The organism is Paenibacillus sp. sgz302191, assembly GCF_057749925.1.
On record NZ_JBYLHY010000007.1, the window covers coordinates 115,344 to 230,686 of the forward strand.

The following is a 115,343-nucleotide window of genomic DNA, read 5'->3' on the forward strand; positions in this document are numbered from 1 at the left end:
GTATAATACGCTGAAAAAACTTCAGCGATGTAAGGAGCGTTCAAGGTGTCCAGCCGAAATTGCCGGTGCTTGTCGTAGTACGTCTGATTCACATACTGTTTCAAGTCGCCAAACATGGTGCCGTCCTTCATCCGATGGCCGTAAATAATCGTATGCCGCTGCACCAGGCTTTTCGCATTGCGGTAATCCATAAAAATGCTGCCGGCGCGGGAATCTTCTCCTTTATAATTGCGGCTCAAATACTGCTCATTGTCGATTCCCTGCACTACGGGATAGTCGATGCGGCTGCCCTCCAGACGGATCCAACCGACTATATCCGGACCCAGCTCCAGCAAGGGGCGAAACAAATCGCGAGGCCGGCAGCCAAACATGTGTTCCCTATCGTAAGTAACAGCAGTCACTGACAGGGTTTGACCCATGTCCTTGAGCTGAGCCTCCTTGAATAGTTTGCTTGCCTCAGCCAGATCTCTGCGGTTTTCATAGTATCCCCATCCGATCGCCGCCAAACGAAATGCCGCATACAGAAACACGGCTGCCGCCAAAACGGTCCAAACCCGACGCATAAGTCCCATAGGCAACGACTTCCTTTTCAACATATCTATCACGCTTAAAATACATTGCAAAACGAGGATGCTATCCAGCATCCTCGCTTGTTCCAACTGCAAGTTTATTTAGCTTCCTCGTACAAAGCAAGAATCAAAGCGACCGCTTCCGCCCGCGTAGTGCGCTCATTTGGCGCGAACTGATTGTTATCCCGTCCGTTTATGATGCCTCGTTTGTTGGCTGCCGCCACTTCCGCCTGCGCCCACGACGGAATGCTTTCCGCGTCTTCGAAGCTTGGCTTCGCATGCGCGTCGACATCCAGCTTGAGCGCCCGCGCCACGATCACCGCCACTTCCGACCGGCTGATGTTGCGGTCGGCGCGAAACGTCCCGTCTTCATAGCCGTTCATGATACCGGCTTTGCTGACAGCTCCCAGCTGCGGCTTCGCCCAATCCGGCATATCTCCCGCATCGCTGAAGCTTAGCTCTCCTTGGCCCGCGTCCAGCTTCAGCGCCCGACTCAGCAGCGCCGCAAATTCCGCGCGCGTGATCAGGTTATCCGGGCGGAATGTCCCGTCTTCATGCCCATTCGCCAAGCCTAGTTTAGCTGCACGCTCGATCAGCGCTTTTGCCCAGTGCTTATCCATATCACTGAACCGGTTTGCGGCCGTAGTCGGCTTCTCGTCAGGCTGCTTGCTATCCGACTCCGTCTTAGGCTGCTGCTCCTTGTAAGGCTTGAAGGTCGAGTCATCGAGCACAAATTCGACGTTATATTCGCCGTTGTATTTGCCCGGCACCGCCATTACGAATTGAGCCGGCACTTTCGCCTTCGCGTCGTTGATCAAAAACTGCAGCGTTCTCTCATTGCCTTTTTCGTTCGTCGATACGATCTCCGCATCGGTTAAGTTGCCTTTGGCGTCTTCAATTTTCAGAGCCGTCACTTCTTTATTCGATACTGTTATTTGCAAGTAACTTTTGCCGTCTTTGATCACCACTTTTGCCGGGTGCAACACAAACTCGTCGGTCACCGACTTGTTCGAAGTCCCGCGAACGTTGAGCTCATAATCAATTACGTACTCGCCCGGTTCGTAGACTAGAGCGAGCGGCTTCACCGGCGCGGTAAGCCCCGCCTTCGTTCCGCTTGCTACAGATACCAGCGAGGACCTGTCAAATACCAAATGAACATCATAATTATGAACATAGCTCATTTCCGGCCAGTTGACATCGACCCACCCGTGCAGCTTCGCATCCAGGTTGTTAACCATGAATTTATAAGTCCGGGTATTGTTTGTGTCGTCAGTCTCCGATACTGAAGGAGTCGACAAACCGCTGCCGGTGTCTGCCTGGAAATCAGGAATTTGTTTGCTATGTTTCAGCGTGAATTCAAAATACATCTTGCCGCCGCTCACCGTAAGTTTGCCTGGCGTAATGACATACTCTTGCATAACGGAGGTCGTACTGGCATTATATTTCAAAAACTTATACGCGATACTGTAGGACCCGTCGGCGATGCCATGGACATTCACCGGCACCGTACCCGGCAATCCGGTTCCCGGGTCCGCTTTTACGGGCTGCAATTGCGCAAACGCGATTTCGAATGCCCGCTCCGCTTCATCGCTTCCGACCAATGTCAGCAGGTAACTGGCCGCGCGATCCAACTCGAAGCTGAACGAATTGCCGGCGCTCAGGATTGTAACCAAGTCCTCCCGCTTAGCGGCAGCCGCTACTTGCAGTTGTACGTCTTCCAGGCTGCCGTCGGCTTTTTTCTTTTGAAGCTTTTTGAGCGTGACGCCCGCATACGGTTCGAATGTCGCTATCTGCTGGCCGCCATTCACATTCAGCTTGACTTCGCTGGAAACGTAGTCGGTAATCGGCGCTCCCGTACTATCTGTAATCGTGGCCGGCAGGGTAAAGATATAGCCGGCGTCTTCCAAAATGACGGAAGCGTGAAATACGCTCAGCGCTTTTTGCAAAGCGAGGACAGCCGCATCAACGGATTGCTGGGAAGCTGCCGCACTGGCTGCCGAAACTTTGGCCGTATCGATCGCCGCCTGCAGAGCCGTTTTGGCCGCCGCAGGGTATTGTCCGGCCTCCGTTCCTTCCGCCGCCGCATCCAAATTGCTTTGAGCCGAAGCTATTAACGCATTCAAGCTCGTTTTATCCGTCGCGGTCAGCTTCAATCGGATCGCGTAGTCCATTTCATACGGCGTTCCGTTATAACTCGTCGACACATGCACTTGACCGTTCAGCAGCGTTGTCAGGTCCGCCGTCTCAAATTGTACGACCCGCGTGTTCGCTGCGGTATCCGTGCTGACAACCGTCGTTTCCTTCAGTACGCCGTTTTGCTCGACTTTAAAGCTCGGTATGGTCGTGCTGTCCTTCAGCGTAACGGTTACTTTTATTTTTCCATCCGCCACGCTGTACTTGCCCGGCTTCACGAAATATTTGTCCATCGCCGACAATTCCTCTTTGGTTGCATGAAGAACGCTGAAGTTCAGATCTTGCTTTTCCTCCGGAATGACCGGTTGGCCAAATCCCAGCTCCACTTCATACTCATGATCGTACAAATTGATCGGTGGCGGGAGCAGCCAATAAATTTTTACCCATCCGTTCAAACGGGCGTTCAGATCGCCGACCGGAAAACGGACAACGCGCGTATTGGCAGCCGTATCTTCACTAACTTTATCCGTTTCCACCAATACCCCGCCCCGCTCCGTCTTGAAGGACAAAATTTCCGCATTTTGTTTGAGGGTAAACGAAACGTATTTATGGCCGCCTTCCACAATCAGCTTGCCGCTGCTCTTATCTACGTAGTCATACATGACGGACGGGTCGGAAGTTCCTTTTTTGTAAATATTAAATGGGATAGGGTATTCTCCGTCCTTAATCTGCCCGTCTCCTGAACCCGGATTCTCAACAACGATAGCGGTTGCCTTGAATGCAGCCATCGCCTGCGCCAATACGCTGCCGGCTGCGGCAATCTGCGGCCGGGTCGCTGCCAGATTGGCTGCCGTTTCCTTGGCTGCGGCGATCTTCGCTTGCAGCGCGGTCTTGGCAGCCGCAAAAGCTTGCTCGCTGCCGGTCAGAGCCGTTGCTTGATCGTACAGCCTCTGCGCCGTTTCAACCGCCGTGTTCAGCGCATCAAGCTGATCTCCGTTGTAGCTGATGTAAACCTCTTTCGTTACACCGTTCAGCTTGTAGCGAAGATAGGAGCGGCCCTCCCATTTGGTATTGTCAACGGCGGCTCCGCGGATGAGCACCTGATACACTTTCTTTTGCGCATCGGAACTTTTGCTCAGCAGAAGCGCCTGGCTGGCTTCATTCGCATAATCCAAGCCTTCGGTCAGGAACCCGGCGCCATTGTTCTGGCTCGACTTCTGGGGAGTGGACTGCACCGCCTCGGCAGGAGCCGCCCCATTGAACGTAAGATTAGCTCTTACGTACTCGTTGTTGTTGTTCCTCGGTTCAACGAGCACAGCCGTTCCGGCAATCTCCGGAGCGTTCTGCGAAGGCGTCGTTGTCGGATTCAGCGAATCGAGGACGATGATCTTAACCGGAGCTGAGGCAACGAACTGATTGTCTGTGTATCCTTTAAGCTGATTGATCGCTTTGGTCACGTTGCTGGATGTCGCATAGACGTTCTGCAGCACGGTTTGCGCTCTGCCCAAATACAGCTGCAAGCTTTCTTTGGAGCCCTTGGTATATTCTCCGGGCGTAACGGGAGGATAATTATAACCTTCTTTACACTCCGCGTACCCAAGCTCATACATTGTTTCCTGATCTTTCATTGCCGTATCGACAAACGAACGCAGAGCGGTTTTATCGACTTGCGAAATGACCCCGTACTGATACGTGTTCAATGCGGCTGTCAGTGAATGGTAGACGGACTTAATCAACTCGGGAGCCGTACTGCCCATAGCGATAAAATTGTCCGCAAGCACAATGTTTGTATACAACGGCTGCTTGGAGCCTGCCGGATAATTTCCATAATCGGTTCCTTCATACGTACTTGCATATACGGATTTGGAAACAGTAATCAAATCTTGCAGTTGTTGTATAGTAATCGGCTGCTCGGCATTCGTGCAGTTGCTGCCGCCGTCATTGCCCGGCAATCCGCTCGTGTCGATTTCCAACTGAACGTTATACCAGTTATCGTATACAAATCCCGGAGGATATTCAGGGTCGTTTTTGATGACCACATGCATGAGCACGTCCGGTTTCTTGGCAATATCTTCGATATCGATTGTCGTAATCCAGTTGCCCGACCCGTCGTTAGAGGCGCGGACCGGATAGTTTTGATAACCGTCCAAGCCTTGAACCTGCTGAGTGCCGGAATCGATTACCGCTTTGTCGGCTCCTGCTTTGCGAAAGCCGATGTATTGAAAATAGCTGTAGTACTTTGGCGTAATTTGATGCTCGAGCTTCATTTTCCCATCTTTCACGATGAGCTTGCCGGAGCCCTGTACGGACAAATAAATATTCGCAGCGGACGAATCGGCGGTCCCGTCTTTCAAGTACCTGTAGTTCACCGCGTACTCATTATCGGGAATCGCGCCGGCGGCCTCGGCCGTACCGGTATGGATATGCAATGCGGACAAAAGCGAGGATAGAAATACGGCCAGAGAAAGCCATATGGCCATGGATTGTTTCAATCGGCTCTTCAACTTTATGTACACTCCTTCTTTTTCGATCCTGGAGCAAACGCAAACGCCAAAGCGAAAAGCGGTCGTGGGGACCGGCTTTTCACCTCGGCAGATTGACTTTTCAGCGTGTCGCAGACACGATATTATTTCCAGTGAATGGTAAGATTGTAAGTCTGCGAATGAGGTCCGGCATTCACATAAAGCTGTGTGTCAATGTCTTCCGACGGATCGGAGTTAGTGAAAGTGAACACCGAGTTGCCGCTGGCATTAATCGTTTTAGAAGCAGTGACAAACGTGCCGGAGCCATTGTCAGCTTTCAAATCCCCATAGTTGTCGCCCGACAGCGTGATGGTAACTGTCGTTCCTGTTACGTCTGCAGAACCGACGATATATCCGTCTACATGGGAATTATAAGGAGATGTGGCGCTTCCGTTGTAGTAGAATTGATACGATTTACTTGCAGCGAAAGCAGGAACTGCAAAAGCCAGCACAAGAACAAATACCAACATCATCATCGAGAAAGATTTTTTAATGGACAAATTCATTTAACAAACACTCCTTCATCATTGTTTATGTTTACTGCGGAATGACCCCGTGCAATTCTGTCGTTGCAAATCTCTTTCAAGCAATGTGGTTAACCAAGCCCCCTTCCACCGGGTACTCGTGAATGCCACGAAAACACTCGCTATTCAAAGATAATGATAATCATTATCAGTGATGTTGTAAAAAAAAGCTTCTGTGGCTGAGACGATCCGATCAGGCCAATAATCGCTGTCTCTTCACTGTCAGAGCATCGAAGATGTGTGCACCATCTGCCGACACCCCTATATTACTATATACGACCCAAAACTTGTCAACCTCTTTTTATCATTTCTTCAAAATAATCCTATGTTAAATTTTACCTTAAATACCTATAGGGATGACGTTGAACCCGGCTTCCTCATCCGCCCTGACGACAGACCTCACCCCATAGACAGACCGGATCGTTTCTGCCGTAATAATATCGCGAGGAGCGCCTTGCAAATGGACACGACCTTCCTTCATCACTACGATATCGTCGCTATACCGGATAGCCTGATTAATATCATGCAGCACCATCACGATCGTCAGTCCGTGCGACGCGTTTAATCTCCGAATAAGCTCCAACACCTCGAGCTGGTAGTAAATGTCCAGAAATGTAGTGGGTTCGTCCAGAAATAAAACGGGCGTTTGCTGGGCGAGCGCCATCGCAATCCACACCCGCTGCTTCTCGCCGCCTGACAGTTGATCCAGGGCAGCTTTCCGCTTCTCAAGCAAATTGGTGCAGCGCAGCGCCCAGTCCACGGCCTTTTCATCCTCTTCCCCATGCATCGAGAACAGCCCTTTATGCGCACTGCGGCCCAAATGAACCAGCTTCTCCACAGTCAAGTCGAGAGGCGCTTCATTTTGCTGATGGACCACCGCAAGCTTACGGGCAAGTTCACGTGGCTTATAGCCGGCAATCGCCTTGCCGTCCAAAATAACTTCTCCGCTGCACGGCTTATAGTTTTGGGACATCACGCCGAGCAGTGTCGATTTGCCGCAGCCGTTAGGTCCGATGATCGTCGTAATTTTGCCGTGCCGAAAACTGCAATTGATCTCTCGGAGTTGAAGCCGCCCAAGCTTCGGCTCATACGAGAAGCTTAGCTGCTTAATGTCCATAGACGCGGTCACTCTTCCTGAGCAAAAATATTAAAAACGGCCCTCCGATAACGGCCATAATAATCGAGGCCGGAATTTCCGCAGGGGCAAGTACGGTGCGGCCCAGCGTGTCCGCCGTCAATATCAGAAGCGCTCCCGCCAGCGCCGAGAACGGGATCAGCAGCTTATGATCCGAGCCGACGAGCAGACGGGCGATGTGAGGGACAAGCAAACCGACAAACACGATTAAACCGCCGATCGCGGTTGCAACAGCAGCGAGCAGCACAGCGACGGCTGAAATCCACAGACGGGCTTTGGACACGTTGAGTCCCGCATTTTTGGCGGATTTGTCCTGCAAAGCGAGCAAATTGCACCAAGGGCTCACGATCCACGCTAACAAGAGCCCGATTACGCCATAAAACAGCATAATCCGGACATCTCCCCAATTTTTCATCGTGAAGATGGAGGTCACCGCCTGATTAATGCTGGTAACCGCATAGCTGCCACGATAGTTGAATGACTGCCCCAACCCGCTGAAAGTAGCATTAATGGCAATGCCGACGAGGATGATGCGAATCGGGTTCAAGCCGGACTTCCACGCGAATGAATAGACGAGAAAGCAAGCCAGAGCTCCGCCCAAACAAGCGAATAAAGGCATCCAAAAAAACAGATTCGGAAAAATGGATACGATGAGAATGGAAACAAAACCCGCTCCCGAGGAAATTCCGATCACGCCGGCATCCGCCAGTGAGCTGCGCATGACCGCCTGAAGCAGTACGCCGGAGACGGCCAGCGCCGCCCCTACAAGCGATGCCACAATTATGCGAGGCAGCCGCAGATCGCGTATGACCTCCACCTGCTTGTCAGTTCCCGTCAACAATCCATGGAGCAGCCGTGACCCGCTCACCTGAATGCTGCCCGTGCAGGCGGAATAGATCAAGACCGCGAGGAGGAGCACAATGACTCCCGATATACTCCATACTTTTTTATTCATCTCAGGCTTCCTTCGTTAGTAGTTGACGCATGTTCAGAGATTCGTTCAGGGAAACAACATTTTTACCGTTGCATCAAGCGCTTCCCCTACAGCAAAATTTCCCGTAGTTTGGAACAGTTCTTCCGGCAAGTCATACACCCTGTTATTTTGCACAGCGGAAAAATGCTTCCAAATATCGTTCTTCTTAAACTCCTTATCGAACATTTTGACGACTTCCTCCGGCATACCGTGGGCGGCACGCAGGATCACATCCGGGTTCGACTTCTGCAAATATTCCGTGTTGGAAGCCAAATATTCCACCTTTTCGCCTTCCACGACATTTTTCCCGCCAGTCAGCCTTACCAGGTCACCGATATAGGAGTTTTCCGTCGCAACGAGATAACTGCCCGGCACGCCAAGCAAAATAAGCACCTTCGGCTGCGGTTTGCCTTCGATTTGCTGTTTGATCTGTTCAACCTTGGCCTTGTACCCGTCTACCAGAGCACCCGCTTGCTTTTGCCGCCCGTACCGCTCTCCCATATCGAGAATCGCTTTGTTCATTTTGTCCAGGCTGGTGAAATCCAGAAAGTTGGCTTCCAGGTTGGCATTTTTAAACACCGGAGCAAGGTCGTATTCAAGCGTTGTTACGGACAATATTTCCGTCGGATCAAGCGATTTGACGATCTCCATATTGGGGGCCATCGGGTTTCCGACCTTGGTCACTCCATCGTAACGTTTGGGCAAAACCTTCGAGCTCGCAGGAATTCCGACCAAATCCAGATCCAGCGCATCGGTGAATTGGGCTGCCGCCACAGTCGTCGATACGATCCGGTGTTTCCCGGCGTCGGCTGCGGCCGGTTCCGCAGTCTGCGCGTTTGACGCAGTCGGCACTTCTCCGCTTGGCGGCTCGCCAGCTGCCGAATTACCTGCGCAGCCCGACAAGAGTAGAGCCATCGCAAGGAATGAACCGCTCATCCATGTTTTCATATGCATGCTGACTGGACCGCTCCTTTCGATCATTTCGCGCCTTTGATCAGCGCCATGATCAGACTGACGGCCTCGGCCCTCGTCGCGCTTTCATCAGGAGCGAACAAATTGTTGTTCCTTCCGCTAATGACCCCCGCTTGATAGGCTGCTGCTACTTCCGCTTGCGCCCATTTCGGTATCAGATTCGCATCCGACAAGGGCGGAAGCGCATTGGCATCCACCTTCAGCTTCAACGCGCGAACGACGATGACCGCCAGCTCGGCCCGGCTTATTCTGCGGTCGGCACGGAACGAACCGTCATCGTATCCTCCGATAATGCCCGCTTCGACGACGGAGGCCAGATCAGGCTTAACCCATTCGGGAATGCTCGCCGCATCTGTAAAGCTGAGCGGCTGCCTCCCTGCTTCAAGCTTCAACGCCCGGCTCAGTATCGCTGTGAATTCCGCCCGGTTAATTTCGCCATCGGGGCGGAAAGTACCGTCTTCATACCCGTTTACGACATTGAGCCCTACAGCCTGCTCCACGGAAGCCCGCGCCCAATGATTGTCCAGATCCGGGATGCTCGCGACGGCCGGTTTCACTTCCTTGCTTGGCGGCTGGGCGGTGCTCCCCGGAACTGCCTTGAGCGTCGATTTATCGAAAGTCAGATCGATATCGTATTCGTGATCGTAGAGAAACTCGGAGCTGACCTGCCAATAAATTTTTACCCAGCCCTTAACCGTAGCCGTCAAGTCTTTGACCTCGAACTGCACGGTGCGCGTATTGCTCTGTTCGTCGGAAGCGACCACCTCCGGCGATGCCAAACTTCCTGCGGTTTCAAGTTTGAAACCCGTTATTTCCTTGCTTTGTTTCAGCGTAATCTGAACAAACATTTTCCCGCCCTTGACCAACAGCCGGCCGGGATTTACGACATATTGCTGCATGACCGATACTTGATCGGTATTGAACTTATGGAATTCGTAAGCCATGCTGTAGGTGCCGTCGGCAATGCCGTGCGGATTAGAAGCGACGGTAGTGGCGCTGACCGTTGAGCTTCCGACCCCGCCAGCAGGTTCCAGCGCATGGGCAAGCGGATTTTGAGCGGATGCGAGTAAAGTAAATATCACTGCCGAAGCGGATACGGTTTTTAAAAAGCGTGAGTTCAACTTGATCTCTCCTCCTTGGTTTTTTTAACTTTTAGCTGGTAGACAACAAACAAGCCCGAAACGGCTAACATGCCTGCCAAAAGCGCGATAGGGGCTTCGTCTCCGGTTTGCGGATTCGTGACTGCTGTATTTGCTTGGATGGAATTCGTTTTGTTGGAGTTCGTTTGGACGGATTCTGTTTTGACGGGGGGCGTTTTGCTACCGGATGTATCTTTATTTTTCGTTTCGCCCTGCGCAGCTCCGGACCCCTTAAGCGATTTTTGATCAAACATAAAGCGGATCGTATAATCGTGGTCATAATCGATCTCCGGCACCGTTACGTGAATTTTCGAAAGCAGCGGTTTGCCGAGGTCTTCGATCTTGAACTGAACCACACGCGTATCCTCGCCCTTATCGCTTTGGATTACCTCTGCATCAGGAAAATCGCCGCCCTTCGCCGTTTTGAATGCGGTGATCCATTTGCTGTGATTGATTTGAATTTTGCCGGTAATTTCCCCGTTGTTCACCTGCAGCACAGCCGGCTTTTCAAAATAATCATTAGCCATGGAGACGGACTCGTTCTCGGCTTTTGTAATGACATAGTCGATCTTGTATGTGCCGTCCGACAGGCCGGAAGCCGCCTGGGCAAAGGGTGCAGTCGGCATGTGCAGCATCCACAACAGCGCTATGACATACAACGGTAAAGTCAACCTCTTCTTCATCGCCTTGCTTCTACCTCCAACTCTATTATTCGAAAGATAATGATTATCATTCTCGACGGGTTGATAATATCCTACTCTTTTGGAAAATGTCAACTCCTTTTTATCATCACATCTGGGTAATCATTCCAAAAATATGTTGACAATGATATTCATTCTCATTTAAATTTAATGTTGAGAATGATTATCGATTCACTGCTTATGCCACCGGCGGCGTGGGGGCTTTTGGAGCGACTAAGCCGAGGAGGCCAGGATTGAGGGGCGGAACAAGCAGCCGTTCATGAAGCGGCCCAGCGGGGCGAAAGCCTGTAAAAGTGCAGGCTGCCCGAAAAGTCGCGACACTCAGTTAGGGCTATGGGAAGCAGCGAGGGCCCTAATTGGAGGGACAGCCGCTTTTTCTGGGCGCACACCTCCTTGTGAGGTCGCGGAACTGAACAAATGGCCAGGAGGCATCGTGCTAGGGAAAAAACCTGCGAAAGTGCAGGTTTTTCCTCCGAACTTGGCTTATTTTAGCGAAAAGCCTGCAAAAGTGCAGGAATTTTTGCTGAAAGTGAGCCTGAGCCCCTGTCCCCGCTGAAAAGCCTGCACATTTGCAGGAATTGTTCGTGGCCAGCGATCAAGGACGCAGATTCCTGTATTTTTGCAGGTTTTCTTCGAGCAGCCGGGCAGATTGTAGTTATCGCCACTGACGCGGGGTTTTTCAACAGGCTTTTACAGCGTAAGCGGCAGAGTTGATGAGAAAGCCTGCAAAAGTGCAGGAATTTTCGCCCGAGATGGATCCGAGCCCGGGTTTAGGCGGCAAAGCCTGCGCATCTGCAGGAATATTATGCTGCAAGGCAATCAGTGGGCCAAAAAGCTGCACATTTGCAGGTTTTCTGCGGAATTGCCGAGCAGAAGCGCTAACTCTAGCGGGGCGAGTCGAACGGCCGATGCTGCTGATCGGCGAACTGCCCCGAAAATAACTGGCGATGCCCCCATTTTCATCCTCATAGGTGCCGATCGGCTCCGGCGGATGGGGAGCTTTTGCAGCAATGACAGGAGGATTAGGTTCTTGAGAAATACAGCGTTTTTAAGTCCCATATTAGCGCTCTTGCTCCTCTCGGGCTGCGGGCAGCCTTCCGGAGAAGGATCCGCAGCTGCGGCATCCTCCGCCTCGCAAGCGGTGACCGTCAAGGATTTTGCCGGGAGAAGCGTTTCATTTAGCGAGGTGCCGAAAAAAGTAGCTGCGCTGAGCAACGGCGAATTGGATATTGTATACGCGCTGGGGGCCGAAGTAGTCGGCAGACCTGCCTCCACCTCGCCCGTGTGGGTAAAAGAAGCGGAAAAAGCTTTGCCGATCGGCTCCGCCCACGGTATCGATCTGGAAAAAATCGCCCTGCTCAGCCCCGATGTCGTGCTCGGCAACAATCCGATGAACAGCAAGGATATACCGTCCGTCGAGTCTCTCGGCGCCAAAGTCGTGCTCTCGTCGGCCAATTCCATTGACGATATTAAGAAGCAGATTCAGCTTATCGGGCAGCTGCTGCAAAAAGAAACCAAAGCGGCCGAACTCATCAAGGGAATGGATGAAAAGCTGCAAGCTTATGCGGCCAAGGACGGCGCTCCCAAGCCCCGGGTTCTGCTCGTCTACGGGGCTCCCGGCACGTATATGGCTGCGCTGAACAATTCGTTAAGCGGGGATATTTTGGCCAAGGCCGGCGGGGACAATATTGCGTCTGATTATCCGAAGTTGGAAAGCTACCCCCAATACGCGCAGCTCAATTCGGAAAAAATCGTAAAATCGAATCCGCAGCTCGTGCTGCTGATGAGCCATACGAACCCGGATCAGGTAAAAGAAGGCTTCATGAAGGAAATGTCGCAACATGCAGCCTGGAGCAGCCTGGATGCGGTCAAAAACAACCGGGTCGAGGTACTTCCCGCCGATCTGTTCGGAACGAACCCGGGAACGCGAGTGACAGAATCGCTTGAAATTTTGCATAAGCTGCTGCAGTCGGTGAAATAAACCTATGAATCTGGAGCAGCGTAGTTTTCGCCGAAAATGGGGGTTCGTTATCGCTCCCGTCCTCTTGCTTGCCGTTACTTTCTATGGCCTCACTTACGGCTCCGTCCCGATTTCGCTTCATGAAATTTGGGAGGTGTTTACCTCCGCCGGCGGGGCGCTTCAGCATAAAATCGTGATGAACCTCCGGCTTCCCCGCGTGCTGATCGGGCTGCTCGTCGGAGCCTGTCTTGCGGCATCGGGCGCGCTCTTGCAAGGCGTCATGAAAAACCCGCTCGCAGATCCGGGCATCATCGGAGTGTCCGCCGGCGGAGGACTGGCTGCGATCATGTCCATGATCGTATTTCCGCAGCTCAGCTTCCTGCTGCCTGCGCTTGCTTTTGCCGGAGCTTTCGCCACATCGGTGTTCATTTACTTATTGGCTTGGAGCAAAGGCTCTTCACCGCTGAAAATCGTGCTGGCCGGCGTTGCCATCAACGCGCTGCTGGGCGCCATCACCAACGGGTTCATGGTGATTTACAGCGACAGGGTGCAAGCTGTCCTCCCCTGGCTGTCCGGCGGTCTTAACGGCAAAAGCTGGCATCATTTATCGTTCATGGCCCCTTATGCGATTGCAGGCCTTGTGCTGTCCCTGTTCGCCATTAAACCGGCCAACCTGCTGCTGCTTGGAGACGATGCTTCCAAACTGCTCGGACAGAAGGTCGAATTTCAGCGGTTTTTGCTGATTCTGCTCTCCTCCCTGCTGGCAGGAGCCGCCGTCAGTGTCGCCGGCCTGGTCGGCTTCGTCGGTTTGGTGGTCCCTCACGCCGTCCGGCTTTTGGTCGGGGGCGATTACCGTTTTTTGCTCCCATTGTCCGTTGCGGGCGGGGCTGTTTTGGTCGTATTTGCCGATACGTTGGCCCGTTCGGCCTTTGACCCTATCGAGCTTCCGGTCGGTATTCTGCTGGCCGTGCTGGGTGCGCCATTCTTTTTATACTTGCTGAAGAAACGGGGAATGTCGGGATGAGCGCTGTCGAAACGAAGCAAATCGAATTAGCTCTCGGAGGTTTTGAGCTGCACGATCTGTCTGTGTCGTTCCCGGTCGGAAAAATGACGGCCATCGTCGGCCCGAACGGTTCCGGAAAATCCACACTGCTCAAAATCATCAGCCGGCTGCAGCAGCCGGACAGCGGAGATGTCGACGTATACGGCCGATCCATTAAAGCCTACAGCTCCTTGCAGTTCGCTCAAACGGTAGCCATGCTTACCCAATCCAAAGAGCAGCTGCCCGAACTAACGGTCAGGGAGCTGGTTGCATACGGACGCTCGCCCTACAAGCGGCTGTTTGACCGCATGAGCCGGGCCGATCATGAAATCGTGGACTGGGCGCTTCAAGTGACCGGCACCGCAAGAAATGAAAACCGCATGTTTCATACTTTATCGGGAGGTGAGCAGCAAAAAGTACGGATCGCCATGGCTTTGGCTCAACAAACAAATATTCTCCTGCTGGATGAACCGACGACTTATCTGGACATTGCCCATCAGTTGGATGTGATGGAGATGCTGCAGGCGGTTAACCGGGACTACAAGCTTACCATTGTAATGGTGCTCCACGATCTTCAGCAGGCGGCAGCTTACTGCCATTACATGATTGCCATGAAACGCGGCAAGGTCGTTCAAACGGGTGAACCGAAGGAAATGTTGACCAGCCGGTTTTTGCAGGAAGTCTATCACATTGATGCTAGGGTCAAGTTCGAAGACGACTACCCTGTTATTATTCCAATGAAACCCAAACCCAAGGAGGAATTATCCATGATTATCGTAACCAACACTTCGCAAATCAGGAAAGGCGAGGCTCACAAACTGATCGAGCGCTTCGACAAGGTAGGCAAGGTCGAATATATGGAAGGCTTTCTTGGCCTGGAAGTGCATTTGACGGAAAGCATGAAGGAATACGATGAAGTCAGCGTCGTGACGCGCTGGAACTCCAAGGAAGATTTTAACGCCTGGACGAAAAGCGATGCTTTCCGGGAATCCCACTCCCATCGGACCATACCTGAATACATCATTTCGAACAAAATTACATTTTATGAAGTGAAAATCGTCCGCAACCCGATCACAACAGGCGATGTTTCTTCATCCGCCAGCTAATCAACCGATCCTTTGGCCGTGCAGATCTGAACGCTGCACGGCCATTCCGCGCTTTTGTCCCGCTTCGGACCCGCCATAGAATTGACCAACCCCGTAAAAATTTGCCCCGTGGCTTTGCATCCTTCTCTTTTGAACAAGTTCGCCTTTTTCGCTTCGGTGGAACAAATTCCACCGTCTGCTCGGCGCCTATTTATCTCAATATTAAATATTTTAATTTTAAGATAATTGAGCAAAACTTGTGCCGAAGAGGTAAAATACAATCATGAACATGATTTCAATTGATCCGGCATGCCAAAGCGAAACGGGACACCTTCGCGCTGGGTGAAATATTTTCTCCGGAACGGCTACAATAATTAAGGAAGGAATTCATCAAAGGAGAGGACAAAACTATGGACGGGAAACAAGCTGCAGGCGAGAAAGCCGCGGAATACGTGCAAGACGGAATGCGGATCGGACTCGGTACAGGTTCAACCGCTTATTGGACTATTCGCCGAATCGGCGAAAGGGTGAAAGAAGGGCTGCGCATCCAGGCTGCGCCGACCTCGAAGCAAACCGAGCGGCTGGCCCGCGAATGGGGAATTCCCCTGCTGGAGCTTTCCGAAATTACCGCTCCGCTTGATATTACGATCGATGGCGCGGACGAGGTGAACCCTCGTTTCGATCTGATCAAAGGCGGCGGCGGAGCGCTGCTGCGGGAAAAAATGATCGCCTCGTACTCCGCCCGCTTCATTGTTGTCGTCGATGAGACGAAAATGGTCCAGGCTTTGGGGGCATTCCCTTTGCCGGTTGAGGTCGTTCCGTTCGGCTGGGAGCTTACCGCCAAGCGAATTGAAGGCATGGGCTGCACGCCTGTATTGCGGAAGTCGGATCAAGCTCCGTTCGTTACAGATAACGGAAACTATATTTTGGACTGCCGTTTTCGGGCGATCCATTCCCCTTCCGAATTGAACAGCCGGCTCAATATGCTCCCGGGAGTCGTTGAAAACGGTCTGTTCGTCCAAATGGCCGATCTGGTCATTGCCGGCCGCCCGGACGGCACGGCCCAGGTCAAACAAAGCGGCGGAAAGCTGTAAGCGGGAAGGCTCGGCGCCTTCATTCGCAGGAGTATGAACGGTGATTGATTATTTTCTTTGCTTTTATTGCGGCAGCATGTGATAATATACTGTTCATACTTTCGATCATGGAGGCACGGCCACAGTGGAGCGGTATCCTTTTACTTATGAGCATTCCAAGCCTTTCATTCAGCAGGTGGGCGAATGGGTTGCGGATGTGTTTTACGATATATTGCCGGAATCCGGCTTTGAGGTGCGCGACGAGCAGATTTATATGGCGTTCCAGCTGGAACGGGCGTTTGCCGAGAAGCAGACGATTTTCGCAGAAGCGGGAGTCGGGACGGGAAAAACGCTCGTATACTTGCTGTATGCGATCTGCTACGCGCGCTATATGAAAAAACCGGCGGTTATCGCCTGTGCGGACGAATCGCTGATCGAGCAGTTGGTCAAGCCGCAGGGCGATCTTGCCAAGTTGGCGCAGCATCTGAATTTGACGGTTGATGCGCGGCTGGCCAAATCCCCCGATCAGTACGTATGCCTGCAAAAGCTTGACAGCGCAAGGTTCGGGTACGAGGACGTGGAGCTGTACAAAGACCTTTACGACCGTTTGCCGGATTTCGTCCATTCTTACGAGGCTCTGCAGTCGTTCTACGCCTACGGCGACCGGAAGGACTATCCGCATATGGACGATACTGCTTGGAACCGAATCGGCTGGGATTCCTTCCAGGATTGCTTCGTCTGCGACAAACGGCACCGCTGCGGGCAAACGTTGTCGCGCGACCATTACAGGCGTGCTGCGGACTTGATCGTCTGTTCGCATGATTTTTACATGGAGCATGTGTGGACGTATGAGGGACGGCGCCGGGAAGGCCAATTGCCGCTGCTGCCGGACCACTGCGCCGTCGTTTTCGACGAAGGCCACCTGCTGGAATCCGCCGCGCAAAAAGCGCTGACGTACAAACTCAAGCATGCCGCTTTCGAAGAGCTGATCACCCGCTTGTTAAAAGGGGAGATCCGCGAGTCGTTGGCTATGCGGATCGACGAGGCGATCGAGCAAAGCGAGTCGCTGTTCGCTCTGCTGGAACGCCAGTGCAAGCCGATAGCCGGCTCGAATCTGCTGCAGATCGAGGTCAGCGATTCGCTGCTGCGCGAGATCGATTTGTTTTGCGCTTTGCTCGCGACCATCGAGGAGGAGCTTGTGTTTGAGAGTGAGCTTTTCACGCTCGACGACTATCAGCTTCGCATCGTCGAAGAGCATATGGAGATGATGCAGAAGGCGCTGCAGCTGTTCCGGCAGAAGGAAAATCCGATCTGCTGGGCGTCGAAAAGCATAACCGGCCTCACCCTCGTCATCATGCCGAGAACGGTAAAGGAAGTGCTGAAAGAACGGGTCTTCGCTTCCCGGATGCCGATCGTATTTTCTTCGGCTACGTTGTCTGTCGACGGCTCCTTTGACTTTGTCGTGAACAGCCTGGGCGTCAAGCGCTACCTGTCCTTCACCGTCGATTCGCCATACGACTACCGGCAGCGAATGAGCGTCATCGCTCCCAAATGGCCTTCGGGCGCCGGGACGTTCGCGGAAAAAATGCAAGCCGCCGCACAATTGCTGGCGCGTACGGAAGGCAGAGCTTTAATCCTGTTCCGGACACAGGAGGAATTGCAGCGTTTTAAAAAAGAAATCGCCTGCTTCCCGGAGTGTGCGGATATGCGCTTCCGGTTCGAGGGAGACGGCGAAATCAGCCATTTGATCGCGGCGTTTCAGCAAGACGAGCCCAGCATCCTGTGCGCGGTCAGCTTGTGGGAAGGGCTGGACGTGCCCGGGCCGTCGCTGTCCAATGTAATCGTGTGGTCGCTGCCTTTTCCGCCGCACGATCCGGTCTTTATGGCGAAGCGCCAGGCGGCGGCGGACCCTTTTGCAGAGGTGGATCTGCCCTATATGCTGCTGCGCCTGAAGCAGGGCATCGGCCGCCTGATCCGTACCCGCGAGGATAGCGGGATTATCGCGATACTAGGCGGGGAGCTGCACGAATCGGCAGCGCTGCGCGCTCACGTTGAAGCGCTGCTGCCGGAAGGCGTGCTTTTGCAGGAATCATTTTGAATAGAAGAGAGATGAACATTTATGCTGACCATTACCGGATATACGGTCGAATTTATTAAAGACCCATTCGGCATTTTGAACGGAAAGCGGTACGAGTTCCTGATCGATATCGAGGTTCCGGAAGACGACGAGCTGTATACGGACAAAGGCCTGTACGTGCGGGTCATTTACAGCGTGGAGGAAAGCCGGGAGGGCATCGTGAAGCACGAGATTTTTGAAAAAAGCACGGAGCAGCTGCTTGATTTCGAGCTGGAAAACGACGAGGAAGCCGTCGTAGCGGCTTTTTGCAAGGAACACTTCTCCGAAGCGGAGGAGTGAAAGCCGCGTGCGGGGCGGCGACGATGCGAAGCCGCGCGCGGGGAGCTGCGGGCGGGGCAAGGCCGGCGGCATGCAGCGCAATACCGCGCGCGGGGAGCTGCGCGGCGCGGCAAAACCGGCGCGCGGCAACTTTTACGCAGCCGCGGCTTTGTGAAGAGGCCGGCTGGGCGACACGCCCACCCGCCGGGCAGCGCCGCAACGCGCGTCGTGAGAGGCGCGCATTGGGAAAAACCTGCAATTGTGCAGGTTTTTTCTATGTAAATGGCCCATTTGGAGAAAAAGCCTGCAATTGTGCAGGAATTTCCGATCAGGAGGGCCCCAGGTTCAATTATTTGCAAAAAAAACTGCACAATTGCAGGAATATTTCGAAGCCGGCGCATCCATGAGCAAAAAGATGTATTTTTGCAGGTTTTCTGCGCTTGGCCAGTGACTTTTGCGTTCTAGCATTGACATGATGGATTCATTATGAGGGATTGCTCTGCTTACGAACAGGTGTGATTGGTTTGACGCTTACATTCTTCAATCTCAAGGACATATTTATAGTATTTGGTTTTAAAGAGGCTCCGGATCAAGCCGCGGCACTATCGTTTGCTAGATTCGCATTTCAAAGGTTACATTTTTTCTTGACAGTCTCAAATTAATGCATTGTTTAACCATTTCTCATCCATGTAGAAAAAACTCTCCATGCTCACATATCTGCGAACATGGAGAATCAAATCTAAAGAAAGAATCGCAAAATTTTTTATGATAACCCCCGTATAATAACTTCAATCAATAATTTAGGTTTATCAGCATTTAAAACCCGCATACCGTGAGTTTTGACAAATTCCTTCACAAAATCCCATTCCTCTTTTTCAAGCAACAACTCTACTTCCCTTAAAAGTCCTTTAATATGTTCTTCATCTTCAGTATTCTTATAGTTATTCACCACCTCGAGTGTTTCTTCAAAATTTACACCCGGAATTAAGTAACTTTGCCACGCTAATCCCACTTTCCTAGAATATTGGAAAAGAAGTTAAAATATAAAAACCCACATCAATATTCGGATCTCTTTTTATGTCCTTTCAACTCGTGCAAATCAAGCATTGGATTAGGTCAAAAGAAAAGGGTGTTTATTAATATCCAACACCCACGAATTACAAACTATAGACCTTCGATTTCTAAGTTACACTTTCGTTGATTGGCTTGTTCTATGGCTTTAACCATAACTTCAAACAAGTTTTTCCCTTCGCTAGTAACGAAATAATCAGATAAATTTGTGATATCAGTACTTATCTTATCGCCCCAAGGGGGCTTTTTTGATAAATCATCTATATCCCAAATTACTTTATCAGGACCGTAGTTCTTTAACAAAATTCGTATCTCATCTCATTCGTCATGGACTCTCGAAGAAGTATCATTGTAGTCTATCAGGTCCTCGTTTCTCCCATAGTTTCTCTACTTCTCCTGGTATTTGTTTTTTCAGTTCTGAGTAAAGACCCCTATAAAAATTATTAATTTCTTCTACCAGATCATCATAAAAACAGTGTATATTTTGCCAGTAAGGATTTGATTTAGCGCCGGTAACATCGGACTTCAAAATTGAACTATAAATCATATTTCCTTGACGAGTAAAATGATATACTGGACCTCCTTGTTCTGGTACTTGATAATTGAAAGAGCTGAAATTTGAAACTTGCAATTCTTTCAACAGCATTTTAAATATGTCTGTCCAATCAAAAATATCTACATCATCTGGTCCGAAATAGCCCATACTAGGCATTTTTTTTATACTTCTTATTGGATCATCAGGGAAACTTATTTAATAACTTCCCGATAATATTTTTTGTCCTATTTTTTCCATATTTCTTATATAAACCTTGAATTTCCGAATTAACCTCCCAATCATTTAGCTTCATCTCTAGCTCTGCAAGTTTTAATTCTTGAGTTATGTTTGTTTTAATACCATTTTTTTCCAATTCTTCGAAAAATTCTATTAGCTGTTCAATTGAGAATGTTCCACCGCCGTTAATTCCATCTAGATATTCTTTAAAAAAGTATATTATCGTTTGAAAATTACTCTTGTTGATATCAGTACCTCTTCATAAAAATTCAGAAAATTTAGCATGCCAGTGAGAAAAAATATTTGGTGCTTCTTTCATGATTTCTTTTAAAAAAGACTCTTTGAATTCATTAAATGCGTTTATAAAGTCTGGGTAGCTGAACTCTACATGAATCCAATTAGGGTCACCCTTACCACCGAGTATAGATTCTATAATTGAAAGATAAATATTGTCATCTTGCTTTTCAAATTTATATGCCGGTTTTCCTTGTTCTCCCCCTTCTATGATAAAAATCTTATGTCCTATATTAAATGACTTAAGCATCTTTGTAAGCATTTCAATCCAATATCCGATGCATACATCATCTGCTGAAGCTACTCCCATATGTGGGACTACTCTTCCTGATATTTTAATGCTTAATTCCCCATGAACATGGGTCATAACAGTGTCATTTAAAAATTCAATTGGTAACTCTCCTCCTTTTCCTTTTCTTTCTTTTGAGGGCATTGAAGTATCGTATGTCCAGAGATTATTAAATTCTATTCTTATCGTCATATATATTTCCCCTTAATATAGCAGGTAAAGTCATATTAGACCTTACCTGCTATATTTTATGTGTTTACAAAATACTAAAATTAGAAATTAAAAAACAGGATAACTGGTAATAATTTTAAACCCCAACTCCATTGTTGAGTCTTTTACTATAAACATTCTAGACTGTGTTAAACCGTAAGTAATATGCTGAGAACCTGCTTGCGCACCGTATCCAATTTCGTAACTATGAGAACAGTTGACTATAAGGTAGCTTTGATTTGAGGAATCATTTAAATAAGTTTCAATTTTTCCTGCATTTTTTCGAAGATTCTGTTGGACAGCCTTTATCGCAGTACTTTTATCAGTAAAAGAAGTTACATTTTCTACTTCTGTAACAGCTCTATTTATTAATTCATTATTTGTCATAGAAACATGTTTTTTTTAAGTATGTCCTCCTGCTGCTTCCATCCGATCAAGAATGTCATCAGCAACATTTCGAATCTTATATCCGAGCGTTTCCTTAAGTTTAGCTACGCTAGCTTTAACTATCCCTTGTGATCGAGCAGCCATCTTACCCGATATGAATGAAACTCCAGACATGGCTGCTGCTCTTGCTAATTCCTCTACAGCAGCTGTTCCTAAGGCAGCACCGCCAGCACCCGTTGGACTAGCCGCTAATGCCATTGCTCCCATCGTACCAGAGTTAATTAAAGCCTGAGCTGCTGCCGCGGCACTTCCCGCCGCAGCCATTGTATATGCCGCAGTAAAAACAGTATCCGTAAATGCCTTCGCTCGCATGTAATAGTAGTTATCTTCTGGCGCAGTTTTTCGTGATATCCATTGGGCTGCTCCAAAATAGACATTATCGTCTACTCCATAAGCAATACCTAGAGTAAGCATCCTTTTATCTTCGTCCGTTAATTCAGACGGATCAATTCCGACTTTATCATAAAACATAGTAATTAGTTCGTTCTTTTTGTCTTCAATGGCTTGCTGAATATCTTTGATACTGGGTAGCGCCATTGTTTCGACCGATGCTACCGATATACCTCCAGCTTGCCCAGGTGCACCAGCGTAGACGGCTCCAGTACTATACCAACTTCCACTAGTTAATAAGTATTCATTCCACTGTGTTTCACTACTGCGTTTTGCTATTGCTTTAATGGACTTCGTACTTTCTCCGGCACTTCCACCAATGTCAGAAAGATATACATCCACACTTTCTCCAAATGGATCGTTATAAGTAAATTTATACCAATCTGGTTTAGCTATATTATTAGATCCATCATAAGCAACAACACCGCCAAGTGCATTACCAATTAACTGTTTTTCTGAGGAAGTAAATGTTGAAAGAACGTCATAATTAGAGTAATACTTCAAAGTACTCATGAAAAGATTAAACTTACCGATATTTGATGCGGGAAGCTGACTAGATGGCATCTTGCTTAGGTTTCTAAAAGTGTCTTTAAATGGTTGCCACCCTATAGTTTCCTTAAGTCGTATAAAACAATAGGTAAGCGCATCGTTATGATACTTACCTACTGCAAAGGTCTTATCATAACTCCATTGCGAATCCGTTTTATAAGAATTCCGAAGGACCAGTCATCATAATAGTTCGCATCAAAAGCTGATTTTTGATCCAAGGTTGGCTCCATAAAATCGGGTTACCTGCCCAAGCCCATGCTCCACCGAGATCATTACGTGTTGATCGGATCTCTATCTTCTGACCGGTGTAAGGGGGGGTTCCCGTTAAATCTTTGTACGATAGGTATGCAGCATCCAAATGATTTAACCATCTCGTGAGATTACTTGAATTAATGACATTTAAATCATAAGATTCAAGATTTGTAAAAACATAACTACCGTCTTTTCGATATAATACTTCTGGGCCATCATAAGGTGTTTTGGGTTGCTGGTATAATTCATGCCTATTCCAAGAATTTGTGCTATCCGTGTACCATACTAACTGCACTAGGTATATCGATCCAGGATCTAAGTCTTTTACGTTATATGTACCGCTTGCTGTAGACCAAGTTCCGGAAATATCGTACCATTTTTCCCTTTTATAATCATAGTAGAATAAACCATTTCCGTATTGTCCGGATATTGGGAATGTTGCATTTACAGTCATAGATGTCGCATTCAAATTGCTGATAGTTAATGATGGTGTTGCTTGAGAACTAATAGCGCTAGTTCTCTGATAAGTTGTTTCTGTTACGCCATAAGTTGCTCCCGTAACTGAGATCGGCTGTGGGTACATGGAGTCGGGCATAGCAGGTATGGTTTTTAACTTCAAAATTCCGTTTTCTACCAATTGCTGCTCTAGCGATAAATCATCTCTATCTGCTGATTCGTCATCCCTGAACGTATAAGGCAGATTTCCTGAATTAGTTAAACTATTATTAACCTGAATCATTGTTTCGCTATTAACTTTACCAACCAACGTTGAGAGCCTTAAACCATTTGTCATAATCCTATTTTTTACAGTTTGGTAGTTTAATTCTGGCTCCTTGGAATATAGTAATGCTGCAGTCCCAGCTACAAAAGGAGCTGCCATTGATGTACCACTTAAAAAGCCGTACTTATTATTAGGTAATGTACTCATGACACTAACACCAGGAGCTGCAATATCCACTCCCGTTCCATAATTAGAAAATTGGGCCAATGAACCTTTATTGTTTATTGCTGCAACTGAGATATTGTTAGGAATATTAAAACTTGCAGGGTAAAAGGGTCTATTTGATATGTCTTGGCCATTGTTACCAGCAGCACTGACAAAAAGAATACCCGAATTCTGCATAGCATCTAACAATGCTTGGTTGTATTCGAATCCCCCCCAACTAGCGTTTATTATCTTTACACCCATTGTTTTTGCGTATTCGATTGCTTCTATTGCATCTGAAGTATAACCGGAATTGCCGTTAATAAATTTAAGAGGCATAATCTTAACGTTAGGTGCAATACCTATAATTCCTTCATTATTTGTTCCGGCTGCGATTATTCCAGCAATATGTGTGCCGTGAATATCAGATGAATCACCATCAAAAACCGTGTTGTCTTTATTTACAAAATCATAGCCATTTATATCATCAACATAACCATTACCATCATCGTCAATGCCATTCCCAGGGATTTCTTTCGAATTTATGTATATATTATCTTTTAAGTCGGTATGAGTAATATCAATACCACTATCAAGTACACCAACTACAACATTAGAATCCCCAGTGGTGATATCCCACGCACTTGTCGCTCCTAAGTCAATACCGGAATAGCCACTCTGCCCTGATATATTTTGTCCACTATTTAACAATGCCCACTGACTACTAAATAACGGATCAGACGTCGCGACGGTAGTTTGCAGTTTATAGTTCTTTTGTGCATACTCTACGTTAGGATCTTTCTTAAATTCTTCTATAACTTATTAATATCTTCTTGTTCGTCAAGTGAAAGTAACTCAGTCTTCTTATTGAATTTATTCGATTTTCCTTTCACCTTCTTTTTATCTATTGTATCCAGCGCATTTAATTGAAACTTCTTCATCACTTTTGTTTTACTGGATTCAGCTTTTGTTTCATCTTTAAACTTGACTATTAGTTCAGGAATTTTTCTTTCCAAACTGTTAATTTGTTTGGAATCCATTTTTTCAGCACTTGCTTCTTCTTTGACATTAGGTTCGGTCGGCTTTTGTTTGCGATAATTTTTAATCTCTTCACTTAGTGGAATTGGTAATGTCTTATTATTTTGCGCCGCTACAATTCCGGAATTTACAAACACGAAGATTACGATTAATGAAAGCATGAATAATTGCCTAGTTAGTCTCTTATAGGATTGCATCTTTACACTCCTTTTATTTACAATGATTTTTAAAAAATTGTACATAAATTAAAAATCTTCATTTGGCTTTTTTAATAAAAAACACCCCATTTTTATATAATTATGCAAAGAATTCAGCATTCATCATTATACCTATTTTGTATATTATTGTATTTAGCGAATTTTGTCGAAAATTACTGAATTGTTTGTACAATCTGTGAAAGATCCCCGCCCTCCCCTGCTCTCCCCCACTCTGCTTTGTCCCGCCTTGTCCTCCCACTTTCCCCAAAACTATTTCACTCGCGTCGACTCGTTTCATGACAATAAAATCTTAACATCCCGAAAACACAGGGAAAACATAGCGGCTCATAATGAAGGAGGAAGGTTTTGGTTTTAAGCGAAGGAGGACGCGTGTGTGAATAAGTCATGGTACAAACAGTTGCTGCTCTCGTACTCCCCCATTTTATTCATCGCCCTGTCCGTCATGATCCTGATCACGGTTATTTGCGTCAGCGAAGTGTTCAAGCAGGAAGCCGAGAAAGCAAGCCGGATTTCCATGCAGGTCGTGACGGATACCATACAGACGACGCTAAAAGAAATTGAATATAACGTTGCGGAAGAAGTGAACACGAACCAGCAGATTCAGCATTTTTTTGAGCGTACGCGAACGGGTAACTCCGGGTTTGTGCTCTACGATACATCAATGGAGCTTAAATCGTGGCTGCGCAAAAATTCTTTTATCGATTCGGTTTATTTGTATCGTGCGTCCGACAGACTCGTGCTGACTCCGGGCTTGACGGACAAGCTGTCCAGTTTTCCCGATCGCGCTTTTATTGAGGAAGCGGCTGCCAAGCCGTCTCTTGATGAACGTAAGTGGTCGCCTGTTCGGTTTTACAGGGAAAGTGAGCTGGACTCGGGGAAACAGGTCATTTCCCTTTACAAAAACGCCCTCCTTCCGTTCGGGAATGACGGGTTGTTCGTCGTCAATGTGCGGGCGGATTCGCTCATCGGCCTGGCCCAGCGCATGATCAATCATGACATTACGCATTTGGAAATTTGGAGCGACGGAGTGCGGATTGACGCACCGCAGCCAAACGGACTGCCGGGAGAGCAAAAGCTCAGCGGCAAAATCGTAACGAACTACCTCTCCGCTTATACCGGCTGGCGGTTCGTCAGCGGATTGAAAGCATGGCCGATGCTGGGCGGGCCTTCGTACTTATCGATCATCTGGATTGCCGCCGGGATCATTGTGTTTATCGGCAGCGGTATCCTTTTGGTCATCGCTACAAAACGAAACTACAAGCCGCTGGAGCAAATCGTAGAGCGCATGCAAACGATACATGCACCGGCTGTGGCTTCCGGCGGCAAGCAGGATGAATTCGATTTTATCGGCAAAGCGCTCGACAAGTTGATTGACCAGACCAACCTCTACGAGAAGCGCCATCTGGAAGACAGGGTCATTCGGAAAAAGCAGTTGTTCCAGGACCTGATTACGGGCGAACGGGCGATTGCCGCGCAGGAATGGCAGGAAAGCTTGACGGGGTACGGGATGAACCCGGATTTTGAGGGGTTTGCGGCCGCTATTATCGAAATCGATCACTATCCCGATGTACAAAAACAGTACAACTCCCGGGAAAGAAAGCTCGTGCGCTTCGAGCTGAGCCAAGTGCTTGGCGAGCAGGCCGAACGAAACGGATTGAACGTCTGGACCGAGTGGGTAACGGGCCGCCGTTTGGCCGTACTGCACTTGACCTCCGGGGAAGTGGGCCATTTTTCGCATCTGCTGGAAGCTTTCCGTTCCTGGGCTTCAGAGCAGCCGGGGCTGACGGTTACTATCGGGCTGGGCAGTCAGGTGAAGGATTTGCCGGACATCCGCAGCACTTGGGACGAAGCGCAATTGGCGCTGCAATATAAAATGTCGTTCGGCACGAACCGGATTATCGCCTACGATAGGCGGCTGCTTCAGCAGGATGATGAGGCGGGCTACCGCTATTACGAAATCATTCGAGAGATCGTACAGCAATTCAGGCTGACCGCGCTGGTGTGGGAACAGGAATTTGACCGTTTGTTCGACCACCTGACCCGCTATCCGTACCAGGATAATCAGATCATCGGCATCATGCGCCGCCTGACGCATATGTTCAAGCGGGAATTCGAGGATTTCTCGGGCGAGGGAAGAGAGGCTTGGTGCGAGCAATTTTACCCGCGGATGCTGACCGTCCTGGAAGAAGCGGAAACCGTCGATGAATTCCGCAGCGGCTTCCGTCTTGTTTTAACCGAATGGTACCAGGAGTACGCCTTGATTCGGGAGTCCGGCCGTTATGCCGCCATCATGCACGAGATGAAGGCTTTTATCGAAGCCCATTACGGCAATCCGGATTTGTCCCTTCATTATTTAAGCGACAAGTTCACGGTGAACAGCCGCTACTTCAGCCAGCGGTTCAAGGATGAATTCGGCGTCAAATTTGTCGATTATTTAGTCGGCCTGCGGATGGATCATGCCAAGCGGATGCTGACCGAAACCGATGATATGGTGCAAAATATTGCCCTGCAGGTGGGCTACACGCATGCCATTTCTTTCGGACGCACTTTCAAAAAAGTGGTCGGCATTACGCCCGGCGATTACCGCCGTATCATGCAAACACAGGCGCAGCCGTAAGCCGTTGCGGGGAACAGGCCGCGCAAGTGGCTCGCTCCGCGCGGCCCATACACCGCTCTGAGTGCCAGAGCGGCGGTCGGATCGTTCGAGAAAGCCTAGGCACTCGGCTGAGTGTGCCGGAAGGAGCCACCCGGGTATTGCCGGGGTCTGACCCACCGCCGGGTGAGGCGCAACGTTGGGATAGAACACTGCTTAGCGGAGTTGCATGAGGCGGGTTGGCAGGCCAGGCCGAGGGGAAAACCTGCAAAAGTGCAGGAATTTTCCACGGAAAAGGCCCATTTTAGCAAAAAGCCTGCGAAAGTGCAGGAATTTTCGACGAAAATGAGTTTTGAGCCCCTGCGTCAGTGAAAAGCCTGCACAATTGCAGGAATTTTACGCGGCCTGCGTATCTACGTGCAAAAAACTGCACTTTTGCAGGCTTTCTTCGCCCAAAGCCAGTCAGTTTGTGCTTATTGGCTCTGGCGGGTGGGGTTGCTCGACAACCTGACTTCTGCTGGCTTTCTTCGCGCAAAAACCAGTTTCAGTATTGTGCTATCGGATCTGGCGGGTGGGGAGGTTCTTGACAACCTAACCTTCGCTGGCTTTCTTCGCGTAAAAACAGTCAGCATTGGGCTACCGGATCAAGCGGGTGGGTTTTCGACAGCCCACCAAAAAAACCGCCGCTCTGTCTGCCAGAGCGGCGGTTTTCACATAATATGCAGGCTGCGGATTTCACTCAGCTGCTCCTGTATGCGCTGCGGAATTTCCGCAAGCAGCTCGGGCCACGAAACATAGTGCGCGTCCGACCATTCGCAGCGCTTAAACGTCATCGCCGGCCGGAAGGCCAGCGTCTTCAAGTAAGCTTCAACCATCCGGTTGATCCCCTCGTCAGTGTGCACAATGCCCGCTAAAAAGCCGGGTACAGTCAAGCCGTCTTTTCCGGCCTCTTCGTATGTGCATTGGTACAGCTTCGGGACGAGCTGGAACCAGTCCGCATCGGGCAGCATCGCATGCTTCCCCGGCTGGCTGAACAGCCGGACATGCGTACCGTCCTCAACATTGCTGCGGTCTGCCAGCAATCCCCGCAGAAATTTGCCGTGAAAGCTGGCTTCGCAGTCAAGCACCTCTCCGTCCTGGCCCACGAAAACCCACACATGCTCCAGCTCATACAGATGCTGAATGTCATAGTCCCAATAAATCGCATATTCAATAATAGTCTCGACGCGCCGGTCGTACGTATCTACCATCCGGTTAAAGGAAGGGGAACGCTCACCCGGCTTCAACAAAGTAACGCCGACGCGTACCGGCAAGAACGGCTCGTTCCGGTCGAAATAAATAGCCGGCTCGTACTTGCGGATCCATGACAAATTGTTCATGCCTGCTCCTCCTCGTTCATCTATGGATGTTTGTATGATCGTCCTACAGCTCCGCGCAATGTCTTTCGCAGCAGGTTCGGTAGTCTGGGTCTTGATGCCGTACCGCCTTTTGCAGTGGGGAGGCAGCAGTCCGGGTTTTGATCCGGTTTTGTTGTCGTGCCAATCGGTGACAGGACGGGCCGAACCGCCCCGGCACCGCTCCAGCGCCCGCCGCCTCGCCTCGGACCCGCTCCGACGCCCCGCGCTCGCGCAGCCCGCCAGCCGGCCCGGCTGCCGGCCTCCACTACTCCTTCACGGCGCCGAGCATCGTGCCGGAAATAAAATATCGCTGCAGCCACGGGTACACGATCAGGATCGGAACTGTGGCGAATATGACGCTGGCGCCTTTCAGGCTGTCCGGCAAAACTTGCACGAAGTTCAGCCCCTCCATCTGCAGCTGATCGTTTATCATGCTGTTCTTGATCATTTGGTACAGTTTGAGCTGCAGCGGGTACAGCTTGGGGTTCGTAATATAAAACAGCGAATCCGTGAATCCGTTCCAACGGCCGACCGCATAAAACAGGCCGAGCGTAGCCAGCACCGGACCGGACAGCGGAAGCACGATTCGGACCAGCATGACGATGGGGCTGGCCCCGTCTATTTGTGCGGATTCCTCCAGGCCTTTGGGGATCGACTGGAAGAACGAAATCATAATAATTAAGTAAAACGGGCTGACGAGCAGCGGCAAAATAAGCGACCACATCGAATCGAGCAAATGCAGCTCTTTCACCAGCAAATACTCCGGTATAAGCCCGCCGCTGAAAAACATCGTGAACACGATAAACAGCATCAGCGGACGCCGTCCCCACAGCCCGGTGCGGGTCAGCGGATAGGCTGCGCAAATGGTCATCAGCATGCTGATGCACGTATACAGCACCGTCAGCGCCGCCGTAAACGCAAGCGATCGCAGCATGAGCGAATCGGTTACTACCCGGCGATACGCTTCCAGGTTCCATTCAACCGGGAACAGCGTCACCTGGCCGGACAAAATCGGGGCGTTGGAGCTTAATGAAATCGCTGCGATATGCAAAAACGGGGCCATGCTGAACAGCAGCAGCAGCGCAATCACCGCCGTATTTACGAGATCAAAGACGCGGTTCGCCGTTTTGGGGCTCATGCACATTCCTTCCCTCCGATTGTTCTCACTAAATAATACTTTGGTGCGTCAGTTTCTTCGCCGCGTAATTGGCCGACAAAATAAATACAAGCCCGACAACCGACTGGAACAGCCCGACCGCCGTCGCAATGGTGTAGCGTCCCGTCTCCAGACCGACTCTATAAACAAACGTGCTCAGCACGTCGGAAAATTCCTTTACCGTAACGTTCCCGATCACATAGGGGCGTTCGAATCCGATGGAAACCATGTCCCCCAGCTTCAATATGAGCAGCACTACAATCGTCGACCGAATCCCCGGCAGGGTTACATGCCAAATCCGGGCTAACCGCCCCGCCCCGTCCGCTTCGGCGGCTTCGTACAAATCCTTGTTGATCCCGGCGATAGCCGCAAGAAAAATAATGGTCCCCCAGCCTGCGCTATGCCAGACGCCGGTGCCCAAATAGGTGAGCAGCCAATAATATTTGTCCGATAAGAACGGATACGGGCCAAGCCCGAACCAGCTTAACGCTTCGTTCACCAACCCGGATTGGGTGGAAAATAATTGGTAAACCATGCCGCCGATGATGACCCAGGAAATAAAATGCGGCAAATACAATATGGATTGCGAGCTTTTTTTGAACCAGCCCGTACGCAGCTCGTTGAGCATCAGAGCCAGCAGTATCGGGGCCGGGAAAGAAACGAGCAAATCAAGCCCGTTCAGCAAAAAGGTGTTGCGCAGCGCGACATAAAAATCATGCATGCGAAATATTTCCCGGAACGCCTTGAGCCCAATCCACGGGCTGTCGAACACGCCTCTGAAAAGGTTGTAATCCTTAAAGGCGATGATGACGCCATACATGGGCCCGTATTTAAACACGGTAAAATAAAGAATTGGCGGCAGCAGCAGCAAATACCACTGCCAATTGCGGCGAGCATACGCGATGGCTTTCATAAAAGTCCTCCCAGATGATGAACTTCACGGCAAAAAGAAAGCATGCGGGAAGCTGCAGTCCATGCATTCGCATCCTCCCTGCATGCGCAAATCAGGACGCGGGCAGCGCGCTCGGCAGCACATTGCCGCTTGTCCGCGCCGCCTGTTGTCCGTTCATTTACTTTCCTTTCTTCTCCGCCGCATAAGCCGCTTTGCGCTCGTCGACGATTTCCTGGCCGCCGCTGCTCATGTAATCTTTCAGCATCGCGTCATACGTTTTGTCAAACTCATCCGGTTTGACGAGCATACATTTTACGAGCAGCGTCTCATACTTCTCCTGAAGCGTCTTGCCGTATTTCGCTTCCGAATCGATCGGAGTATGGAAGCGGATTTCATTAAAGCCGTCGGTCATGGAAATTTTGAGCGATTGCGTATAATCGCTGCGGTACTCCTTGGGAGTGGCAATCGCCATGGCTTCCATATTTTTGTCCGCATTCTGGAAGTCTCTGCCGTTGGAGATAATCGCCATGTCCGACGAGTTATACATCAAATTTTTCGTTTCCTCGGAATCGACTCCGACAGGCAGCCCGTTTTCCAGCGTGTAATTCTTGCCTTCGAACCCGTTCATTAGCGTAAACAGGTTGTCCTTCTGGGACATCCAATTCAAATATTTGATCGCCTCCGCCTGATGCTTGCTCGACTTCGGAATCATGATGAACATCCCCGCCGGGCGATAAAGCGCCTTGGCGTATTTCCCTTCCGCGTTGGAAATCGTGTCGATCGGCAGCAGCTTCGCGCCAGGCGTATTTTTTTGCAGCGTTTTATAGATGCCCGGCGTATCGCCGAAGCTGCTTCCGACATCCTCCGTATAGAAGCCGACCTTCCCGGTCATAATGTCCTGCTGCAGCTTCTTCTTATCCTTGTCCAGCGCAAAATCCGGGCTGACCAGGCCTTCATTATAGAGCTTGTTCATAAAGCGGACGGCATCCTTATGGCCCGGCAGCAGCAGCGGGAACTCGCGCCCCGACAATTGCTGGGTGAGCGTCGCCTTTTCTTCCTCGGTCGCGCCTTTTACGCCTGACCATACGAGCAGGTCATAGGAAGCGGCTGAAAGCGCCATTCCCATCGGAATCGTTTTGCCGCCGGTATTGCCGGGATCTTTTTCCTTAAACGCTTTGAGCGTGGTGTACAGTTCCTCGGTCGTCTTCGGTGCCGGGAGTCCCAGCTTGTCCAGCCAGTCCTGGCGGATAAACGAGGAATAACGGCCTTGAAACACCCGTTTCGCCGGAATGGCGTATTGTTTATTTTTGTATAGACCGTAGGAGAGCGTATCTTTGCCGAGGAAGCCGGTCAAGTTCGCGCCATGCTCCTTCAACGTGTCGTCCAGCTCCGCCAGACCTCCTTGGTCCGCATATTTTTGAACGGTTTTAATATCGTACGTAAACACAATATCCGGCGCGTCGCCGCTGGCCATCATGATGTTCAGCTTGTCCACCTCTTGGCTGCGGGGCACAGGAATGTATTCCATCTTGATGTTGTTCGGGCTGCCGAACTTGTCCTGAACCCATTTCGTCCATGGATTGTCCGTTACGGTAACCCCGGTCGGCGAATTCCCCCGGTCGAACACTTCCACTTTCAACGTGACCGGCTCTTTCTTCCCTGCAGTTTCCGCTGCTTGCTTCGCGCCTTCAGATGGCGTATCTTTCGCACAACCGGTGATCGATGCCGTCATGACGGCCGCTGCCAACAACAGACTTGCCTTCTTTCTCACTTTGTTCAGCTCCTCTCCAATTTGCGGTGCGCGCTGCTGTGATATCGTTCCGCGAGCCCCTCCTTTTTTATACTAGAAGCGGGGGTTTCGGGGCAATGAACATGTTTTCAGACGTTAAACCAGGCTGCATTTCAATCGCGCTTAGCGTGCTAAACCAAATGTCAGACGGCCAACTTGACGCGCAAAAAGCGGATAAACCCGCATGCCGCAGCCGGCGCCGGAATGCCGGGAATGACGCCGGCCCTGCAATAATCGTTTATACTCATTATATCTGCTTGTTCATTTGAGCGCTGAACTTCTCCGGCCCGGCTTGCTTATATTGTTCTCAATTGTGAGCGCCAGATGACGATATATGAAGTATGAGGAATTGGAGGAGGCTTTTTTCATGAAATTATCGCTGCATATCAAAATGATGATCATGCTGATGGCGGGAACTACGCTCTCCCTTTGCCTGGTCGGTTTTACGAACTATCGGCTGTCGACCGCCAAAATCAACGACCAACTGGTCGAGCAAACCCTTAACACCGTAGAGGTCGCCTCCCAGAACCTGGATAACTATTTTTCCGTCCGAACCGACGAAATTGAAATCATTAGCCGTACCACTGTGATGCGCATCGGTTCGTTGCAGCAAAGACTCGATTACTTGTCCCGGGAATTGCAGCAGGGCAAGCTGAAAAACTTTTCCAATTTCGGCATTGTGGACACGAACGGGACGTTGACGGCAACAGACGGAAAGACGGCCGACATTTCCGGTCTTCCGGTTTTTCAAAAAGCTTTGCAGGGCAGATCCGCCGTTTCCGATCCCTATATCGGGCTGATCAATCACCAGTACATCGTGACGATCATGGTTCCCGTATTTGACGATCTCGACCGGGTAACGTGCATAATCGGAGTCGCCCTGGACGCCCAAAAAGTGTTTGCCCAACAGCTGCGGGTCGACAATCAGACCGGGGACCGCCGCTTTATTCTCGTCAACCGGGAAGGACGCGGCCTGTACAACTCATCTTCGAGCAGTATCCCGAATCCGAATACCAACTATTTGCAGGATTTCCCCAAGGCCACAGCCGACATTCAAGAAGCCTTGAAGCATGAAAAGGGCCATTTCGAAGTGGACATCAACGACCGGAAAAGTCTCGTTTTTTATGCAAACGTCCCCAATACAAGCTGGCATCTGGCGCTTTCCATCGCGACTTCCACCTTTGATGCTCCCGTCAAAAGCGTATTATGGAATACCATCGTTATCGTGCTTGTGACCGAAGCGGTTCTGCTCACGGGCATATACCTGGCGGTCAATTCGCTTGTGACCCGGAGGGTCAAGCCTATCGTCAGCGCGACCGAGGCAATAGCCGGCGGCAACTTTTATATCGAACCGCTGGAATCCCCGTCGCATGACGAGCTTGGCGTGCTGTCCGAATCCGTCAACGAAATGATGGAGAAGCTGCGGGACTTGTTTGAGCCTTTCGAAACGTTTTTCCGGCAAAATCAATATGCGATGATCGTCACGGACCTTGATTTCCGCATTACTTATTTTGACCGTCGCGCGGAAGAAATGCTCGGGTACGATTCCGCGAAAGTGCTGTTCAAGAAAACGCCGCTGCTCTGGCTGGACCGGAAGCAATTGGAGCGGCGCGCCCGCGCCTATTCGGAGGAATTGAAGGAAAAAGTCGCCGCCGACTGCTCGGTGCTTGTGATCAAAGCGCTGCGCAATCTGGAAACGGATACAGAATGGACCTGGATCAAGCAAAGCGGCGAACGCCTGCCCGTCAATGCCAATGTCACCATCATGACCGATAAGGACAATTCACCCAAAGGCTTCGTATTTATTGCAAAAGACATCACCGTTGACAAGGAAAGCGTAGAAACCCGCAACCGCCTGCTCAGCATTCTGGCTTCAGCGCACGATTGCATCGCCTCTTTCGATATGAAAGGCCATATGTTTTTCATCAACCAGGCGGGCATCCGTCTGTTCGAAATCAACGAGCGGGAGCCGCTCGACACCAACATCAACAGCTACATGAGCGCATATCAAATGGCGCAGTTCACCGAAGGCTTGCTGAAAGCGCAGCAAGAAGGCTATTGGGAGCACGAAATCGAAGTGATCACATCTACCGGGAAACGTCTGACGACACACCAGACGATCGTCGCTCATCCGACGGCCGGGGAAGATTTTTATTACTCCACGATCGTTCGCGATGTGACCGGACAAAAAAAGATGCAGATCGAGGTGCTCCAGGCCAAAGAAGAGGCCGAACTGGCCAATCAGGCCAAAAGCATGTTTCTGGCCCGGATGAGCCACGAAATCCGCACGCCTCTAAACGGCATTATCGGCCTTTCCCACCTGATGCGAAAATCCAGCTTATCCGAAATTCAAATCGATTACATGGAAAAAATCATCACCTCTTCGCAATCCTTGCTGCAAATTATTAACGACATTTTGGATTTTTCCAAAATCGAAGCCAACAAGATGAACATGGAGTCCGTACCGTTCTCACTCGGGGAAACCGTGCAAAAACTGTCCAGCACATTGAGCGTGCTGCTCGGGCATAAGCCGGTCGATATGATTATCGATATCGATGGCTGTCTGTCCGAACGCTATATCGGAGATCCGTTCCGGCTGAATCAAATTTTGCTCAATCTGACCAGCAATGCGGTTAAATTTACGGAAAAAGGCCTCATCGAGCTGCGCATCCGCAAGCTGGAGGAGGACGGAGACACCGTATGGCTGCAGGGCTCCGTGCGGGACAGCGGCGTCGGCATGACGCAGGAGCAGCTGCGCCAGCTCTTCCAGCCGTTCGTTCAGGTTGACGGCTCAAAAAGCCGGAAATACAGCGGCACCGGGCTCGGACTCGTCATTGTCCAAAGCATCCTGGAGCGGCTGAACGGCACGCTGAACGTAGAAAGCGAAGTAGGGCAAGGAAGCTTGTTCACCTTCACGCTTCCATTGCAAAAAGACGAGGCCAAAGACCCGGCCGTCCACCTGCAGCAGCGTGTCCTCGTTGTCGAAGACCACGATCAAATGCGGGAGCATCTGATCGCGCTGCTGCAAACTTTGGGATGCGCTTCGACGGGAACGGATTCGTGGGAGCGCTCGATGCAGCTGCTGGATGAGCTGCCGCTGGATATGCTCATGCTCGATATGGAGGCCGGCGATATGCACGGCGAAGAGACTTGGCAAAGCATGAAGCGCGAAGCGGACCGCAAAGACCTGCGGACGCTCGTCTACACTTCTTTGGCCGGCCGGGACGCCATCCAGGCTTTGCCTGAAGAGCTCAGGCCGGATCGAATTTTGATCAAGCCGATCAGCCTCATCGATCTGCGCGACTCGATCCAGCATCTGCTCTCCGCGCCGGTTGAGGACTATGCGGCCCTGCTCGGCCCGAAAGTTCCCGAAGCGGGCCGTGGGACGCCGATACTGCTCGTCGAAGACCACTTGATCAACCAGACCGTCGGCCGCGAAATCCTGATCGGCCAGGGCTACACGGTAACTACGGCCAACAACGGTTATGAAGCTTTGCTGGCTTTGAACGAAGCATCCTTCCAGCTTGTATTGATGGATGTGCACATGCCGGAGCTGGACGGCATCGAAACGACGCTGCGCATTCGCGCCGACGCCAGGTTCAAAGACCTGCCGATTCTTGCGCTGACGGCAGATACGACGAAGCAGCAGCATCAGTCCTGCCTGGATGCGGGCATGAACGGCATCATCATGAAGCCGCTCGATCCGGAGCAGTTCATCTCGATGGTCCGCCAGTGGGACCGCTCCGCTCGTCCCCTCGCCGCAGCAGCCCGGGAAGAACGGCAGGAGCCCGCCAGCAGGCTGCCTCTGGACGCGGACGAAGCTTTACGGCGGCTGGACGGCAAAAAAGAGCTGTTTATTACGCTGCTGGAAGCGCTTGTTGCCGAGTGCTCGGGAATTTCGGCCGAGATCGAACAGGCCCTGGAAGAGCAGGACCGCGATTCGGCGGGGCGGATCACGCACAGGCTGCGGGGCGCTGCGGCCACTTTGTCCGCTCACGGCGTATTTCAGGCGGCCAGCGAACTGGAGCAGGCTTTTCTAGAGGAAGAGCGGATCGAGCCTTTTATGCAGGAATTGAAAAATCAAATTGAATTATTAATCGAAACTGCGAACTTATGGATGAAACGACATAAACAATAATAGACTTACAAATTTCGTCAATATATAATGAATACTAGGCAAATTGTTAGCAAAATATGAGCAAAACTAACAGTTTTTTAACGTACCTGTCTTATGAAACGGGGGGAATCACATTGGTTAAGGTCCTTATCATTGAGGATGACAATATCATTGGCGAGATGCTGCGGCTTTATTTGGAAGAAGAGGGATACCTCGTAGAGCGTGCCGATACGGCGCAAGCGGGCTTTTCTTCATTAAAAACATATACGCCGGATATCATTTTGCTGGATTTGATTTTGCCGGATGCCCAGGACATCGATCTTTGTTCAGCGATCCGGGCGCAAACGGCAACCCCGATCATCGTTATTTCCATGAAAAATGAAACCAATACCCGCATTCAGGCTCTGCAAGTCGGCGCGGACGATTATCTCAGCAAGCCCTTCAGCATGCAGGAGCTGAAAGCGAGAATTCAAGCGGTTCTGCGAAGAGTGCAAATGATGCCCAATCCTCCTGCCGCCGAGCCCGCCGCGAAAAAGGAAGCCGCCATTTATTTGGACGAGGAACGCAGAGTCATCATGATGGCCGGAACGGCTATCGAAACGACTTATTCGGAATACGAGATCATGAAGCTGTTCGTGAAATCGCCCGAAAAAGTGTTTAGCCGCGATGAGCTGATTAACGCGATCCGCGGCATCGATTCGTTCATTAACGACCGGTCGATCGACGTCCACGTCACTAATCTGCGAAAAAAAATCGAGGAAGACCCCAAATCCCCCCGTTATATTAAAACGGTCTGGGGAGTCGGCTACAAATTTATTCAATGAAAAGAGAAGTCCAATGCGGACTTCTCTTTTTTTCGGGATAATTTAATATTTTGCTAATATCCATCTCTCAAGTTCCTAAAAACTTTTTTTCCATAATGAGGACAGCATCCAACGAACGATCGGAGGTCCGCGTATTGTCCTCTTCACAAATCGCCTTCAATCTGCTCAAAAATTTAGGCGATATCGCCTTATTCATCATTCTCGTCAATCATCTGCTCCCCCTCGCCATCCATTGGAAAAAATGGGCCAAACACGCTGTCTGCGGATGCATCTTCGGCTTCGCGGCTCTCCTGTCGATGAATATGCCGATTCATCTCGCGGATGGCGTTATGCTGGATATGCGCAGCATCCTTGTCGCGCTCGGAAGCTTTTACGGCGGAGCCCTTGCTGCCGCCATCGGCTTCGTGCTGACCGGAGGATTCCGCCTGTGGCTCGGAGGGGCCGGAGCGTTCTCGGGCGTCATGATGGCGGCTACGGCTGCGGCCATCGGGCTTATGTACCGCACGATCCATATGAAATACGGCGCGTCCGGCAAATTTGCGTTTCCAACGTTGTTCGGGCTCTCGGTCCTGGGCGCCAATGTGGGATGGGTCTTCCTGCTGCCGCCGCCTTCGGCGAAGCTGCTCATTTCGGACGCCCTAGTCCCTATTCTGCTGCTCAATCCCCTGGCGGCATGCTCCATTATGCACTTCATTCAAGCCGAGTCGCAGCGCAAAACGGCCAGGCTGATCGACCCGGAAAGCGGGCTTCCGAACAAGCAGTGGCTTAAGCTCAAGGTTCGGCGGCTGATTCGAAAGCGCATCCCGTTTTCTTTCATCGCGCTTCGCCTGGACAATTTGTCCGCCATCGGCGCCGTTTACGGCCATGGCTTCCGCAGGCGCATTTTGCAGGAGATGAGCTTTCGCCTTCAGGACGAGCGTCCGGTGTTCGTCGGAGAGCAGGAATTCATCCTGTGCCTCACGGAACAGGAGCTTAAGCGCGGAATCGATGCTTATGCCGACAAGCTCAGGCTCGTCATCACCAGACCGTACAAGATCAACCATATGCCTCTTTGCCTTTTTGTCGACACGGCGACCTTCAAGCATCAGGGCGAGGAAGCCGAAACGTTTATCGAATCGGCGCTGCAAGCCTTTCGGCAAAAAGGCGGAATGCCGGCCGCGGTCCCTTCCGAGGCGGCTTTGCTTCAGCGGTACAAGCTTCAAGACGCGCTGTACCATGCGCTTCGCAAAGATCAGCTTTCTCTGCATTATCAGCCGCAGTTCGATCTTCTTACCGGCGAACTGCGCGGTTTTGAGGCACTGCTCCGGTGGAAGCATCCGGTCATGGGCTTCATTCCGCCCGCCGAATTCATTCCCATTGCCGAAGAAACGGGACTCATCAAGCCGATCGGCTTATGGGTGCTGGAACAGGCGTGCGCGGCCCATCTGCAAATTATCCGCTCGTTCCCGGACGCGACGATGTCGGTCAACATTTCCGCCGCGCAGCTGTCCGATAGCTCTTTTCCCGGCGAAGTGAACCATATTCTTCAAAACGCCGGTCTTCAGCCGCAATCGATCGAGCTGGAAATTACGGAAAGCATGCTGATTTCCTCGTTCGAATTCGCCGAGCGGCAGCTCCGCCTGTTGGAAACGATCGGCGTCCTGCTTGCGCTCGACGACTTCGGCACAGGCTATTCCTCGCTCAATTATTTGAAACGGCTGCCCCTCCACACCTTGAAAATCGACCGTTCCTTCACCCAGGACGTTGTAAATCCGCGCGAATCGATCATTATGCAGTCCATCGTCCAGCTCGCCAAACAACTGGATTATGTGGTCGTCGCAGAAGGGCTAGAAACGGACGAACAGCTGTCGGAGTTGAAAAAATTAAACTGCGATATCGCTCAAGGCTATTTATTGAGCCGTCCGCTGCCCGAAGATCAACTGCCCGGCTTTATCGCCGAGCTGCTGCAAAATAACAACGAGGAGACGGCCCCATGCACATCGTGAACCTGAACGAAATCGCCCCCGGCATCTGCCGGCTTGCGCGTCCCGTATTCGATGAAAACGGAACGTGCCTGTACGCATCCGGCGAGCAGCTCGACTGCTGCCTTTTGCGGCAACTAACCGAGCTGCGGATTGAAAAAATTGTAGTCGAGGATGAAATGACCCGGGAAGTACGTTTTCCCGAATTGATCGCTTCGCCCGTCTGGATAGATTGGGTTCGTCAAACGCGCGACATTTACAAGACGGCCGCCGGCGGGCGGCTGGACATGCAAAAGATCGAAGAAATCGTGACAGCCATGCTAAACATGTGCGCGGAAAAAAAAGTGATCGTCCCTCTGCCCTCCGGTTCCGTGCCGGAGCGCTTACGGCTATACGCCCACGCGGTCAACGTCGCGCTGTGGTCGCTGCAAATTGGCTTGCTGTTTCCGTATACGAGCCGGCAACTGTTCGAGCTCGGCGTCGGAGGGCTGCTGCACGACATCGGCAAAGAGCGGGCCGCGAGCCGCAGAGAGCACCCGCAGGCGGGTTACGAGATGCTGCAGGGGCACCCGGAAATAAGCGCAATGTCGGCAATGATAGCGCTTCAGCATCACGAGGCTTTGAATGGAACCGGTTACCCGCAGGAGCTGCGCGGAGAAGCGTTTGGGGAGCAGCCGCAAATATGCGGCATCGCGAACCTGTTTGAAAAGTTTGCCGAGACGTGCCGCTCCATGTACGCGGAAGCACTCGATATCGTCCAGGCTTTTCAAAGCACCTGCTATCACGCCACCGTCGTAGCCGCCGCTGTCCGCACGATTCCCCGGTATTTGCCCGGCTGCACGATCCGCATTCACAACAGCGAGCCGGCGATCGTCCTGTCGTTGTCGGACAGGCATCAGCCTCTGCTGCGCTTCGTCCATACCGGGCGGTACTATACGCCAAGCTTAAGCAACAGCCTGGTTTACGAATTTGTCAAATCGTAAAAAAGAGCCCAAAAACGCAGCCCGCTTGACGGACTTCGCGCAGCTCACAGCGTGCGGTGCTGCGCTGCATGGCGGCGGTCGGTCGATCACAAACGAACTTCGCCTTCGGGCCCGAACGGCCCCGGTCTTATTGGTTGAAATAAACCGCCTGCCCTGTGCGGGACGATTCGTACAGCGCTTCAAGAATTTGCGATACGACATATGCCTGCTCCGGGGTGACCACCGGTTCCCGGTCGTTGTCGATCGCGTCCAGCCACAGCCTCATCTCCAGATCGGGCGCGCTATCCTTGGCCCCGTCGTAAAACGCGACGCCGCCGGCGTTCAGCTCCACCTCCGTCGTAAACAAACGGCTGTTCTTTTCGCCGTTGATGCGCAGGCCGCCCTTCATATCGGCGCCGCCTTCCGTGCCGCACAGCGTGCACTTGGCTTCGTCGACTTCAAGCGAGTTCAGCGCCCAGCTCGATTCGATCACGATGGTCGCGCCGTTCTCCATCACGACCATGCCAAATGCGGAATCTTCCACCGTGAACTTGGCAGGGTCCCACGGCCCCCAGGCGTTAGCTGCATTCTCGCGCTGCGATAACTTGTGGTATGCGGTGCCCAGCACGACCCGAGGCTTGTAATTGTCCATCATCCACAATGTCAGATCGAGCGCATGTGTGCCGATATCGATAAGCGGGCCCCCTCCCTGCTTCTCTTCATCCAGAAAAACGCCCCAGGTCGGCACCGCACGTCTGCGGATCGCGTGAGCTTTGGCGTAATAAATATCGCCCAGCTCCCCGGCGGCGCAAAGCTCCTTCAGGTGCTGGCTGTCCGGGCGAAAACGATTGTTGTAGCCGATCGTCAGCTTTTTGCCGGTACGGCGGGCGGCTTCCGCCATCCGCTTCGCATCTGCGGCGGTTTTGGCCATCGGCTTTTCGCACATGACGTGCTTGCCCGCTTCCAGCGCCGCAATCGTAATATCCGCATGGGAATCGTTCGGTGTGCATACATGTACGATATCGATAGTTTCGTCCTGCAGCAATTCCGCGTAATCCGTATAAACCTTCGCGGCTTCCGGGCCGTACGTTTTGGCCGCTTCCTCAGCCCTTTCCCTTACAATATCGCAAAATGCCGCGATCACGACGTTTTGCAGCTTGCTCAGGCTCGGCAAATGCTTGCCGTTCGCGATACCTCCGCAGCCGATAATGCCTATCCGATACACTCGTGTCATCGTTGACTCCTCCTTTTAAAATGCCCGTTGCGCATACGGTATTCCTGGGGCGTAATGCCGAAACGTTTGCGAAATACCGTGTGCAAATAATTCGCGTTTGCAAAACCTTCGAGCATGGCGATTTTGTCGATCGACAGCTCGCTTTCCTCCAGCTTCCGGCATACGGCTTCAAGCCTGACATCTTCCACGATGCCTACAAAAGTGCGCTCGCCGTGGTGCGCCTTGAGAATGCGCTGCAGTTGACGCGAGCTGATGTTCAGCTTCTCGGCGACATCCTCCAGAGTCAACGTCCCCGCATAGTTCGCGCGGATGTATTGCAGTGCAAACCGGTAGCGGTTGACGCTCAAATCGCGGGAAGGAAGCTCGGGCCGGGCGCGGTCGGCTCCATAGGCGCGGGCCGCGCGGAGCAAAATTTGCACGATGCACTGCTTGATCGTCGTGTACGAGCCGAGAACATTTTCGCAGCATGCGGTGTACGCCTCCAGGAAGAACGGCATCGCTTCGTATATGTCCTCGGCCGGGAGAAGCGGCGCGCGCTGCAGCTGGTCCACGCAGTTTTTCGCTTCGGCAATCTCCCAGGGGTCCGCCCCGTATTCGCTCGCGTTCGCATACACCGAGCTCCTGTCGACGATATCGATATGCAAGCACAGCTCATCCATCGCTTCCTGCGCGTCCGCTTCCTGAAAATGCATGACGCCCGGACCCGTCAAATAAAACTGCCCGCCCGTCAGGTCGAAACACCGGTCGACGAGGATCACTTTCCCTTTGCCGCGCGGGATAAAATGGAACTCGAACTCGGAATGCTTGTGAAAAGCTACCGTCTTCCCGGGAGCAAAGGAGGTCAGATGAAACCGGAGCACCCTGATCTCGTAATGCCCCCAACGAACGGTAAGATCGAGCCGCTCCAAAGCGTCCTGGCGCTCCCGCATCGTTTCGTAAGAGATTCCAGTGTGCAAACCGGCTTCCTCCTTGTCAGCCTTGGAGCTCATCCAGTCGGACAGCGCGGTTCTCGCGTGCCGACCGGTTAGACGCCTCCATCAGCTTGGTCAGCTCCACGGCCAGACGAATATTTTCTTCGGCCGACGTACCGCTGCGGATGTGCTCCACCCATTGTTCGAAAGCGCTTGCCCTTCTGTCGGGGAGAGGAACCTCATGCCACGCATCCGAGAACTGCCCGCCTGTGCCGCCCGTTCTCAGCAGCAGCTTGTTCTCCGGCGTTCCGTACAGCAAAGTGCCTTCGGTGCCGTGAATCTCGATAGTAAAAGGCGATTGACTGTTCACAAACCCCGCTTCGACGATCCCCAGCGCGCCGGACCCGGTCGAAAGCACCGCAACCGCGTTGTCCTCCACCTGCTTGCCGGTCACATAGCCGAACCGCGCCGTAATATCGACGGGAGCCTCGCCCAGAAACAGGCGCGTCAGGTACATCGGATGGCAGCCGAGATCGATTAAAGCGCCTCCACAGCACTGTTCTGCATTAAAAAAATGTTCCGGCAGCCAGCCGGCCGTCGCCCCGTTATGCGACAGCCGCGCACGCACGAGCGTAACGTCTCCGAGCAGCCCCTGCGCCAAAATATCGCGGATCGCCAGCGTATATCCGTCGTTAAGGCGCGGCAGCGAGACGGTCAGCTTCACGCCGCTGCTGTCAGCCGCGGCTACAATTTCATTCGCTTCGCGCAGGGTGGGCGCCAGCACCTTTTCCGTGAAAATGTGCTTGCCCGCTCTCGCCGCCGCCAACATAACTTCGCTGTGCCGGTTTGTCGGCGCGTCGACAATGACCGCGTCGATGCCGCTGGACAACAGCTCGTCGAGCGATGCGAAGAACGGCACCCCCTGCCGGTCGGCCGCTTCCTTGCCGCGGACCGGATCTTCGTCCCACACTCCGGTAATTTCCGTATCCGGATGCTCCTGGGCTTGCTTCGTATAATCCCATGCATGTACGTGCCAATAGCTGATTTTGCCAATACGCAGAGTCATCGCAATCGCTCCTCCATGTATAAAATTTAGACATCCTCTGCTAAATGTAGCACAGTATTCGCTTTATTTTTAGTTCAATTTAACGACATTGACGTATAAATTTACGACATCATGCACTGGCGCTCGTTTCGCGTTCCGAGCAACATAAAAGAAATTGCCGCGGAAACTCAGCGGCGGCAAAAATTTGCATGGCTCCGCGGGGAGTTGAAGGGAACGGTGCGCGACTCCAGCAAGCTCAGCACAGCGCAGCGCAGCGCAGAAACCTGCGAAAGCCATGAAGCCGGACAACTCACAAAACAATCAACCCGGACAACCTGCAACAAGTCTCATGACCCCGTGGATGTTACCCCACAGAATGAAAATAGTCAGGTCAACTGCGTTTTATCTTCGTAAGCTGCAAAAACTCCCTTGACGCTGTGAACGTCGCCCACTGAATGAAAATAAGCAGGCTACAACGTTCTATTTTCGTAAGCTGCTCCCCCCATAACCCCCATGTACGTCGTACCACTGAATGAAAATAATCAGGCTGCTGCGTTCTATTTTCGTATAAAGTGCAAACTGTTGAGGGACGTACACTAGAGAGGCGCATCCCCACTAAAGCGTTGAAAACCTGCAAAAACCAGATTGTCGATAAAGTGACGCGCTAGAGGAAGCAGTGGGGGAGGCAGCCGCCCTTCCTCAACCCACTACTCTCCTGTACGGGTTATGACACTAAAGTAAGGGGCTACAGGGCGGCTTGTCAGAGTGAAAACCTGCAAAAGTGCAGTTTTTTTCCGTAAAAATGGTTCATTTGGGCGAAAAGCCTGCGATTGTGCAGGAATTTTCGATGAAAATGAATCTGAGCCCGTGTTCGCGGTGAAAAGCCTGCACATTTGCAGGAATTTTCCATTTCCAGAGTATCATCCGAGCAAAAACTGTACTTTTGCAGGCTTTCTGCGCAGGGCCGCCCATCGGCGTTCGCTTCGCGTTCCGTGCGACGCTGTCCTGCGGCGCGGCGGCTGCGCTCGCGGCGCACCTCCCGCGCCCGGCGGCATTCGCTTCGTACTCCGTGCGATGCTGCCCTACGGCGCGGCGGCGCGGCCCCCCTACCGCGCACAACGGCGCCCGCTCGCGCTTGTCCCTCTCTCCCATGGCTATGCCTTTACAGCTTGGAAAATGTCAATGAAACCTGATATAAAGCGCTTTCCTTTCAGTTTCTGTAGTAGTCTCATCCGTTAAAGTAACTTGAAGTACAACTTCTCTATCTGGAGGCCGAATTCCGCAATGGGAGGATGCTGTTGGAAGCGATGGCTGCTTTGGTTGAGCACGAACGGGAATTGCAGGAACCGGTGGGTGAGATCGGACTTTACTGCAAGCCGACCGACGCTAATCGAAAGCTATACGGGCAAATTCGCAAAGGAAGCTTTGTGCTTGGATTGGCGGAAGTCGGATATCAGAATCGGGAAGTCGCAGTGCTCGGCAACAGCTGCTTTACACATGAGTACCGGAATAACCGGACATGGCGTGAGGTTCATTGGATGCGGCCGGGCTCGCGGCGCCCCTCCGGCGGGCTCCACTCACACGGAGGCCCGACCGAAAAAAGGCTGACTCACCGGCAGCTGATGCTGCTTGTGGGTCAGCCCTTTGTAGCGCCGGTTGATTACGGCGTCGTGTAGATGTTCGGCTTCGGCGGGGTGCTCATGCCGGTGCCCAGATAGAAGCTTGTATGAGGCGGCTGGTTGTACGCGACATTTTGCCAGGCGATGCCGAGCCGGTAGACGGGATCGTGCATCAAGGTATGAATTTTTGTCGTCGTGACGTCGGTAGTCGTATAGATCCGCAGGGCGGAGCTGTCGGATTTTCTCCAGATTACTTCTTCCCGCCAGTCCCCTAGAAGATCGGCCTGCAGAGACGGGGTCGCTTTGGTCGAGTTGTTCGAGTTCGTGCCGGAAGCCGTTAACAAGTTGACCAGCCGGTTGTTGGCGTAGTCCCATTTGTCAATTTTGCCGACGTTGGAACTGTGATCCAGAAGCTCGCGGGATAAATCCCCGTCCCACCAAATCGCAAAATTGGTAGAGCCGGGATTGCTGCTGCTGCTGATCTGCGTGCCCGTAACGCTGTACAGCCCGATGCCGGATGCCCAGAGCTCTTCGCCCTTGTACCTGGGGTCAATATCCGCGGCCAGCCCTCTTCCCGTATCTGTGCCTGTGCGCAGGCCCCACAAAATCTGGCCGGTGCGGGCATCGTGGATCTCCGCGCCATACTGGGCGCTGGTATTCTCGTGTACCTGAAATACCTCCAGACCAGCCCGATCGGGGTTCAGATCCCCGAGATGCATCGCGTCTCCGTGCCCGAGAGCGGTATTGTACAAAGTCGCTCCGTTATCGTCGATGCCGAGCGAGCCGTAGGCGATTTCATCTTTGCCGTCGCCATCCACATCGGCTACGCTGAGGTTATGGTTGCCTTGCCCGGCGGTGCCCGCATTCGTGGAACTGTTGCTGTCGAACGTCCATCTTCTCGTCAGGCTGCCGTTGCGCCAATCATAAGCGACGACTACCGTGCGGGTGTAATAGCCGCGCGCCATTACGATGCTGGGGCGCACGCCGTCCAAATAAGCGACACAGGCGAGAAACCGGTCGACGCGGTTGCCGTAGTTGTCCCCCCAACTGGAAACCGTTCCTCTCGGCGGCACGTAATCGATTGTGGAGAGCGCCTTCCCGTTTTGCCCGGAAAACACCGTCAGAAATTCGGGTCCCGACAAAATATAGCCGCTGGAGTTGCGGTAATCCGCAGTGGCGCTTCCGATGGTGACACCCGTTCCGTCAACGGTGCCGTCAGCCGTTTTGCACACCACTTCGGCTTTGCCGTCGCCGTCAAAATCATAGACGAGGAACTGCGTGTAGTGGGCGCCGGCGCGGATGTTTTTGCCGAGGTCGATTCTCCACAGGCGCGTGCCGTTCAGCTTGTAGGCGTCCAGATACACGTTGCCGGTATAACCGCTCTGCGAGTTGTCTTTGGAATTGGAAGGGTCCCACTTCAGGATGATTTCGTACTCGCCGTCGCCGTCCAGATCTCCTACGCTGGCATCATTGGCGCTGTAGGTATAGCTTTCGCCGGATGGCGTCGTGCCGCCTGTCGGCTTTTGAATAGGCACGTCCAGGTACTGATTTCCCCACACGCTTGCCGCCGGGGATACAGCCTGCTCCGTGCCGTTCACTACCGCCCGCACCGTATAGCTGGCGGAGGCCGTGCCCGCGGCGTCCTGATAATTGGTGCTGTTCGTGATCGGACTGGCATTCACTTTCGTCCCGTTGCGGTACAAATTAAACGAAACCGAGCTGTCCTCCGTGCCAAGGAGCCTCCAGCTTACAAAGACGCCGTTTGACACCTTGACCGCCACAACGCCGCGATTCAGTTTTTCCGCCTGACGCGGGGAAGCCGCCGAAGCCGACGGCTGCGGAATAATACCGGATGCGGCTATGGTAACAGCCGCGATGAGTACGGCGCACAGCCGCACCGGGAAACGCAATTTATTTGTCATTCAATCATCCCTCCATTATCACTGTTTTTGCAGCGGCAAGCCCTGATTCGCTCGCCGCTATAGAACCTGTACAACCATTTGTCAAAACATCCCTCCTTTTGCCCCATCCCAATTTCGTAAGCGCTTACTTTTCAATCTGTGAAACTGTCTCCCTCCTTTCAATCTAATGAGACCGGCATCAAGCGTGCATGCCAATCACCTACATAGTAACGGGTTTCCAATGGAAATATACACCAAAAAACCGATATCTTTGTTCAAATTTCAGACATATATTGAAATCTCCCGTTTTGCCCGGCAGCCCGGGCACCGGGCGCGCGGCGCCCGCTTTACTTTCGTTTGCTTTTGTAATCGGCAACCGCCTTGTCCATCGCTTCCGCCGCTTGCTGCGGCGTCCATTCGCCCAGCGTGACTTTGTCCTGCGCTTCGAACAACGTTTGCGTGATTTGCTGCGGCAAAGCCTGGTCGGTGATCAAAAAGCTGCCGGCTTTCGCCATAGCGAGCAGCGGCTGGATGTGCGGCGTCGTATCCGTGAATGTCACATTCAGCGCGGCCGGAGTGCCGTAATTGTCGATGTACTTGTTCGCGACAAGCGGGCTCGTCAAGTATTCGCCCAGTTTCAAAGCGGCCTCCTGTTTGGCCTGGTCGATTTTGCCATTGATCTGGAACATTTCCGCAAAAACCGATGTTCTTGCCGGCGTCCGGTCGCTCGGAAACTTGAAAACCCCGTAATCGGCCGGTTTGAACCCGTCGGATCTTATGTTTCTGTCCAGCCAGCTCCCCTCGACGGTTAGGCCCGTTTTGTCGTTTAAGAACAGGTCGTAGGCTTCCGATTCGTCAAGGGATACGTAGCCTTTGGGGAAGTAACCCTTGCTCGTGTACTCTTTGAGCCTCTCGAACGTCCGGACTACCGCCGGATTGTTCCAGGACGCCGAGAGATCGTTCAGCTTGTCATGCAGCTCCGGACCGGCAAAATGCTCCAAAAGCTGATCCGTAAGACGCATCAGATGCCAGCCCCCTTTGGCGCCTAACCCCAGCGGCGTGACCCCACTCTCTTTCATCGTCTTTAACTGCGCTTCAAACTCATCGAACGTTGCAGGCGCCTTGAGATTCAGCTTCCCGTAAACGTTCTTCGAATACCACATGTCGACGGCGTTCAAATGGTAAGGGATACCGGCGACTTTCCCGTTATATGTGGACAAATCGATGGCCGCTTTGTCGTAAATTTCGGACCATTTATGGTCTTTGGACGCCTGCGTCAAATCCATCGTCATGCCGTTCTCCGCGTAAAAAGAGCCCAAAGAGCCTCCCCAGGTAAACCACATATCCGGAAGCGTCTTGGAATTGGCCGCTACTTTCAGCGCTTCTTTTATCGGATCGACGGCGTACTTGCTGAGCTGCACATCGATATGCGGATTTTCTTTTTTAAAATCGCTCACAGCCTCGTCCACCCAAATGTGCGAATCCAGCACCCATAGCGTAACGCTGACCGGAGAGGCGATATTGTTTCCGGCGCCGCCTGCCGTACCGCCTTTTGTGCAGCCCGTTGCGGCACCCGTCATCAATAAGCTGCCCAAAAGCAGCGCGATCGCTTTTTTCATACTTTTCCCCCTTTGATTATGTGCACGCCACTACGGAGCTCTGTCTTCATATTTATCCATTTTACCGTTTTTATTCATCGGTTTGAAAGTGGCGCGGGGATAGGAATCCAATCATAATAAGTCCGGCTTGAATCTAATGTTATGACTTGCGCCGGCGCGGGCGGATTTGGAACGGCTGCGGGCGCGGCGGCTCGACTCGGTCATGTACCGGAGGTGAAAGGATGAAATGGAACAATTCCAGGGGCAGCTATAAAGCCTGCATCAGCTTGGGGACGACGTGTCAAACCGCTTATCAGTTAAAAAGATTGGGACTGCGCCGGTATGCGGGTCCTTTGGATTGGTTTGTCTCCGACTCTGCAGACGGATTGGTCCGGTTAATAGAGAATCGTTTTCAAGGATTTATGGAGTTGAATCATATGCAGCCCATTGGCGCCACCGATGATTGTTTCGTTATTCGAGATAATCTGTATGGCGTGGAATCTTTCCATGACTTCCCCCGCAGTCTTCCCCCGGAGCAGTGGCAGGACGCTTATCCGGGGTTCAAAGCAACAATCAGCCGCCGTGTCGACCGGTTTTTGAAAACTGTGAAAAATACCCCTGTCCTTTTTATAAGAACCCAAACGAAAAAAAAAGAAGCGCGGCAGCTTCGCACAGCTTTGCAGCCGATCATTCACGACAAATCGCGATTTTTAATCGTGAATTTCCACCCGGACAATCGCGAAGATGTCGTTTACGAGGATTGGAGGCTGGATAAAGTATTCCCGGTTATCGTGCCGAGAGGGACGGATTGGAAGGGATCGGACCAGGCCTGGGACACGTGCATGAAGGGCTTAAAGCTGCGGTCCCGCTAGCCAAATGAAAGCCTCCAACCCACACAAAACAGGGACGGAGGCTTGATTTATGGATGATGTCTGTGATTATCCGCAAGAGGCACCAGCGACCTGTAATGAATACATGGGCATAAACCGACAGGATCTTCGAGAGTTGATCAACCTTATGGCGGAGATTGTAAACCATGCCCAACCGATTAAAGCGTATACTACAGGCGAGTTGGCCCGAATCTTTGGCGTTTCGGTGCAAGCCATTAATAAATGGATAGATGAAGGGCGTTTTCTTGGATATATGCGGGAAGGGCAAAATCGTCATAATCGAATTCCTGAAACCATTTCTTATGCAATGAGAACCGGAGAAGTGATTACAGTCCGCGAAGTTGCTGCCATGTATGGTTCTCAGAATCAAGCTCATGGGGCAGTGGAATTAAATCCTGATGAACATCGGAATGCAGTTCTAGATGTCCCGATTTATGAGAAAATACGGCGGAACTTACGAAATGACGCTTGGCAATAAAGCAGAATTGACGATCCAAGAGGATCGCGATGCGTCGATCTGGCTTGCGCTGCTCGATGAGTTGAGGGAAATAGCAGTGGACAAGGAGCCCTGAAAGAAAGCATGCCCGCTGAGGCTTTGCAGGCATGCTTCTGGTAACGTACTAGAGAGTCAAGTATTGTTCTGAGTTAAGGGAGCTCTTCATGTTGTTCCGATTAGTTATCGCCCCCGTTCATCGTGTTTAATTTTTTCAGCCGTTCATGAATATCGTTTCTGACTTCTATAACATGCAGCCTTTTATCTTTCCAGATTTCCGGCATTTGTACTTTTTGTGCGTTCAGATAAGTATCCTGACGCGGTCCGATCCATTTTTTATTATGAGAAAATAGGTCGGGTTGACTTGACGGGCCGATAAAAACGTTAAAGCCGTCTGTTTTCGCTTTTCCTGTCTTTTTATCAGCTTGAGACAATTTATTTTTCTTGATATCATAAACAATTTGATCTAATGCGCTCAAAACGGCTTTCGCAAAATCCTTATTTCTCATTTGTTTCTCGGGTTCCAGGGATTCAGGTGCTTCAAAGTCCTTAATCCGCTTTCTTAAGCCGCTGCTTTTCAGTGCGTCTTCAACCCGTTTCCAGTCCCCTTGCTGTAAGATACCCAGCCCAATGTTCATCACCGTATCTTTGATCCAGACCTGCTTGACATCTTTAACGCGGCTCGAAGCCATCTGTTCGTATTTCAACTTGCTTTCCATGTCATCCGAATGCTCTTGTTTGATAAGCCCCATCTTATCGGATCTGGGGTTTTTATATCGATGTTCTTGCGCTTCCCTCAGTTTTTTCATCGTCGGTAATGCCATCTGACCGCTTAAACTTCTTGCCAGCACATCCAAAAATACTTTCAGATTCGTTTTATCCTCCGCTATGACAGGATACTGCTCCAGGGCTTCGCCGGCTTCATCAGAAAGGGCCTTTACCGGCCCTGCAGCATCTTGAATGAGAACGGCTACAAGATCATCCCCGATATCGTTATTTAGATTATCGATACTTTCATTTAGAGTTGCAATCGCCTCGCGATATTGACCGATCGCGTTTTCCAAACCTAGAGGTGTAATATAGCTTTTCTGCAATTCATTCAACACGCCATCTGTCGTTTCCATAAAGGTATGTTTGATATTCTCATTTGTGCTTATGTATTGATCCGCAGCACTTTTGGAAAGACTGAATCTGCTGGGTTTGCCGTATTTAGCCGCATGCAGTTCCTGATGAACTTTTTTATGTATGTTGCCGGCGACCAATAATTTCAGTTTTTGTATACTTGTTACAGCTCGATCGATTTCATCCTTTGAACTTGCCAGTTCGATACTAAAGACCTCCTGATACAACATATCTCGCAATGAAGTTTGAATAGAGGAATAAAAGTCTGTGTAACCATCCATCCCGCTTCCTGCATGAAGCTCTTGGAGCATGTTAAAAGTGTCCGCATCCGAAGCAAAATTCACTTGGGTACTAATATGAGGTTTATCCGCACTGGACATTTTCGTACTTGGTTTTAACGGAATATCCCCCAGTTCATCCTTTGACACCTTCGCTTCTTTCTTATGTACGGAATCTTTAGTATTCGGCGTCATATTTCCTGAAGCAACTTCCACGTCTTTCAATTCGAAATTGATTCCGGGATCATTCTGGAATTCGGAAATTAACTGACTCACTGTTGGATTAGAAGATGTATGACTGGTCAAAGTGTCCTTAATGATGGTGTCTACTTTGTCCACATCATCCGCATCGGGGATCGGTTTATCCCCCACGGTTTCAATAAGAAAAGGGGGACTTACCAATTCAAGCGCATCGGATGCATCTGTCTCCAATACGAACGGTATACCTGTATAAGGCATGCGTTCTTGAGATTCACTAATCGTGACGTGGGAAGCTCCTTGCAGTCTCCCGTCCGTCATTTGGGCGAATTCGTGTTCAAAACCGACGGTTGTATATTTCTTCTCATAGATTTCAGGGTCTTGCTTCACATCCTGCTGGAGTTCCATTTGCTCTTCTAAAAAGTCCTTAAAATTATTTGCATTTATTTTCCGTTGTATGATAGGGTCGGACATTCCGGTTTGATTTGCGGATCTTTGCAGCGGCGTTTCTTTGACGTTGGTCTGCGGCCTTGTGAACTTGGATTGCAGCAGTTGCGCTACGGCCCGATTTCCAATCGTTTGCTGGAACCGCATGATTTGCAGCTGTGATAAGTCTTGGTAATTCGCCGGTAAAGGGGACTTTTCCATAGAACCATGCTCGCTCACCTTCGCTTTATCCGAAGTGACTTTAGGATGGTTTACATAATTTGAATTCATCTGTCCTCCTTGAGAAATGTTGACGCGGACTCAGGTAACTCATTACTAAATTTTAACTCAACAGACAAATCAAAGCTACGTCTTATTTGAAATCAATGAGAAATTAGGAGTAAATCGGAAGGAAAAGAGGCAGATGTGCCCGTTCACGGGCCAAGATTTGGGGAATAGCAGAACTTCCCCAGCAGGGAGAAGGCACCTTGACCTTGGGGAAATATCGCGGCAGGTGCCATCATCGTTCTGTCCTTGCGTCGGGCAGGAGGTATGGCCGGCCTTAGCCCTTTACCGAGCCGGCCAGGCCGTTGACAAAATATTTTTGGAACGTCAAGTAGACGAGCAGCACCGGGATCATCGATATCAGCACGGCCGCGCTCAATAGCGTGTAGTCCGTCGAACGTTCTCCCTTGAAGGCCATCAGCCCCGTAGTGATCAATCTCATCGAATCTTTGGTAATAAAAATTTGCGCGAGCAGAAATTCGTTCCAGGTGGCCAAAAAGTCAAAAATAACGAGCGTCGCGATGGCCGGCATCGACAGCGGAATAATGACTCTGAGAAATTTGCCCAAATCTCCGCAGCCGTCGATCAGCGCGGCCTCGTCCAGCTCTTTCGGAATCGTCCGGAAAAATCCGCGCAAAATCAAAATGCCGAACGGGATGCCGAATCCGACGTAGATCAGAATAAGCCCCGGATACGTGCTGACCAGGTGCGTCTTATTCAGAAAAATGTTCAGCGGCACGAGCGTCGCCTGAATCGGAATCATCATGCCCACCAAAAATAAGGTGAACATCGGGCCGCTCCACTTGAAATCGAGCCGGGTCAGCGCGAAAGCCGCCAAAGCTTCAATCAAAATCCCGAGGGGCACTTTGATCAGGCAAATGATCAATGTGTTTTTCATGTACATGCTCATTTTGCCTTGATCCCACGCTTTCAGAAAGTTGTCCCAATGATACTTTTCCGGCAGCGTGTAGAACGGATGGCTCAGCAAATCGGCGTTCGATTTCAGCGAAGTGAATGCGACAAATACGACGGGGATTAAAAAAAGAGCAGACAGCAATATTAAAAATGCGTACTTCAACACGCCGGAAATTGGGTGCGCCCGCAGTTCGTTCATTGTTTCAGTCACCATCTTTCCGAAAATTACAAGTGCGATTTTTTAGTCGTGTAATAAACGTAAGGAACAAGAACAATCATTACGATAATGACGAGATACCAAGAAATGGCTGATCCTATTCCGATATTGGCAAATTTAAAGGTTTGGTAATACATCCACGATGACAGCACCTGCGTGCTTTCCGCCGGTCCGCCGCCGGTCATGCCGTAGATGATATCGTATACTTTCATGGATGCGATCATAGTCGTGGCGATGACGATGACGAACGTCTCCTGCAAAAGCGGGATCGTAATGTACCAGAACGATTGGTACGGCTTGGCCCCGTCGATGATCGCAGCTTCGTAAGGGTCCGGCGAAATCGTCGACAGACCTGCCAGGAACAGCACCATCGGCTGTCCTACCCCTTGCCACAGGGCCGCGACGAATACGGCGTTAAGCGCAATCTTCGGCTCGGCCAGCCAGGCGTGAGTCCAGCTCTCCAGTCCTACAGCTTCCAAAACTTTGTTAATAAAACCTTGCGTCGGGTTGTACATCCAGGCCCACACCGCGGCGACTACGATGCCCGACAGCACGTACGGAAAATAAAATATTCCCCTGAACAAGGTGCGTCCTTTTATTTTTTTGTTCAGCAGCAGAGCCAGGCCAAGGCCAAGCCCCATCGTCAAAACGAGCGATCCGAGCATCCAGAGCAAGTTGTTTTTCAGCGCCCTGGGGAAGACGGAGTCTTTTACAATCAGGTCCACGTAATTGTGTAAGCCTACGAATTCTTTATCCGGAGTTACTCCGTTCCAGCTAAAAAAGCTGAGATACAGCGTATACAGCGACGGCACGAAAATGACCGTCAAATAAATCAGCAGTGCAGGCAGCAGAAACAGCCAAGGCTTCATCACCCCGATCCTCACTCTAAATCCTCCTTATGGGATGCGGGTGAAGCGACTCGCCGCCTCACCCGCTCCTTTTGTTATCTGGTTGCTTGATCGATCAGATACCGCTTGGCTTATTTCTTTTTGCTTTTATAATCGTTAACCGCTTTGTCCATCTCCTGTGCGGCCTGCTGCGGCGACCACTCGCCCAGTGCGACTTTGTCCTGCGCTTCAAAAAATTTCTGGATGACCTGCTGCGGCAGCGCCTGGTCCATAATGAGGAAGCCCCCGTCGTTCGCGCTGTCCAGCAATTGCTTCAGATGCGGCGTTTTATCCGACAATTTAACGTTCAGCGTTGCCGGCGATCCATAGCCTTCAATATACTTGTTGACTACCTTGACGCTGGTCAAATATTCGCCGAATTTAATGGCGGCATCCTGCTTCTCTTTCGTCGAGCTGCCGTTGACTTGGAGCATTTCGGCAAATACCGAGGCCCGGGACGGCTTCTGGTCGTTCGGAAACTTGAATACGTCAAAGTTGTTGGCGTCAAAGCCGTTCGTGTTAATGGTGCCGTCAAACCAGGTGCCTTCATCGATTAAGCCGGCCTTTTGCTGATAGAAGATCGATTCCGCTTCTTGCGGGTCCAGAGAAATATAGCCTTTAGGGAGATAGCCTTTATCCGTATATTCCTTTAATTTTTCAAATGTTTTCACGACCGCCGGATCGTTCCAGGATGCGGTAAGGTTGCTTAATTTGTCATGAAGCTCCGCGCCGCCGAAATGCTCGATCAGCTGCTCGCTCAGGCGCATCGTGTGCCAGCCGCCCTTGCTACCGAAGGACATTGGAGTAACGCCGTTGTCCTTGAGTGTCTGCAATTGCGATTCAAACTCGGCGAATGTGGTCGGCGGTTTAAGCTTGGCCTTGTCGTATACGCTCTTCGGATACCACATGCCCAGAACGTTCAGATGTATCGGGATACCGGACACTTTTCCATTGTAACTGGACATGTCAATCGCAGCCTTGTTGTAAGTTTCGGACCACTTATGATCCTTGGCGACCTGCGTCAGGTCCATCGTCAAACCGTTTTCCGGATAGAACGAACCCAGCGATCCGCCCCAGGTAAACCATACATCCGGAAGCGTTTTGGAGTTGGCGGCCAGTTTTAAATTCTCTTTAATGGGGTCTACGCCATATTTGCTCACCTGCACATCGATGTTCGGATTTTCTTGCTTGAAGTCAGCAACGGCCTTGTCGATCCATTCCCAGCCTGTATCCAACGTCCACAGCGAAATGCTGACTTTACCGCCCGCAGCCTGCTTCCCGGCGCTCGTGCTATCCGGACTTGCCGCCTGGTTCGTGCCGCTGCCGGAACCGCATCCTGCCAAAATCCCGCCTAACAGCACTGTGCTCATCAATACGGAAGCTACTTTTTTCATACTGCTTTTCCCCCTGTTTAGTCGATTTGTTCATCATGTTGCCGCCGAGCCGCATGGACCCTGTAAAGCTTTTGCCCCCATCACCCCTTTCAAAAGGCCCGCACCCTTTGCGATGAAAGCAGGTTCACCTGTCTTCGGCTTTTTTGATCCTTAAAGCTTGATACGGCTTGCTTGGCAATTCCACCCGGCATGTCCCTTCAAAACCGCCGGAGAACGGCGTAACGGTCATTTCCCATGTATCGATCAGCTCAACCGTAAACCGGACGCCTTGCGGCAGGTCCAGATTGCGGAACGCCGGACGGCTTGCCCCGAAATAGATGAGGTAAAAGTTCGCATCGATTCCGCCGGCGGCCGAATCCCATTTGAAATTGATCGGCGTTGGCCCGAGACGCGGGCCTTCCTCCATGATTTTCCGCAGAAATCCGATTCTGTCGGGGCTTTCCCCATGTAGTGTTCCCCCGTGGGACCACCAAATAATATTTTGCGGATGTACAAAGGTTTCCCCGTGTGTCACATAACCGCCTTGGGCCATGCCCTGCCAGAAGCATTCGAGCATTTTTTCCGCCGTAATGTTGCCCCAGCCGTGATTCAAGTTCCCCTCATACCGGCATTCGTCGATGACGACCGGCTTTTTGTATTGAGCGCGCCACTCCGGCACAAAATAAAGGTCGTGATGCTGGATGCTGACATGCGTAACCCATGGTTTGCCATGATCGTACCAATGCTGATCGTTCCTGTAATGAATCTCCGGATTGTGCCAGTTATGGATAGAGCGAAGATGCTGATAAGGATCGTGCTGCTGAATGACATGGAAGAACCGGTCCCAATCCTGCATCGATTTGTCGAACATCAGATCGTACTCGTTAGCCAGCGACCACCAAATATTGCGAATCGAAGACAGCCTTGCCATCGCATAGCGCAAGTACAGGTCGTCCGTTTCCGGACGCATCCGGGCAAAACCCCACCGGTCGTACGGATGGAACAAGATGAGATCGGCTTCAATGCCCAAATTTTGCAAATCCAAAATGCGCCGTTCCAGGTGCCTCCAGTAAGCCGGATCAAACCGGGTAAAATCCCAGCCCTGCTCCACCGATCCTTCAAACGGATATAGCTCCGGTTCGTTCAAGTTGTAATCGTAATGCTTCGGAAACACGCACATGCGAATTTTATTAAAAGGAGCCCGCGCGAGGCTGGCCAGCGTCTGTTCTTCCAACGCCTCCCCTTGATGGTTCCATGCGTAACTGGTCGTCCCAACCGGGTAAAACGGCGTACCGTCCGCATAAGCAAAATGATAGATCTGATCGACCCGCACAGGCCCGCGGTTGCCAGGCCCCGGCTCCACACAAAGCAGCATTCCTTTGACGCCGTTCAATTCCGGCTCGCTGCTTATCGTCTCAAACAACCACTCGCCCGGCGTATCCGGCATAAAACGAACACAGTACTGCCCATCGCCGTCATAGAAACCATCCGCTTCTACGGTGCGGTGCTTATAGCTGAACCGTGCCGAAAATTGCATGTCCGTAAATGGATTGCCGGCGCGAGGACCCTGAAGGCGAAGCTCGAACATCCCCCAGCGTTCCGTTTCGAAAGCGTTTCCGATTTGTTTGTTCATGTCGGTTTATATCCTTTCCTGGTACAACTTTATACTTATTGTAAAAAAGTCGGCTCACACCCGGTAGTAACCTGAACTGCGTTTTTGTGTTCAAATATGACCGCTTATTTTCTGAAAATACGAAAAATCTTCTTGCAAATAGATGATTTTTGACATTTCCTATGTTTTTATGCTTACCGTGCCGGGTCGCTCGCTAACACAGTGCCGGCTGCGCGTGGAAAAGATGCGCCGAAAGTGCATCTTTTTGCATCTCGATGCTTTTCGAAAACTCGCCCGCTGGAGCGAGTGTAGCGATTTGGCGGCGCGCGGGGAGCCTGCACTTTTGCACAGGCTTTGAGGAAAATTCGCCTGCTGGGACGAGCGCAGCGGCTTGGTGGCGCGCGGAAAGCCTGCACTTTTGCAGGCTTTGCCGTAAATTCGCCCGCCGGAGCAAGCGCCGTGGCTTGGCGCCGCAAACTCGCCCGCTAGAGCGAACGTAGCGACTTGGCGGCGCGCGGAAAGCCTGCAAAAGTACATCTTTTTGCTACTTCACGCTCCCGCCTCGGCATAATTCCTGCAAATGTGCAGGTTTTTCCACTCAAATTGGGGGTTCCGTCCCTTCACGAGCTAAATTCCTGCACTTTCGCAGGTTTTTCCCAAAAACGGGACAGTTCCTTCGAAAATGCCTGCACTTTTGCAGGCTTTGCCGTAAACTCGCCCGCTGGAGCAAGCGCTGCGACTTGGCGGCGCGCGGAAAGCCTGCAAAAGTACATCTTTTTGCTACTTCACGCTCCCGCCTTGGCATAATTCCTGCAAATGTGCAGGTTTTTCCACTCAAATTGGGGGTTCCGCCCCTTCACGAGCTAAATTCCTGCACTTTTGCAGGCTTTTCCCAAAAACGGGACGGTTCCTTCGAAAATGCCTGCACTTTTGCAGGCTTTGCCGTAAACTCGCCCGCTGGAGCAAGCGCTGCGGCTTGGCGGCACGCGGAAAGCCTGCAAAAGTACATCTTTTTGCTACATCACGCTCCCGCCTCGGCATAATTCCTGCAAATGTGCAGGTTTTTCCACTCAAATTGGGGGTTACGCCCCTTCACGAGCTAAATTCCTGCACTTTCGCAGGCTTTTCCCCAAAACGGGACGGTTCCTTCGAAAATGCCTGCACTTTTGCAGGCTTTGCCGTAAACTCGCCCGCTGGAGCAAGCGCTGCGACTTGGCGGCACGCGGGGCTCTCCCGGCACGGCCGCGCAGCTCGGACCTGCCTCGCCCGCTGGGGCCTGCCCCAGGCTCTCCCGGCACGGCCGCGCAGCTCGGACCTGCCTCGCCCGCTGGGGCCTGCCCCAGGCTCTCCCGGCACGGCCGCGCAGCTCGGACCTGCCTCGCCCTCGGGGCCTGCCCCGGGCTCTCCCGGCACGGCCGCGCTGCACGCCCCCGCGCGCGCCAACAACAAAAAATCCTTCATGCCCGCCGCTGTCTTGCAGTGCGAGGCATGAAGGATTTTTTTCTACTGGTTCCGGTATTCGAGCGGTGTTACTCCGATGCGCTCTTTGAACAGCTTGCTGAAGTAATGCGGGTTCGTGTATCCGAGATCGGCAGCAATTTCGTACACTTTTTTGTTGGATTCGCGCAGCAGCTTTTGGGCGTATTCCAGCTTGTTGCGGATGACGTATTCGCTGAAATTTTCGCCGACTTCCTTCAGAAACACCCGGCTCAAATGTCCTGTGCTCACATGAATTTCCGCTGCGATCTTGGCCAGCGTAATGTCCTCCAGCAGATGCCTGTCGACCAGTTCTTTGGACTTGCGGACGATCAGATTATCGGTTTGTTCGTTGACGGGAAGGCGGAGCAGCGACTCCATGTACGCTTTGGGCAATTCGTGCAGGTGGGCGTACGTGGAGCTCGCCGAGAAAATGACCGCAACGTTCAGCAGCTCCAGCACTTTCTGCCGCAAGCTTTCCAAATATTTGCCCCGCTCCAATGGCTTCACGTCCCTGGACTTTTCCACCGCCGGCGCGATCCAAATGATTTCCCGGTACTGGCGGTGAAACACGACTCCGCCCCAGTCCTTGGACACAAATTCTTCGATCAAATATTGCACCGAAAGGAACCGCAAGTGCTCGGAATCGTCATCGTCCGAAATCGCGTCTTCTCGTCTGCGTAAAACCGTAAGCCAGTACCCCTGCCGGTACTCCTCCGTCTGCAGCTCGGGAAGCGCCGGATTGTCGGGAAGCGTGTACTTGTCCAGCAAGGATAGCAAATAGTTGTTCCTTTCGTCCTCCGTCAGATGCTGCTTCGCCGTCTGCGTCTCCTCCAAAATCGCCACGGCCTTTCGGAGGATCGCTGTAATCTCCTCCTCATCCATCGTCGGCTTGTGCAAATAATCGACGGCCCCGATGCGCAGCGCTTCCTTGGCGTAGGAGAAATTATCGTAGCTGCTGACGAAAATGATTTGCACGCCCGGATGCCGCCGCTTGATCTGTTTGGCCAGCTCAAGGCCGTCCATACCCGGCATCCGGATATCCGTCATCACGATATGAATCGGCTCCGCATCCATAATGCGCAAAGCTTCTTCCCCGTTGGAAGCTTCCGCTTTCCAAAAGACCCCCAAGCTTTCCCAGTTGACCATATAACGCAGCCCGACCCGTACGATGGATTCATCTTCCACTACCAGCAGATTCCACATGATCGTCTCTCTCCATTTCCATCGTTTTATACGGCATTTTAAGAACGACCTGCGTGTACCCCTCGATCCGTTCTACAGTCAGCCCATACTCGTCACCGAAGCGCAGACGGATGCGATCGCGGACGTTGCGCAGGCCGATATGGGAGGAATCGGCGCCGCTTTCATCCGGCAAAAGCAGCGGGCCTTCCTCGAAACCGCTCCCGTCGTCTCTGATTTCAATCCGCAGCGTGCGGTTTTCGTCCGCCAGAGCAGCCGTAACGGCGATGTGCAATTTGCGCTCCAGCCCCTTCGCTCCGTGAAAAATCGCATTTTCCAGCAAAGGCTGAAGCAGCATAGGGGGCACGGCCGCATTCAAAATCCGCTCCGGAACGGACCATTCCAGCTCAAACACGTTCGTATACCGCAAATCCATCAAAAGGGCGTAATCCTTCAGCAGCCGGATTTCATCCTCCAGCGAGACGAGCTCGGTGTCCAGCTTCATATTGGCATGAAGCAGCTTGTTCAGCGACTGAATAAGCTTGGCAATCTGCGTCGACTGCTGAAGAATCGCCAGCATGCGGATGGAATTCAGCGTATTGTACAAAAAATGCGGCTGAATTCGCGCCCGGAGCGCATACAGCTCCGCATGCCGCTTCTGCCGCTCTTTGACTTCGATCGACTGGATCAGCTCGTCCAGCCGCTGCACCATGCGCGCATAGCTGTGCTGAAGCTGGCCGATCTCATCCTCGCGGGCGAGCGATGCGGGCACCGAGAACTTGCCCCGCTCCACCTCGCGCATGGAGCGAATCAGCTTCGATATGGGCTTCGACAGCCCGCGCGCCAGCAGGAACGAAACGGCAGCGGCCGCAAAGCCCATTGCAATGACAATGGCGATCGTGTAATTGCGGATCGTCCGGCTGCCCTGCAGCATTTCGTCGCGGTTCACGCCCATGTACACTTTCCAGCCCAAGTAATCGCTCTGCAAAAACACGCCGTTGAACGATCTTCCGTTCGAGTCCTCGGAAACGGAGGATTCCCACGTTCCCTTTTTTTGCTCCAGTCCGCTCGATTGGAGCTGTTCGGCCAGCTTTTCGTCCGAAGCGTAGATCAAATTCCGATCCTTGTCCAGCACGGTGACCTGCATATTGCGAAGCTGCAGCGAGTTGACGATTTTCGGGATAAAATCGGGCGAGATGAAAATCGCAATAACGGCCAGCGGATGATGATCGTCATCCATGATCAGCCGCGAGCCGATAATCGCATTGAACGGCGTCCCCGTGAACTGGCGGATTTCCTCGACTCCGGTAATGACGAAGCCCCCCTCCTGGGCCATCACCTGCTTGTACCAATCCGACTTCTTCACATCGTCTTCCGGGTTGATGGCGGAATTGCCGCTGACGAGATAACCGTTTTGCGTGCCGTTAATGCCGTAAACCATCAGCCCCTTGATCGAGGAATTGATCGACGGGTAGGCGCTCATCAGCCGGACCATCGTTTTTTGCGCGTTGATTTCCCCGGTCCCCCAATGCTCAGGCGAAACAAAAGGCTTGTTCAAAAAATTGAAAATGTCCGGCAAAAAATAAGGAAGCATCGAAAACCGGTCGAAGTCGCTGATCTGGCGCTCGATCGAAGTGTTCAACTGCGCGAGGATGACGCTCAAATCCTGTTCCGTCTGATTGTGAAGCATTTCGGATGATTTCTGGTACGCCGTCGTCCCGATCAGCAGTGACGGAATGCTGCTCAGCAAAATAAACAAGACAAACAGCTTCGTCTGGTAGCGGCTATTTTTCCATCTCGACATGTTCATCCCCCTAATTAAAGCGGATTCAAGAAAAAAAGCCCCTTTTTTGAATAATTCAATAAAAGGGACTTCCGATATAAAATAGCATCACAATTCGTTTATTGTCAACAGGCTTGTTCATTTTTATGCGCCTGCAATCGTCTTTTTCAAGCTGTACGCGTTAGCCTTTTACCGCGCCTTCCGCTATTCCCGATACGATGAATTTCTGGAAAATGGCATAAATGATAATGACCGGAATCGCGGTCAGCACTAAAGCGGCCAAAATAAGCGACCAATCTTTCGTATACTCGCCGAACAATTTATTCGTGGAAAGAATGAGCGTGTAATCGTTAACGTCGGACAGCATCAGCAAAGGCAGCAGGAAATCGTTCCAAATCCACAAAAAGTTAAGAATACCGATCGTGACGGTAATGGGCAGCAGCAGGGGCAAAATAATCGTGCCGAACGTTCTGAACTGTCCGCAGCCGTCCATGTAAGCCGATTCCTCCAGCTCCCGCGGGATCGATTTGACGAAGCCGTGATACAGGAAGATCGCCATATTGACCCCAAGCCCTACGTAAATGACCGCCAGCCCGTATACGCTTCCTTGCAGCGACAGCGCTTTTGCCGTCTTGACCAGCGGAATCATAATGGAGTGGAACGGCACCAGCATCGAGGAAATGAACAAAAAGAAGATGAAGCCGCTCACCTTGCCAGGCGTCCGCGAAAGCTTGTAGCCGGCCAGCGAGGAAAGCAGCAGTATGCCGCCGATCCCCAGAACCGACAGAAGGACCGTGTTCAGCAGGCTGCCGAGCATTTGCGTTTTTTCGTAGGCGCTGGAAAAGTTCTCAAAATGAAACATTTGCGGCAGAGCCAAAATGGAGCTGAACATTTCCCCTTCCGTCTTCAGGGAATTGATGAGCGTCATATAGAGCGGGAAGAAAGAAACGACAGCAAACAGCGACAGTAACACAACGATGAAGTAAGAACCCGCCCGCATCATTCTCATGCTTCCACCTCTCTCTTCTTCATGACGAACACCTGAGCGAACGTAAATATTAAAATAATGACGAACAGGATCACGGATTTGGCGCTGGCGTAGCCGTACAGGAAATTGTTTGAAAAAGCTTCCTCATATATGTTCATCGTGATGACCTGCGTGCTTCTTCCCGGCCCGCCGCCGGTTAATCCGAAGACGATCTCGTACACCTTGAAAGCGCCGTTGAGCGTGAGGAAAAAGCAGATCGTCAGCGCATGCGTAATCATCGGAAGCGTAATATGAACGAGATTTTGAAAAGGATTCGCTCCGTCGATGATCGCCGCTTCCCGCAGCGACTGCGGCACCCCTTGAAGGCCGGCCAAATAAATGATCATCATATAGCCGACGCCGTGCCACAAAGAGACGATGACGATCGAGAAGAAAGACACGTTCGGGTTGCCGATCCACTCCTGATTCAGAAACAGCAGGCCGGTTTTGGCCGCAAGCTGAGGCAGCACCTGAGTGAACATAAAGGTCCACATGAAAGCGCTAATAATCGTGCTGACCATGTTCGGCATGAAAAATACGGTGCGAAAAAACCCTTTCGTTCTTTTCCGCGATTCGATCAGCACAGCCAGCGACAGAGCAATCACATTTTGCAATATAACAACGACAATAACGTATTTGAAAGTAAACCACAGCGCATGGATAAAGTCAGGGTCTTCTTTAAAAGCTTCGACGAAATTGGCAAAGCCGACAAAGCTGTAATCTTTGTTCAATCCGTTCCAATCGGTAAAGCTGTAAAAAAAGCCTCCGACCGTCGGAATCAGCAGCAGGGCAACATACACAATAAACGCCGGGGCGACGAATGCGAACAAAGACACATATTTGTTCATGCTTTTCTGGAGCACGCTGATCACCTCACTTGTTCGAAAATAGCGAAAGACAGCAGAGCCTGCTGTCTTTCTGCATAATGGCAACCGGAATTATTTGTTATTGATTTTGTTGGCGTTTTTCCACGCTTTGTCCAGTCCGCTGATCACATCGTCCTGCGACGTCTGTTTGGCAAAATAGGCCTGAAGCAGCTTGCCTACTTCGTCTTTGACGGCCGGCGGCATCACAGGGTCGTTGTAGGATTTGCCCTCTTTGACGTAAGCGAGCGCGTCGGTCACCCACGGGTAGCTGTTGAACGTATGGTTTTTGGCAAGCGGATTGAATTTCAGGCTGCTGTACAGCTCGTTGGTCACTTTATCGTCAAGCACGAAGTTCACATAGTCCTTCGCCACCTCTTTGTTTTTGCTCGCCGAAGCGACCGCCAGAGATGTCGAAACGCTCATATTGATCATCGTCGCTTTCGGATTGTCGTTGATCGGAAGCGGCGCTACGCCGATCTGCATATCGGGATTCGATTTGAGAATGGAATCCGCGAACCAGGGGCCGTTCACCCACATGGCCGCTTTCCCTTGCGCGAACGCCGCAGCCCCGTCGGTGGCCGCCACTTCGAGCGCCCGCTCCGTGCCGTTGGCGTTGACCAGATCATAGTTGTCGAACAGTTGGCTTTTGATTTCGGCAAAAGATCCTTTGTCGCTGTTCATCCGCTGGACGAAATCTTTGTTGTCGGTGTTGGCCATAGCGCCCACCGTCAGAGGAAGGAAGAGCTGGCCCCACTGCTGTTCTTTGTAAGAAAGCTCGAACGGTGTAATTTTATTTTTCTTCAGCGTCTCGATAACCGCTTTCATTTCAGTCACGGTTGTCGGCGGTTTTAAGCCGAGATCCGAAAACATTTTCTTATTGTACAAGTATCCCCAATACAGCGTTTCAAGCGGAACCGCTACGACTTTGTTGTCGATGGTAACCGACGGCTTCACGCTGTCGAGAAGCTTGCCGGCAAAAGGCTGGCTCGACAGATCTTCCATATAGCCGGCTTTGTAATACGTCGGAATGTCGTTAACCGCATGAAGCGAAAAGACGTCCGGCACGTCGTTGGAAGCCAGTCTCGTTTTCAGGATTTGGCTCGCTTGATCGCTCGGCGGCATCTCCATCTGAATTTTTACGTCGATATTTTTTTCGGCTTTCTCCTTGGCGGCGAATTCGGCGTTGAATTTATCGTACTGCTCCTTGAACCGGGGCTGCGCCAGGAACACTTTCAGGGTAACGGTTTTGGCCGGCGCGCTCCCGGCAGCTTTCGTATCGGATGGTGCTGCGCCGCTATCTCCCTTTGCCCCGCATCCGGCCAACAGCGAAACAACCAGCGCGGAACTGAACGCTACTTTCCAACTTTTTCTCATACTTGTGCGACCTCCCTATTTGTAGTTGCGCTTTCATTTGTCATTGTAAACGAAAAATGAAAGCGTTTAATTGGACGAAATTAACCGCTTTCATTGTAAATTTTTAACCTGACCTAACCTTTGCGCATCTCCCCCGGGGCTATGCCGAAATGCTTTTTGAACACCCGGTAAAAATAGGCGACATCCTCGTAACCGCACATTTCCGCGACGTTTTTAATCGGAATCTGGCTCTCCAGCAGCCATTCTTTCGCCCGCTCCATCCGTATTTGCTGCATGTAATCGGTGACCGTCAGCCCGAACTCGCTCTTGAACGCTCTGCTGAGATACACGTTGCTGACAAAAAAAACTTGGGCGATCTTCTCGACCGTTATCGAATCGGCATAATTGAGATCGATGTACGTTTTGATGTCGTCCAGATTCAGCTTGTTTTTGTATTTCCGCTGCCGCACCGACGATTCGATGGCCGCAGTGTACATATCGATCAAACGCTCGATCATTTCGCCGCAGGAGGAGAAATGCACCGGTTCTTCCGGCAGCACGGATGCGGCGTCCAGCATATTTTTGACGATCAGCTCGCTCAGCAGCAGGGCGAATTCCTGGTAAATGCGTTCCAGTTCGAACGCTTCAAAGCTTTTATGCGTCTGCAGCCGGTCATGCAAATCGCGGAAAATACATTCAACCCGCTCCACATTCAGCTCGGCCACCTGCAGCGACACATGGGGCATCACGTTTTTGACCGTTTGCAGCAGCTCCATATCCATCGCCTGAGATTGGCGCGGGGCGGCCGAAGCTTCGATTTCGGCTCTGCATTTGGCCAGCACGGCGTTCAGCTCGACGGGATCGATCGGCTTCAGCAAGTAATCTTTGGCCTGGCTCAAAATCGCTTGCTTAGTGTACATAAAATCGTCGTAACCGCTGACGACTATGATTTTGATGTCCGGATAGCGGCTGTGAACGAGCCGGATAAATTCGCTGCCGTCCATTCCCGGCATTCTCATATCCGTAATGACCAGATCGGGCGACAGACTCTCTATCGAACGGATAGCCTCCAGCCCGTCTTCGGCTTCGCCTACGACCTCCATGGCGTTAGCTTCCCACTCCCCGAACCTTTTAATCAGATCGCGGTTCCACTGTTCGTCATCGACAATAAGGGCTTTAATCATGGTCGTTTCCCCCTCTCATAGGCAGATGAAGCTTAACCGAAGTTCCTGTACCCGGCTGACTGTCAACGGTAATACCGTACGGTTCCCCGAAGTGCATGCGGATTCTTGCCGCCACATTGACGATCCCGATGCTTTCGCCGGTATCCCACATAGGCTCCGATGTAAAAGCAAGCCGCTCCCGCAGCCGCTCCAAAATGTCCCCGCTCATTCCCAGCCCGTTATCCTCCACCGCAATCTGAATGCCGGCCGGACTTCGGCTCGCCTCGATTCGAATGTCCCAGGCTCCCGTCTTTTTGTCCAGCCCGTGAATAAACGCGTTCTCCACGATAGGCTGCAGCGTTAATTTGGGAATCGGACAGCTTGCCAAACCGGGCTCTACGAAAACATGCACGGAAATGCGGGATGCAAACCGCTGCTTCTGGATGAACAAATAGTTGTTCAGATGCGCCATTTCTTTTTCGATCGACGTCAGTTCGACAGGGTCGCGAATCACATAGCGGAACATATCGCTTAGCGAACGAATGACACTGTAAATTTCATCCGGACTTTTCGAGAAAGCCATACTGCCGATCAACTGCAGCGTGTTTTGCAAAAAATGAGGGTTTACCTGCGATTGCAGCGCTTTCAATTGAGCGGTCCGTTTTTCCAAATTCATGCTGTACTCGGTTTTAATATACTCTTTCAGCCGGTAGGACATGTTGTAAAAGCGCGACTCGAGCAGGCCGATTTCATCGATCCGCGAAATAACGGGCGCTTCGCTCTCCTTGAGCGGAATGAGCCCTTGCATCGATCTGGCCAAATGAACGATCGGCTTGGACGTTTTCCAGGCAACGACCGCCGCTATGAGGATAGAGACGATAATGGAAATTCCGCCGACCACGATACCGTATTGCAGCGTAATTACCGCGCTATGATTGATAAAACCGATGGGAATGACTTTGAACAGCTTCAACCCCCACGGGTTCAGCGTATTATAAAAAACGTAGTAGTCTTTGGTACGAACATAACCGGGCCCTGCATCCGTCTTTTGCAGCAGTTCGGAGATGGAAGGCACCGGAGCCATTTTGCTGGCGGGATGATACAAAACGTCCCCCTGCTGATCCGTAATGAATACGGCATGATCGTGGTCCGGATTCATTAAATTGAGCGTATTTTCCATCATGTCCCACTTCACTTCCAGCGAAATTCCGGCCAGTCTGGCATGGTCTTCGAACCGGTTCACGCTGCGCGTCAGGAAAAAAGTATTTCCGTTATCGCCTTGCTCGATGGCGAAGTCATTATTTTGCCCAAAAATAGCGCCAAATTGGCGCGGAGTCCCGCTGGGCGTTTCGACAATTGTGCCGCTCATGTTGCTGACGGTAAAATATTTGTTCGCATCCTTGGCATACAGCTGGATACCGTTTAACGTGCCTACGTTCGAATAAAAAATCGACAGAATCGTATTCGTCAGCCCTTTTTGCGCGAGGAAGGCGGCGGCCGGGTTCGGATCGTCTATTTTTCGCAAGTTATCGGTAAAAGTCTCATTGATGAGCATCGAATAAACCACATTGTTTAATTGATCCAGCCGGTCTCCCAAATATCCCCCCGTCCAGGTAATCCGCGTCAAATTGGATTCGATGACTTCGCTTTCCACGGATTTTCTCGTGTTTTCCGCCGCCAGCAGCGTGACGAAAGCAACGGGAATCGAAGTCAGCAAAATCATCGTGACAATCAGTTTATTCCGAATACTGCGTTGGAGCGGCTCCAGCAATTTGCGGCAAAAGCGGATCAGAACAATCATGCATCTCCCCCCTCCGTTTGGCTCTGAATGATCAAATGACCAGACTGCCCGTCAAGGCAATCTGGTCCTGAACACATGATTGTTTTCGATTATAAGGCTGCCCAAAATCCACTGCGCCAGAGTCGATAGCCACAATTTGCCTAACTACCTAGCTGGTGACGCGAAAAAAACCTGCAAAAATACATCAATTTGCGCCCTGGACACGCTTGTCGCGAAAAATTCCTGCAATTGTGCAGGCTTTTCAGCGGGGACATGGTCCCAGGTTCACTTTCAGCGAAAATTCCTGCACAATCGCAGGCTTTTCGCCAAAATGAACTGTTTCGGCAGGAAAAACCTGTACTTTCGCAGGTTTTTTCCCTACCACGATGCCTCCTGCCCATTTTGTTCAGTTTCGCGACCTCACCAGGAGAGGTGCGCACCCAGAAAAAGCGGCTGTCCCTCCAATTAGGGGCTCACTGTTTCCCATAGCCCTAACTAAGTGTCGCGACTTTCTCGGGCAGCCTGATTATGCTTCCGTTTCCTCGATAATCGCAAATCCCCAGCGCTCAAGCTGCAGCGCCTGTCCCCGCTTCACGGCTTCGCCGCTCAGCAGCTCCGTGCCGTCCGCATGCGGGTATTCCAACGATTCGGCGCTGTCGGAGTAGTTGAAATAATAGCGGACGGTTCGGCCCTGGCCGTTCACGCCGGATTTCACGATCAGCGGGAAACGAACAGCTTGGTCGGCGCCCCAAAGGCCGGCTTCTTTCGCCGCGGACTCGAGCACTTTGCTCATGACGGCGGCGCTTGGCAGACAGCCGATGTAGGTGGCCGTTCCTTTTCCGTACGCGTTCCTGGTAATCGCCGCGTACGCTCCCCAATGCGGATGGTCGTAGGAGGCCAGCACCTCCGCCGTCGTCGGAGTCAGCAGTTCCATCCACGTCTCCACGCGGTTGTCGTCCGCTCCGACTTCGAACGGATCGCCTTTGAACGCGACCGACTTCGGCTCGACGAACATGCTGTAGCCGATGCCGCAAGCTTCGCCGATCACGCCCGGTTGAACCGTGCTGCGGACTTTGATGTGCTCGTCGGCAAACCCGCTTTTGAACGTATACACGATATGGCCGCCGTTCCGGACAAAAACGTTCAGACGTTCGAGCAGCTCATCGGACGCCGCGTACAGAGCAGGCACGAGCAGCAAGTCGTAGTCCGCCAAATTGGCGCTGCCCGGATGAACGATATCGCAGCCGATATTCATTTTATAAAGCGCATCGTACATCAGTCTTACGACATCGTTGTAGTTGACCTGGCGGCCGGGCAGCGGGAACCATTCGATCGCCGTCAGCGCTTCGTTGCTGACGAGCAGCGCCGCCCGGTTCGTCTTCCGCAGATTCACGAGCTGCGATGACAATCGGGCGAAATCGCGGCCGATCGTCTTAGCCTCATTATAAACGGGATTCGGCGCAAAATCATGGCTTAGCAAACCTTTCCAGTACGTCTCGAAAGAGTTGTGGATGGAATGCCAATGCCAGTACGAGACCATGTTCGCCCCGGAAGCGAGATGGCTGAACGCCTGCAGCCGCAATTGTCCGGGATAAGGAGTCCAGTCCGGAAAAGCTTGCGCCTGCGTCTCCAGCACCAGGTAGTTCGCCGCTTTCAGGGAACGGGTCACATCCCCGCCGAACGAAATTTCGGCTCCGGTCAGATTGTCCTGGGAAGGATGGTAAATGTCCACCCCCGCGATATCCAAAGCTGCGGACGCGGCAAAATGATCCACATCCGGCTGGACGCCGAACGAATAGCCTCTCCATGCGAAATCGAAGTTATGCGTTACAAACTGCCCCGGACGCTTGTACTCGTTCACGATCGCCGTCTGCCACGCCAGAAAATCGGTCACAAGCTTCCGCTGGAAACGGGCGAATTCCGCCCCCAGACTGCCGTTGATCGTGCCGACGACGGACGGGAAGTCTTCCCAGCTGTTGATGCGGTTGCTCCAGTAATCGAGCCCGAATTCATGGTTGAGGCGTTCAATTGTCTGGAACTTGTCCTTCATGTATTTCACGAACATGAACTGGACGTTCGGGCCGGCCGTATGGTAATGCTTCGTCTCATTGTCGACCTGATAGCCGATAACGGCAGGGTGGCCGCAGACGCGCCCGATCAGCTTGCGAATGATTCTTTCCGAGTAAAACAAATATTTCGGATTGGTAATGTCCATAATTTGCCGGGCCCCGTAGCGTCCCGGACCTTTGACCGTTTCCGCCAAAATGTCCGGATGCTCCTTGACCATCCAGGTCGGAACCGCATACGTGGGAGTTCCCACGATAACTTTGATACCGGCTTCGTGCATCGCGTCCAGCACTCTGTCGACATGCGCGAACTCGAACACACCGTTCTGCGGCTCGTGCGTGCTCCAGGTCGACTCGGCGATCCGCACCAAAGTGATGCCGGCTTCCTTCATCATCCGAATGTCCTGATCCAATCTGTCGTAAGGCAAATATTCAATGTAATACGCTGCGCCGTATAATAATTCGTTCATGGCAAGCACCTCCGGTTACTTGGTCGTTATTAGCTTATTTGGCGAATACAATCGTATTGAACGACTCGGGCTCCAGCGCAAAATCGCGCACTTGCGCGCCGTCCGATAGCCGCACAACTCTCGTTTCCGCGAACGGATTGGCGATCACGACCACTTTGTCCCCGTCCGGTCTTGCAAAAGCAAGCGCATTTCCCGTCCACGGGCCTTGTAAGCCGAGACGTACGGAGCCCGGCGAAACAAAGTGCGAGAAATGTTTCATCACATAATATTCCGGGTTCATCGTGGCCTGGCGGGCCGCCGGATCGACCGTAATCATCGAGTTTTGCTCCCAGCCCCACGTGCTGCGCCCTTTCGGCTCCAAAACCATGTTCCAGTAAATATAAGCGTTCACGCCGTTTGTAAAATAGTGCTGATACAAATTGTATACGTATTTGGCGTAGTCCCACGTATTCGTGCCGTCGCCGCACTCGTTTTCCGTCTGCATGTAGCGGAGCTCCGGGTAGCTTTGCACGGTTCGCTGAATGCCGTATTTGCCCGCCCATTGGTAGCCGACGCCTTTGATATACTTGTACGCTTCCGGATCGCTCAGCACGGTAAACGCGTAGGCATTGAAATCTGATGTCGTTTTCTTCAGCCATTCCTGCCAAGGTTCCGGCGCATTGATCGTCCCGAGCCAAATTTCCGCATCGATCCGGTGCTTCTCGAAAGCCGGCCCCAAATAATCGCGGATGAAATCGCGCAGCTGCTCGCCCGTCCACAGGCAGGATGGGAACTTCTGATCGGCAACCACTTCATTTTGCACATGAATCTGATGAATCGTGATGCCTTCGCTGCGGTAAGCTTCCACAAACTTAACGAAATACAGCGCGTAAGCTTCGAGTATTTCTTTTTCCCAGCGCAAAGTTCCGTAGTTGTACGCTCGCGGGAATTTCATCCAGGTCGGCGGACTCCAGGGAGAAGCGAAAAATTTCAAATCCGGATTGTAAGTCAAAGCTTCCTTGATGTAAGGAATCAAATATTGACGGTCCCGCTCGATGGAAAAATGCTTCATTTCGAGGTCCCCGTCCGTTTCGTTCAAGCTGTACCACTCCAGCGCATAATCGCTGGCGCCGATCGGCAGACGGCAGATGCTGAATCTGTGCTCTCCCTCCGGATGAAACAGCGCATGCATGACGCGGGCTCTTTCTTCGTCCGGCAAATGGCTTAAAGCGGCAAAGCCAAGCTCGTTAAAACAACCGCCGAAGCCTTCCACTTCTTGAAATGTGTCGCCTGTAATGGTGAGATTCGCGTCGCCTGCGGCCGCGCCAGGGGCGGGCTTGTCTGTCCAAAGAGCCTGTTTCGTACTCGAAACCCAGCGAATGTTAGCGTTTTCCATAATATCCTCCATCTCCGTTTCTGAGAACTTGATCCTGCTTAATGTTTATTATAGATTGAGAGTAGCGCAACAGCAGATTGTCCAAACAAGGTTAAATTTACCCAAAACCAAGGTGAGCCGATATGGATCAGCAAAAATACGTTTTGAACTGGCTTCACAATGCCCGCTGGCTGCCCGTGATCGATTGGAACGTCAAATTTTTCGGGGCCCACCTGCAAAAGGTGCAAAAAAACTGGGAAGTGCCGAAGGATTCCCACATTGGCTTCGAAATCAATCTCATTCTTGAGGGATGCCAGGAGACGGTCATCGGGAATAACCGCTACCTGCTTGAAGCAGGCGATATTATTTTGATCCCGCCGGGGTTCAAGCATGTAAACCGCTGCGTTTCGGAAGAAGGAATGACGTATTTTACGGCTCATTTCAATGTGGACGATCCGCTCTTCCGCCAGGAGATGATCAAAAACTCCAGGATCCTGTACCCATCCTCGACCGAGGAAAACGGCAAGCTGCGCAACGTGCTCGACCGTTGGGTCGAAATGGTGCTGCAGCAGCGCGAATATACGACCGCCGACCGCTTCCGGCTGCAATCGACGCTGTTCGAGCTGTTCGGAACGCTCGCCCAACTCGTCCTTCCGGCGGAGGAGAGCCGCGAGACCATCCCTCCCGCGTCCGTGCAGTACGCCAAGGCGATCGCGGAAGCGATCAAGGCGACGATCAATTCGCATAAGCCGTTTAGCGAAGAAGCGGCTGACAAAGCGTTCCGCATCGAGGATATCGTTTCAATGCTCGGGATTAGCCCCGGTTACGGGCTGGAAGTATTCCGCAAAGTGTTCGGCATGTCTCCGCGTCAGTACTTGTCGGAGCTCAAGCTGCATGAAGCCAAAGTGCTGATCCAGCAGCCCGACCTGTCGCTGAGCGAAATCGCCGCAATGCTGGGCTATTCGCATCTGTCCCACTTCAGCAGGCAGTTCAAGCGCTGGACCGGCATGAGCCCCCTGCAGTACCGCAAAGCGAACAGCCCTCTGCACGACAGTCCCGCACGACGCTAGGCGGGCGGGGGGCGGGCGCTGCCGCTAAGCGGCGGGGGCGCGCGTGCCGCTGGGCCGCCAGGGCGGCGGGCGGTTCGTTACAATCCGCTCAGCCTTCCAGATTGTTCCGGTATTGGCTGGGCGTCATCCCGACGTATTTTTTAAACACCTGAAAAAAATATTTCTCGTCATTGTATCCGACATCGTGGGCGATATCGCTTATTTTCATGCCGCGGTTGTGCAGCAGCACGCATGCCTGATCGATACGGATTTTGTGCAAATAATCGAGAAAGCTCGTCTTGAGCTCCTGCTTGAACAGAAGGCTTAAATAGCCCGGCGTGATGAACACTTCCCGCGCGACGGTTTCGCGGCTGATGTCCTTGCGGTAGTTAAGCCGGATGTAATCGAGCGCCGCTTGAAACATTTTGTTGCTGTTTTTTTTCGCGCTGACTTGCTCGCTGACCCGCAGCAGCGCCTCCGAAAGCGCCTGCATGATGTAATCCATGCTCGAATGTTCGACGATGTGCGTCAACTCGACCAAATTTTGCCCGAACACCTCGTCGGTGTCGATGTTTTTCTCGATGCAAAACCGGAATAACGCGAAGACCAACGCCAAGGTCGATTTTTGCACGTGCTCTTTGGAGGTACTTTCCGGCTTCAGCGCTTCGTTAAACTCTTTCAGACTGACCAGAATGGCTTCGCGGTCGCCGGCCGCCACGGCACGAAGAATCGTCCGCTCTTGCGGCAGCGGATAGGATGTGGAATCCGGGTCCGCCTCCACCGTTTCCTTGTAATCGACGATCTTTTCCGTACCGATCACATATTTCAAGTCCAAAGCCTTGACCGCTTCCTGGTAAGAAATCCGCAGATGGCCGATGCCCTTATCAAAGCTGCCGATGCCGGCCGAGACGGAAAATTTGAGGTACTTGCGAATGTTGCCCTGCATCTTTTCCACATGCGTGAGCAGCCCCTCCGTGCCGATCCATTCTTCCGTGTTGAAAATGACGGCGATATTATCGTGATGCTCGAAAGCGGCGCACAGGAATACTGTGGAAAACGTTTCTTCGGCGATGTTTTTCAAGCCGTATTTGAACAGTTCGGTGTCCGCGTTCCCATACTGGCGCCGCAGCAGATGGATGTTATCGATCTGCAGGACGGCGACGCCGAAAAACAGATGCGGGAACTCGAGGCCGTTGATCCGCAAATTGTCCAGCAGCCGCTCATATGGCGCGTGATCCGCAAGCGCGAGCTGGGCGAGCGTCTTCTCCGTCAACAGCGGCAGGCTTTCGCGGAAGCTCGTTTTCAAATGCTCCAGCGTTTGAGTCTGCCTCTGCTCCTCTTCGATCTCGCCTTTCAGCTTAAGCACCGTATCCAAAATTTCCTGCCTCCTGCTCGGCTTCAAAAGATAATCGCTGGCCCCGATCGCCAGCGCTTTTTTGGCGTAGGCGAATTCGTCATATCCGCTCATAATGACGCTTTTGATATGCGGGTATTGGGCCGCCACCTTTTCGATCAGCGTCAGCCCGTCCATTTCCGGCATTCGTATGTCCGTGAGCAGGATGTCGACATGATGTTCCGCCAGCCGCTCCAGCGCCTCGGCCCCGTCCCTTGCTTCGGCCGCAATCGCGACGCCGTGCTTCGTCCAGTCAATGAGCGTGCGGATGCCGGTGCGGGCTCTTTCTTCATCGTCAACGATCATCAGGTTGATCATCTTCTTTACTCCTCCTGAACGTCGATTACGGCAGGGATCGCGATTTCCACCCTCGTCCCTTGCCCGGGTTCGCTGTTAAAGTTCAAACGATAACTGTCTTTGTAATAATGCCTGAGCCGTTCGTTCACATTCTGGATCGCGTAACCGCCCGTTTCCTGGCCGGTGTAGACATCGCTTGCCTGCCTGGGCTCCAATAGGCTCCGAATCGTATCCTCATCCATGCCCGGCCCGTTGTCTTCGATGACAAAACGCAGCGCATCGCCTTCCAAAATGCCCGAGACGCGCAAAATGCCTCCGCCCCGCTTCCGCTCGATCCCGTGAACAAGAGCGTTCTCGATAAACGGCTGCAAAATCAGCTTCAAAATGACATACTGATCAAGCTCTTCCGGAATATCGACCTCATAATGCAGCAAATCTTTAAACCGCATTTTTTGCAAAGACAAATACAGCCCGATCAGTTCTTTTTCTTTCCTGACGCTCGTAAAGCTCTTGCCCCGGTTCAGGCTTAAGCGGAACAGCCGGGATAAATTGATGATCATATCGCTGATCCGGCTTTGGCCCGCAGCCTCAGCCTCCCAAAAAATCGTATCCAGCATGTTGTACAAAAAGTGCGGATTGATCTGCGATTGAAGCGCCTTGAGCTCCGCTTCCTTTTCTTTAATCTGGAGCACGTACACGTCGTCCACCAGCGTTTTAATATTGGCGACCATGCTGTTGTAGCCGCGGCTTAACTCGCCGATCTCGTCCCTGTACTTGATGTCGATCCGCTCGTCGAAGCGGCCGCTCTGGAACCGTTTCATCGAAAGCAGCAGTTGGCGGAGCGGCGCGGTCAGGAACGACGTCAGCAGCATCATGAAAGGAATGCTCAGCAGCAGGCAGAGCAAAATCAGGATGGCGACGAACACCTTGATCGAGCTCAGCTCTTTGGTCAGCAGGGCGAGCGGCACCGCATAGAGCGTCCGCCAGCCGTTCTCGTTCGTTCCGCTGTAAGAGACGAGCAGCTCCTCTCCGTTCACCTTCTCAATCATCGAGCCGGGCTCGGTCGTTTTGGGGATGCTCGCGAGCGGAAGCAGGGTGCCGTCCGTATTGTAAAACGGTTTGCCGGCTGTTAATAACGGCGAGCCGTGCTCATCGAGGATCAGAATGCCGTGATCCTGATCGTACAAATTTTTCAAATATTTGTTGCGAATCGTATCTTCGTTAACTCCGACGAAAATGAAGCCGATCGCCCTGCCGTCCGCCACGCTGCGGATAATCCGGCTCATGCCGATTTTCGCGTTCCTGTTATTTTGGATAAAAACGTTCTTCTCGTCCCGCAGCGGAAACCAGTAGGATGCTCCGTTGAGCTCCACCGTTTTCGTGTAAATATCGCTCTTTTGTATCGTCGGCAAGTTAGTGGGGCCGCTGCTGTCATCGCTCGCCTCCTGATACAAGGGCGGCGGGCTGTTCCCGTACAGAGCCAGGTAGTCAAAATTTCTGGTGACGAGCATCTGATTCATAATCGACGCCGTCGGACCCGAATAGAGCATGCTTTCCAGCTCTTTGGATTCGCTGACATTGCTCTGCAGCCCGGCTTGCACGACCGACGCGAGGCTGAACACGGTGACCCAGTCGGCGATATTTTTTTGCAGCCCCGTGATGCTGTTGTCCACTTCCTTAACAATTCCCAGGTTCGTGGCGCTCACCTTGTTCACGATCTGCCTGCTCGAAGTCTGATATGAATAATAACCAAGCGTTAGAGTAATAACTACAACCAGCGAGTAAAAAAGAATGAAAATTTTGTACTTGATGCTCAAATTCAAATACAGTTTCCCCATCGTCATCATCTGCCTTGCTTCTTGATTAATAAGGCTTTTTATTCGTAAGTATTGTATCCCCGCAGGACAGTTTTAACAATGAGCGGAGGTAAAACATTCGACGATTTTAAACCTTTGACGCTTTTTTTCTACTGACCTGAGCATTGACGCTTTGTTATGATTCCATTAAAGATCGATCATTTCCAATTAGGATTAGGGGGCACTGACATGATTAAAAAGGGCAAATTCGTTCAGACAACCGTTCTGACGGCAGCAATCGCCGCGATCGGCACATTGACCGCATGCGGAGCGAACACGCAATCCGGCGGCACGCAAGGCACAGCTTCTCCGAACGCAACGGCAAGCGACAATAAAAGCGGGCAAGCCGTAACGCTTCGTTTCTTCTCCAACCTGCCAGACCGCAAATCAGGGCAAGGACTCGCCGAACAAATGGCGATCGACAGCTACATGAAAGAAAATCCGAATGTGAAAATCGAAGTCGAAGCGCTCGCCGAAGAGCCTTTCAAAAATAAACTGAAAGCGTACATGGCTTCCAACGAGCCGATCGACCTTACGATGGTGCACGGCGGAGCCGAATTGAGCACGCTCGTCCAAGCCAAATTCGTGAAAGACCTCGATCCCAAGCAGTACGAGGGCGACAAATACAACTTCCTTACCGGGGTTTTCAAATCGTTCACGTTTGACGGTAAAATTTACGGATTGCCGCGCAACAGTGACTACGAAGTCATCTACTACAACAAAAAACTGTTCGCCGACAACGGCGTGAAAGTGCCGACAACGTACGCCGAACTGCTCGACGCAGCCAAAGCTTTCCGCGCAAAAGGCATTACGCCGATGTCCATCAACGGCAAAGACTTGTGGAGCTTCGGGGAACTGTATCAAAACATCGCACAGCGCGTCAACGGCGACCAAAACATCATTCTTGACGCCGTCGACGGAAAGAAAGCTTTTGACAAAGAAGACAGCCTCATTCAGGCAGCCAAGCTGATGAAACAGCTGAGCGATGTGAAAATGTTCCAGGATTCCTTCATGACGGCCGATTACGGCGCATCGCAAAACCTGTTCACGCAAGAGAAAGCCGCTATGTGGTACATGGGCTCCTGGGAAGCGGGCATGGCGACCAACGAGAAATTGTCCCAATCGTTCCGCAACAACCTGGACGTCATCAAATTCCCTGTCGTTGACGGCGGCAAAGGCAAAGAGACCGACCTGCTGGCCTGGAACGGCGGCGGCTATGCGCTGACGACTTCCTCCAAGCATCCGGACGAAGCCAAGAAATTTTTCGATTATCTCATGAGCGCTAACCAATGGCCGAAAAACGCCTGGGACACCGGAGCAGCCGTGCCGGCGCAAAAATATACGCTTACAGGCAAAGAAAGCGACGTGCAAAAGAAACTGACCGACATCCTGGTGAACGCTACCTCGACGGCCGGCGTATCGTTCATCGACTACGGCACCCCTGCTTTCAAGGATGATGTGCAAAACGCATTCGGCAAGTTTTTCGCCGGAACTTCCACACCGGAGCAATTGGTCGGCGATTTGCAGACGGCAGCCGCCAAACAAAAGAAATAACGGATCTACAGTTATATAGAGAGAACAAGTTAAGGACAGGCGGAGTCTCCTGTCCTTTCCTTATATAGCGGAAGGAGTTGAAGAGGCCGTGCAAAAAGTGCTTGGCAATAAGCTGGCGATTTTTGTGTTCGTGTTTCCCGGCATTTTATTGTTTTTACTTACTTTTCTCGCGCCGATCGTTTTGAGCGCGTTTTATTCGCTCACCGATACGCTGGCGCCCGGAACGACGATTCACATGGTCGGACTGCAAAACTATAAAGACCTGCTTTTTAACGACCCGCGGTTTTGGAAATCGCTGCTCAATGCGCTGCTTCTGGGGCTCGGCTGTATTTTCCTGCAGCACCCTATCAGCATATTTTTTGCGATTATGCTGGATCGGATCGGCGGCAGAGCCGAGAAAGTGTTCAGAACGATTTTCTTCATTCCCTGCGTCATTTCGGTCGTCGTCATCTCCAGAATGTGGCTGTCCATCTTGGATCCCGATTTCGGCATTCTCAATAAAATTTTGGACATAACCGGGCTCGGCGCTCTCAAGCACGCTTGGCTGGGCGACACGCATACGGCGCTGGGCGCGCTGCTGTTCGTGCTCATTTGGTCGGGATTCGGCTGGGCGCTGCTGTTCTATTACGCAGGCATCAAAGGAATTCCCGAGGAGCTGTACGAAGCCGCGCATCTGGACGGAGCGTCCGGGCTGAAGCTTCACTGGAAAATTACGCTCCCGCTGCTGTCGCCGGTTATCGCCGTTCAAGTGACGCTCGCGATCGTTACGGCTTTGAAGCAAATGGAAACCGTGTTTCTTACGACGAACGGCGGGCCGGGGGATTCGACCCAATTTTTGGCCGTCTACCTGTACAACAAAGCGTTCGCGGCAAGCCAATACGGATACGCCAACGCGATATCCATTCTCTTTATTCTCGTATGTCTGATCGCCACGTTTATCAGCAACAAGTTGATACGCAGCGATGCGGCAGAATACTAGGCGGTGATAGTGATGAAGAAAAAATACAGAACAACTCTTTGGATTCTGTTCGTCGTCGTAGCCTTCGGCCAATTGTTTCCGTTAATATGGCTTGTCGACTTTTCGTTCAACAGCAGCAACGACTTTTTCTCTTCCAGCATTTTAAAATGGCCCAGCGACCCGCAGTGGCAAAACTACGTAAACGCCTGGGTCGACGGCAAATTTCCGAAATATTTGTTTAACAGCGTGTTCGTATCAGCCGTCACCATCCTTTTGACCGTGTTCCTGTCCTTGTCTTTGGCCTATGCGTTCACCCGGATGAAATGGAAAATGCGCTCGTTCTTTTTTAGCGTCATTTTGCTCGGCATCATGATTCCTATTCACGCAACACTGCTGCCCAATTTCGCCATTTTCAAAAGCCTGGGCCTGACGGATTCGTATCTGGGCTTAATTCTTCCTTACACGGCCGTCTCGGTTCCGCTCGGAACCTTCATCTTATCCGGGTTTTTGCGCAGCATCCCCGGAGCCATCGAGGAATCGGCCGTCATGGACGGATGCAGCATTTACCGCATCGTGTTCCAGATCATCATGCCGCTGACGATGCCCGCGCTGGTCACCTTGGCGGTAACGACGTTCCTGACGTGCTGGAACGAATTTATTATGGCATCGACCTTCCTGAGCAAAGACTCGCTCAAAACGCTGCCGTTCTCCGTCATGAACTTCGCCGGCCAATACTCGTCCGACTACGGCTCGCAATTCGCCGTCATGGTGCTGACCTCGATACCCGCGATCATTATCTACGCGCTGTTCAACGAGCAAATTACAAAAGGCGTTACAGCCGGCGCAGTAAAAGGCTGATTCAGCGGAGTCCGTGACTCCCGGCGATCCGCCCGGCCGGTTCCGGAGCCCAGTTTAATAGAAACGTTGCCTATAGATGAAAAAGGGCCAACCTGACTGAGAAGATCTTGTCAGGTTGGCCCCTAATTTTATTATTGTTGATCTCGAACTTCCAACATTCTGAGCACCATCACTACCGCTTCCGCCCTCGTCGCCGTATCGTTCGGAACGAACTTGTTGCCGCTGCGGCCGCTAACGATGCCCTGTTTGCGAATCAGCTCCACCGTGGCTTTCGCCCACTTCGGAATCTCTCTGTCGTCCGCAAAGCCGGTTGTTGCATTCTCGTCAAGCGAGAACTTCAGCACTCTGGCAATCATGACCGCCATCTCCGCGCGGGTGATCCGCTCATTTGGCCGGAAGCTGCCGTCCTCGTACCCGCTGACAATGCCCGCCTTCACTGCCCGGGCGACCGCTTGCTTCGCCCATGAGCCAATCTGGCCGTTGTCCGTGAATACAGGCGCCTCGCCGGATCCTTCCAATTTCAAGGTACCCGCAAGCATCACGGTAAACTCGGCGCGGGTGACCGGTCCGTTCGGATTGAAAGTGCCGTCCGGATAGCCGCTGACGAAGCCCATGCTGACGGATTGCTTGATATTTGCCTCCGCCCAATGTCCCGAAATATCTCTGAAGTTGACCGGCTGCTTCGTGCCTCCATCCGGGTCTGTCCCTTGGCCTGTTGCGAATACCGCAAATTTTGCAAAGTGGTTGACGTTTACGGTTATTGTATTGCCGTTTACCTCGCCGCCGATATCACCCCAAACCCGCTTCGATTCGTCATAAGAAAATACAGAAGGCTTTTGGTGATCTTTCAAACTTTTCGGATCGAAGGTAAAAGACAGCGTAATCGGCTTGTTGAAGCTCTCCGGAACGTTCTTCAAAATTTCGAATACCGGGCTGGCCAGAACGTATTTGCTCGTAATCAGGTTTTGCTTGTCTGTCACTTTGTCGATCGTTATTTGCAGTTCTTTATTGAAAGCATCGGCTGGAATAAAGATCTTGACCTCATCGCCTAAGCTAAGTTCACCTTTTTTGCCTGCTGGAAGCGTTAATTTGCCGTTTGTCGAAATAACTGTATCACTCGTGGACGTTGATGACGAACCGCTGGATGAACCGCCTCCAGAAGAGCTGCCTCCGGATGAACCGCCCGTATTGTTGACCGTCCACTTCGCATACAGCGTCACATCCGCCGCGCCCATCGGGAATGTTGCTCCCGCCGCGTAGCTCGTTCCGGTGCCGTCTGCCTGCGTGTTCCAGCCCGCGAATGTGGAGCCCGCCTTTGACAGATTGCCGCTGTTGCCGTATACCGACACCGTGACCCCCTGCTCATACGCATTGCTGTCAACCGGTACGCTGCCTGATGCAGCGCCGTTGCCGTTATACGTTACCGTGTAGGTAAGCGTCGGGTTTGATGTCCATTTTGCATACAGCGTCACATTCGCCGTACCCATCGGGAACGTTGCTCCCGCCGCGTAGCTCGTTCCGCTACCGTCCGCCTGCGTGTTCCAGCCCGCGAAGGTGGAGCCCGCCTTTGTCAGATTGCCGCTGTTGCCGTATACCGACACCGTGACCCCCTGCTCATACGCATTGCTGTCGACCGGCACGCTGCCTGATGCAGCGCCGTTACCGTTATACGTTACGGTGTAGGTAAGCGTCGGATTCGATATCCACTTCGCATACAGCGTCACATTCGCCGCACCCATCGGGAACGCTGCTCCCGCCGCGTAGCTCGTTCCGCTGCCGTCTGCTTGCGTATTCCAGCCTGTGAATGTGGAGCCCGCCTTTGCCAGATTGCCGCTGTTACCCTGCACCGTTACCTGCGCTCCTTGCTCATACGCATTGCTGTCGCTTGGTACAGTGCCGCCCGCACTCCCGTTGCCGTTATACGTCACGGTGTAAGTCGGGTTCGCCGTCCACTTCGCATACAGCGTCACATTCGCCGCACCCATCGGGAACGTTGCTCCCGCCGCGTAACTCGTTCCGCTGCCGTCCGCTTGCGTGTTCCAGCCCGCGAATGTGGAGCCAGCTTTTGACAGATTGCCGCTGTTGCCAAGCACCGTTACCGTAACCCCTTGCTCATATGCATTACCGTCGCTTGGCACAGTGCCACCCGTATTTCCGTTGCCGTTATACGTCACGGAGTAAGTCGGGTTCGCCGTCCACTTCGCATACAGCGTCACGTTCGCCGCACCCATCGGGAACGTTGCTCCCGCCGCGTAGCTCGTTCCGCTGCCGTCCGCCTGCGTATTCCAGCCCGCGAATGTGGAGCCCGCCTTTGACAGATTGCCGCTGTTACCAAGCACCGTTACCGTAACCCCTTGCTCATATGCATTACCGTCGCTTGGCACAGTGCCACCCGTATTTCCGTTGCCGTTATACGTCACGGAGTAAGTCGGGTTCGCCGTCCACTTCGCATACAGCGTCACGTTCGCCGCACCCATCGGGAACGTTGCTCCCGCCGCGTAGCTCGTTCCGCTGCCGTCCGCCTGCGTGTTCCAGCCCGCGAATGTGGAGCCAGCTTTTGACAGATTACCGCTGTTGCCTGCCACCGTGACTGTCGTTCCTGAAGTATACATATGACTCGCAGGAACTGTGCCGGAAGAACTCCCATTGCGGTCATAGACCACAGTAAAGAATGGCACAACACTGGACAAATACGGATACCCGTTGTTTTTTCCTCCGCCGATACTCCATGTCGAAGAGAAATTCCATCCGACATAGGTATTTTGCTGACTCATTTCACTTGATAATTTGCCTTCCCCTCTATTGACATCCGATTGACCTGTTGTTTCCTTATCGTAGTAGGAATAGTTAACGGTGGAATCATTTACACCTACAAGTCCGCCGACATTTGTTGTGTTTGCAGCAACTGCGCCTGTCGCATAGGTGATCTCGATTGAGGAGGACTTATTGTATCCCACTAAACCGCCGACATAGTCGTTCCCTGTTACCGCTCCCGTCGCGTAGGAATCACCTATGTAACTCTCGTTGATCCCTACAAGTCCGCCGACATGGTCCTTACCCGTTGCTGCACCTGTCGCATAAGAAAATTGAATGCCGCCCGAAACGCTATTCCAACCTGCTAACCCTCCGGCTTCATTGCCTCCCTGCACATCGCCTGAAGCAAAGGATGTCGTAATTGAACCGCCGTTAAACCCGACAAGCCCGCCTAGATGATCTCTCCCCTCTACTTTGCCCGTGGCATAGGAGTGAATGATTTTACCTCCGGCGGTATTCACGCTAATCAGCCCGCCGACATTATCGCCGATGCCTAAACTTTTTACTGCCCCTGTGGCAAAGGAGTTCGAAACCGTACCGCCGTTGTTGTAACCTACCAGCCCGCCGGCGCCGTATTGGCTGCTTGTTACTGCTCCCGTAGCACGGGAACGCTGAATAGTCCCGTTATTTTTGCCTGCCAGCCCGCCAATATCATTGCTGCCCGTTACCGCTCCTTCGGAATAGGAGTCTGCAATGGACGAAGAATTTTCACCTACAAGCCCGCCGACATTTTGACCGTTGCCTGTTAACGCGCTTGTCGCATAGGAGGCCGAGATAGAACCGTAGTTGTACCCCGCCAGCCCGCCGACTGAAAAATTGCCTGTTACCGTTCCGGAAACATAGGCATTCGCAATAGAACCCGCATTGCTGCCGACAAGAGCGCCGACGCCATTATTCCCGGTTACGTTCACTCCGTTCAAACCGATATTTTGAAGGACAGCGCTCGATGACGTATATCCAAACAACCCTTGATTATCTTCGGCAGGCCGATTCATGAAAAAACCCGTAATCGCCTTCCCGTTCCCATCAAATGTCCCGGTAAACATTGTATTAACCGTTCCAATCGGCACCCAGCCTGCGCCGCCGTTATATCCAGCCCCTCCGCTTGCCAGATATCCGGTTAAGTCAATGTCCGCTACCAGCTTAAAAGAAGCGCCCAAATAGTTCCTTACCCGATTCAGTTGCTCGGCCGTTTGAATTTCGTAAGGGGAGCCGATCGAGCCGTCCCCTCCGGCAAAATCCGCCTTCCACTGCGCATACAGCGTCACATTCGCCGCGCCCATCACGATGGATGCGCCAGCGGCATAGCTTGTTCCGCTGCCGTCCGCTTGCGTATTCCAGCCCGCGAAGGCATAGCTTGTCTTTGTCAGATCACCTGTATTACCCAATACGGTAACGCTATCTCCCTGTTGATACGCAGCGCTGTCAGTCGGCACATTGCCTCCCGTACTGCCATTGCCATCATACATGACGACGTAAGACGGTGCCGAAGCGGTCGCCGCTTGACCCAAAGAGGGGATAACCATAATGGCGCACAGCAGCGCCAGAAGTCCCTTTCCCGAGCGGGACAACCAGCGATTGATTCCCCCAAGCGCGAGTGCCGCAAATGCACCCCCGAGCCAAGATCGCTCATTTTTCCATATTTTGTTTGTTCCTGTAGATCGTTTCATACCGCCCTATCGTCCTCCTCGCATTTTTCGTCAAAAATTGATAGACAACGACAGCATATCAAACCGTCCTCCCAAACCGCTCCCAAAATACGAGCCGTAGAATCAAACACAAAAAAAACAGAGAGTCGCTCTCTGTTTTTCCTGCTGCGTCACTATGCGATGAATCATCTGCTACGCATCCGCCGCTTTATATATAAAAGCTGCCGCTAACTTACGGAGCTCCTCCGCAGGCGCTACGTTAAGTTCCGCTTCCAGCCTTCTGACATACTGCTCGTATTGCGTGTGAAAAGAACCAACCTCCCCGTCTTCGGCATACTGGCGAAGAAGCTCGCCGGTCATTTCCTCATCCAGCGGGGCATGGTGCAAATAGGCGCGCAGCGTCTCCTTCACCGCCGAACGCTCCCCGATTCGCCGATAATAGGCGGTCAACATGCGGGCAAGACCTGCTTGCTGCGCCGCCATTTCGGCAGCCAGACCCGCGCTCCAGCTATAATCCTTGCCGCCGAACAAGGAACCGGTATGAGACCGCAGCAGCTTGGCGGCTTCCGCCGCGTTCCGCTCATCGATCTCCGCCGTACGGTTCATGAAGTCCCGGAAACGCTCCAAATCCGAGAAACCGGGAGATAGCTGCAGACGGTATCCGTCATTGCTGTACAATAAATCCAAGCTCACGCCGGCATCCTTCAGCGCTTTTTTCAACCGGTAAACCGAATTGTGCACATTATGGAGCGCACGATCTTCATCCAAATCCGGCCAGAGCAGGTCGGCCAGCTGCCATTGACCTACAAGCCGGCTCGGATACGCCAGCAAATAAGCAAACAGTTCTTCTGTCTTGCGGGTCGGCCAGTTGATCAAGCTTCCGTCCGAGCCCCTCGTTTCAAATGTGCCGAAGCAGCGCGTGATCAGTTCCTGATCCGCAGCGATAACGGGGCGAAGCGCCGAACGCATGACGTGAAGCTTCAGCAATCTTGCCGCTACCTGCTCCAGATCCTCCGAAGTGATTGGCTTCAGCAAATAATCGACCGCATGGACGCGGAAAGCATCAACCGCATAATCCGGATACGCCGTTGTGAATACGACCTGAAGCTCCTCATTTTGCGCTTTCAGCTTCTCTGCGAGCTGTATGCCGCCCATTTTCGGCATCTCGACATCAAGAAATACGGCGTCGGGTTTCAGCTCCGCATGGCCATCCAGCGCGGCAATCGGACTGGTGAACGCTCCGGCGACTTGCAGCAATGGATGCTCCCCGACAAGTCTCTCCATTAGATCCAAAATCGGTTGCTCATCTTCCACAATCATGACACGAAGCAAGTGTACTCCCCCCCCTACGGCAACAATTTGCAACACGACATATGCTAGCCGGCCGCATTCGCCGCCTCTCGTTTCGGCAAATAAACGACGACCCTTGTTCCTTTTTTCAAGGCTGAATCAATGGATACGCTCGCACCCGGCAAGGACATCAGCCGTTTGCGAACATTGGTCATTCCAATGCCGGAACCATCCGGACGTTCGCCTGCATTCAACTGATACAGCACATCATCTGCCATGCCTACGCCGTCGTCGATAATTTCGAACCGGATATGCCCGTTTCCGTCCGTAATCGATAACGTCACGGTTCCGGCGCCATCCTTTTCAAAAATGCCATGCCGAATCGCATTCTCAACGAATGGCTGGATTGTGAAAGAAGGGATAACGGCCGATTCCAACCCGGCATCCTGCTGCAGTTTGAAGGATAGGCGATCGCCAAACCGCGCCTTCTCAATCTCTACATAAGCCCGAATAAGTTCCAGTTCTACGTTTAGCGGCACATACGGCGCGTGAAGATCCCGCTGAAACACCGTTCGCAAATAGCGGCTCAGCATGGAGAGAAGGTAAGCCGCTTTCTTTCCATCCGTGTAACAGAAAGAAACGATGCTGGTAATCGCATTGTACAGAAAATGCGGCTTGATCTGCGCTTGAAGAAAAGCGATCTCGTTGCGCATGGCTTGATCCATCGAGGTTTTCATCGACAATAACGTCCGAACCCGCGCGGCTAACGTCTTCGCATCGAACGGCTTGGCGATAAAATCGTTCCCTCCGGCCCTGAAGCAAAGCTCGATATCGTACAAGGAATCCCTCACCGTGGCAAAAAGGACAGGCAGTTCGAGCACGGAGCGCGTTTCCCGTACGGCTTGGCATAAGTCGATACCCGAGATTTCCGGCATCATGACATCCACAATCATCAGATCGACGCGCGGGTAGGCCTCCAGCTTTTGAAGCGCCTCCTTGGCGGAAAAAGCCGTCAAAACGTTATACTCGTCGCTCAGCAAGTTGAGTAAAATTCTCACGTTGGACGCTTCGTCGTCGACAACCAGTATCGTATTCTCCCGCATCGGATCGACGACATCCAGTTGCATCTGGAGCATGGAGGTCATCCTGCTTCCGGATACCGATGATAACAACGATGGCGCGGCCGGTTGATCATTGACGCCTTGAGCAACCGGCAGGGTAAAGGTCATTCGTGTACCTTGCCCCGGTTCGGACCGCTCAACAAAAATACGGCCGCCCATTCGCTCAATCAGCTGCCGGCTGATATATAGACCGAGTCCCATCCCCGTATAGCCGTCGTTCGGCAAAACCTGATCCGCCTGCTCGAAGTAGCCGAAAATCGCTTCATGGCTTTCCGGCGGTATGCCTACCCCCGTATCCTCAACCGACACGACCACCCGGTCTTCCGCCCATGCGGCGCTGATTTCGATACGCCCTTTTTTCGTATGTTTCATGGCATTGTGAATCAGGTTATACAGCACCTGCCTTACCCGATTCTCATCCGCAGCGGCTATTGTGCCGGGCGGAATACGGTTCTCCCAACGCACATCCTTGCCGGTAAGCTCAAATTCCAGCACTTGGAACGCCGTCTCGGCGGCGACGCGAATATCCACCGCTGTCTGCTCCAGCAGCAGATCGCCATGCTTCAACCGGACAACATCGACCAGGTCGTTCACGAGCGCTGACAGCTTGGTCGACGTATCGTGAATGAGCAAAAGCTCCGTCCGCTGCCTATCGGATAACGTGCCGGCTTTGCCGTCGAGTAAACAGGAAGCGATGTTCTGGATGCCGTGAAGCGGCGTTTTCAACTCATGCGACGTATTCGCCAAAAATTCGTCCTTCAGCTTGTCGCGAGCAAGCAACTGCCCCGTCAACTTCTCGTTCTGCTCTGTTGCAGAGGTCAGACGCAGCGCGAGCAGCGTATTCATGAACATAATGACGGCAAGAAAAGCCATCCGTCGTCCCATGTCCGTCTGAACCAGATCGAGCGAGTAGAGGACTCCGACAAGCAGGATCATGGTGACGGAGATCAGCATGCCGACCACCAAAAAGGATTCCTTGTGCTTCAGTTGTCCGTCCTTCTTCAAGCCAAGTCTGATGGCCCGGTACAAGTAGAAAGCAACCACCAGCGTAACGTAATCCCAAGGCAAATTGCCAACCTTGGAGTATGCCTCGTAAGGCAGAACAAGGACGGTTCCCAAATAAAGAGCGATCGGCGAAAGCAGCAAGGCAAGATGCCTGCGTGTCAGCAGCTTGCCGTCCAGATGATGGAGGAAGATGCCGAGTACGGCAATGTTCGAAAATCCGCCAAGATTATACATTTTGTGATAAAATTCATTTGAAATGCCCGGCACGAGCTGCAGCACAAATTTGTCGCCATCCAGCACGACGAGCACCATCAAAGTTAGAAAATACAGCCCGCTGTAAAGGTACGCCTTGTCTTTCAGGCGCATGACGTAAATGCTGAGGTGATACCCGCCAAACAGAAGCAGGATGAACAGGCCGAAAAATTCGAATGCAAACAAAATTTGGCCTAACCGTAAAATATCGGCCTGCGAACCGAAGTATAAATCCTCGAAGCCGCCGCCATTCGACAGGGTGAAATTGGCCACTTGCAGGATGATTTCCATCTCCGGCCCTTGTACCCAGGCGAACGTGCTGTAAGGTTTGTTTTCAGCCTTGTAATCATGGTTGGCAGCAGCGGTCGGGTTGCCTCCATTGCCAAGCAATAGGCCGTTCACGTAAAGGCGGTGCGACGAGTGAACGTTTGACACCCGGAACCCGTACTGGCCGCCAGTCTCGGGCAGCTTCACGGTTAACCGATAGGTTCCGTATGCCGTCTGGCTTGCTTTGTCGACAGGAATGCTGCTGTACCATGCATTCGGAATTTGGGCGGAATAGGAAGACGCGTTTGTTGTTCGCCCATTACGGAAATCATCCGGCGTAAAGAGTTCATTCGGGTAAAAATTCCACTCTCCGTTGAGCGCAATAAAGCTTTTCTGTCCGAAATCCCACCGGCTCAGATCGAGAACGCCCTGCCGTGCTTCCGGTGCCGTCCGGTCAGGAACGGTATATTGGTACAGCGCGATCAGAAGAACGAACGAGATCAGCGGAATGAGCGCAAGCCCCGCCGCCCGATAGCCGAAACGTATTCCCTGCCGTAAACTCAAGCTTCTCATCGCCGCCCTCCCAATCCCGTCTTCGGCTTTCAGCATGTTCCCTCAGCCAGATACGCCGGAATGTCGCGCGGAGGAGCAATCAAGACCCGGAACTGCGGGGCACCCGGCTCGCCGTTTGCAGCATGCATAGCGTTTACCGTCAGATTAATCTGCGAAGAGCGCGTGCCATGAAAATAAAGAAGCGATAAATCAATAGAGGAAGATTCCATTCCAAGACATCTCCTTGCAACATTGTTCCGTGGTGCTTATATGCTGAATCATACCATAGCATACTCCTAATATCCTCACTGTTTTGAAAAGAGTCGGCAACTGCAAAGTCGCCTTGTACAACATTCTATAAGAACGTAATCCCAAAATACTCACAAAAAACGAGGCCTGATAACATCCCTGCTCCTAATCAGGATTTAGCATATCAATCCAACAGCCCGGGGACGAACATCTCCCGCCTGCCGCTGCCGAGAAATCCAATAAGCGCGCCGATCGAAAGTCCAAATAACATAAACCCTGGCGTAAAAAAGACAGATGGCGATTTGGCTCATCCGAGTGTGAAACTGACGTTTGCCGATTTTGATCGGTTATTTGCCTTGCAGACTCTAGCCGTAGAGTGGACGATTTATTTATCCCGGTATATAGTCTACCAACCACCAGAATTTGGTTAATCAACAAGCCTGCAAAAGTGCAGGTTTTTGCTCCTTCTGGCGCTTGCTCCGGCATTATTCCTGCAAATGTGCAGGCTTTCTCGCTCCTACACCGGGCTCAGGCCCATTGGGCCGGAAATTCCTGCACAATCGCAGGTTTTTCCTTACAGCAGACCACTTCCACGGGAAATTCCTGCACTATTGCAGGTTTTGCAGGCTAACCAAGCCCATTCCTACAAAAAAAGCAGAATGCCGCAAAATCGCCGCACTCTGCTTTTTTTACGTGTTCAGGCCCTTCTCTAGGTTGCGCCGCACCAGCGCGAAGAACCAGCTTTCGGGCAAAATTTTGCGCAGCGGCAGCAGCCAGGGCGCCGGGTCGCCTACAGGATAGCGCAGACGTCCGGAGCCATCGGTTGCCGCTTTGTATATCGCGCTCGCTACTACGTCCGGCGATTCGCCTTCTGCTCCGAAGCTTTGCGTATTGCGGAATACCGTCTGGAAGTAATCCCGGTAATCCGTCAATTTTTCGTCACCGGCCATGTCCTGGGAGCGGGAATAAAAATCCGTCTTGATAACCCCGGGTTCAATAATTTTCACCCGAATGCCCAGCGTCCGCAGCTCAAAATGAAGCGACTCCGAGAACCCCTCCACCGCCCATTTGGAACTGTGATAGAGACTGTACAGCGGAAAGGTGACTTTCCCTCCGATAGAGGCAATATTGATGATGATGCCACTGCGATTGCTCCGAAAATGGGGCAGGATGGCCGCAGTCACGTTCATCAGCCCGAATACGTTCGTTTCAAATTGGCGGCGGATTTGCTCGGATGTAAAAGCTTCGAAAATCCCGACCGAGCCATAGCCCGCGTTGTTGACAACAACGTCGATTTTGCCGAAATGAGCGACCGCCTCGCGTACGGCATCCTGTATGCTGTCCGTATCCGTCACATCCAGCTTAAAAAGCTTCAAATTCCCGCCGGTCAATTGCCGTTCCTCTTCCGGCCTTCTCATCGTCGCCGCCACATTCCAGCCTTGCCGCAAAAACAGCTGGGCAATCGATCTCCCGATACCGGACGAAGCCCCGGTGATGAACACGGTTTTGCTCATGACCTATTCCTCCCCAAATTTCGATTCGTTTAATCATATAAACATATTATCCAAAAAAATTCGCTCCCACCGCAAGGCAGCAGCAATTATCAGCACTCCGTTTCAATGGCGTGAATCAGTTCCTTCAACTTGTCCAAAGTGTTGTCCAATGTCAGGGAATAGTACCTCTGTGTGCCGGATTGTTTTGCGAAAACGAAGCCGTTGTCGCGCAGCACCTTCAAATGATGCGAAATCGCAGGGCGGGACAGCGCCGAGCTCTCGGCGATTTCATTCACAGTCAACTGCTCGCGTTCGGCAAGCAGCAAAATAATATCCTGCCTGGCCGGGTCCATCATGGCCTGAAATAAAGGGATGCAGGAACGGAACGTTTCCATCGCTTTTTGCCCCATGTGCCGTTGTTCTCCCCTTTAATGTTTATATGTTTAAACATATTAAAACAAACCACCTAGCCATTGTCAAGCGCGACTGGTAAAAAAGCGGATGCTTCCCGGTCCCGGATGGAATCCGACACATCCGCAAGCCGGTCAGACGCGGTATATCGACAGCCTCCGGTACAGCCGCTTCGCTCCTAGCCCGTCGGTCCTCTGCCGGAAGAGAGCACGGGCCTTGGTTTGGCCCAAGCTCGCCGCCAGTCCGGGCCCGACTCCCGCCTTAGCTCGATCCCGAATCGGTCTTGGTTCCGGCCCCCCGGGCCGACCTCAGCTTGAACTCGGCTCGACCTCAACCCCTGCCACGGCTTGACCCCGGTTCGCCCCAGGTTTGCCTGGTTCGCCCCCCCTTCGCCGGGAAAACCTGCAAAAGTACAGGAATTTGAGGCTGGAATCCCTCATCTGAGTGAAAAGCCTGCAAATGTGCAGGCTTTAGTCATAATCTCAGCTGGAATGTAGGTTTGCCGCTCAAAAAACTGCATTTTTACAGGAATAATGCATTCCGGGACGTTCGAGCAGTGAAAAAGATGTATTTTTGCAGGAATTTATCACCTGCAAAATAATTGCAGGCTGTCGCCGGACCATAGCGGGTGTACGTCATCACCCGCAAGGCCATGGCGAGTATGCGCCTCCTCGCGCAGGGTATGGCGGGTTTGCACCACCACGCACCGGGCCATGGCGAGTGTCCGCCACCACACGCCGGGCCGGCCAAGCGCGGTCGAACTACACCGTTCGACCACGCCCCCGCACCGATCGGCGCTAGCCGGTCATCCGCTGATCCAGCTGAGCAAGCACATGCGGCCAAGCCTCTTCATGCGCGTTTTTCGCTGCTTCATCGGGAAATCCGGCATGTGTGAGGCGAAGCCTTGTCCCGCTTCCGTGAGGCTCAAGCTCGACCGTGACTACCGTCTCGGCTCCTTTGGTCCCCGAAGTCAGCCACGTCAACTCGACGAGCCGATCGCGTTCCAGTCTGAGGAACCGTCCGTAATGCGGATGCCGGTTCCCGTCATAATGGGTCTCGAAAAAGAAGACGGCGTTGACCTCGCCCTTCATCAGCACCGACCCGGGCGCCGCAAACCAGCGGTCGATCTGCACCGTCCACGCCCGAAACAGCACGTCGGGCGCTGCCTCCATCAGGCGTTCCGCCGTCAGACCGAACGGCCTCGATGAAAGATCAGGCATAGCAATTGGCTGCGTCATGCTATTCTCAATTCCTTTCGCTGCAATATGAACCCGTTTAGTTTATAGTAATACGGCAACCGATATACCGAAAGAACTCATTTCCCCAACCGGGTGAAGTCTCCCCGCAAGCACGATCGTATGATTCAGCAACCACACGCAGCCCCCAGCACGCGGTGCGACATCGCATGAAGGTGGTCAACCACGCGGGGTTCAGCCATCCCCAAAGCGGCTTGTCCAGTGCCGCCGCTTAAACGCACCAAAAAAGCCGGAACAGGCCGACGTGGCGCTATCCCAGCTTTCTAGTCCATTCACTTACAGCGGATGAATATTGAATTCAAATTCCAAATCCTGATCGGCTTGGATCAGGTACTCCTCGTGCACCGGCGCGCCCCAGCTGTCGTCGCCGCCAACGCCCATCTGTCTGCCCGCCACCGTGACGACGGTATAGTGCACGTTCGGCAGCTCGTAATGATGGTACGCATTTTCCAGCTCGAAAGCGGTATACGGCGAAATATTGCACTCCACCGGCTGCGCGGCCGGCGAAGTAATCCGCAGTCCGTGGCCGTCGGCGTTCGTGATCGATACACGGCGGACGCCTGTCCGGTTGCCCGATTCCTGCGGCACGACGTAACCTGACACGTTGTCTGCCGCGTTATTGCGGAATACGCCGAGTCTGGCGCCGAAGGCGCGGTCGATGTAGTTCTCTTCCGGCCCCATCGCGTACCAGTCCAAACCGGAGTAATCGGCGGGAACTTTGAACGACAGTGCGAAAATCGGCAGCTTCGGCAGGCCCGCCGCCCCTTCGTAGCGCGATTTGACGTTCAGGCTGCCGTCGGCATACACCGTATAGGCGACAGTCGCCTGAATGTCCGCGCTGATGCTGAACTTGTAGCGGAACGTAACGGTGACGCTGCCCTCATGCTCCAGTTCCATCAGTTCGACCCCGACGCATTTGCGCGTCAGGCTGGCGGCGAACCAGACGCCGGAATCGTAGCCGAGCGAAAAGCCTTTGTCATTATCGGTCGTCGCCCGCCAGAACAGCGGCGCCGGAGGGATGCTGATCATTTCCCGGCCCGCGTAGTTGAGCGAGATCAGGCTTCCCGCCTGCTTCGAGAACATGATGCTGAAATTGCGGCCGTGCACGCCTATGTTCACATCGCCTTCCACAACGCGGATCGAACCTTCGGGACGGGCAGGCGCCGCCTGGCTTTCAACCCGAAATACGTGCTGTCCGAACGAAGTCTCGTATCCCGCCTCAGCCCAAAGCGTACTCTCCTTCAAATGGAGCGACGCATGAATGGCATACTCCCCGGGCTCGTCCGCGGACGGCAGTTCGAACGGCACGTACCCTTCGCTCTGCGCGGGCACATGGACGCTGCTGCTGCTGCGGAATATTTCCTTGCCTTCATGATAAAGCGCAACGGCCAGTTCATACGCATCCGTGCCTTCAAACAAATTCTCGTTCGTCACTTTCACGCCTTTGCGATCAGGCACAAGCTTGATGTTCTGGTACAGGAACTTCACTTCCTGCATTTTCGGCGATTCTTTGCGGTCCGCATAGACGATGCCGTTCGTGCAAAAATTGTAATCGGTCGCACGGTCGCCAAAGTCGCCGCCGAAAGCGAGAAACTCTTTGCCGTAGCGGTCTTTTTTGACGATGACCTGATCGATATAATCCCAGATAAAACCGCCTTGATACATGGCGTATTTCCGCTCCAGCTCCGTATATTTATGCATGCCTCCCAGCGAATTGCCCATAGCGTGCATATACTCGCAGCTGATGTAAGGCTTTTGCGGGTTATCGTTCAAATACGCCTCGATATCCGCAGGCTTCGCGTACATCCGGCTTTCCATATCGCTTGTATCGTTATACTCACGGTTATGAAAAACCCCTTCATAATGAACAAGCCGGCTGGGGTCCGTCTCGCGGAAATAGTTCGATACGTTCAGCAGCACTTCCCCTGCATACGACTCGTTCCCGACCGACCAGATCAAAATGGAAGGATGGTTTTTGTCGCGCTCGACCATTGATATGGCCCGGTCCATCGAGATATCCTGCCATTCCGGCTTATTTCCCGGGACGTTCCATGACGGTTCGACCGCACCCATTTTTTGCCATGAGCCGTGCGATTCCATGTTCATCTCGTCAATGACATAGATGCCATATATGTCGCACAGTTCGTACCATAGCGACTGGTTCGGATAATGCGACGTCCGGACGGCGTTCAAATTGTTGCGCTTAAGCGTGGCGATATCCCACAGCATGTCTTCCTTCGTAATCGCCCGTCCTCTGCGCGGGTTGAACTCGTGACGGTTCACGCCTTTGAAAACGATGCGTTTGCCGTTCAGATGCATAATTTTTTCGATCATTTCGAATTTGCGGAAGCCGACCTTTTGCACTACCGCCTCGACAAGCTTGCCGGCCTGATCGTAGGCGCTTATGTACAGATCGTACAAGTACGGGTTCTCCGCGCTCCACGGAACAACCTTCCCTGCGTCCGCAGACAGCGATACGGCATCGGCCGAACGCACATCCGACTTGGCCGCCGCCACGGAACGCCCCTGCGCATCCTTCAATTCAAGCGCAAAGCTAGCTTGCTGCGCGCCCGACAGCTTCAAATCTACGCGAAGACTTCCGTTCGCATAAGCGGCATCCAGATCGGCATGGACAAAGAGGTCCGATACGTGAATGTCCGGCAAGGCATACAAATACACGTCGCGGAAAATGCCCGAAAAGCGCCAAAAATCCTGATCTTCCAGCCAACTGCCGGTGCTTCTTTGGTACACTTCAACCGCCAGTTTGTTTTCGCCATCCCGGAGAAACGGCGTCAAGTCAAATTCCGCCGGCGTAAAGCTATCTTCGCTGTAGCCGACAAATTCGCCGTTCAACCATACGAAAAAGGCCGACTCCACGCCCTGGAACGAGATGCAGACAGGCCTTCCTTTCATATTGGCAGGCACCGTAAAACAGGTGACATAGCTGCCGACCGGATTATGATCCTCCGGGATCGCCGGCGGGCGGATATCGTTGTGCCCGTCCCACGGGTACATCGTATTTACATATTGCGGCTTGCCGTGGCCCTGCAGTTGGATATGTCCGGGCACATCAATGCTGCCCCAGCTCCCGCAATCGTAATCAAGCTCGTAAAACCGCTCGGGGCGGTCGGCAGGCTTCACGGAATAGCTGAACTTCCAGCTGCCGTTCAGATCGTGCCGCAGCGCCATCGGCGCATACGCTTCCGCCTCCTCCAGCGTTTCGTAGTAACGATGATCGGAATGCGCCGGCAGGCGGTTCACCGCGAATACGCTCACATCGGTGAGCCAGCTCAGGCTTGGCTTGGTCAATTTCATTTCCGTATTCCCCCATTGGATGATTTTCAATTACTCATAATAACTGCGAACGACGATGTCCTGATCGTAATTGCCGAACCCTTTGCCGTATAAAGTCAGTCCACCCCGGCCCTGGGCCACGTCCTCGGCGCTAATCCGCAAAGTCCACTGCGTGTTTTCCCACTCTACATCCTTGATCGTAACATCGGAAATTTGCTGGCCGTCTATAAAGGTGCCGTTCGCATTGATGCGAACCACTTTCAATAAACCGTACTGATTGACGTCACTTTGCCACCAATCCGGTGTCAGCCTGCCTCTCATCCGCCCAAAATCGCCGGGACTCGTCCATACGCCGAGCAGCCGGTCATTGATCGTAAAACGAATATCGGATGGCCAATTGTCATTGATCATGGGAGCCTCGGAGCCGATTTCCAGCGAAATCTCGATTTCCTGTACGAGTTGGTCTTTGAACAAATAGTTGGGTATTTTGTATTCGACAAAACCTCTGGCAAACCATAGAATGCCGGCATGAACACGTTCGGGATCGAGAAAATAGGTTGGATTGTCGTAGTGGCCGATGATGTTCGCGGTCGTTGCGATGCCGCACGTAGGCGAGACTGCAAAATCCGTGTAATGCCCGACAGGCACGGAAACTTCAACGAATTTCCTGGAGGAAACGGCCGGACGGGACAAGCGGATTTGCAAATATTCCGTCGACAGCGAGCAAAATTTGTACGTCCCGCCGTTAAGCCTTTTCATTTTGCAGCTGACAAGCCCTGCCTGTTGTAATTTGTTGACATGCGTGCTGACAATCGCGCTGCTGAGATACAGCTTGGCCGCCAACTCCTTGATATGCATCTCTTTTACATACAACAAGTCGATAATTTGCAGCCGAACCTCGCTCGCCAAAGCCTCGTACACCCGAAGCGACTCCGCATCCGTTGATAAATACATAATAACCCATCTCACCTCCAATAAGCAATTTAGTTAATTCAACGAACAATTGCCCGTATGATATTGAATGCTTTTCTTTATTATGATAAATATGAAATAGAATATCAATGACTTTGGATTAATTTATTTATTAATTCAAAAATGGGAGGACATTCATTCAATGCCTATAAAATCGACGATGCTTATCGACAAAAATTTCACCGTTTCTGCCGTAGATCCCCGGCTTTACGGATCGTTTATCGAGCATTTGGGGCGCGCCGTATATGGCGGCATTTATGAGCCCGGCCATCCGGCTGCGGATGAGAACGGCTTCCGGCGCGATGCGCTGGATGCGATCCGTGCCCTGAACGTTCCCATCATCCGCTATCCCGGGGGAAATTTCGTATCCGGCTACAATTGGGAGGACGGCGTCGGCCCGAAGGCAGAGCGGAAGCGTCTGTTGGAGCTGGCCTGGTGGACGACGGAAACGAACGAAGTCGGAACGAATGAATTCGCGGACTGGGCCAAGCTGGTCGGCTCGGAAGTCATGATGGCCGTCAATCTCGGCACGCGCGGCGTCGATGCCGCCAGAAATTTTGTCGAATACTGCAACCATCCCTCCGGCTCTTACTGGAGCGATCTGCGCATCTCCCACGGCTACAAAGAGCCGCACAAGTTCAAAACATGGTGCCTCGGCAATGAAATGGACGGCCCTTGGCAAATCGGCGCCAAAACCGCCGTAGAATACGGCCGGCTCGCCAATGAAACGGCCAAAGTGATGCGCTGGGTCGACCCGTCCATCGAGCTTGTGGCGTGCGGCAGCTCATCGAGCGGCATGAGCACGTTCGCCGAATGGGAAGCTACCGTGCTCGACCTCGCCTACGATCAAGTGGACTTTTTATCCTTGCATACTTACTACAATAACAATGAGAACGATTCCGCCAATTTCCTGGCAAAATCGCTCGATATGGATCAATTCATCTCCAGCGTGGCCGCTATTTGCGATTACGTAAAAGCGAAAAAACGCAGCAAGAAAAAGCTCATGCTTTCCCTGGACGAGTGGAACGTCTGGAACTCCATCGGTTCCAGCCGCGCCGAGGAACGCTGGCAAGTGGCTCCGCCGGAATTCGAAGACGTGTACACGCTGGAAGACGCGCTGGCCGTCGGCTGCTTCCTTATCACGCTGCTCAAGCACGCCGACCGCGTCAAAATGGCGTGCATCGCGCAGCTGATCAACGTAATCGCGCCGATTATGACGGAAAACGGTGGCCCGTTGTGGCTGCAAACCACATACTATCCGTATCTTCACGCTTCGCTGTACGGCAGAGGAACCGTGCTTCACTCCGTCGTCTCATCGCCGAAATACGATTCCAAAGACTTCACCGATGTTCCGTATTTGGAAGCAATCAGCGTGTTCAACGAAGAGCAGGGCGAAGTGACGATTTTCGCCGTGAACCGCCACCTATCCGAAGCGCTCGAGCTTGACGTCGACGTCCGCAGCTTCGGCGAAGTCGGCATCCTCGAACACATCGTGCTGGAGCATACGGATATTAAAGCGGCCAACACCAAAACGAACCCTGCCCATGTCGTCCCGCACAACAGAGGCAACGCCAAAACCGAGAACGGCCATGTAAAAGCCGTACTCGGCCAAGCTTCCTGGAACGTGCTGCGGCTCCGGATCAAATAACGTGCCCCCGCTGCGGGGGCACGATCGCAGCGGCGCCGCTCGGCGGAACGAGCGAGGCCACGGCTGCGGCGGAGCCGCTTGGCGGCGCGAGCGAGGCCACGGCTGCGGCGGAGCCGCTTGGCGGCGCGAGCGAGGCCACGGCGGCGGCGGCGCGAGCGAGGTCGCGCTTGCGGCGGCGCCGCTCGGCGAAACGAGCGAGGCCACGCGCTTGCGGCGGCGGCGCTCGGCGAAACCGCTCGCCGGGGAGGCTCTGCTCCATGCTACGATAGCGAACGCCTAAGCAATCCGGGGAGGCAAAACGGCTCGACTGCCGGCAAAAGCCTGCAAAAGTGCAGGTTTTTTCGTACGAAACGACTGGTTTTGAGGAAAAGCCTGCAATTGTGCAGGAATTTCCGGTTAAATGGACCCAAACCCTGCACTTTAGCCGAAAAACCTGCAGATTTGCAGGAATTATTCAAAACCAGCGCATCCAGCAGCAAAAAGATGTATTTTTGCAGGTTTTCTGCGGGGTGCCAGTGATGCAATAGCTCTAAGCGGGCAAGTGTATAGTCTCACTTTTTGCCGGCTTATTTTGGCGAGCAAGATGATTCCTCAAGGCATCGCTTCCGGCCTCCGCTATCCGGCAGACCGGATGCCCGATTGGGAGCAGCAATAGGAGTTGAAACGCCGTACCGTTACCCCGCCCCGCAACAAAAATAATCGCCCATTCCGACGTCTACGGGACATTCGTCCAAACAATATAGTACATGAACCCGTATAATATGGCGTAATTACAACTTTGCTTTAATAAGGAGGAGACCGCTATGGGCGCAAGTTGTGCAGGTTATGGTATGAGTACGAGTACGGCTGCAATCCTGGTTCTGTTTATTCTCTTGGTTATCATCTCTGTAACTTTTGCATGGTAATTCGCTAACCGGGAAAAAAGGCTTCGGGTCGATCCCGCAAGCCTTTTTCTTCTTTTCACCCCGCCGCAACAGGGATCATGATCGTGAATTCAAGGTTGTTATCGTAAGGATCGCCCGCCCGCCATCGGGTACACTTCAAAATGCATAAGGTCCCCGCCGGCCCCGGACAAACCTTGCTGTTCCATCCAAATCAGTGACAGCACCGGCATCCGCCAATCCAATCACAGCACACTCGAAAACACGTGAAAAATTAGCTCGGCAAAGGTGCTTGGCAGATCGGTTATATTCATGTAAAATGTAATTTGTATCCGCATACAAGACTGGACAAACTATTGTGTGGAGCCGTGGTGTAGAGGCCTAACATGCCTGCCTGTCACGCAGGAGACCGCGGGTTCGAATCCCGTCGGCTCCGCCAAATTTTAACATTCAACCTAAACTTGAAAAACACCGAGCAGAGTGACGCCTCTGCTCTTTTTTGTATTCGTCGAGGAGCGTGAGATTATGACCCGTCGAGGACGGTTCGCACCAACTCCATCCGGACTGCTTCACATCGGCAATGCCTTCACCGCTCTCGCCGCCTGGCTGCAAATACGCCAAGCCGGCGGCGAGTTCGTGCTGCGCGTCGAAGACATCGACAAAGCCCGTTCGCGCCGCGCCTACGCCGAGCAGCTGCAGCTGGATCTGATGTGGCTTGGCATCGATTGGGACGAAGGCCCGCTCGTCGGCGGCCCCTGCGCGCCGTACGAGCAAAGCCGCCGCGAGCGGCTTTACGAAGAGGCGCTGGACCGGCTGCAGCAGGCCGGGCGGCTGTACCCGTGCTTTTGCAGCCGGAGCGAGCTGGCGCAAATCGGCAGCGCGCCCCATGGGCTTGCGTCCGAAGGCGCCGGCTACCCCGGCACGTGCCGCACGCTCTCGGCCGAGGAGCGGCAGGCCCGGGCAGCGAAAAAAACGCCGGCCCTCCGCTTCATCATGCCGTCGCATGCGCTGCCGTTCCATGACGCGCTGGCCGGCCCGCAAGCCTGCCCAGGGGAAGCGTCGGGCGACTTCGTCGTCAAGCGCGCCGACGGCATGTTCAGCTACCAGCTCGCCGTCACGGTCGACGATGCCGCCATGGGCATCACCGACGTGCTGCGCGGAGCCGACCTGCTGGACTCGACGCCAAGGCAGCTGGCGCTCTACGAGGCGCTCGGGCTCAAGGCGCCGGACTTCGCCCACGTTCCGCTGCTGGTCGATGCAAGCGGCCGGCGGCTGGCCAAGCGCGACGGCGCGCTTACGGTTGCGGCGCTGCGCGAGGCGGGGACAGCGCCCGGACGGCTGTTGGGCGCGCTGGCCCATCTCGCCGGGTGGATAGACCGGCCTGAGCCCGTAACGGCTCAGGAGCTGATTCCGGCCTTCGGACCTGTCCGGCCGGCTAACGGCGCGCTCATCGTCAGCGAGCCGTTCAGGCGCTTGCTCGGGGCGGATTAAACTGCTGCATGCGCCCGCTTCGTTTTTGCCGCGACGAAAGGAATAAACAATGCAACCAGACAAATACACAAAACATACGGAAGATACGTTTGGAATGAATAGAGGACGGTTCCTGCAATAGGGCCGACGAATGAACCGACTCCTTGCACAGCGGCCGCAAAAGACGCTACGCCGGACTGCTCGTGTTCGCTTACGGCAAGCGATGCCGCAGCGGTATAGCCGGGCAAGGTGAATCCGATGCCGATGCCGAAAACCGCAAAAGCAGCCGCATAATAAGAAGGCGCGGCCATAAACCAAAAGAAGCCAAGCGCCAGGGCGCATAGTCCGATTTTCAACATCGTGACGGGCTTCCATTTCAGGAAACGGGTGTTCAACACTTGCACAGCCACGACAATTACTCCGGCGATCGTCAAGGCGAGGCCGATCATTCTGGCCGCCCCTTGAGCGGAAGCGGCAAGCCGGTCCTGCATGTAAAAGCCTGCGGTCACCTGCAAAATGACCATCACGACGGACAAAGTCAATCCGATGCCGATATACAAGCGGATGCGGTAATCCCATGGGGACAGCTTGGCCGCTTTCTCCTGTACGGAGACGGTTTGCCGGCCCGGAATCCGAATCCCGAACAAAAGGATGACTGCCGCCAATAACACGCCCGAGACGTACATGGGAGCGGTGAGGCCAACGGATGCCAAAGCGGCTCCCATCGCCGGCCCGAGCACAAATCCAAGGCCGTTGGCCGCTCCGAACAGAGCCATCCCGTTCGCCCGGTTTTCCGCGGACGTCCAGTCCATCAAATAACCTTGCGCCATAGCCGGAATCGCCCCGAAGAAAAATCCGGCGACCGCACGCAGCGCCAAAAAAATCCAGTAAAGGTGCCCCGCACTTGCGGAAGCCGTATCGGCGATATAGGCAAACGCGACAAGCGTAACCGCGTAACCGGCCAACGCCGAGATCATGATCCGTTTTCTGCCGGCCCGCGCCCATCTGACCCATACAAAGCTGCCGACAATCCAGCAGATCCCGGTGATCGTAACCAAACTGCCGGACTGGATTTCCGTCAATCCGAGGCTCCTCGCAAGCGGCCCGAGAATCGGGTTAAAGGTCGCGATGGAAATCATGGCGGCAAGAACTGTAACAAAAATGACGATAAAATGATTTTTCATGCTTATTCTCCTTTTCGGTCTAACCTGCAGGTCAACAGCTTTTTATTTGATAATGATTATCACTCGTCGGCAGTTTTTTCGCTACCTGTGGAGGAAGTTTTTTTCCCTGCAAAAGGAGCCATGAAAAACCCCCTTCAAACATGGGTTGAAAGGGGTTGGTTAATCGTTTTCAAATATTCGCCGGGATTGCAGCCGTACTGCTTGCGAAAAGCGGTTGTAAAATTGCTGATATTGCTGTACCCAAGAGAAACCGCAGTTTCCCCGACATTCATCCGCTCCGTCTCCATCAGCCAAAGCGCCTTTTGCATCCGCTCCCGGCGGACAAGCTCGAAAACCGTCATACCGAACAATGTGCGGAAACCTTTTTTCAGCTTGAATTCGTTGATCCCCGCCCGGTTAGCCAGTTCCTTGATCGATAACGGCGTTTCCAGATTGTTTAAAACGCACTCCCTGGCCGCATTCAGCTTGTCGATATCGTCGGGCCGCAATACGAAATTCCGGCTTGCCGAAGCTTGCTCCTCCTGCTGGAAAAATAGCGCGATAAGCTCCATCGCCTTGCTTTCCATATACAGCCGCTTCATCGGCCCCTGATAGGCGCATTGCATGATGTCAATGACGCATCTTTGAATGGCCGGAGAGTTCGGATAGCGGTCGATGCTCCCTTGATGACGCTGCAGCAGCGTTCCAATGCGGGACATATCCGCCGCATCGCCGGCATAGCGGAACAGCTCGTCGGGGCGCAGACGCACTTCCAGCGTCCGGTTGCGGATTCCCGCTTTCTTTTCCATATAAATTCCGACATCTTCCAAACAACATACGTTACCCGTCCGTTGACCGATATGCCTTGTACGGCCGTTCCATTCGCAGTAAATTTCGCCGCTCAAACAATAGTTCAACTCGAATATCCGGCAGCCTTCCTGAACGCGCAGCTTCAAATCCTGCTCAAAGGTGAGGTCGGAAACGACGATTTCCATACCGGAGCGGATCCGCATCCGGGTGACGGTCCCTTTGCCGAGACGATCCGGCAGCGAAAGCTGCTGTTCCCAGCCCCTGCTATGAACATCTCCGTTTACGTGCTCCGTAAACCGGTCAAAATAATCGTGAATATCGGCAATCAGGAGATCCGCAGCCAAAAAAACTACCTTCTTTCCCCAATATATAAATGAGAATAGTTATCATTTTGCTCATTGTACTTAATTTTTCCGTACAGTTCAAATTCATTTGTCGGATGACAAGAATTTGTACCGATAAATGACAAGAATATGTTCCGTTTGCTCCCTGGGTTCCACGGCGCATCCTGTCTAGTCTTCTCTTCTCCGCGGTAATCGGAACATAGTGTTGACACACAGAATTGACAAGAATGGATCTTATTCGGACTATATTCTTGACACTCGACATCATTTCGTACAAAATCGCTGCAATTGTCAAAAAAAACGCATCCGACTAACGCGGGATAAACGCGAAGCGCTTGGTCGAAGGCGCGCGAACGAAGCTGAGAAAACCTTTTTATAGAAAAAATCTATTAGACAACTGGCAGAAACGAATGGTAAATTTAGGACTATATCACACTTAATTGATGTGATTTATATGAATTATTAATAAACCGGGTGCACAGTGCGGCTAACAAACGAAAGGCGGCGGCAGCATGGAGCTTTACTGGAAACGCAATCTTTATATGCTATGGCTGGGCATGTTTTTCAACCACATAGCGTATACATTGTCGGTGCCCTTTTTCCCTATTTTTTTGCAAAACGATTTGGGGATTCAGAGCGGCTTGGAAGCTTGGTCCGGCGTTTCCATTTCGATCAGCTTTTTGATCAGCGGATTGTGCGCGCCTTTTTGGGGATCGCTCGCCGATAAATACGGCAGTAAGCCTATGCTTATCCGCTCGGGGATAGGCTTGGGCCTGGCGCATCTTGCCAATTTTTTCGTGTACGATCCTTACACGTTTATTTTTGTGCGCATTTTTCAAGGGTTTATGGCGGGCTTTAGCCCCGCTTCCGTCGCTTTGGTCGGTACGAATACACCGGAAAAGCATGTCGGCTACGCGCTGGGCGTCATCTCGACGTCGACGGCTGCGGGAGGCATTATCGGTCCGCTTGCGGGAGGGGTGCTGAGCCATTGGATGGGGCTGCGGGAATGCTTCATCGCTTCCGGGCTTATTACGCTAGTATCCGCGCTCATCGTTCTGGCAGGCGTAAAAGAGGTGCACGAGAAGCAAAGCGGGGCCCGTCCGAGCGTGCTCGACGATCTTAGACAAGCCGCCGGCAACGCGAGATTGATGCGGATATATGGGCTTATTTTGCTCGTCTCGACTTCGGTTTTGATTTTGGAGCCGCTGCTCACGATCTACGTGGTGCAAATCGGCGGCAGCATCAGCAGCGCTTCGCTCAGCTCGGGCATCGTTTTCTCGGCGGTCGGCATCGCTACGGTCATTATGGGCCCCCGCTGGGGGAGAATCGGCGAAAAAATCGGCTACGCCAAGACGCTCTTCATCGGGCTGATAGGCGGCGGCATCGGCAATCTGCTGCAGCTCTTCGTTCATCAGCTTGTCGGCTTCGGCATCCTTCGCTTCTGCTACGGATTGCTGTTCGCAGCCGTTTATCCGTCCATGAATGCGCTGATCGTAAAATATTCGGGCCCCGACTTCCGCGGCAGGGCCGTCAGCTTGAGCCAATCGGCGAACCAGTTCGGCATCGTGGTCGGCCCGCTGCTCGGCGGCTTTCTCGGCGGATGGATCGGCATTCAATTCGTCTTCCTGCTCACAGGCCTGTCGCTCCTCGGAGCCGCCTGGACCCTTAAAGCAATCGGCTCCAAGCAAGCCGACCGGACGCTGGCCGGATAACGGCCTAACCCAGACGGGGCGGATACCGGTGGCGCGTGGCTTGTTCGAAACCGTATGCAATTTTGATCAGCACAGGTTCACTGAATGCTTTTCCCGAGAAGACTACGCCAAAAGGGCCTTTCGTGGAATCGCCGTCCGGGTCAATAACTCCATTCGCCGAATAGCCTGCCGGAACGGTGATCAAAGGATACCCCAACCGTGCAGCGATATACATGCCGTCGACATCCCCAGGCAGCATCAAAGCGTCCAAACCGTATGCATCTATGGCATAATCAATTCCTTGTTTCAAAGGCAGTTCCATGTACGCTTGTTTCTTTTGCAAATAGGTTTGCTCCGTCAATGCCGTCGCTTCCGCTGCGGTCAGCGTGTCTTGCCCGTATCGGAGAGCTGTCTCCGCGTTTTTTTCATTGAATGCAATCAATTCTTTCAAAGAGTGAACCGGCACGGAATCAGCCAATTGCGATAAGTACTCGTTCAGCCCCTTCTTGAATTCGTACATGATGACTTCGTTGTTCCAGCTTTGCTGTTCGACGTGAAGCACGACCGGGTCGACAATCGCAGCGCCTTCTTGTTTCAAAACGGCAATGGCGGCTTCCATAATCGCAAGCCTTTCCTCGTCCAAATGCTCATAATAATGCCTCGGAATGCCGATTCTCGCATGGCGCAAAAAGTGCGCATCCAAAAACGGCGTATAATCGGAAAAGGAACCGTTCTCACCCGCCAAGGTTGCGTGATCTTTGCCGTCGGCTCCAGTCAACGTGCCCAAAATCACAACCGCATCCGAAACCGTCCTCGCAATCGGCCCCGGAGTATCCTGGCTGCCGGAAATAGGGATAATGCCGGTTCGGCTCACTAATCCGACGGTAGGCTTGATTCCTACGACAAAATGTTGGCTCGCAGGGCCGACGATGGACCCCGCCGTTTCCGTTCCGATCGCTGCCGCTCCCAAATTGGCGGCTACTGCGGCGGCAGATCCCGAACTGGACCCGCTGACGAAAATTTTCCCCAGGCCATATGGATTCAGCACAAACCCGCCCCGCGAGCTGTACCCCGCCGGCATCGCGCTTGACATGAAATTGGACCATTCCGTCATATTCGTTTTCCCGAGAAAAACGGCGCCTGCCGCGCGGAGCTTTGAGGCGACGAACGAATCCGCCGCAGCGAAGGATTCGGCTAGCGCTATCGAGCCGGCGCTCGTATGCATATTATCGTGCGTGTCTATATTATCCTTTAATAAAATGGGAATCCCGTGCAGCATCCCCCGGCTTCCTTGTTCTTTGCGTTCCCGGTCCAAAGCCCGTGCTGTTTGCAAAGCATCCGGATTGATTTCCAAAATGGAATTAATCGCCAAATCATACCGGTTAATTCGCTCCAAATACACCTGTACGAGCTCTTCCGATGTTACGGAACCCGCTTCCATCGCCGCCTGCATACTCGCAATATCTGCTTCTATGATCCATTCCTGCAGCTTTATACTCAATTGACAGCCTCCTGATTTTTGGAAAAATATGCTAGCCACTTAACCTTACCACACTTGTTTCGCGGGCAGGAATGGAGAGTTTGGTTATAGTTAAAGTTAAGCCGAACAAAAAAAGGCTGTCCTCCAGGCCTTTGTAGACCTAAAGGACAACCTCTTGAGCTTCATACTCCCGCTCTATTCCGGAATGGCAATCGCATTGCTGCTGCCATCTTCGTAGCGCGTATTGCTGAAAGATGCGGAGGCGGATTCTACGTCCAGCCAGAACCAATCTTTTTTCGCAACATCCTTCCAGTTTGCTGTGCCGAGCTCAGGCGTCGGGCGTTTCAGCAGCGTATTTATCGCTTTTACCGCTTCCGCCCGCGTCAATGGCCGATCCGGCCGGAACGAGCCGTCTTCATAACCGGCGACCAATCCGGCAGCTTTCGCCGCTTGGATATAGCCGGCCGCCCAGTGGCCTTGCGTGTCCGTGAATGACAGCGCGCCGCCAGCCGCCTCAAGCTTGTTCAGCCTCGTGATAATCACGGCGAGCTCCGCTCTCGTTATCGGCGCGTCGGGCTTGAACGATCCGTCCGGGTAGCCGCCCAGCAAGCCTGCGCCTTGCGCCTGACTAATGGCTTTTGCCGCCCAGTGCGTGTCCGGCACATCGCGGAATTGCTGCACGCCGGTTGGCTGCTTCGGCAGGGTTACGGCTTTTACAAGAATGCTAGCCGCTTCCGCGCGGGTGATCGACTGATTCGGTTTAAAAGTTCCATCCGGATATCCGTCAATCCATCTCGTATAGGAAACAGTATCGACGGCTTTTTTCTGAATCTCGACGATGCTGAAAGTACTGAATTTGGTGATGACAATTTCAATACCGACCGGATTCCTTTGTGCGTCGTATTGAATAGCGCCACGCTGCAGCTCCTTCTGTCCGTCGCTGTGCTCAATATACACGCCAAGAGAAGATAACAATTCGTTTCTTTTCTTCGGGTCCGACGGGATTTCAATTCCTTGTAACGAGAAGGTCAGTTTCGCCTCCTGGTTGGTCAGGTTCGCTTCAACGGTCATCGGCGTTCCATGAAGAACGACTTTCCCGCTTCCCGCCGCTTTCGTTACGAGCTGCGCAGTCAGCACCCGATTCTCGGCTTCCTTCTTAGCGGCTTCCGTGCGAATCGGAACAAAACGGACATTTAAATCTTCATTTGATTGCAGCGCCTTTGCAACCGCATTTTGGGGAAGCGCAATTTGCACTTCATCCGTCTCGATGCTGAGCGACAAACCGTTTCCGTCCAAAGCTTTCAACGTGTCCCCGGAAATATTGACGTTAAACTCGTCGTGCCCGTCAGGAATTTGCGAGATAATGAGTTTGAACTTCTTCTGCTTGCTTGCCGTGGCATCTTCGATTGCCTGTTTGACAATATCAGGCGCTAATACAATCTTGTCGATAATCCTGCCATCCGGTGTACGTTCCCGCTGCACCTCGACCTGCAAGGTCGCTCCATTTTCCCCAAAAGACAAGCTGACTTTCACAGGAGCTTCGGCAGGAATCGAACCCGATCCGGAGCCTGATCCGGAACTGGCCGGCTGCTGCTGTCTGGTTACGTTCACGGTATAAGTCTGCGGCTGTCCGCCATAATTCGGAGTCACAACAATCTGAATGCTGTTGCTGCCCACAGCCAAATTGATCGGCTGGCCGGCAACGCCTGCAAGTGCTGGGACCCCGTTAATGGTGACGGTCGCTCTTGGATCATACACGGAGGCAGTCACCGTTGTAGAATTGACTTCGTAAGGAACGGTTCCCGAATAAGTCAAAGTTTCCAAATTGAATGGCGGCGTTAAATTCACTCCGCTCAGGCTCAATCCGGTAAGCTCCGCACTGCCGAAGCGCGTAATTTTCAATTCATAAATTTGCTTCGACAAATCCTGAGAAATCACTTTAACAGGTATCGAATTCGGTCCTTCATTCAGAGCAATTGTAATGGGCTGTCCGTTCGATGGTTGACCGTTAATTTCCAACCGCGTCGTTGGATCGTATACAACGCCTGTAACTGTCGCCGTGTACACCGCATTCGTTACACTTGTCGTATACACGTCGGTGGCGGTACCGCTCGGCTGAATCTCCTCGACATGTCCGCCTAAAGCAATTTGCAGCTTCACGCTCTTATTCGAGGAAGGGCTGCGCGTTACAGCGATCGAGTACGTATTCGTCGTGCCGTCCTGGGCCGTGACGACTACCGTAATCGCGTTGCTGCCTCCTACGTTCAGCGGCACGTTAACGGCGCTGCCTGACGATGCAGGCGTTCCGTTGACGGTTAGCGTAGCTGTGCTGTCAGCCGCCGCTGCCGTCACATTCACGCTCGCTGCGCTGTTGTCGACGGCCGCCGTATATGTGAGCGTGCCCGGTGCAAAGACGGGAGCAAGCGTTCCGGCGCTGAGCGTCAGCGCACCCAAGCTCGCGTTGTTCGATACGCGCGTCACTTTCAGCGAGTACGTCTGCTGCGTTCCGTCCTCGGCCGTGACGAGCACCTTGATCGTGTTGCTGCCTACGTTCAACGGAACACTGACAGTATTGTCTGCCGCCGGCGCGTTTCCATTCACCGTAAACGTTGCCTTATTATCCGCCGCCGTTGCGGTAACAACTATGCTCGTTACGCCGCTTCCCACGGTGGCCGTGTACGCTGTCGTGTCCGAATCAAAATCCGGCGATAGCTTTCCGGCGCTGAGCGTCAAATCGCTCAATTTCGCGATGCTGGACAATCTTGTCACCGTCAACGTGTACGACTTTTTCGTCGTTCCGTCCTGTGCCGTGACCTCAACCGTGATCGTGTTGCTTCCCACGTTCAACGGTACATTGACGGCGCTGCCTGGCACCGGTGTTGTTCCATTGACCGTTATCACAGCTGTGCTGTCCGCTGCCGTTGGGGTCACATCCACAGTCGTTGTGCCGTTGCCGACGGTTGCCGTGTACGCTACCGCGCCCGGGTCAAAATCCGGCGCTAGCTTTCCGGCGCTGAGCGTCAGCAATCTCAAGCTCGCGTTATTCGATACGCGCGTTACATTTAACGTATACGTCTGCTTCGTTCCGTCCTCGGCCGTAACCTCAACCTTAATCGTGTTGATTCCTACGTTCAACGGCACTGTCGCGGTATTGCCTGTCACCGGTGCGTTTCCGTTCACCGTGAACGACGCCTTGTTGTCCGCCACCGTCGCGGTCACATCCACGCTCGCCGCGCTGTTGCCAACTGTTGCCGTGTACGCCGTCGTGGCCGATGTAAAAACCGGATCAAGCGTGCCCGTACTTAGCGTCAACCCGCTCAAACTCGCGTCATTGGACAATCTTGTCACCGTCAACGTATATGTTTTTTTCGTCGCTCCGTCCTGCGCCGTGACCTCCAACTTGATCGTGTTGATTCCCACGTTCAGCGGCACATTGACGGCGCTGCCCGACGAAGCTGTCGTTCCGTTCACGGTTAGCGTTGCTGCACTGTGCGCAGCTTTTGGTGTCACTTCTATGCTCGTTACCCCGCTTCCCACAGTCGCCGTGTACGCTATCACGCTCGGGTCAAAAGCCGGCGATAGTGTTCCGGCGCTTAACGTCAACAAGCTCAAATCGGCGTTGTTCGATACTCGCGTCACGCTCACTTCGTACTGCTGCGTCGAACCGTCCTCGGCCGTGACAACGACCGTGATCGTATTGACGCCTACGTTCAGCGGCACATTAACGACTCCGCTCTGCGGTACGTTTCCGTTCACCGTAACCGTCGCTTTACTGTCTGCTACCGTTGCAGTCACATCCACGCTCGCTGTTCCGTTGCCGACGGTTGCCGTGTAAACTGTCGTGCCCGATGCAAAAACCGGCGTCAGCGTTCCGGCACTGAGCGTCAAACCGCTTAATTTCGCGTTGCTGGACTTATTTCGCGTCACGGTCAGCGTGTACGTCTGCTGCGTCACACCATCCTCGGCGGTGACAACCACTGTGATCGTATTGATTCCTACGTTCAGCGGTACATTGACGGCACTGCCCGACCCTGCTGTCGTTCCATTCACAGTTAATGTCGCAGCACTATGTGCAACCGTCGAGGTCACGTCTATACCGGTCACATCGTTGTTAACAGTTGCCGTGTACGCAAACGTCCCCGATGCAAAAATCGGCGTCAACGTGCCGGCGCTTATCGACAACACGTTCAGGTTCGCATTGTTCGACACGCGCTTCACTGTCAGCGTGTATGTCTGCTGCGTCGTGCCGTCCTCGGCCGTGACAACGACCGTGATCGTATTGATTCCCACATTCAGCGGCACTGTCACTGCATCGCCCGACAATGCGGTGCTTCCATTCACCTTAAGCGTCGCTTTGTTGTCAGCCGCCTGAGCCGTCACATCGATGCTTGCCATGCCGTTGCCCACGACCGCCGTATAAGCAAACGTGCCTAATGCAAAGGGTGGTGTTAAGGCGCCCGAACTTACGCTCAGCCCGCTTAAATTCGCGTTGTTTGATAATCTGGTCACGGTCAGCGTGTACGTCTGCTGCGTCGTGCCGTCCTCGGCGGTGACAACGACCGTGATCGTATTGCTTCCTACGTTCAGCGGCACGTTAAAGGCGCTGCCCGACGATGCCGTAGATCCGTTCACAGTTAGCGTCGCTGCATTGTGCGCAACCGTCGGCGTTACGCCTATGCTCGTTACGCCGCTTCCCACGGTCGCCGTATACGCAAACGTCCCCGAGTCAAAGCCCGGCGTCAACGTGCCGGCGCTTATCGCCAATGCGTTCAAGTTCGCATTGTTCGATACGCGCTTCACCGTCAGCGTGTATGTCTGCTTCGTCGTGCCGTCCTCGGCCGTAACCTCAACCGTGATCGTGTTGATTCCCACATTCAACGGCACTGCCACCGCATCGCCCGACAATGCGGCGCTTCCATTCACCGTAAGCGTCGCTTTGCTGTCCGCCGCCTGAGGCGTCACATTGATACTTGCAGTGCCGTTGCTCACGACCGCCGTATAGGCAAACGTACCCGATGCAAAAACCGGCGTCAACGCGCCCGAACTTACGCTCAGCCCGCTCAAATTCGCGTTGTTCGATATTCTGGTCACCGTCAGCGTGTATGTCTTTTTCGTCGTGCCGTCCTCTGCCGTGACCTCAACATCGATCGTGTTGACTCCTATGTTCAGGGGCACGTTAACGGCGCTGCCCGACGATGCCGCAGATCCCTTCACCTTAATCGTTGCCGTATTATCCGCTACCGTCGGAGTCACGTCTACGCTCGTTACGCCGCTTCCCACGGTCGCCGTATACGCGAGCGTCCCCGAGCCAAAGCCCGGCGTCAACGTGCCGGCACTTATTGCCAACGCGTTCAGGTTCGCGTTAGTGGACTGAGCCGCACGGGTTACGGTTATCGTGTACGCCTTTTGCGTGGAGCCGTCTTCCGCGGTTGCGTTGACCGTAATGACGTTGCTTCCTACATTTAGCGTCACGGCTCCACTGGCTTGACCGCTGCTTACCGCAACATTGTTTACTTTAACGGTCGCATGAGATTCGTTCACAGTTGGAGTTACCTTTACCGAACCGACCGCATAAGGAACATCTGCCGTATAGGCAAGCGTCCCGGAAGCAAAAGGTTCCTTTAACGACGCATTCGATAAAGCCAGTCCGCTCAGGCTTGCATCGCTGCTCTGCACCGTCGTATTGTGGGTGCCTGTATCGTTGCTGAAGTCGAGATTGCCGCCTCCGGCTACTTGCACAGTGCTTGTCACCGTACGCGGCGCATTTGCCGCGACATTGACAGTCACATCGATGACAGGATAGCTTGCTCCGCTGCTCAGCGCATCTGAACGGGTACACGTCAACGTTCCGACCTGGCAAGTCCAGCCGGTTCCGGCAATGCTTGCAGCCGTCAGACCCGTCGGCAGCGTAACCGTCGCCGTAACCGTGCCGTTCGTTTTGGCTTTTCCCGTATTGGATACGGTAACCGAATAATGGGCCCCGGTCTTGCCTTGAGAAAATACTCCGTTCGGAGCGATCGCAATCTGCAGATCCGTTCCATCCGGATTGGCAGCGACGTCCCCAGGCGTATTTCCGCTAATGGTTGTATTGGTCACAACCGGGGCCTGGCTCGCATTGACAAATATGCCGCCTCCACGCGTCGCGGTGTTGCCGGTTACCGTCGAATCCGTCAGCGATACGGAACCTGCATAAAAGTCGAGTACCAGCCCGCCACCGTCCCCGCCTGCAGTATTGCCCGACAATGTCGTGTTCGTAATGACGGCCGGAGTTCCCAAAAACAGCCCTCCGGCCCGGCCGCCGAAGCCGCCGGAACTTATCGCTTTGTTGCCCGTTATCGTGCTGGAACTTATCGTGACGTTCCGCAAAGACGACGTGGCCGATACGAACGAAATCCCTCCGCCGGAGCCGTACGCAACGTTATTTTGCACCGTAACGTTGGTCAGGTTCACGCTCATGTCGCCTTCCAGATAAATGCCGCCGCCCTGGGAACTATAGCTGGCCGAGCTCACTTCGCCCGCCGTGTTACCTGTAAACACAACGCCCGTCAGCTGCACCTTGCCCGCCGGCAAGCCCGAAACGAACAGACCGCCACCGTGCCCTCCGGCCGAAGCGATATTGTCCTGGATAACGGAATTGCTGATGGTCAGCGTCTTGGTCCCGACGTCCCCGGCGATTCCGCCGCCTCCGTACCCGTCAACGTCGGGAGCTTTGCCGTAACGAATGGTCAAGCCTTGTATAGTCACGTTATACCCTATCGAGTCAAGAGTCGGATTAAATTCGAGCACCCGGTTCGACGCCGTCAAAGCGCTGTTTGTGCTTGCCTGAATAATCGTATCCAACGGATTATTGGAAGTACCGGTAAGCGTAATATCGCTCGTAATTTGCAGTTGGCCCAATGTCAGCGTATATGTACCTGGCGGAATTTGAATTTGATTTGCGCCGCCAAGAGCATTCGCTTCCATGATCGCCGCCCTTAGAGAACACTTTCCGCCGTAGTCCACGCACGCATTATCCCCGGGACTGGCGTCCACAGTATCCGCTGTTGTCGTTACCGTAAATGCCGCCGCATGCGCCGAACCGCTAAACCCCAGCAGCGCGCCTGCCGCAAGCAAAATCCCGAACAAGGCGACTTTGACATATGTATGCCTTAAAAAAGAACGCCCGTATCCTTCCTCTTCATAGATCACTTCCCCATGCTCCTCTCAGCCCCATCGTCGAATAACCTGACATTACTATGTGCGCGGCGGGAATGTGCCCTGCAAAGCAATGCAAAAATTGAGCGTCAAATACGGCTGCATATTGTTGTGCGTCTGCCCGCCGCCCGCCGGCAAATTGGCCGTCGCTCCCATGGTCACCGGCGCCCCCGGGCTTGTATACGCAAGTCCTGCGCGCCTCCCGGGCGTATCCCTCCAGATTTGGCCGGCCGGCGACTCTTGCGTACCTCCGCCGGTTCCATATTGCAGCATATGGGAATGCGCCGGCATCTCGGACGGTATCAGCGTGACATACTCCGTTCCGCCTGTTTGACCGAGCGAATACAGGCTCAGACCGGGACCTTGTCCGGCATGCAAAGCTGCCATTCCCTGCAAATTCGGAAGGGCAAACGTAGTTCTGCCGTCTCCGCCATAAGTAGTCCCCAGCAAGGAGAACAACGCCACATTTTGCGAAATCGGCATAATCTGCCCATCGCACAATGCCCAGCCTTTAGGCGCAAAATTGAATGGGAAAATGCAAATCTCTCCAACAAACGGTGTAGCAGTCATAGTGTCTCTCCTTAATTTTGACTTGGAAATACGCCGGTTGTAGCAATAATAGCGTTCAAAACCAAATAAGGCTGCATGTTCAAATGCGCCTGACTCCCGCCGGCGGGAGCAGCCGCGGTATCCGACGCGCTATCCGCCACCAATGCGTACGAGCTCGTAGAGGTCACAGCGAAAATATTGTTTTGCGCAGTCTTGGCCGAGGCCGGGCTGCCGCTGGCCGTGATTGCATGCGTATGCGCCGGCAATTCGTTAATGGTTAACGTATGACCCTGCTCTCCGCCCCTCTCCCCCAAAGTGTGCCCGTTCCCTTGATGGATGGGCACTCTGCTCTGCAAATTCGGAAGACCGAAATTTACCCGGCCGTCGCCGCCGTACGTTGTGCCGAGCAAAGAAAACAACGCTTGATTTTGATTGATCGCCATCAGTTGTCCGTTGCAAAGAGTGTATCCGCCGGGAGCGAAGTTAAATGCGACCCAACGAACTTCGCTCAAGAAAGGCTCGGTTCCGCTTCCGCCGTCCGGGGTGGGAAAAATGCCGAATAAGCTGATGATATAATTGACCGCCAGATAAGGCTGCACATTGGCGTGCGGCTGGCTCCCGCCGGAAGGCCCGACGGTGGAAGCATTCCCCATCATGGTCGCTTTCGTCCCTGTCCCATCAGTGAACTGGTTTAAAGTCGACCTCGCAACCACCGTATTTTCGGGACTGTTCGTACTGCCGTATTTGGACGATACGCCGGAGGTGTGAGTATGGGCGGGAATTTGACTGACGGTTAACGTAACGCTTTCCGTTCCGCCCGTTTCTGCATGTACAAACCCGTTTCCCTGATGAATCGGGACGCGGCTTTGCAAATCCGGCAAAGCAAAAGTGCTCTGGCCATCCCCGCCGAAAGTTGTACCTATCAAATTGAACAATGTTTCGTTTTCGCTAATCGCCAGCACTTGCCCGTTGCAAAACGCCCAACCGGCAGGCTCAAAATTGCCCGCAAAGATGCGAATCTCCCCTACAAAAGGCTGTCCCATCGTGTCCCCTCCTAAAAGCCGCTCATTTTCCATACTTGCCACTGCAATCAATCTCCGCTTCAGAGCAAACCAATAGAGGATGATCCTGAATATCAGTCCATCCCCCGGCTCTATCTCGCAGCTAGTCGATTATGGCAGCAATATGATGAATATAATTCTAGCAAATATATTAGGATAAATCATTCATTTTCGTAGATTTTGTGCTATCTTTATATTAAAAACACCCCATGTTCGGAGGAACTGTAGAATGGAATCGAAAAAAACGCTATCTCGCCGACATTTTTTGAAATATTTAGGAGCAGGAACCGCTTCGATGGCGGCTGCATTTTCCGGACTAAGCATCCTAAGTACAAAAGCCAGTGCAAATTCCGGCGTCAACGATTATGAGCAGCTGCCTGAGACGTTTAATCCTACCTTACATACCGCAGCCGATGCGGATCAATTGCTTTTGGCCGGCGGATATGCTTATGACGTGCTGGCCGCATACGGCGATACGATCAATAAATCGGGCGATACGCTAGGTTTTAACAGCAGCTGCACATCTTTTTTTCCGATTCCCGGCTCCAGTTCCGAAGCGCTGTTATGGG

79 protein-coding genes, 1 tRNA gene and 1 pseudogene (2 of these 81 cut by a window edge) are annotated in these 115,343 nt (G+C 52.6%); 25 read left to right on the plus strand and 56 right to left on the minus strand.

Features of this window, described 5'->3' with window-relative positions; all coding sequences use genetic code 11:
• The 8 genes from srtB to isdC all read right to left on the minus strand — a co-directional run.
• Window positions 1-572 carry the 5' portion of a class B sortase gene (gene srtB / locus AC3G2T_RS12390; protein WP_488435642.1) on the minus strand. It extends 220 nt beyond the left edge of the window, so only the first 572 of its 792 coding nucleotides appear in the window; the start codon lies at window positions 570-572; its stop codon lies off the left edge, out of view.
• Between the two features lie 95 nt (window positions 573-667).
• A complete protein-coding gene (locus tag AC3G2T_RS12395) occupies window positions 668-5,206 on the minus strand; it encodes an NEAT domain-containing protein (protein ID WP_488435643.1) in 4,539 nt (1,512 codons plus the stop codon).
• Window positions 5,207-5,328: 122 nt separating this feature from the next.
• Window positions 5,329-5,730, minus strand: coding sequence for a hypothetical protein (locus tag AC3G2T_RS12400; protein WP_474682980.1), 402 nt, complete (start codon window positions 5,728-5,730; stop codon window positions 5,329-5,331).
• Window positions 5,731-6,088: 358 nt separating this feature from the next.
• A complete protein-coding gene (locus AC3G2T_RS12405; protein WP_488435644.1) occupies window positions 6,089-6,865 on the minus strand; it encodes an ABC transporter ATP-binding protein in 777 nt (258 codons plus the stop codon).
• The gene (locus AC3G2T_RS12410; RefSeq protein ID WP_488435645.1) at window positions 6,855-7,838 is read right to left on the minus strand and encodes a FecCD family ABC transporter permease; all 984 of its coding nucleotides are present in this window, start codon (window positions 7,836-7,838) and stop codon (window positions 6,855-6,857) included. Before AC3G2T_RS12410 ends, AC3G2T_RS12405 begins: the two co-directional genes overlap by 11 nt.
• A gap of 45 nt (window positions 7,839-7,883) precedes the next feature.
• The gene (gene isdE, locus AC3G2T_RS12415) at window positions 7,884-8,804 is read right to left on the minus strand and encodes a heme ABC transporter substrate-binding protein IsdE (RefSeq protein ID WP_488435765.1); all 921 of its coding nucleotides are present in this window, start codon (window positions 8,802-8,804) and stop codon (window positions 7,884-7,886) included.
• A gap of 29 nt (window positions 8,805-8,833) precedes the next feature.
• Window positions 8,834-9,949: an S-layer homology domain-containing protein gene (locus tag AC3G2T_RS12420; protein ID WP_488435646.1), complete on the minus strand. Its 1,116-nt coding sequence runs from the start codon at window positions 9,947-9,949 to the stop codon at window positions 8,834-8,836.
• Window positions 9,946-10,650 carry a heme uptake protein IsdC gene (gene isdC, locus AC3G2T_RS12425; RefSeq protein ID WP_488435647.1) on the minus strand — a complete coding sequence of 235 codons (705 nt, stop codon included), beginning with the start codon at window positions 10,648-10,650 and terminating at the stop codon, window positions 9,946-9,948. The genes AC3G2T_RS12420 and isdC overlap by 4 nt, the downstream gene beginning before the upstream one ends.
• A gap of 1,048 nt (window positions 10,651-11,698) precedes the next feature.
• Between isdC and AC3G2T_RS12430 the strand changes: the two genes are divergently transcribed.
• The 6 genes from AC3G2T_RS12430 to AC3G2T_RS12455 all read left to right on the plus strand — a co-directional run bounded on the left by AC3G2T_RS12430 (window position 11,699) and on the right by AC3G2T_RS12455 (window position 18,244).
• The gene (locus AC3G2T_RS12430; RefSeq protein ID WP_488435648.1) at window positions 11,699-12,649 is read left to right on the plus strand and encodes an ABC transporter substrate-binding protein; all 951 of its coding nucleotides are present in this window, start codon (window positions 11,699-11,701) and stop codon (window positions 12,647-12,649) included.
• A gap of 4 nt (window positions 12,650-12,653) precedes the next feature.
• On the plus strand, window positions 12,654-13,652 hold the full coding sequence (locus tag AC3G2T_RS12435) for a FecCD family ABC transporter permease (RefSeq protein ID WP_488435649.1): 999 nt from the start codon (window positions 12,654-12,656) through the stop codon (window positions 13,650-13,652).
• Window positions 13,649-14,776, plus strand: coding sequence for a heme oxygenase (gene isdG / locus AC3G2T_RS12440; protein ID WP_488435650.1), 1,128 nt, complete (start codon window positions 13,649-13,651; stop codon window positions 14,774-14,776). The genes AC3G2T_RS12435 and isdG overlap by 4 nt, the downstream gene beginning before the upstream one ends.
• A 389-nt stretch (window positions 14,777-15,165) precedes the next feature.
• Entirely contained in the window at window positions 15,166-15,849 is a 684-nt protein-coding gene (rpiA, locus tag AC3G2T_RS12445; protein WP_488435651.1) for a ribose-5-phosphate isomerase RpiA, read from the plus strand.
• 124 nt (window positions 15,850-15,973) lie between these two features.
• The gene (locus AC3G2T_RS12450; RefSeq protein ID WP_488435652.1) at window positions 15,974-17,926 is read left to right on the plus strand and encodes an ATP-dependent DNA helicase; all 1,953 of its coding nucleotides are present in this window, start codon (window positions 15,974-15,976) and stop codon (window positions 17,924-17,926) included.
• A gap of 21 nt (window positions 17,927-17,947) precedes the next feature.
• The gene (locus AC3G2T_RS12455; protein WP_474682970.1) at window positions 17,948-18,244 is read left to right on the plus strand and encodes a DUF6509 family protein; all 297 of its coding nucleotides are present in this window, start codon (window positions 17,948-17,950) and stop codon (window positions 18,242-18,244) included.
• A 742-nt stretch (window positions 18,245-18,986) separates the two neighbouring features.
• Here the strand turns inward: AC3G2T_RS12455 and AC3G2T_RS12460 are convergent.
• The 8 genes and pseudogenes from AC3G2T_RS12460 to AC3G2T_RS12495 form a co-directional block, all read right to left on the minus strand.
• Window positions 18,987-19,235 (minus strand): hypothetical protein, encoded by a 249-nt coding sequence (locus AC3G2T_RS12460; RefSeq protein ID WP_474682969.1) that lies wholly within the window; start codon window positions 19,233-19,235, stop codon window positions 18,987-18,989.
• A gap of 152 nt (window positions 19,236-19,387) precedes the next feature.
• The gene (locus tag AC3G2T_RS12465) at window positions 19,388-19,597 is read right to left on the minus strand and encodes an Imm70 family immunity protein (RefSeq protein WP_474682968.1); all 210 of its coding nucleotides are present in this window, start codon (window positions 19,595-19,597) and stop codon (window positions 19,388-19,390) included.
• Between the two features lie 43 nt (window positions 19,598-19,640).
• Window positions 19,641-20,006 (minus strand): hypothetical protein, encoded by a 366-nt coding sequence (locus AC3G2T_RS12470; protein WP_474682967.1) that lies wholly within the window; start codon window positions 20,004-20,006, stop codon window positions 19,641-19,643.
• 319 nt (window positions 20,007-20,325) lie between these two features.
• A complete protein-coding gene (locus AC3G2T_RS12475) occupies window positions 20,326-20,841 on the minus strand; it encodes a hypothetical protein (RefSeq protein WP_474682966.1) in 516 nt (171 codons plus the stop codon).
• 87 nt (window positions 20,842-20,928) lie between these two features.
• Window positions 20,929-21,249, minus strand: a pseudogene (locus AC3G2T_RS12480) (RNase A-like domain-containing protein); the annotation flags it as partial.
• A 12-nt stretch (window positions 21,250-21,261) separates the two neighbouring features.
• Window positions 21,262-22,260: a hypothetical protein gene (locus AC3G2T_RS12485; protein ID WP_474682965.1), complete on the minus strand. Its 999-nt coding sequence runs from the start codon at window positions 22,258-22,260 to the stop codon at window positions 21,262-21,264.
• Between the two features lie 139 nt (window positions 22,261-22,399).
• Window positions 22,400-24,133, minus strand: a complete 1,734-nt coding sequence (locus AC3G2T_RS12490; RefSeq protein WP_474682964.1) for a S8 family peptidase — start codon at window positions 24,131-24,133, stop codon at window positions 22,400-22,402.
• Window positions 24,134-24,234: 101 nt separating this feature from the next.
• Complete coding sequence (locus tag AC3G2T_RS12495; protein ID WP_474682963.1) at window positions 24,235-24,657, minus strand: hypothetical protein; 423 nt, start codon at window positions 24,655-24,657, stop codon at window positions 24,235-24,237.
• Window positions 24,658-25,051: 394 nt separating this feature from the next.
• Here AC3G2T_RS12495 and AC3G2T_RS12500 point away from each other — a divergent pair, with 394 nt between their 5' ends.
• Window positions 25,052-27,295, plus strand: a complete 2,244-nt coding sequence (locus AC3G2T_RS12500; RefSeq protein ID WP_488435653.1) for a helix-turn-helix domain-containing protein — start codon at window positions 25,052-25,054, stop codon at window positions 27,293-27,295.
• 686 nt (window positions 27,296-27,981) lie between these two features.
• Here the strand turns inward: AC3G2T_RS12500 and AC3G2T_RS12505 are convergent.
• From AC3G2T_RS12505 to AC3G2T_RS12520, 4 genes are all read right to left on the minus strand, one after another.
• Window positions 27,982-28,650: a hypothetical protein gene (locus AC3G2T_RS12505; protein WP_474682961.1), complete on the minus strand. Its 669-nt coding sequence runs from the start codon at window positions 28,648-28,650 to the stop codon at window positions 27,982-27,984.
• Window positions 28,651-28,933: 283 nt separating this feature from the next.
• Window positions 28,934-29,806, minus strand: coding sequence for a carbohydrate ABC transporter permease (locus AC3G2T_RS12510; protein ID WP_474682960.1), 873 nt, complete (start codon window positions 29,804-29,806; stop codon window positions 28,934-28,936).
• 28 nt (window positions 29,807-29,834) lie between these two features.
• On the minus strand, window positions 29,835-30,737 hold the full coding sequence (locus AC3G2T_RS12515; RefSeq protein ID WP_474682959.1) for an ABC transporter permease: 903 nt from the start codon (window positions 30,735-30,737) through the stop codon (window positions 29,835-29,837).
• Between the two features lie 157 nt (window positions 30,738-30,894).
• The gene (locus tag AC3G2T_RS12520) at window positions 30,895-32,487 is read right to left on the minus strand and encodes an extracellular solute-binding protein (RefSeq protein WP_474682958.1); all 1,593 of its coding nucleotides are present in this window, start codon (window positions 32,485-32,487) and stop codon (window positions 30,895-30,897) included.
• A gap of 385 nt (window positions 32,488-32,872) precedes the next feature.
• On the opposite strand from AC3G2T_RS12520, the gene AC3G2T_RS12525 reads away from it, so the two are divergent.
• The 4 genes from AC3G2T_RS12525 (at window position 32,873) to AC3G2T_RS12540 (ending at window position 40,390) form a co-directional block, all read left to right on the plus strand.
• The gene (locus AC3G2T_RS12525; protein WP_474682957.1) at window positions 32,873-36,643 is read left to right on the plus strand and encodes a response regulator; all 3,771 of its coding nucleotides are present in this window, start codon (window positions 32,873-32,875) and stop codon (window positions 36,641-36,643) included.
• Window positions 36,644-36,756: 113 nt separating this feature from the next.
• The gene (locus tag AC3G2T_RS12530) at window positions 36,757-37,446 is read left to right on the plus strand and encodes a response regulator transcription factor (protein WP_474682956.1); all 690 of its coding nucleotides are present in this window, start codon (window positions 36,757-36,759) and stop codon (window positions 37,444-37,446) included.
• 134 nt (window positions 37,447-37,580) lie between these two features.
• Window positions 37,581-39,431 (plus strand): putative bifunctional diguanylate cyclase/phosphodiesterase, encoded by a 1,851-nt coding sequence (locus tag AC3G2T_RS12535; protein ID WP_474682955.1) that lies wholly within the window; start codon window positions 37,581-37,583, stop codon window positions 39,429-39,431.
• Complete coding sequence (locus AC3G2T_RS12540; protein ID WP_474682954.1) at window positions 39,419-40,390, plus strand: HD-GYP domain-containing protein; 972 nt, start codon at window positions 39,419-39,421, stop codon at window positions 40,388-40,390. Before AC3G2T_RS12535 ends, AC3G2T_RS12540 begins: the two co-directional genes overlap by 13 nt.
• 127 nt (window positions 40,391-40,517) lie before the next feature.
• On the opposite strand, the gene AC3G2T_RS12545 is transcribed toward AC3G2T_RS12540, so the two are convergent.
• Genes AC3G2T_RS12545 through AC3G2T_RS12555 form a run of 3 tightly spaced genes read right to left on the minus strand, consistent with a single transcriptional unit; the run spans window position 40,518 to window position 43,580 of the window.
• Complete coding sequence (locus AC3G2T_RS12545) at window positions 40,518-41,603, minus strand: Gfo/Idh/MocA family protein (RefSeq protein WP_474682953.1); 1,086 nt, start codon at window positions 41,601-41,603, stop codon at window positions 40,518-40,520.
• A complete protein-coding gene (locus AC3G2T_RS12550) occupies window positions 41,600-42,532 on the minus strand; it encodes a helix-turn-helix domain-containing protein (protein ID WP_474683034.1) in 933 nt (310 codons plus the stop codon). The genes AC3G2T_RS12545 and AC3G2T_RS12550 overlap by 4 nt, the downstream gene beginning before the upstream one ends.
• 43 nt (window positions 42,533-42,575) lie before the next feature.
• Window positions 42,576-43,580 (minus strand): Gfo/Idh/MocA family protein, encoded by a 1,005-nt coding sequence (locus AC3G2T_RS12555; protein ID WP_474682952.1) that lies wholly within the window; start codon window positions 43,578-43,580, stop codon window positions 42,576-42,578.
• Between the two features lie 744 nt (window positions 43,581-44,324).
• Here AC3G2T_RS12555 and AC3G2T_RS12560 point away from each other — a divergent pair.
• A complete protein-coding gene (locus AC3G2T_RS12560) occupies window positions 44,325-44,798 on the plus strand; it encodes a hypothetical protein (protein ID WP_474682951.1) in 474 nt (157 codons plus the stop codon).
• 59 nt (window positions 44,799-44,857) lie between these two features.
• The gene (locus tag AC3G2T_RS12565) at window positions 44,858-45,235 is read left to right on the plus strand and encodes a hypothetical protein (RefSeq protein ID WP_474682950.1); all 378 of its coding nucleotides are present in this window, start codon (window positions 44,858-44,860) and stop codon (window positions 45,233-45,235) included.
• On the opposite strand, the gene AC3G2T_RS12570 is transcribed toward AC3G2T_RS12565, so the two are convergent.
• Together AC3G2T_RS12570 and AC3G2T_RS12575 are read right to left on the minus strand one after the other, a co-directional pair.
• Window positions 45,220-47,100, minus strand: coding sequence for a rhamnogalacturonan lyase (locus AC3G2T_RS12570; protein ID WP_488435654.1), 1,881 nt, complete (start codon window positions 47,098-47,100; stop codon window positions 45,220-45,222). The genes AC3G2T_RS12565 and AC3G2T_RS12570 overlap by 16 nt on opposite strands.
• Window positions 47,101-47,426: 326 nt before the next feature.
• A complete protein-coding gene (locus AC3G2T_RS12575) occupies window positions 47,427-48,698 on the minus strand; it encodes an ABC transporter substrate-binding protein (RefSeq protein WP_488435655.1) in 1,272 nt (423 codons plus the stop codon).
• Between the two features lie 221 nt (window positions 48,699-48,919).
• On the opposite strand from AC3G2T_RS12575, the gene AC3G2T_RS12580 reads away from it, so the two are divergent.
• Both AC3G2T_RS12580 and AC3G2T_RS12585 read left to right on the plus strand, forming a co-directional pair.
• On the plus strand, window positions 48,920-49,549 hold the full coding sequence (locus AC3G2T_RS12580) for a DUF1796 family putative cysteine peptidase (RefSeq protein ID WP_488435656.1): 630 nt from the start codon (window positions 48,920-48,922) through the stop codon (window positions 49,547-49,549).
• Between the two features lie 49 nt (window positions 49,550-49,598).
• Window positions 49,599-50,045, plus strand: coding sequence for a helix-turn-helix domain-containing protein (locus tag AC3G2T_RS12585; protein ID WP_488435657.1), 447 nt, complete (start codon window positions 49,599-49,601; stop codon window positions 50,043-50,045).
• A 194-nt stretch (window positions 50,046-50,239) separates the two neighbouring features.
• Here AC3G2T_RS12585 and AC3G2T_RS12590 read toward each other — a convergent pair whose 3' ends face one another.
• The 14 genes from AC3G2T_RS12590 to AC3G2T_RS12655 form a co-directional block, all read right to left on the minus strand.
• Window positions 50,240-52,375, minus strand: a complete 2,136-nt coding sequence (locus AC3G2T_RS12590; protein WP_488435658.1) for a hypothetical protein — start codon at window positions 52,373-52,375, stop codon at window positions 50,240-50,242.
• Between the two features lie 271 nt (window positions 52,376-52,646).
• Entirely contained in the window at window positions 52,647-53,483 is an 837-nt protein-coding gene (locus AC3G2T_RS12595; protein WP_474682944.1) for a carbohydrate ABC transporter permease, read from the minus strand.
• 26 nt (window positions 53,484-53,509) lie between these two features.
• Complete coding sequence (locus tag AC3G2T_RS12600) at window positions 53,510-54,370, minus strand: carbohydrate ABC transporter permease (protein ID WP_474683033.1); 861 nt, start codon at window positions 54,368-54,370, stop codon at window positions 53,510-53,512.
• 110 nt (window positions 54,371-54,480) lie between these two features.
• Window positions 54,481-55,782, minus strand: coding sequence for an ABC transporter substrate-binding protein (locus AC3G2T_RS12605; RefSeq protein ID WP_488435659.1), 1,302 nt, complete (start codon window positions 55,780-55,782; stop codon window positions 54,481-54,483).
• 124 nt (window positions 55,783-55,906) lie between these two features.
• Window positions 55,907-57,394, minus strand: a complete 1,488-nt coding sequence (locus AC3G2T_RS12610; protein ID WP_488435660.1) for a DUF5605 domain-containing protein — start codon at window positions 57,392-57,394, stop codon at window positions 55,907-55,909.
• Between the two features lie 1,482 nt (window positions 57,395-58,876).
• Window positions 58,877-60,055, minus strand: a complete 1,179-nt coding sequence (locus AC3G2T_RS12615; RefSeq protein WP_488435661.1) for a response regulator — start codon at window positions 60,053-60,055, stop codon at window positions 58,877-58,879.
• Complete coding sequence (locus AC3G2T_RS12620; protein ID WP_488435662.1) at window positions 60,027-61,835, minus strand: sensor histidine kinase; 1,809 nt, start codon at window positions 61,833-61,835, stop codon at window positions 60,027-60,029. The genes AC3G2T_RS12615 and AC3G2T_RS12620 overlap by 29 nt, the downstream gene beginning before the upstream one ends.
• A 160-nt stretch (window positions 61,836-61,995) precedes the next feature.
• Complete coding sequence (locus AC3G2T_RS12625; protein WP_474682939.1) at window positions 61,996-62,823, minus strand: carbohydrate ABC transporter permease; 828 nt, start codon at window positions 62,821-62,823, stop codon at window positions 61,996-61,998.
• Window positions 62,820-63,689 carry a carbohydrate ABC transporter permease gene (locus AC3G2T_RS12630; RefSeq protein WP_488435766.1) on the minus strand — a complete coding sequence of 290 codons (870 nt, stop codon included), beginning with the start codon at window positions 63,687-63,689 and terminating at the stop codon, window positions 62,820-62,822. Before AC3G2T_RS12630 ends, AC3G2T_RS12625 begins: the two co-directional genes overlap by 4 nt.
• A 90-nt stretch (window positions 63,690-63,779) precedes the next feature.
• Complete coding sequence (locus AC3G2T_RS12635) at window positions 63,780-65,081, minus strand: ABC transporter substrate-binding protein (RefSeq protein ID WP_488435663.1); 1,302 nt, start codon at window positions 65,079-65,081, stop codon at window positions 63,780-63,782.
• Between the two features lie 113 nt (window positions 65,082-65,194).
• Complete coding sequence (locus AC3G2T_RS12640) at window positions 65,195-66,244, minus strand: response regulator (RefSeq protein WP_488435664.1); 1,050 nt, start codon at window positions 66,242-66,244, stop codon at window positions 65,195-65,197.
• Window positions 66,237-68,024 carry a sensor histidine kinase gene (locus AC3G2T_RS12645; protein ID WP_488435665.1) on the minus strand — a complete coding sequence of 596 codons (1,788 nt, stop codon included), beginning with the start codon at window positions 68,022-68,024 and terminating at the stop codon, window positions 66,237-66,239. Before AC3G2T_RS12645 ends, AC3G2T_RS12640 begins: the two co-directional genes overlap by 8 nt.
• Window positions 68,025-68,529: 505 nt before the next feature.
• On the minus strand, window positions 68,530-70,539 hold the full coding sequence (locus AC3G2T_RS12650) for a beta-galactosidase (protein ID WP_488435666.1): 2,010 nt from the start codon (window positions 70,537-70,539) through the stop codon (window positions 68,530-68,532).
• A 34-nt stretch (window positions 70,540-70,573) separates the two neighbouring features.
• On the minus strand, window positions 70,574-71,914 hold the full coding sequence (locus AC3G2T_RS12655; protein ID WP_488435667.1) for a glycoside hydrolase family 30 protein: 1,341 nt from the start codon (window positions 71,912-71,914) through the stop codon (window positions 70,574-70,576).
• Between the two features lie 122 nt (window positions 71,915-72,036).
• Here AC3G2T_RS12655 and AC3G2T_RS12660 point away from each other — a divergent pair, with 122 nt between their 5' ends.
• On the plus strand, window positions 72,037-72,963 hold the full coding sequence (locus AC3G2T_RS12660) for a helix-turn-helix domain-containing protein (protein WP_488435668.1): 927 nt from the start codon (window positions 72,037-72,039) through the stop codon (window positions 72,961-72,963).
• A gap of 88 nt (window positions 72,964-73,051) precedes the next feature.
• Here the strand turns inward: AC3G2T_RS12660 and AC3G2T_RS12665 are convergent, their stop codons facing one another.
• Together AC3G2T_RS12665 and AC3G2T_RS12670 are read right to left on the minus strand one after the other, a co-directional pair.
• Complete coding sequence (locus tag AC3G2T_RS12665) at window positions 73,052-74,653, minus strand: response regulator (protein WP_474682931.1); 1,602 nt, start codon at window positions 74,651-74,653, stop codon at window positions 73,052-73,054.
• 5 nt (window positions 74,654-74,658) lie between these two features.
• Window positions 74,659-76,479, minus strand: a complete 1,821-nt coding sequence (locus tag AC3G2T_RS12670) for a sensor histidine kinase (protein WP_488435669.1) — start codon at window positions 76,477-76,479, stop codon at window positions 74,659-74,661.
• Between the two features lie 198 nt (window positions 76,480-76,677).
• Here AC3G2T_RS12670 and AC3G2T_RS12675 point away from each other — a divergent pair, with 198 nt between their 5' ends.
• From AC3G2T_RS12675 to AC3G2T_RS12685, 3 genes are all read left to right on the plus strand, one after another.
• Window positions 76,678-78,042: an ABC transporter substrate-binding protein gene (locus AC3G2T_RS12675; protein WP_488435670.1), complete on the plus strand. Its 1,365-nt coding sequence runs from the start codon at window positions 76,678-76,680 to the stop codon at window positions 78,040-78,042.
• A gap of 88 nt (window positions 78,043-78,130) precedes the next feature.
• On the plus strand, window positions 78,131-79,021 hold the full coding sequence (locus AC3G2T_RS12680; protein WP_488435671.1) for a carbohydrate ABC transporter permease: 891 nt from the start codon (window positions 78,131-78,133) through the stop codon (window positions 79,019-79,021).
• Window positions 79,022-79,033: 12 nt separating this feature from the next.
• Window positions 79,034-79,858, plus strand: coding sequence for a carbohydrate ABC transporter permease (locus AC3G2T_RS12685; protein ID WP_474682927.1), 825 nt, complete (start codon window positions 79,034-79,036; stop codon window positions 79,856-79,858).
• A 131-nt stretch (window positions 79,859-79,989) separates the two neighbouring features.
• Here AC3G2T_RS12685 and AC3G2T_RS12690 read toward each other — a convergent pair whose 3' ends face one another.
• From AC3G2T_RS12690 to AC3G2T_RS12730, 9 genes are all read right to left on the minus strand, one after another.
• Window positions 79,990-84,342, minus strand: a complete 4,353-nt coding sequence (locus tag AC3G2T_RS12690) for an InlB B-repeat-containing protein (RefSeq protein ID WP_488435672.1) — start codon at window positions 84,340-84,342, stop codon at window positions 79,990-79,992.
• A 171-nt stretch (window positions 84,343-84,513) separates the two neighbouring features.
• Entirely contained in the window at window positions 84,514-85,653 is a 1,140-nt protein-coding gene (locus AC3G2T_RS12695) for a response regulator (protein ID WP_488435673.1), read from the minus strand.
• Window positions 85,654-85,697: 44 nt separating this feature from the next.
• Window positions 85,698-88,829: a sensor histidine kinase gene (locus AC3G2T_RS12700; RefSeq protein WP_488435674.1), complete on the minus strand. Its 3,132-nt coding sequence runs from the start codon at window positions 88,827-88,829 to the stop codon at window positions 85,698-85,700.
• A gap of 29 nt (window positions 88,830-88,858) precedes the next feature.
• Window positions 88,859-89,038, minus strand: coding sequence for a hypothetical protein (locus tag AC3G2T_RS12705; protein ID WP_474682923.1), 180 nt, complete (start codon window positions 89,036-89,038; stop codon window positions 88,859-88,861).
• Between the two features lie 708 nt (window positions 89,039-89,746).
• Complete coding sequence (locus AC3G2T_RS12710) at window positions 89,747-90,571, minus strand: SDR family oxidoreductase (protein WP_488435675.1); 825 nt, start codon at window positions 90,569-90,571, stop codon at window positions 89,747-89,749.
• Window positions 90,572-90,660: 89 nt separating this feature from the next.
• Complete coding sequence (locus AC3G2T_RS12715; RefSeq protein WP_488435676.1) at window positions 90,661-90,960, minus strand: ArsR/SmtB family transcription factor; 300 nt, start codon at window positions 90,958-90,960, stop codon at window positions 90,661-90,663.
• Between the two features lie 798 nt (window positions 90,961-91,758).
• On the minus strand, window positions 91,759-92,199 hold the full coding sequence (locus AC3G2T_RS12720; RefSeq protein WP_488435677.1) for an SRPBCC family protein: 441 nt from the start codon (window positions 92,197-92,199) through the stop codon (window positions 91,759-91,761).
• 294 nt (window positions 92,200-92,493) lie between these two features.
• Window positions 92,494-95,532, minus strand: coding sequence for a beta-galactosidase, LacZ type (gene lacZ / locus AC3G2T_RS12725; protein ID WP_488435678.1), 3,039 nt, complete (start codon window positions 95,530-95,532; stop codon window positions 92,494-92,496).
• A gap of 30 nt (window positions 95,533-95,562) precedes the next feature.
• The gene (locus AC3G2T_RS12730) at window positions 95,563-96,465 is read right to left on the minus strand and encodes an ArsR/SmtB family transcription factor (protein WP_488435679.1); all 903 of its coding nucleotides are present in this window, start codon (window positions 96,463-96,465) and stop codon (window positions 95,563-95,565) included.
• Between the two features lie 160 nt (window positions 96,466-96,625).
• On the opposite strand from AC3G2T_RS12730, the gene arfA reads away from it, so the two are divergent.
• From arfA to gluQRS, 4 genes are all read left to right on the plus strand, one after another.
• Window positions 96,626-98,131: an arabinosylfuranosidase ArfA gene (arfA, locus tag AC3G2T_RS12735; RefSeq protein ID WP_488435680.1), complete on the plus strand. Its 1,506-nt coding sequence runs from the start codon at window positions 96,626-96,628 to the stop codon at window positions 98,129-98,131.
• 803 nt (window positions 98,132-98,934) lie between these two features.
• Window positions 98,935-99,036 (plus strand): YjcZ family sporulation protein, encoded by a 102-nt coding sequence (locus AC3G2T_RS12740; RefSeq protein WP_474682916.1) that lies wholly within the window; start codon window positions 98,935-98,937, stop codon window positions 99,034-99,036.
• 338 nt (window positions 99,037-99,374) lie between these two features.
• Window positions 99,375-99,451 (plus strand) — tRNA-Asp (locus tag AC3G2T_RS12745).
• An 86-nt stretch (window positions 99,452-99,537) separates the two neighbouring features.
• The gene (gene gluQRS / locus AC3G2T_RS12750; RefSeq protein ID WP_488435681.1) at window positions 99,538-100,503 is read left to right on the plus strand and encodes a tRNA glutamyl-Q(34) synthetase GluQRS; all 966 of its coding nucleotides are present in this window, start codon (window positions 99,538-99,540) and stop codon (window positions 100,501-100,503) included.
• On the opposite strand, the gene AC3G2T_RS12755 is transcribed toward gluQRS, so the two are convergent.
• Both AC3G2T_RS12755 and AC3G2T_RS12760 read right to left on the minus strand, forming a co-directional pair.
• Window positions 100,500-101,666, minus strand: coding sequence for an MFS transporter (locus tag AC3G2T_RS12755; RefSeq protein WP_488435682.1), 1,167 nt, complete (start codon window positions 101,664-101,666; stop codon window positions 100,500-100,502). The two genes, gluQRS and AC3G2T_RS12755, sit on opposite strands and share 4 nt — an antisense overlap.
• A gap of 134 nt (window positions 101,667-101,800) precedes the next feature.
• Window positions 101,801-102,799: a helix-turn-helix transcriptional regulator gene (locus AC3G2T_RS12760; RefSeq protein ID WP_488435683.1), complete on the minus strand. Its 999-nt coding sequence runs from the start codon at window positions 102,797-102,799 to the stop codon at window positions 101,801-101,803.
• Between the two features lie 512 nt (window positions 102,800-103,311).
• On the opposite strand from AC3G2T_RS12760, the gene AC3G2T_RS12765 reads away from it, so the two are divergent.
• Complete coding sequence (locus AC3G2T_RS12765; protein WP_488435684.1) at window positions 103,312-104,511, plus strand: MFS transporter; 1,200 nt, start codon at window positions 103,312-103,314, stop codon at window positions 104,509-104,511.
• Window positions 104,512-104,515: 4 nt separating this feature from the next.
• Here the strand turns inward: AC3G2T_RS12765 and AC3G2T_RS12770 are convergent, their stop codons facing one another.
• The 4 genes from AC3G2T_RS12770 to AC3G2T_RS12785 all read right to left on the minus strand — a co-directional run bounded on the left by AC3G2T_RS12770 (window position 104,516) and on the right by AC3G2T_RS12785 (window position 114,756).
• Window positions 104,516-105,991: an amidase family protein gene (locus AC3G2T_RS12770; protein WP_488435685.1), complete on the minus strand. Its 1,476-nt coding sequence runs from the start codon at window positions 105,989-105,991 to the stop codon at window positions 104,516-104,518.
• A gap of 174 nt (window positions 105,992-106,165) precedes the next feature.
• Window positions 106,166-113,158, minus strand: a complete 6,993-nt coding sequence (locus AC3G2T_RS12775) for a cadherin-like beta sandwich domain-containing protein (protein WP_488435686.1) — start codon at window positions 113,156-113,158, stop codon at window positions 106,166-106,168.
• 45 nt (window positions 113,159-113,203) lie between these two features.
• Window positions 113,204-113,734, minus strand: coding sequence for a phage tail protein (locus tag AC3G2T_RS12780; protein ID WP_488435687.1), 531 nt, complete (start codon window positions 113,732-113,734; stop codon window positions 113,204-113,206).
• Between the two features lie 11 nt (window positions 113,735-113,745).
• Entirely contained in the window at window positions 113,746-114,756 is a 1,011-nt protein-coding gene (locus AC3G2T_RS12785) for a phage tail protein (protein WP_488435688.1), read from the minus strand.
• A 247-nt stretch (window positions 114,757-115,003) separates the two neighbouring features.
• On the opposite strand from AC3G2T_RS12785, the gene AC3G2T_RS12790 reads away from it, so the two are divergent.
• On the plus strand, window positions 115,004-115,343 hold the beginning of the coding sequence (locus AC3G2T_RS12790; RefSeq protein WP_488435689.1) for a PhoX family protein. The gene runs 1,307 nt beyond the window's last position; 340 of the gene's 1,647 nt are visible here — the first part of the coding sequence; its start codon is at window positions 115,004-115,006; its stop codon lies off the right edge, out of view.

Excerpts from the sequence above, each read along its gene's own strand:
- AC3G2T_RS12400 (WP_474682980.1), bottom strand. The coding sequence starts at position 5,730 with ATGAATTTGTCCATTAAAAAATCTTTCTCGATGATGATGTTGGTATTT.
- AC3G2T_RS12405 (WP_488435644.1), bottom strand. The coding sequence starts at position 6,865 with ATGGACATTAAGCAGCTAAGCTTCTCGTATGAGCCGAAGCTTGGGCGG.
- AC3G2T_RS12410 (WP_488435645.1), bottom strand. The coding sequence starts at position 7,838 with ATGAATAAAAAAGTATGGAGTATATCGGGAGTCATTGTGCTCCTCCTC.
- isdE (WP_488435765.1), bottom strand. The coding sequence starts at position 8,804 with ATGAAAACATGGATGAGCGGTTCATTCCTTGCGATGGCTCTACTCTTG.
- isdC (WP_488435647.1), bottom strand. The coding sequence starts at position 10,650 with ATGAAGAAGAGGTTGACTTTACCGTTGTATGTCATAGCGCTGTTGTGG.
- AC3G2T_RS12435 (WP_488435649.1), top strand. The coding sequence starts at position 12,654 with ATGAATCTGGAGCAGCGTAGTTTTCGCCGAAAATGGGGGTTCGTTATC.
- isdG (WP_488435650.1), top strand. The coding sequence starts at position 13,649 with ATGAGCGCTGTCGAAACGAAGCAAATCGAATTAGCTCTCGGAGGTTTT.
- rpiA (WP_488435651.1), top strand. The coding sequence starts at position 15,166 with ATGGACGGGAAACAAGCTGCAGGCGAGAAAGCCGCGGAATACGTGCAA.
- AC3G2T_RS12455 (WP_474682970.1), top strand. The coding sequence starts at position 17,948 with ATGCTGACCATTACCGGATATACGGTCGAATTTATTAAAGACCCATTC.
- AC3G2T_RS12470 (WP_474682967.1), bottom strand. The coding sequence starts at position 20,006 with ATGCCTAGTATGGGCTATTTCGGACCAGATGATGTAGATATTTTTGAT.
- AC3G2T_RS12475 (WP_474682966.1), bottom strand. The coding sequence starts at position 20,841 with ATGACGATAAGAATAGAATTTAATAATCTCTGGACATACGATACTTCA.
- AC3G2T_RS12485 (WP_474682965.1), bottom strand. The coding sequence starts at position 22,260 with ATGCCATCTAGTCAGCTTCCCGCATCAAATATCGGTAAGTTTAATCTT.
- AC3G2T_RS12495 (WP_474682963.1), bottom strand. The coding sequence starts at position 24,657 with ATGCAATCCTATAAGAGACTAACTAGGCAATTATTCATGCTTTCATTA.
- AC3G2T_RS12505 (WP_474682961.1), bottom strand. The coding sequence starts at position 28,650 with ATGAACAATTTGTCATGGATCCGCAAGTACGAGCCGGCTATTTATTTC.
- AC3G2T_RS12510 (WP_474682960.1), bottom strand. The coding sequence starts at position 29,806 with ATGAGCCCCAAAACGGCGAACCGCGTCTTTGATCTCGTAAATACGGCG.
- AC3G2T_RS12515 (WP_474682959.1), bottom strand. The coding sequence starts at position 30,737 with ATGAAAGCCATCGCGTATGCTCGCCGCAATTGGCAGTGGTATTTGCTG.
- AC3G2T_RS12525 (WP_474682957.1), top strand. The coding sequence starts at position 32,873 with ATGAAATTATCGCTGCATATCAAAATGATGATCATGCTGATGGCGGGA.
- AC3G2T_RS12540 (WP_474682954.1), top strand. The coding sequence starts at position 39,419 with ATGCACATCGTGAACCTGAACGAAATCGCCCCCGGCATCTGCCGGCTT.
- AC3G2T_RS12545 (WP_474682953.1), bottom strand. The coding sequence starts at position 41,603 with ATGACACGAGTGTATCGGATAGGCATTATCGGCTGCGGAGGTATCGCG.
- AC3G2T_RS12550 (WP_474683034.1), bottom strand. The coding sequence starts at position 42,532 with ATGCGGGAGCGCCAGGACGCTTTGGAGCGGCTCGATCTTACCGTTCGT.
- AC3G2T_RS12555 (WP_474682952.1), bottom strand. The coding sequence starts at position 43,580 with ATGACTCTGCGTATTGGCAAAATCAGCTATTGGCACGTACATGCATGG.
- AC3G2T_RS12570 (WP_488435654.1), bottom strand. The coding sequence starts at position 47,100 with ATGACAAATAAATTGCGTTTCCCGGTGCGGCTGTGCGCCGTACTCATC.
- AC3G2T_RS12575 (WP_488435655.1), bottom strand. The coding sequence starts at position 48,698 with ATGAAAAAAGCGATCGCGCTGCTTTTGGGCAGCTTATTGATGACGGGT.
- AC3G2T_RS12580 (WP_488435656.1), top strand. The coding sequence starts at position 48,920 with ATGAAATGGAACAATTCCAGGGGCAGCTATAAAGCCTGCATCAGCTTG.
- AC3G2T_RS12585 (WP_488435657.1), top strand. The coding sequence starts at position 49,599 with ATGGATGATGTCTGTGATTATCCGCAAGAGGCACCAGCGACCTGTAAT.
- AC3G2T_RS12590 (WP_488435658.1), bottom strand. The coding sequence starts at position 52,375 with ATGAATTCAAATTATGTAAACCATCCTAAAGTCACTTCGGATAAAGCG.
- AC3G2T_RS12595 (WP_474682944.1), bottom strand. The coding sequence starts at position 53,483 with ATGAACGAACTGCGGGCGCACCCAATTTCCGGCGTGTTGAAGTACGCA.
- AC3G2T_RS12600 (WP_474683033.1), bottom strand. The coding sequence starts at position 54,370 with ATGAAGCCTTGGCTGTTTCTGCTGCCTGCACTGCTGATTTATTTGACG.
- AC3G2T_RS12605 (WP_488435659.1), bottom strand. The coding sequence starts at position 55,782 with ATGAAAAAAGTAGCTTCCGTATTGATGAGCACAGTGCTGTTAGGCGGG.
- AC3G2T_RS12610 (WP_488435660.1), bottom strand. The coding sequence starts at position 57,394 with ATGAACAAACAAATCGGAAACGCTTTCGAAACGGAACGCTGGGGGATG.
- AC3G2T_RS12615 (WP_488435661.1), bottom strand. The coding sequence starts at position 60,055 with ATGTGGAATCTGCTGGTAGTGGAAGATGAATCCATCGTACGGGTCGGG.
- AC3G2T_RS12620 (WP_488435662.1), bottom strand. The coding sequence starts at position 61,835 with ATGTCGAGATGGAAAAATAGCCGCTACCAGACGAAGCTGTTTGTCTTG.
- AC3G2T_RS12625 (WP_474682939.1), bottom strand. The coding sequence starts at position 62,823 with ATGAGAATGATGCGGGCGGGTTCTTACTTCATCGTTGTGTTACTGTCG.
- AC3G2T_RS12630 (WP_488435766.1), bottom strand. The coding sequence starts at position 63,689 with ATGAACAAATATGTGTCTTTGTTCGCATTCGTCGCCCCGGCGTTTATT.
- AC3G2T_RS12635 (WP_488435663.1), bottom strand. The coding sequence starts at position 65,081 with ATGAGAAAAAGTTGGAAAGTAGCGTTCAGTTCCGCGCTGGTTGTTTCG.
- AC3G2T_RS12640 (WP_488435664.1), bottom strand. The coding sequence starts at position 66,244 with ATGATTAAAGCCCTTATTGTCGATGACGAACAGTGGAACCGCGATCTG.
- AC3G2T_RS12645 (WP_488435665.1), bottom strand. The coding sequence starts at position 68,024 with ATGATTGTTCTGATCCGCTTTTGCCGCAAATTGCTGGAGCCGCTCCAA.
- AC3G2T_RS12650 (WP_488435666.1), bottom strand. The coding sequence starts at position 70,539 with ATGAACGAATTATTATACGGCGCAGCGTATTACATTGAATATTTGCCT.
- AC3G2T_RS12655 (WP_488435667.1), bottom strand. The coding sequence starts at position 71,914 with ATGGAAAACGCTAACATTCGCTGGGTTTCGAGTACGAAACAGGCTCTT.
- AC3G2T_RS12660 (WP_488435668.1), top strand. The coding sequence starts at position 72,037 with ATGGATCAGCAAAAATACGTTTTGAACTGGCTTCACAATGCCCGCTGG.
- AC3G2T_RS12665 (WP_474682931.1), bottom strand. The coding sequence starts at position 74,653 with ATGATCAACCTGATGATCGTTGACGATGAAGAAAGAGCCCGCACCGGC.
- AC3G2T_RS12670 (WP_488435669.1), bottom strand. The coding sequence starts at position 76,479 with ATGATGACGATGGGGAAACTGTATTTGAATTTGAGCATCAAGTACAAA.
- AC3G2T_RS12675 (WP_488435670.1), top strand. The coding sequence starts at position 76,678 with ATGATTAAAAAGGGCAAATTCGTTCAGACAACCGTTCTGACGGCAGCA.
- AC3G2T_RS12685 (WP_474682927.1), top strand. The coding sequence starts at position 79,034 with ATGAAGAAAAAATACAGAACAACTCTTTGGATTCTGTTCGTCGTCGTA.
- AC3G2T_RS12690 (WP_488435672.1), bottom strand. The coding sequence starts at position 84,342 with ATGAAACGATCTACAGGAACAAACAAAATATGGAAAAATGAGCGATCT.
- AC3G2T_RS12700 (WP_488435674.1), bottom strand. The coding sequence starts at position 88,829 with ATGAGAAGCTTGAGTTTACGGCAGGGAATACGTTTCGGCTATCGGGCG.
- AC3G2T_RS12705 (WP_474682923.1), bottom strand. The coding sequence starts at position 89,038 with ATGGAATCTTCCTCTATTGATTTATCGCTTCTTTATTTTCATGGCACG.
- AC3G2T_RS12710 (WP_488435675.1), bottom strand. The coding sequence starts at position 90,571 with ATGAGCAAAACCGTGTTCATCACCGGGGCTTCGTCCGGTATCGGGAGA.
- AC3G2T_RS12715 (WP_488435676.1), bottom strand. The coding sequence starts at position 90,960 with ATGGGGCAAAAAGCGATGGAAACGTTCCGTTCCTGCATCCCTTTATTT.
- AC3G2T_RS12720 (WP_488435677.1), bottom strand. The coding sequence starts at position 92,199 with ATGACGCAGCCAATTGCTATGCCTGATCTTTCATCGAGGCCGTTCGGT.
- lacZ (WP_488435678.1), bottom strand. The coding sequence starts at position 95,532 with ATGAAATTGACCAAGCCAAGCCTGAGCTGGCTCACCGATGTGAGCGTA.
- AC3G2T_RS12730 (WP_488435679.1), bottom strand. The coding sequence starts at position 96,465 with ATGTATTTATCAACGGATGCGGAGTCGCTTCGGGTGTACGAGGCTTTG.
- arfA (WP_488435680.1), top strand. The coding sequence starts at position 96,626 with ATGCCTATAAAATCGACGATGCTTATCGACAAAAATTTCACCGTTTCT.
- AC3G2T_RS12740 (WP_474682916.1), top strand. The coding sequence starts at position 98,935 with ATGGGCGCAAGTTGTGCAGGTTATGGTATGAGTACGAGTACGGCTGCA.
- gluQRS (WP_488435681.1), top strand. The coding sequence starts at position 99,538 with ATGACCCGTCGAGGACGGTTCGCACCAACTCCATCCGGACTGCTTCAC.
- AC3G2T_RS12755 (WP_488435682.1), bottom strand. The coding sequence starts at position 101,666 with ATGAAAAATCATTTTATCGTCATTTTTGTTACAGTTCTTGCCGCCATG.
- AC3G2T_RS12765 (WP_488435684.1), top strand. The coding sequence starts at position 103,312 with ATGGAGCTTTACTGGAAACGCAATCTTTATATGCTATGGCTGGGCATG.
- AC3G2T_RS12780 (WP_488435687.1), bottom strand. The coding sequence starts at position 113,734 with ATGACTGCTACACCGTTTGTTGGAGAGATTTGCATTTTCCCATTCAAT.
- AC3G2T_RS12785 (WP_488435688.1), bottom strand. The coding sequence starts at position 114,756 with ATGGGACAGCCTTTTGTAGGGGAGATTCGCATCTTTGCGGGCAATTTT.